Source organism: Phormidesmis sp. 146-20, assembly GCF_052939475.1.
In genome coordinates this window covers 113,732-209,896 of record NZ_JBJPHT010000007.1, presented here as the reverse complement: position 1 = coordinate 209,896, position 96,165 = coordinate 113,732, and the positions used below count along the sequence as shown (strand labels likewise).

General features: G+C 47.6%; 70 protein-coding genes (1 of these 70 running past the window's edge). 34 read left to right on the top strand and 36 right to left on the bottom strand.

The genetic code is table 11. The features are described from left to right. Positions 1-6 precede the first annotated feature (6 nt). Complete coding sequence (locus tag ACKFKH_RS08960; protein WP_446857924.1) at positions 7-1,107, top strand: CHAT domain-containing protein; 1,101 nt, start codon at positions 7-9, stop codon at positions 1,105-1,107. Positions 1,108-1,190: 83 nt separating this feature from the next. Here ACKFKH_RS08960 and ACKFKH_RS08955 read toward each other — a convergent pair whose 3' ends face one another. The 5 genes from ACKFKH_RS08955 to ACKFKH_RS08935 all read right to left on the bottom strand — a co-directional run bounded on the left by ACKFKH_RS08955 (position 1,191) and on the right by ACKFKH_RS08935 (position 9,100). Beyond that, on the bottom strand, positions 1,191-3,782 hold the full coding sequence (locus ACKFKH_RS08955) for a family 16 glycoside hydrolase (RefSeq protein ID WP_446857921.1): 2,592 nt from the start codon (positions 3,780-3,782) through the stop codon (positions 1,191-1,193). A gap of 320 nt (positions 3,783-4,102) precedes the next feature. Continuing rightward, positions 4,103-6,034 (bottom strand): Dyp-type peroxidase, encoded by a 1,932-nt coding sequence (locus tag ACKFKH_RS08950; RefSeq protein WP_446857920.1) that lies wholly within the window; start codon positions 6,032-6,034, stop codon positions 4,103-4,105. 519 nt (positions 6,035-6,553) lie between these two features. Continuing rightward, the gene (locus tag ACKFKH_RS08945) at positions 6,554-8,179 is read right to left on the bottom strand and encodes an NB-ARC domain-containing protein (RefSeq protein WP_446857919.1); all 1,626 of its coding nucleotides are present in this window, start codon (positions 8,177-8,179) and stop codon (positions 6,554-6,556) included. 82 nt (positions 8,180-8,261) lie between these two features. Next, a complete protein-coding gene (locus tag ACKFKH_RS08940) occupies positions 8,262-8,648 on the bottom strand; it encodes a nuclear transport factor 2 family protein (protein WP_446857918.1) in 387 nt (128 codons plus the stop codon). Between the two features lie 65 nt (positions 8,649-8,713). Further along, a complete protein-coding gene (locus ACKFKH_RS08935) occupies positions 8,714-9,100 on the bottom strand; it encodes a hypothetical protein (protein WP_446857917.1) in 387 nt (128 codons plus the stop codon). Between the two features lie 550 nt (positions 9,101-9,650). Here ACKFKH_RS08935 and ACKFKH_RS08930 point away from each other — a divergent pair. The 4 genes from ACKFKH_RS08930 (at position 9,651) to ACKFKH_RS08915 (ending at position 12,380) form a co-directional block, all read left to right on the top strand. Then, on the top strand, positions 9,651-10,181 hold the full coding sequence (locus ACKFKH_RS08930; RefSeq protein ID WP_446857916.1) for a filamentous hemagglutinin N-terminal domain-containing protein: 531 nt from the start codon (positions 9,651-9,653) through the stop codon (positions 10,179-10,181). Between the two features lie 224 nt (positions 10,182-10,405). Beyond that, positions 10,406-10,858 (top strand): hypothetical protein, encoded by a 453-nt coding sequence (locus ACKFKH_RS08925; protein ID WP_446857915.1) that lies wholly within the window; start codon positions 10,406-10,408, stop codon positions 10,856-10,858. Between the two features lie 63 nt (positions 10,859-10,921). Further along, complete coding sequence (locus ACKFKH_RS08920) at positions 10,922-11,683, top strand: hypothetical protein (protein ID WP_446857914.1); 762 nt, start codon at positions 10,922-10,924, stop codon at positions 11,681-11,683. Between the two features lie 109 nt (positions 11,684-11,792). Continuing rightward, complete coding sequence (locus ACKFKH_RS08915; protein ID WP_446857913.1) at positions 11,793-12,380, top strand: Uma2 family endonuclease; 588 nt, start codon at positions 11,793-11,795, stop codon at positions 12,378-12,380. Here ACKFKH_RS08915 and ACKFKH_RS08910 read toward each other — a convergent pair. From ACKFKH_RS08910 to ACKFKH_RS08895, 4 genes are all read right to left on the bottom strand, one after another. Further along, on the bottom strand, positions 12,377-12,640 hold the full coding sequence (locus tag ACKFKH_RS08910; protein ID WP_446857912.1) for a hypothetical protein: 264 nt from the start codon (positions 12,638-12,640) through the stop codon (positions 12,377-12,379). The genes ACKFKH_RS08915 and ACKFKH_RS08910 overlap by 4 nt on opposite strands. A gap of 115 nt (positions 12,641-12,755) precedes the next feature. Next, a complete protein-coding gene (locus ACKFKH_RS08905; protein ID WP_446857911.1) occupies positions 12,756-14,159 on the bottom strand; it encodes an NCS2 family permease in 1,404 nt (467 codons plus the stop codon). A 142-nt stretch (positions 14,160-14,301) separates the two neighbouring features. Further along, positions 14,302-15,087, bottom strand: coding sequence for a class I SAM-dependent methyltransferase (locus ACKFKH_RS08900; protein ID WP_446857910.1), 786 nt, complete (start codon positions 15,085-15,087; stop codon positions 14,302-14,304). Between the two features lie 123 nt (positions 15,088-15,210). Continuing rightward, positions 15,211-15,750: a hypothetical protein gene (locus tag ACKFKH_RS08895; RefSeq protein WP_446857909.1), complete on the bottom strand. Its 540-nt coding sequence runs from the start codon at positions 15,748-15,750 to the stop codon at positions 15,211-15,213. Positions 15,751-16,629: 879 nt separating this feature from the next. Between ACKFKH_RS08895 and ACKFKH_RS08890 the strand changes: the two genes are divergently transcribed. After that, positions 16,630-18,864, top strand: a complete 2,235-nt coding sequence (locus ACKFKH_RS08890) for a two-partner secretion domain-containing protein (protein WP_446857908.1) — start codon at positions 16,630-16,632, stop codon at positions 18,862-18,864. 142 nt (positions 18,865-19,006) lie between these two features. Continuing rightward, complete coding sequence (locus ACKFKH_RS08885; protein ID WP_446857907.1) at positions 19,007-20,107, top strand: glycosyltransferase family 4 protein; 1,101 nt, start codon at positions 19,007-19,009, stop codon at positions 20,105-20,107. Between the two features lie 14 nt (positions 20,108-20,121). Here ACKFKH_RS08885 and ACKFKH_RS08880 read toward each other — a convergent pair whose 3' ends face one another. The 4 genes from ACKFKH_RS08880 to ACKFKH_RS08865 form a co-directional block, all read right to left on the bottom strand. Beyond that, positions 20,122-22,086, bottom strand: coding sequence for a ScyD/ScyE family protein (locus ACKFKH_RS08880; protein WP_446857906.1), 1,965 nt, complete (start codon positions 22,084-22,086; stop codon positions 20,122-20,124). A 346-nt stretch (positions 22,087-22,432) separates the two neighbouring features. Continuing rightward, positions 22,433-23,125, bottom strand: coding sequence for a DJ-1/PfpI family protein (locus ACKFKH_RS08875; protein WP_446857905.1), 693 nt, complete (start codon positions 23,123-23,125; stop codon positions 22,433-22,435). A 422-nt stretch (positions 23,126-23,547) separates the two neighbouring features. Continuing rightward, the gene (locus ACKFKH_RS08870) at positions 23,548-23,808 is read right to left on the bottom strand and encodes a carbonic anhydrase (RefSeq protein ID WP_446857904.1); all 261 of its coding nucleotides are present in this window, start codon (positions 23,806-23,808) and stop codon (positions 23,548-23,550) included. A gap of 119 nt (positions 23,809-23,927) precedes the next feature. Further along, positions 23,928-24,482: a hypothetical protein gene (locus tag ACKFKH_RS08865; RefSeq protein WP_446857903.1), complete on the bottom strand. Its 555-nt coding sequence runs from the start codon at positions 24,480-24,482 to the stop codon at positions 23,928-23,930. A 602-nt stretch (positions 24,483-25,084) separates the two neighbouring features. Between ACKFKH_RS08865 and ACKFKH_RS08860 the strand changes: the two genes are divergently transcribed. Next, entirely contained in the window at positions 25,085-28,024 is a 2,940-nt protein-coding gene (locus ACKFKH_RS08860) for a two-partner secretion domain-containing protein (RefSeq protein WP_446857902.1), read from the top strand. Between the two features lie 80 nt (positions 28,025-28,104). After that, a complete protein-coding gene (locus tag ACKFKH_RS08855) occupies positions 28,105-28,740 on the top strand; it encodes a Uma2 family endonuclease (RefSeq protein ID WP_446857901.1) in 636 nt (211 codons plus the stop codon). Positions 28,741-28,754: 14 nt separating this feature from the next. On the opposite strand, the gene ACKFKH_RS08850 is transcribed toward ACKFKH_RS08855, so the two are convergent. Then, complete coding sequence (locus ACKFKH_RS08850) at positions 28,755-29,525, bottom strand: DUF928 domain-containing protein (protein ID WP_446857900.1); 771 nt, start codon at positions 29,523-29,525, stop codon at positions 28,755-28,757. Positions 29,526-29,865: 340 nt separating this feature from the next. Then, the gene (locus ACKFKH_RS08845) at positions 29,866-32,607 is read right to left on the bottom strand and encodes a CHASE2 domain-containing protein (protein WP_446857899.1); all 2,742 of its coding nucleotides are present in this window, start codon (positions 32,605-32,607) and stop codon (positions 29,866-29,868) included. A gap of 216 nt (positions 32,608-32,823) precedes the next feature. On the opposite strand from ACKFKH_RS08845, the gene ACKFKH_RS08840 reads away from it, so the two are divergent. After that, positions 32,824-34,230 (top strand): AAA-like domain-containing protein, encoded by a 1,407-nt coding sequence (locus ACKFKH_RS08840; RefSeq protein WP_446857898.1) that lies wholly within the window; start codon positions 32,824-32,826, stop codon positions 34,228-34,230. Positions 34,231-34,822: 592 nt separating this feature from the next. Here the strand turns inward: ACKFKH_RS08840 and ACKFKH_RS08835 are convergent. The 3 genes from ACKFKH_RS08835 to ACKFKH_RS08825 form a co-directional block, all read right to left on the bottom strand. Continuing rightward, positions 34,823-36,253: a transglutaminase domain-containing protein gene (locus ACKFKH_RS08835; protein WP_446857897.1), complete on the bottom strand. Its 1,431-nt coding sequence runs from the start codon at positions 36,251-36,253 to the stop codon at positions 34,823-34,825. Between the two features lie 447 nt (positions 36,254-36,700). Continuing rightward, a complete protein-coding gene (locus ACKFKH_RS08830) occupies positions 36,701-38,257 on the bottom strand; it encodes an MFS transporter (RefSeq protein WP_446857896.1) in 1,557 nt (518 codons plus the stop codon). A 587-nt stretch (positions 38,258-38,844) separates the two neighbouring features. Next, the gene (locus tag ACKFKH_RS08825) at positions 38,845-39,132 is read right to left on the bottom strand and encodes a hypothetical protein (protein ID WP_446857895.1); all 288 of its coding nucleotides are present in this window, start codon (positions 39,130-39,132) and stop codon (positions 38,845-38,847) included. 433 nt (positions 39,133-39,565) lie between these two features. Between ACKFKH_RS08825 and ACKFKH_RS08820 the strand changes: the two genes are divergently transcribed. Further along, a complete protein-coding gene (locus ACKFKH_RS08820) occupies positions 39,566-39,913 on the top strand; it encodes a hypothetical protein (RefSeq protein WP_446857894.1) in 348 nt (115 codons plus the stop codon). Between the two features lie 961 nt (positions 39,914-40,874). Here ACKFKH_RS08820 and ACKFKH_RS08815 read toward each other — a convergent pair. Further along, positions 40,875-41,054: a hypothetical protein gene (locus ACKFKH_RS08815; protein ID WP_446857893.1), complete on the bottom strand. Its 180-nt coding sequence runs from the start codon at positions 41,052-41,054 to the stop codon at positions 40,875-40,877. Positions 41,055-41,238: 184 nt separating this feature from the next. On the opposite strand from ACKFKH_RS08815, the gene ACKFKH_RS08810 reads away from it, so the two are divergent. The 3 genes from ACKFKH_RS08810 to ACKFKH_RS08800 all read left to right on the top strand — a co-directional run bounded on the left by ACKFKH_RS08810 (position 41,239) and on the right by ACKFKH_RS08800 (position 43,351). Then, positions 41,239-41,568: a hypothetical protein gene (locus tag ACKFKH_RS08810; protein ID WP_446857892.1), complete on the top strand. Its 330-nt coding sequence runs from the start codon at positions 41,239-41,241 to the stop codon at positions 41,566-41,568. 81 nt (positions 41,569-41,649) lie between these two features. Further along, a complete protein-coding gene (locus ACKFKH_RS08805) occupies positions 41,650-42,936 on the top strand; it encodes a glycosyltransferase (RefSeq protein ID WP_446857891.1) in 1,287 nt (428 codons plus the stop codon). Between the two features lie 70 nt (positions 42,937-43,006). Further along, positions 43,007-43,351 carry an STAS domain-containing protein gene (locus ACKFKH_RS08800; RefSeq protein ID WP_446857890.1) on the top strand — a complete coding sequence of 115 codons (345 nt, stop codon included), beginning with the start codon at positions 43,007-43,009 and terminating at the stop codon, positions 43,349-43,351. Here ACKFKH_RS08800 and ACKFKH_RS08795 read toward each other — a convergent pair. The 5 genes from ACKFKH_RS08795 to ACKFKH_RS08775 form a co-directional block, all read right to left on the bottom strand. Further along, on the bottom strand, positions 43,335-43,826 hold the full coding sequence (locus tag ACKFKH_RS08795; protein ID WP_446857889.1) for a hypothetical protein: 492 nt from the start codon (positions 43,824-43,826) through the stop codon (positions 43,335-43,337). The two genes, ACKFKH_RS08800 and ACKFKH_RS08795, sit on opposite strands and share 17 nt — an antisense overlap. 376 nt (positions 43,827-44,202) lie before the next feature. Next, positions 44,203-45,612, bottom strand: coding sequence for a glycoside hydrolase 100 family protein (locus ACKFKH_RS08790; RefSeq protein WP_446857888.1), 1,410 nt, complete (start codon positions 45,610-45,612; stop codon positions 44,203-44,205). Positions 45,613-46,164: 552 nt separating this feature from the next. After that, positions 46,165-47,280: a sigma-70 family RNA polymerase sigma factor gene (locus tag ACKFKH_RS08785; RefSeq protein ID WP_446857887.1), complete on the bottom strand. Its 1,116-nt coding sequence runs from the start codon at positions 47,278-47,280 to the stop codon at positions 46,165-46,167. Between the two features lie 33 nt (positions 47,281-47,313). Next, on the bottom strand, positions 47,314-48,207 hold the full coding sequence (locus tag ACKFKH_RS08780; RefSeq protein WP_446857886.1) for a ferredoxin-NADP reductase: 894 nt from the start codon (positions 48,205-48,207) through the stop codon (positions 47,314-47,316). Between the two features lie 514 nt (positions 48,208-48,721). Then, a complete protein-coding gene (locus ACKFKH_RS08775; RefSeq protein ID WP_446857885.1) occupies positions 48,722-50,662 on the bottom strand; it encodes an ATP-binding protein in 1,941 nt (646 codons plus the stop codon). A gap of 1,024 nt (positions 50,663-51,686) precedes the next feature. On the opposite strand from ACKFKH_RS08775, the gene ACKFKH_RS08770 reads away from it, so the two are divergent. Beyond that, the gene (locus ACKFKH_RS08770) at positions 51,687-52,721 is read left to right on the top strand and encodes a cytochrome c oxidase subunit II (protein ID WP_446857884.1); all 1,035 of its coding nucleotides are present in this window, start codon (positions 51,687-51,689) and stop codon (positions 52,719-52,721) included. A 75-nt stretch (positions 52,722-52,796) separates the two neighbouring features. Then, a complete protein-coding gene (ctaD, locus tag ACKFKH_RS08765) occupies positions 52,797-54,587 on the top strand; it encodes a cytochrome c oxidase subunit I (protein ID WP_446857883.1) in 1,791 nt (596 codons plus the stop codon). A gap of 94 nt (positions 54,588-54,681) precedes the next feature. Here the strand turns inward: ctaD and ACKFKH_RS08760 are convergent, their stop codons facing one another. Beyond that, positions 54,682-54,825: a hypothetical protein gene (locus tag ACKFKH_RS08760; RefSeq protein WP_446857882.1), complete on the bottom strand. Its 144-nt coding sequence runs from the start codon at positions 54,823-54,825 to the stop codon at positions 54,682-54,684. Here ACKFKH_RS08760 and ACKFKH_RS08755 point away from each other — a divergent pair. Together ACKFKH_RS08755 and ACKFKH_RS08750 are read left to right on the top strand one after the other, a co-directional pair. Continuing rightward, a complete protein-coding gene (locus tag ACKFKH_RS08755; RefSeq protein ID WP_446857881.1) occupies positions 54,824-55,450 on the top strand; it encodes a cytochrome c oxidase subunit 3 in 627 nt (208 codons plus the stop codon). The genes ACKFKH_RS08760 and ACKFKH_RS08755 overlap by 2 nt on opposite strands. A gap of 156 nt (positions 55,451-55,606) precedes the next feature. Next, entirely contained in the window at positions 55,607-56,134 is a 528-nt protein-coding gene (locus ACKFKH_RS08750; RefSeq protein WP_446857880.1) for a YqhA family protein, read from the top strand. A gap of 193 nt (positions 56,135-56,327) precedes the next feature. Here the strand turns inward: ACKFKH_RS08750 and ACKFKH_RS08745 are convergent, their stop codons facing one another. Next, positions 56,328-56,720 carry a response regulator transcription factor gene (locus ACKFKH_RS08745; RefSeq protein ID WP_446857879.1) on the bottom strand — a complete coding sequence of 131 codons (393 nt, stop codon included), beginning with the start codon at positions 56,718-56,720 and terminating at the stop codon, positions 56,328-56,330. 615 nt (positions 56,721-57,335) lie between these two features. Here ACKFKH_RS08745 and ACKFKH_RS08740 point away from each other — a divergent pair. The 7 genes from ACKFKH_RS08740 to ACKFKH_RS08710 all read left to right on the top strand — a co-directional run bounded on the left by ACKFKH_RS08740 (position 57,336) and on the right by ACKFKH_RS08710 (position 69,008). Then, positions 57,336-58,121: a glycosyltransferase family 2 protein gene (locus ACKFKH_RS08740; protein WP_446857878.1), complete on the top strand. Its 786-nt coding sequence runs from the start codon at positions 57,336-57,338 to the stop codon at positions 58,119-58,121. Beyond that, complete coding sequence (locus ACKFKH_RS08735; RefSeq protein WP_446857877.1) at positions 58,121-59,350, top strand: glycosyltransferase; 1,230 nt, start codon at positions 58,121-58,123, stop codon at positions 59,348-59,350. The genes ACKFKH_RS08740 and ACKFKH_RS08735 overlap by 1 nt, the downstream gene beginning before the upstream one ends. A 5-nt stretch (positions 59,351-59,355) precedes the next feature. Continuing rightward, positions 59,356-60,873: an HlyD family secretion protein gene (locus ACKFKH_RS08730; RefSeq protein WP_446857876.1), complete on the top strand. Its 1,518-nt coding sequence runs from the start codon at positions 59,356-59,358 to the stop codon at positions 60,871-60,873. Between the two features lie 13 nt (positions 60,874-60,886). Beyond that, positions 60,887-62,266: a tetratricopeptide repeat protein gene (locus tag ACKFKH_RS08725; RefSeq protein ID WP_446857875.1), complete on the top strand. Its 1,380-nt coding sequence runs from the start codon at positions 60,887-60,889 to the stop codon at positions 62,264-62,266. Between the two features lie 2 nt (positions 62,267-62,268). Continuing rightward, a complete protein-coding gene (locus ACKFKH_RS08720) occupies positions 62,269-65,691 on the top strand; it encodes a glycosyltransferase family 39 protein (protein WP_446857874.1) in 3,423 nt (1,140 codons plus the stop codon). Between the two features lie 240 nt (positions 65,692-65,931). Beyond that, the gene (locus ACKFKH_RS08715) at positions 65,932-68,028 is read left to right on the top strand and encodes a glycosyl hydrolase 115 family protein (protein WP_446857873.1); all 2,097 of its coding nucleotides are present in this window, start codon (positions 65,932-65,934) and stop codon (positions 68,026-68,028) included. Between the two features lie 11 nt (positions 68,029-68,039). Next, complete coding sequence (locus ACKFKH_RS08710) at positions 68,040-69,008, top strand: lysylphosphatidylglycerol synthase transmembrane domain-containing protein (RefSeq protein ID WP_446857872.1); 969 nt, start codon at positions 68,040-68,042, stop codon at positions 69,006-69,008. A gap of 87 nt (positions 69,009-69,095) precedes the next feature. On the opposite strand, the gene ACKFKH_RS08705 is transcribed toward ACKFKH_RS08710, so the two are convergent. The 5 genes from ACKFKH_RS08705 to ACKFKH_RS08685 all read right to left on the bottom strand — a co-directional run bounded on the left by ACKFKH_RS08705 (position 69,096) and on the right by ACKFKH_RS08685 (position 79,376). Beyond that, positions 69,096-72,449 (bottom strand): right-handed parallel beta-helix repeat-containing protein, encoded by a 3,354-nt coding sequence (locus ACKFKH_RS08705; RefSeq protein ID WP_446857871.1) that lies wholly within the window; start codon positions 72,447-72,449, stop codon positions 69,096-69,098. 128 nt (positions 72,450-72,577) lie between these two features. Next, complete coding sequence (locus tag ACKFKH_RS08700) at positions 72,578-74,692, bottom strand: glycosyltransferase (RefSeq protein ID WP_446857870.1); 2,115 nt, start codon at positions 74,690-74,692, stop codon at positions 72,578-72,580. 393 nt (positions 74,693-75,085) lie between these two features. Further along, positions 75,086-76,441 (bottom strand): nucleotide sugar dehydrogenase, encoded by a 1,356-nt coding sequence (locus tag ACKFKH_RS08695; RefSeq protein ID WP_446857869.1) that lies wholly within the window; start codon positions 76,439-76,441, stop codon positions 75,086-75,088. A gap of 207 nt (positions 76,442-76,648) precedes the next feature. Further along, positions 76,649-77,959, bottom strand: a complete 1,311-nt coding sequence (locus ACKFKH_RS08690) for an HlyD family secretion protein (RefSeq protein WP_446857868.1) — start codon at positions 77,957-77,959, stop codon at positions 76,649-76,651. Positions 77,960-79,226: 1,267 nt separating this feature from the next. Further along, positions 79,227-79,376: a hypothetical protein gene (locus ACKFKH_RS08685; protein ID WP_446857867.1), complete on the bottom strand. Its 150-nt coding sequence runs from the start codon at positions 79,374-79,376 to the stop codon at positions 79,227-79,229. Between the two features lie 1,109 nt (positions 79,377-80,485). Here ACKFKH_RS08685 and ACKFKH_RS08680 point away from each other — a divergent pair. The 4 genes from ACKFKH_RS08680 to ACKFKH_RS08665 all read left to right on the top strand — a co-directional run bounded on the left by ACKFKH_RS08680 (position 80,486) and on the right by ACKFKH_RS08665 (position 82,264). Beyond that, a complete protein-coding gene (locus ACKFKH_RS08680) occupies positions 80,486-80,860 on the top strand; it encodes a hypothetical protein (protein ID WP_446857866.1) in 375 nt (124 codons plus the stop codon). A 222-nt stretch (positions 80,861-81,082) separates the two neighbouring features. Further along, positions 81,083-81,430, top strand: a complete 348-nt coding sequence (locus tag ACKFKH_RS08675) for a hypothetical protein (RefSeq protein ID WP_446857865.1) — start codon at positions 81,083-81,085, stop codon at positions 81,428-81,430. A 35-nt stretch (positions 81,431-81,465) separates the two neighbouring features. Beyond that, the gene (locus ACKFKH_RS08670; RefSeq protein WP_446857864.1) at positions 81,466-81,849 is read left to right on the top strand and encodes a hypothetical protein; all 384 of its coding nucleotides are present in this window, start codon (positions 81,466-81,468) and stop codon (positions 81,847-81,849) included. Positions 81,850-81,895: 46 nt separating this feature from the next. Beyond that, positions 81,896-82,264 (top strand): hypothetical protein, encoded by a 369-nt coding sequence (locus ACKFKH_RS08665; protein WP_446857863.1) that lies wholly within the window; start codon positions 81,896-81,898, stop codon positions 82,262-82,264. 214 nt (positions 82,265-82,478) lie between these two features. Here the strand turns inward: ACKFKH_RS08665 and ACKFKH_RS08660 are convergent, their stop codons facing one another. Genes ACKFKH_RS08660 through ACKFKH_RS08645 form a run of 4 tightly spaced genes read right to left on the bottom strand, consistent with a single transcriptional unit; the run spans position 82,479 to position 87,310 of the window. Beyond that, positions 82,479-83,210 (bottom strand): DUF928 domain-containing protein, encoded by a 732-nt coding sequence (locus tag ACKFKH_RS08660; RefSeq protein ID WP_446857862.1) that lies wholly within the window; start codon positions 83,208-83,210, stop codon positions 82,479-82,481. Positions 83,211-83,262: 52 nt separating this feature from the next. Continuing rightward, complete coding sequence (locus ACKFKH_RS08655) at positions 83,263-85,638, bottom strand: CHASE2 domain-containing protein (protein ID WP_446857861.1); 2,376 nt, start codon at positions 85,636-85,638, stop codon at positions 83,263-83,265. Between the two features lie 20 nt (positions 85,639-85,658). Beyond that, positions 85,659-86,594, bottom strand: a complete 936-nt coding sequence (locus tag ACKFKH_RS08650; protein ID WP_446857860.1) for a DUF1822 family protein — start codon at positions 86,592-86,594, stop codon at positions 85,659-85,661. Positions 86,595-86,617: 23 nt separating this feature from the next. Next, the gene (locus tag ACKFKH_RS08645; protein ID WP_446857859.1) at positions 86,618-87,310 is read right to left on the bottom strand and encodes a hypothetical protein; all 693 of its coding nucleotides are present in this window, start codon (positions 87,308-87,310) and stop codon (positions 86,618-86,620) included. A gap of 1,532 nt (positions 87,311-88,842) precedes the next feature. Here ACKFKH_RS08645 and ACKFKH_RS08640 point away from each other — a divergent pair. Both ACKFKH_RS08640 and ACKFKH_RS08635 read left to right on the top strand, forming a co-directional pair. Next, positions 88,843-89,532, top strand: a complete 690-nt coding sequence (locus tag ACKFKH_RS08640; RefSeq protein ID WP_446857858.1) for a response regulator transcription factor — start codon at positions 88,843-88,845, stop codon at positions 89,530-89,532. After that, positions 89,465-90,805, top strand: a complete 1,341-nt coding sequence (locus ACKFKH_RS08635; RefSeq protein ID WP_446857857.1) for a sensor histidine kinase — start codon at positions 89,465-89,467, stop codon at positions 90,803-90,805. The genes ACKFKH_RS08640 and ACKFKH_RS08635 overlap by 68 nt, the downstream gene beginning before the upstream one ends. Positions 90,806-91,120: 315 nt before the next feature. Here the strand turns inward: ACKFKH_RS08635 and ACKFKH_RS08630 are convergent, their stop codons facing one another. After that, a complete protein-coding gene (locus tag ACKFKH_RS08630) occupies positions 91,121-91,315 on the bottom strand; it encodes a hypothetical protein (RefSeq protein ID WP_446857856.1) in 195 nt (64 codons plus the stop codon). Positions 91,316-91,322: 7 nt separating this feature from the next. Here ACKFKH_RS08630 and ACKFKH_RS08625 point away from each other — a divergent pair, with 7 nt between their 5' ends. The 3 genes in view from ACKFKH_RS08625 to ACKFKH_RS08615 are tightly spaced (each overlapping or abutting the next) and all read left to right on the top strand, a layout consistent with a single transcriptional unit that may run on beyond the window. After that, positions 91,323-92,750 (top strand): NF038122 family metalloprotease, encoded by a 1,428-nt coding sequence (locus tag ACKFKH_RS08625; RefSeq protein WP_446857855.1) that lies wholly within the window; start codon positions 91,323-91,325, stop codon positions 92,748-92,750. Further along, positions 92,747-95,455 (top strand): two-partner secretion domain-containing protein, encoded by a 2,709-nt coding sequence (locus ACKFKH_RS08620; RefSeq protein ID WP_446857854.1) that lies wholly within the window; start codon positions 92,747-92,749, stop codon positions 95,453-95,455. The genes ACKFKH_RS08625 and ACKFKH_RS08620 overlap by 4 nt, the downstream gene beginning before the upstream one ends. Beyond that, positions 95,455-96,165, top strand: the 5' portion of a protein-coding gene (locus tag ACKFKH_RS08615) for a CHAT domain-containing protein (RefSeq protein WP_446857853.1). It continues 1,929 nt past the right edge of the window; the window shows 711 of its 2,640 coding nt (coding positions 1-711); its start codon is at positions 95,455-95,457; its stop codon lies beyond the right edge, outside the window. Before ACKFKH_RS08620 ends, ACKFKH_RS08615 begins: the two co-directional genes overlap by 1 nt.

The following is a 96,165-nucleotide window of genomic DNA, read 5'->3' as shown; positions in this document are numbered from 1 at the left end:
TAGTTCATTAGATCTCAACTTCTGACCTTTGACACAATTTATTTTACAATCCCCGATCCGAATGCAGCCGTTGTTTACTCGATTCTGCTGCCCGATCGCCTGGCAATCATTCTGTCGCGACCGGGGCAACCGCTTCGTTACTATACTCCTTCTGCACCCTCTGATGCTAGTACGATCGAGAAGGCATTTGATGATCTCTTTGCAACCCTCAACCCATTTATTGCAACCTCAGATCCGCTCCGCCCAAATCGGCAACTCTATGATTTATTGATTCGTCCTATTGCTAAAGATCTCGCTCAGAGTCAGGTCAAAACTCTGGTGTTTGTTCTAGATGGTGTCTTGCGAGGGGTTCCGATCGCAGCCTTATACGATGGTCAACAATATCTAGTAGAACAATACAGCATTGCTCTATCTCCTGGTTTGCAACTCTTACCTCCGCGTTGGCAACGTCGCTCTTCAGGCGCAGCAGTGCCTTCAAACCAGTTGCAAACCCTGGCAGGAGGAGTATCTGAAGCTCGTCAAGGATTTTCGCCTCTCCCCGGTGTGGTCAAAGAAATGGAGCAAATTTCCACGTTGGTTCCGACAAACGTTTTGCTAAACCAGTCCTTTACGCGCACCCAGCTTGAAGGTCAAGTCGAGTCGGTTCCGTTTCCGATCGTGCATCTTGCCACACATGGTCAGTTTTCGTCTGAGGCAGAGAAGACCTTCCTATTGACCTGGGATGGACGAATTAATGTGAAAGAGTTTGATCAACTTCTAGAAGGTCGCAATCGCCGCGATCGCAGCCCGATCGAACTGTTAATTTTAAGTGCTTGTCAGACTGCGACGGGAGACAAACGAGCGGCTTTGGGACTTGCAGGAGTAGCAGTTCGCTCTGGGGCACGCAGTACGATCGCAACCCTTTGGTCAGTTCAAGATAACTCAACGGCGATTCTCATGGCGCAACTCTATGAGGAACTGCGTCAGCCTGGAATGACAATAGCCGAGGCACTGCGTCAGGCACAATTGAAGGTGTTGCGAGGTTCTGGAGAACCCGCTTCGCGAACGCCAGACTACCAACAGCCTTTCTACTGGGCACCGTTTGTCTTGGTGGGCAACTGGCAGTAAGGGCATTGCTCCAAGAAATGGGAGCTAAAGACTAAGCTCTGGCTCCCTGACAATCTTGCGTCAGCCTCGGCATTGGGATGTTTTTAGGGAAGTTCTTTGAGGCGAATATTCCGAAATTGCACGATTTCTGTGTGGCACTGTAAAGCTAGATAGCCTTCTGTCAAACGGGGTGCGGCAATGTTCGTTCTCGATACTTCAGTGCCATTAAGAGAGACAACGATCGAACTGTCTTGCGCTGTAATCTCGAACACGTTCCACGGTCCATCGAGTGTAAATCTCGGACGGATTACCTTACTCATTCCTTGTGTAGCAGGAGCAAGGGTATAAATCGCACCTGTTTTCTCCCGAAATCCACCAAAGACGGATCGAGGATTTCTGGCAGTCTCGTCTATCTGCACTTCTGTACATTGATCATAGAAGGAGGGATCAAGATTTCTTCCGGCAGGATCAGGAATGCGGAGAAAGATTCCAGAGTTCGCCCGAATCGAAAAAGCCTTCCACTCTAGACGCAGAATAAAATTTTTGAATGGTTTGAGTGGGTAATAGAGTAAGCCCAAACCACCCCCTCCTGCTTGCCCTGCTTCAATAATCGGAGGCTGTCCTGAAAGGACTAAAGGTGTAAAGTTAGGTGCCCCGACGGAACGCCAGGCTCCATCGAAACTGCCGTTAAACAGAGACTGAAAACCAGCATCCCCATCCGCAAAGGGCTTCTCCTCTTGATACCGTTTGGTGATACCCAGGGCAACCTTACGAGCAAGCGCCAACCCAGTGGGGACTGGATTTGCAGAACCAGCCGTGGGGAACAAAGCTTGATCAGCGCAATAGGCATTCGCAACATGATGGAAACGCCCATGCACATCGGTTACAGAGGTCTCTGGGTCATCTCCCATCCAGAGGGTGCCGCACTCGTGATAAGTGGTCCCCATGCCATCTTCGATCGCGGAAACGAGATGGATGTTGGAGTTAGCACCCTTACTCTCTGTTTGCCCAACCTCTTCAACTGAAACATCGGCTAAACGAGCGATAAACCTGAACGCGGCTGCTCTCTGGGCACGACGAAGTGCTAATGCTTCTGGTGTTTCGACAAGTTGAACAAACCCTTCTGGATTGTCAAACCGATCGCGGATTGAAGGGCTGATATCCATCCAACTGGTGGTTCCACTGCGTTGCCCTCCAACCTCTACGGGTGCTTCCCGATCGCCGAAATCTTCCCCACAGGTTCGTATCCCAACGGTGATCCATTCATTGGCATCTGGTTCGCCTTCCAGTTGTCTGATCTTTTCCAGCAGATCATCTCGATCGGGAATGAGTTGGTAAAGTGATGCTTCCGCACTTCCCCCGCCATTGGGAACGGCATAGAATTGCAAGTGAAAGCGTCCAGTGAGACCCTTTGGTCCGAGGTTGGTTGCAGTTCCCTCAATGTGTAGCGCTGCCTGTTGTAAAACATCACTCCCACCACTCTTTAAGATGTCCTTCAATTGCTGGATATTGCCGCTCTCGTCTTTATATTCCAAACTCTCTAGATGAGTTCGACGGATTTTCCAGACATAGTTCCCTCGGATGTGAACCATCAGGTTCGCTCCCATGCGTTCCTTGGTCAGTAACGAGGGGCGAGGAAACGAGTTCAGCGCGATTCGAGTTGAATTAATACAGTTCGCTGCTAACACAACCATCCCTTGTTCTGGGAGTGAGATGTTCCGAACGACCTCGCCTGTACCAACAGGGTCGTTGACGGCAATCCTCACACTGCGGACAACTCCTTCTTGGGTTTCTAAATTTAGAACCGTCACGTTGGGCACTAAAAATAGATAGCGATTTTGATCATTGTTGTCTGAGTTTCCAATATCCTGCCGAATTGCACTTAATAGACCGGGCAAACTGCTATATTTATCCGGGCTAAACAAACCGGATAATTCAGCTTCAACTTTGACGGCAATCGGAGGTTGCAGCACACGATCGATAGAATACTGATCGGGTAGATAGGAGAATGGCGTGACTTCTTCAGCACGAGCACGTTTCAAGAGGGCTTCATACAGCAGCCCGTAGATAAAATCTTTCTCTTTCCCACCTCGATCGAGATCGTAATCTGCTCCAATGTCTTGGCTGACGAAATGATAGCCCTGTTCGCTGTTGAGGAAATCAGAGACTGATGGGGACCATAGAGCCAAATCAGCAGCAGTCAAAGAAGGTGCCCACCCTCCCCAAAAAAGACTTTTCCCTCCCACACAGCGATGATGAGGACGGAATTTTCCACCAAAGTCGCGGCGATCGAATTCGTTCCCATCCTCTCTTTCAGGTGTACCATCTGCCGTTAGGATGCGGTACTGTCCTTCTGGAAGAAGCGGTGCAAGTGGTAATCCATAAAGTCCCCCCAATCCAAGGGGTAGGTTTTGGAAGTGTTCGGGAATGAGAAACGGACCTTCTTGGAGGACGAGAATTTTCGGGCGAGGACGACCCCCTCCAAGATTTTTTGTTTTGTTAAAGAGGTCGGTTGCACAATATGCGCCATACATTCCTGCACCAACAACAATAATGTCAAAACCACCTGGCGCGGCAGCTAGAGCTTCATCCAGGGTATTGCAAACAAATCTGGAAAGAGCATCACGAGTGAATGATGTGTCCTGGATACCCCCAATGGTTGGAACAGGTAGCGTGGTTAGTTTTTGCAATGGCATAGTCGGGTTTCCTTGTTGTAGATTAGACAACTCATACCGATTCGGAATTTGGAATTCGCACTTTGGAATTGGAGAAGCGTGATTTATCTACAGTTCAGCGGTTTGACCTGTAGTGGCTGTTCAGAAAATTAGTATCACTACCGGAAATACTGCGATCGTATCAACACTTGAGTTTCAACTGAGTTTCAACAGTTCACGCGATGTGCATCTAGCATCGTCCTATGGGAATTTCTGAGCAAGAATTTCTGAGCAACAATTTAGTTACACACCGCGTAAAGTTTGTAGTTGCCATTCAATTCTTAGTCATTGTTTCATGGCAGTCAGGGAATAAAAATTTCCAACCCAGGTTCAAGAACAGTCGGGTCGGGTCCTATCCTGTCTCGATTCGCCTCGTAAATCTCCAGGAACCGGTTGCCATCTTGATAAGCTCTCTCAGCAATCAAAAACAAAAAGTCACCTGGTCGCACAATATAGTTTTCACCTGGTTGTGGCTCGATGTTCTCCCGTAGGATGGGAATGTAAAGTATTTGCCCAGGTAAGATCCGATTACGGTCAGGTCCAATCACATTTTTGTTGGCTTCATAGATAAGGTTGAAAACACTGCCATCTCCATAAGCTCTCTCAGCGATCGCAAATAGACCGCCACGGTCACTTGGTTGCACAACGTATGTTCTGCTAGGGGTGGGTTGTGAAATTTGCGGCGGGGGAAAATTTTGAGGTAGGGTGGGCAAATTCTTGAGGAAACTGATACTTGGCGAGAAGAAGTACTCACCACCCTTCAGGGTGACAAAGTTGCCAAAGTTCACATCGACTTCCTTGGTTGGTTGATCCCGCTCTTTTATCCAGTTTTTAGGGGGTTGCGGCACTTCTCCAATCACAGGGTCACGTTGATCGGGTTGGCTGTGACCGCTGACTGCATCCAATCCAACTCTGTCGTAATTTTTATTTTCTGCATTGGACATAGCGGGTTCAAGGAATCTGGGATGGTTGCTCCAGAACCGTTGTATAAACTCAAACTGTTCCCAGATATCGGATTGGTAGCACATAAATAGCAGCCCAACACCACCTGTAGGTAGGTTATTGAGGTCGCCAGAAAAATCGCTGAATTGTCCGTAGGTCATGCCGCGTCGCGCAATCCGATGTCCAAGCTCTTCCGCATCGTTCTGAGCAAAGGGTCCACCTTTTCTAACTGATTCTAGTCGGGGATTGGTTTTACGAATATGAGCCTGGAAGGGGCATTTTAGTCCAACACGATCGTCAGAATAGTCAAAGTCATTTAAGTTAGTCCCTCCAGCATTGGGTTCGATGACCAGTGGAGTCCCATCTTCAAAGCGCCCTACCGCCATTGCACCAGCCTGCTGAGCAGAAATCCCTAATGCTTGCCCCAAAGCTGCTTCAGCTTTCTTGAAGCCTTGAACATTTTGCTCAAGTTTGCGAAAGACAAGAAAACTCCCAAAGCTAACATTCTCAGTACCAAGGGGATCTGGAACCAGGACAAGATTGAGTGGAGCACTAAAAAGCTTCTTGGCAGTTGCCTCTGCTTTCGATAAATCTTTCTTGAGGAAGAGCGGTTGAGCAATATCATCTACAAACCCAAAATGCTCAAGCACACGCTCCTTAGGACTATTTGGAAACTTTTGACGTTTCGTCTGCGATCGCTCGATCGCGGCTACTGTGGTAATATCTTTCAGATTTTGAATCACCTCTGATTCTTTGTTGCTCAAAGCTGTTTCATTGTTCGCCGCCAGAATGATTAAAGCATCAATTTCTGTTTGAAATCCTGGCTCCCAAGCACTAACAGGTGAGTCAAGAAGTGCATACTGTCGCGTTTTCATCCCGTCTTGGAAGACATCAGCGTAGTCATTGCCGAGGTTAGTTAGGTTAGGTCTGGCTCGATTCCGAAGATTGACACCTTTGGGTTGCCTGGAATCGGGAAAACCTAGTTTTTCATAGCCAGAGGAAGATAAAGAGAAGTGGACAAATACGCCACCGTCAATCCTCTTACCCCTCCAAGCATCCGCATCATCTGACTGCTTCTTGGCTGATGTGATTTCTGCGGCGAATTGGGCAATCCCTTGCCTGAGTGCAGCAAGTTGGCTTCTGTTTTCTCTCGTATCCGGAAAAGTCAAGAAAATTTGTACAGAGTTGTTTCTGCCATGCCCTTTGAGAATGTTACCTTGCAAGTCTTGAAGCACGTCTTGATACTGCTGTTCAGTGTGGTCGATCGGTCCTTTGTTGAGGTCCAGGGTCATAGTCTACTCCTTCAATTATTGAGATGTTAGTATTGAGTGATTTCTCTGGAAAGGGGCAATTTCAGCAAAAACCGGAACGATTAAGAATAGAGGAATGTAGCAGATAAGGCATGAGTCTTGTGTGATGGCGCATCATTCAGCTATCGAGCTTAGTATTAACTTTTAATTCACGGATAACCAGGCAAAATCGATCAGTGAACCCGCAACTTATGTGATTTGCTCGAAATTCATTGCACGCTTAACGATCAGAAGCTTTTCAATGAATCGCAAGTTAGGGATTGAGTGGCTGATATTAGCTGGTGCAAATACAAAGCATCAGACAAGATTGAAATAGTCGTTTGGGTTAGCGATCACTCTTATTTATGAATCTGCTACACGTGCTGAGGCTACATGAGCAATCGGTTTGGCTTGATGGCTTCAATCGTGAATACGAATTGAACAGCAAGCGCGATCGCAGTTACGCTTTGAGCAATTGTTGCAATTAATAGAACAGAAACAACAATCTGTTCGCTATTTTGATTAATGTCCGATTTTAGGAACTAGCTTGTCGCAGTTCCGTAATTCAGTTTTCAATTGCACTAACAAATTGAGCAGGTTGCCTTCCACATAGGTTGGTTCTAGTGAAACTTCTGTTTCTTGCTGCTTGAGAAGTGCTTGTAGCTGTTGCTCGATCCCTTGCTGATGAGAAAAACTTGCCGACAGCCGCGCGATCACAGGCTGAATAATTAACCGCTTTTGGGCTTCCTGAATGTATTCTTTAGCTTGTTGCTTCATCAGAGTATGAGTTTTAAGTCGATCGAGATCTTGCATCTCGATTTCATGACAGACTTGTTGAACAAGTCGCTCGGTCAGATAGTCGATCACAATCGGTTGCAGTGAAAACTGTTCTCCATTTTTTTCAATCCACGATCGTCGCATCAGCGAATGGAGCATTTCTGGTAAGGCTCGTTTGCTAACCTGGTTGACGATATCCTCGTCTAACTCTGCAAGGGAGACAGGTTCTCGATCAATTGCCAGCCAGTACATTACGTCTTGCTCAATGTTTGACAACCGCTCAAACTGTCGCTCTAGTAAATCTCGAATGTCGTCAAAGACGAGAACGCCTTGATGCACAAATTTCAAAACCTCTTCAAGTCTGCCGTTAAATAATTCTTGAGTTGCGACAGCTACAAGCTTGAGGGCTAGTGGATTTCCACCATAATGTTCGATAAGATGATTCCACTGTGCCTCGGTGCCTGTAAATTCACCGTGATGCCGGAACAATTTCTGTCCTTCAGCGGTGTTAAGTCCAGTTAAGCGCAAATCACGCACCTGCGATCGCTCTCCCGTCAGTAATGCGATTTCTTTAGGCTTTTCCCGCCCCGTGAGAATAATACAGCTTTGGTGTGGGACTTCACCCAACATGCGAAACAGTTGCCCATACGCCTCATAACCAGGGCAATATTGCCCCATCCGTTTTGTATTGCTCAAAATCGACTCTACATTATCTAGAATGAGCAGACACCGAGTCGTCTGCAAGCACTGCATCAAGCAAGACAATTTGCCTTCTATACTTACAGGAATGGAATCATGATTTTGTGGCTGTAACAAAGATAGTAGGATACCTTCAACAAAGTCCCCCAAAGCAGGAGCATTTTGCAGCGATCGCCAGACAACATTCTCAAACTGATCTTGAATTTGGAGTGCCAGTTTCATAGCCAGGGTAGTTTTTCCAATTCCACCCATTCCTAGCAAGGTAATGAAGCGGCAACGCTCCAGACAAATCCATTGATACAATTGAGCTAATTCTGCCTCTCGACCATAGAACACAGATACATCGATCGCTTTACTCCAATCTGGTTGCTGTATGGGGTCTGCCTCATCCAGCCCAATCGGTCGCACACAATCTTCTGGATCAAGTTGCAAACCAAAGCTACGCATCAAGTATTCGATCGACAGCCTATCAACGGCTTTCTCACGTTTCAGAATTCGGGCAACGGTGTGGATCGATAACCCAGCGCGATCGCTTAGTTGTTCTTGGGTAAAGCGTCGCCCCCAATTATCTGCTACTGCTACTTCCTGCATCGCTTGTTGTAACTTGAGCCAGCCATGAGATGTTAGAATCACCCCTCGTTCAGCCCGCTTAGTAGAAGATGCTGAAGACATAAATGCACCCCATTGCTATAGTTCCTCACATACTTACAAGACACCTCTGTTGCGATCGCTGTTGAACTCGTATTGGTGATGTTTACCCCCGAATCTGAGCCATCATGGCTGCATCATCCCAATACGAAGAGACTTGCTGAATCTTTCCAGACTCGTGCATTTCAAACACACTAATTCCTTCAGCAATGCCCTGCTTCCCGCTCTTTCCCAACCCTCGCATTGTCCATTTCACTGCTGCTCCATTGTCTGCAATGAAGATGTGATCCTGAGAAAGCTCCAACTTCTCAAACGCCATTGAGAGCAGTCCAAAGAAGGCTTGAGCATTCTCACGCGCTTTACTGGGTGGATTGCCAACCGGATCATAGATAACTGCATCTTCCGTAAAGTTTTCCGACCATCCTGCTATATCCATTGATTGAAGACTTGAAAAGTAGGATGTAACTAAATTCTGAATCAATTCAGGTGACATTGAAATTCTTCTCCACAGTGGTAATTTGATAATTGTAAGCCATTCTTAATTATGGTGATTTTGAACTATCCTGCTAGACTTCTAAGATACTGACTGCCCACGATCGCTTGCCCAACGAGATCGATCGGTAACTGTGGGATATCCAGAAGCTTTGCAGGTAAAGGAGCGACACCAGAGAGCCAGCCGCGGCTTGCTGTGCCAAAAATCCCTAGCAACAGCGCTCCTTTTACCTGCCGAACCGTCAGGATTGCTGTCAGCAAGATCCCAGCGATCGCAATCAAGGTGGTGGGCTGTCTTAAAGAGCCTAAAGCAGTCGTCGTTGCAGTGCCAGTGACAATGATGCCTGCTCCCAAACTTGGAGGCGCGACCTTGCCAGAGAGCGCAATGTAAGAGAGAAATAAGCCTAAGCCAACTACCATTGCCATCATGAGCGCAATTTTTGACTTATTCATAAGAAATGACAGTGTAGTAGAAGTGGAGTTTTGCTCTGTTTAATGCCATTGATCTAAATCGGTTGAGAGTTGCATGAAAGCATCATGTCCGTAGAAGTTGATCTTTCCAGGTAGCGCGAGCGGGCTATCTTGATTTGCTTTCACGCTTTTGTTTACTTGCTTATCATCTTGACGTTCCCCCTAAGATTTTGAAATCTATAAATCTCATACAAAATCTCATAGTCAAACTCATTAAAAACAATAGTCCGGACAGTTTTTTGAACGACTCCAAAAGGCTTTCAGGAAGTACAGTTCCAGCATTGAGCTATTTTTCAAAGTTGGCTCTATTCCTGACTTTGAAAATAAGATCCTGTCCCACGAGCGAATCAGGGTTTGAACCTGAAAATCTGCTCAAAATTTGTCCGAAGTATTGTAAAAATAATGTTTTAAGTCATAAATATTACCTGTGTTGACAATCTCGATCAAATCTGCTTAAATCACCGCAAAAAGGACATTGAAATCGCGATCGCAGCTCTAATGTCCCGTTGAAGCACATCATTGAGGATGCACTATGGTTCGGTTTTGGATGCTGGGATTGGGGCTAGTGAGCGGATTTGGGCTGAGCAATCGCGCTTTCGCTCAAGTTGTGCCGGATCAGACCTTGCCTGTGGGAGAGCGATCTGTGGTAACAGATATCTCTTCGAGATCGCAAGTCTCCGGCGATCTTAATTCTCAAATCAACGGCGGCGCAATTCGAGAAACCAACTTATTTCATAGCTTTCAACAGTTCTCTATCCCTACGGGCGGCGGTGCTTCGTTTAACAATCCAGCAAACATTACGAACATTCTCACTCGTGTCACTGGAAGTAATGTTCCTAACATTGATGGATTGATTCGGGCAAATGGAACTGCAAATCTATTCTTAATCAATCCAAACGGGATTGTATTTGGTGCAAATGCTCGATTAGAACTTGGCGGCTCATTTCTCGCGAGTACAGCAGAGGGTCTAAAGTTTGACAATGAATTTAAGTTTAGTGCAACGTCTTTTCAAAGGTGGCTCTGTACAATGCCCGGAGGTGCTGGGTGTCGTGTAACTTTTTAGCACCTTAAGGGACAAGTAGATTTTCTGTCGAGTCCCTCTAATCCTGTTCTTGTGATATGGAGCGGTAAAAAAATAGGAAACACCAGAGAAACTGAAAAAAGAGTACGATTGCTGGCTCGAAAGGAAAGAGTGGAGACATCGTGATTAACGCACGATCGCTTTCCCTGATCAACTCACCAGTATCAGCTAGTACCTTGGGTGAAGGAACAAGCGGAAATCTGACCGTGAAAGCCACGGACTTGATACAACTCATTGGAATATCAGCAGATGATGAGTTTCCCGGCGGCTTGTATACTCAAACTCGAAGTCGTGGCGATGCAGGGAATTTAAGCATTGAAACGGGAAATTTAATCGTCCGCAATGGGGCGCAAGTATCATCTGGTAATCGTGGTGGTAGTGGAGCGGGCGGGAATTTAACCGTGAATGCCGCAGACTCGATACAAGTCGTTGGAGCCTCAAGAGATGGTCAAAATCCCAGCCGCTTGACCGCAAGAACAACGGATAGCGGCAACGCTGGAGATATAACGCTGAAAACAAGGCAACTCGTGATTGAGGACGGGGGACAGGTTTCTAGTCAACAGACGACCGAAACTGCAACCGGAAGCGTCGGGAATATTCGCATTGAAGTGGAATCGCTCTCGGTAGGAAACAATGCAAGTATCACTGTCGAAGATTGAACAACGACTGTAGCTCCTCAAAGAACCGCATCCGTTGGCAATATCAACATTCAGAGCAACTCTGTGAAAGTCGATCGCGGACTCATCTCTGCCGAAACCGCTAGTACCGATGGCGGCAACATTGATCTCGGTGTGCAAGATATATTGCTGTTACGGAACGGTGCCCTTGTCTCGACCAATGCGGGAACGGCTCAAGCAGGCGGCAATGGCGGCAACATCACATTTAACGGTGACTTCATTGTGGCTGTGCCGCAAGAAAACAGTAATATCTCAGCGAATGCCTTCTCAGGACGGGGAGGCAATGTGAGGATCACCACGCAAGGACTCTTTGGAATTGAGCCTCGTTCAGCAGAAACAGCCTTGAGCGACATTACTGCGAGTTCTCAATTTGGCATCAGTGGCACGATCGCGCTGAATACCCCGGATGTTGATCCGAGTCGAGGCTTAGTGCAGTTAGCCACAGAGCTGCAAGACACGAGCGGATTGATTGCCAGCGGTTGTCCAGCAGATGAAGGTAATTCGTTTTCGATTGCTGGGAACGGCGGATTACCAGAAGACCCACGACAGCCATTGATGGGCAACGGAGTTTGGCTAGACGATCGAACACCCAATCAACCCCAAACTTCAGAACCTCAAACCCCGACTACAATTGCTCCGCAAGCTTCCGAAAAAATCGTAGAAGCACAAGGATGGATTCGCGTTTACCCCGAAGGGGGAACTGCTTCGCAACGCAACGGACAAGTTACGCTGGTCGCTACTCATCCAAGCGGCATGACCCAAATCTCCCAGCCGCTTCTCTGTTCTTTACTCAAAAACGATCGCTAGATAGTGAAAACTATTTCATCCGATTCTTCTTTGCTCAAACTAGCAAAATTCGGTAAAATTACTACATAGTCGGTGTTAGAGGTAGATAAACTCAGTTGAAGGCAAGACTATGACCCAAGCCAAGCTACGATTCAAAACGATCGATGAGTATCTCGATTATGATGACGGAACCGATACTCGATATGAATTAGTCAATGGGGAGTTAGTTGCTTTGCCTTCTGAAGATCCGATTAACTCCACGATCGCGACTGTACTAGTCGTCGCCTTATCTATGTCAGGCATTCGTCCTCGTTGTCTCGCGATCGGTCATCAGATTGAAGTTGAATCTGCTGAAGTTTCGGCAAGACAGCCCGATCTCGTTGTCCACTCTGAAGAATCACTCCGAGCGGTGTTATCCGGGGAGCGGCTCATCCGGTTCGGAATGCCTGCTCCGTTGCTGGTGGTTGAAGTCGTATCTCCTGGCAGTCCGAGCAGTAAAAACTATCAGCGCGACTACATAGAAAAGCCAAGAGAATATTCAGCACGAGGCATTCCTGAACTATGGCAGATTGATCCGAGTCGATCGGTTGTGAATGTGCTGCAACTGGTGAACGGTGCTTATCAATCCTGTCCATTTGGGGGTGACGATCCGATCGTGTCGCCGCAATTCCCGACACTACAATTAACCGCAGCACAAATTCTAGCCGCGCAGCTTTAGGAGTCCGGCTGGATCAAGCATCCTTCTAATTTGCTTAGTAGACGAGACAACTCGATCGATTTTGTGTCGTAGTCGTCGCAGCCTGCTGCCAGTGCTTTCTCACGATCGCCGATCGCATACTGACGAAAAAAGGAAACCTTCAGACTCAGCAATCGATCCCACACTGTTCCTTGAATCGAGGAGTTGGCGAAGGTATCCAGTCGGATCAAGGCAAATCCTTGCGTCAATTGGAAGAGCGTACTGCCAAAGGCGGTTGCCAACAGAACACCACCCCTACCCGTCTAATCAACTGTGCGATCGCTCATGTCAGCAGAGTCGAGTGTGCGCTTCCGGTGCGTGAACAAAGCGAGGGACTTTAGAACACACTCTAGACTTCTAAGACTGCAAAGCGATTAGCAGAAAGTAAGCGACTGAAATTCCCGCAAGTATCAAGCTTGATTTCGACACGGGTTGCTTCTTGCCCTGAGTCATCTTGATCGCAGCATCCGCAATAAAACCCACTGCCATCCCATCTGCAACCGAAAACGTTAGCGGCATAATCAAGATTACTAGAAAAGCAGGAATCGCTTCAGCTAAGTTATTCCAGTCGATCGCCCGAACACCACTCATCATCAAGACCCCAATCATAATGAGAATCGGTGCAGTTGCAAACGCAGGAATCGCCGCGAACAGTGGCGCGAACCAGGCTGAGACAAGAAACAATATCGCAACCACGATCGCTACAAAACCACTGCGTCCCCCTTCAAAGATACCGGAGGCAGACTCAAGATAAGGAATCGCTGGCACACCGCCGAAGAACGCTCCAGAGACAGTGCCGAGAGAGTTTGAGAGTAGGGCTTGCTTTGAGCGGTGCAGTTCTCCATCAGGCTTCACACGGTTTAGCTGTTGTCCCAAAACATTGAGCGAACTAATCGTATCTGCAAAACAAACAAACAGCAGCATGAACACAGCAGTCACAAAGTTTCCGAGTTGTGACCAGGTAAGATACTGACTACCCACGATCGCTTGCCCAACAAGATCCATCGGCAACTGGGGTATCGTCAAAAGCTTTTCGGGCAAAGGAGCGACACCAGAGAGCCAGCCGAGGCTTGCTGTACTAAAAACTCCGAGCAACATTGCCCCTTTTACCCGCCGAACAGTCAGCACCGCCGTGATCAAGATACCTGCGATCGCAATCAAGGTCGCGGGCTGCTTTAAAGATCCTAAAGCAGTTGTCGTTGCAGTGCTAGTGACAATGATGCCCGCTCCCAAACTTGGAGGCGCGACGTTGCCAGAGAGCGCAATGTAAGAGAGAAACAATCCTAAACCAACGATCATTGCCTGCTTGAGCGAGATGGGAATGGCATCAATGATCTGGCGACGAAACGGACTGAGTACCAGCGCTGTAAAAAGAATTCCTTCGACAAAGGTGGCAGTCAGCGCGAGTCGCCAGTTCATGCCCATGTTTAGCACGATCGAGAACGTAAACAGAGCCGCAGTTCCCGTTCCTGGCCCCAGTGCAAACGGATAATTTGCGAACAGTCCCATTAGAATTGTTGCGATCGCAGAACAAAGAACAAGCGCCACCAAAATTTGCTCAAACAAGTCTCCTGGCTGATCTAGAAACATCGCGTTTCCGAGAATATGAGCATTGACCACCAGAATCGGAGCCGTAGTCACGAATGTTGTAAAGCTAGCAAGTAGCTCAGTTCGGTAGCAGGTTCCTAACTGTTCAAAGTGGAAAAAAGAACTGATTCGATCTGACATCGGCAAAGTGAGCGCAATTTTTGACTTATTCATGGGGGCACAAGGAATGAATGATTCGGACAGATTTGAGTTGGAAGAAGTAGACAGAAAAGCCATCCATCAATCCATCAATTACGGTGCGAATTGAACACCTGAAGCACCTGGTGATAGTTAGATCGGGAGAGTTTCTTCATCGTCAGGCGTAGAAAGGGTTGCGACGGATGATCAAGAATTGCTGGGGGCAATCCCAACCGCCCTGTTGAGTGGTGTCATCCCAAAAGTGCTGCCGGACGTAGGCTTGAAATTCTGTTTCTGTCGGAAGGTGATGATAGGAATCGCGCGGGCGATCGCCTAACATCAATCGAGCGATCTCTAGTGTTTCTTCAAATGTTTTAGTCTGGAAACGTCCCGGTGTTGACACAAAGTTCACTTCATACTTCGGATAGCGCTTAAACGTGTTGAAAACACAGGACAGATCACATTGAGCAGCACCAAATGCTTCAAACATCTGATTCTCGCCTGCTGTGAAATGTTTAAGAATGACGACCAAGATTCCCTGCTGCGTCAACAGAGAGGCTGCTTTTAAACAAGTCTCGCCCCACGTTTCATCGGGCAGATAGTAGAGTAGATGACTCATGATGCCGACATCGACTAAAGCAGGAAGATGGGCTTCCAAGATTCCAGAGGGGATTACTGTCGCTGCTGGACAATTTTGAGCCAGAACGTTCTGGAGTTCGGGGTGCGGTTCAACGGCATAGACCGTTGAGAATTGCTGTAATAGCTCGCGGGTCAGTGTCCCAGTGCCTGCGCCCCAATCGACTGCAATCGCATCTTGTGAAAAGCCGGATATCAGTTGAGTTAGCATCTGCTTGATGTAAATTCGCTCATTCGTCGATCGCAGCAATGTTTGGAATGCCGCGGCATACTCTGGTGAATCCGAGCTAAACAATTTCATTTGGGGCATGGATTCGAGAAGAGCCATGTTTTGCTTGTTCATGGAGAGAGATAGATGGGAGTAAATGTTTAGTTCATGAGTGCGATCCACTTCTAAGCAATAGAAGTTCGTTGCGTTGATCCGCGCCGGAGTGACAACGAAGCTAGAGAATTATTGAAGGAGTTCTATTTCGATCGCTCTGGAGATTGCAAGCTGTTGTCTAACTTGTAAAACGGTGTAGTTTTGATAGGTACTAAAGTCGAGTTGATTCAGATTTCTAAGCTGTCTCGATCGACCATAAATAAATCCAGCATCAAAGAATTGAAAGTCTTTCCACGGAAAGCGGTATTTTTTGGGATACACAATGGATGCAGCAAGCTTATACAACAGTTTGTGCAGCCAAGTAGCTTGCAAGTCATTGCCCATCGTGAACCCCCGGACAAAGGCTTCATCCGGCGGAGAATGTCCTCGGTTGAGAATCGCGTGCAGGCAATCGTGCCCGTAGAGATCAATTTTTCCAGGGAGCGCAATCGGGCTACTAGGATGTTCAAGCAACCAGACAATGAAAGGCGTATCTGCTTGAGTGTCGATCGTTAACTGTTGCACTGCGTCATGCAGAGTACAGCTATTCGAGTCGATATACAAGTCTGGTTCTCTGTGATCAGTTGGTATTTGCTTCGGTTGATAAGCCAGGTTAAATTGAATATCCATTGTCAGATTTAGGTTTCAGTAGCACTGAACGAAAGTTATTCATGTGCTTGCCTATCATCTTGGCGTTTCCCCTAGGATTTTGAAATCCATAAATCTCATACAAAACCTCATATTCAAGCTCACTAAAGATGTTTTAAGTTGTAAATCCTATCCGTGTTGATAATCTCGATCGAATTTGCTTGAATCACTCAAGTAGATTCCATTGTCGAATGACCTTCTGTTCTGCATCAAATCGAGATAACCTTAGTGTTGCGATCACAGAAATATAGTGCTAGTCTTCCAAGGAAGCTTCTCATCGCACCACAATCTAAAATCATTTCCGTAAAAGCAACTCTGAACTCTGAATGTAATTTCATCAGATGTATCTACCTAGAGGAAAAGACCATGACTTGTAACACGGTGAATTCGGTGAGCTATGAGTTCGAGTCCGCGTTATCTGACATTCTGCCTGATCTGTATCAATTGCTCCAGCACTATCAGGTATCAAGCCCCTTAGAAATTGTTCTGAATAATCTAGGTGGCGATTTACTTTCTTGGGGCTGTACTAGATGCGGCAACCACCAGTATTGTGGTAATCCTCGACCATCATGTTCGCAATCTACGGACACAGTTGACAGTCCTGAGTCAGAGCCTGAGGATATGCAACAGTTTTCTACAAATCTTGCCTCAATATTGTCCACGATTCTGCCTCGTTTACGTGAATCTGTTCAGCAGATGGATGAGCACTTTGAAGTTCACTTGTGCATTGATCCAGCCACAGCGAATAGTAGCCACTCATCTTGTAGGTTTGTCGATGGTATTTTTCTATGCTCTAATCAGCCACAAGTAGTAATCGCTGCGTGATGGCTTGCAAGTTTTACTGTGGAGTGAGTTAATTTTGTGATTCAAAGCAAGATCAGCAAACACTGGAGTCTGCAACTACTAAGTCCTTTGGCGATTTCAGGTATCATTGCAGTCTCTGAACACTCCACCTGCGCCCAAGTCGTGCCCGATACTACCTTGGGTGCTGAACAATCGATCGTCACTCCAGGTACAAATAACGGTTCTCTCCGTCAGCAGATTGAGGGTGGGGCAACTCGCGGGAGCAATCTGTTTCATAGCTTCCGCGACTTCAATATCCCTGAAGGACAGAGCCTCTATTTTCAAGCCCCACTCAGTATTCAGAACATCATCAGCCGAGTGACTGGCGGAAGCCCTTCCAATATTGAAGGAACATTAGGGGTATCGGGCGGCACTGCCAACCTATTTCTGCTCAATCCGAGCGGTATTCTCTTCGGTGCGAATGCTCGTTTGGATGTTGGAGGCTCATTTGTTGCAACAACCGCCTCTGCAATTCAATTTGGCACTCAGGGCTTCTTCAGTAGTTCTGCGCCTGAGGCTCCTCCTTTACTGACTGTGAATCCATCTGCTTTGTTGTTCAACCAAGTGGGTCGCGCCGCGATCGTCAATCGTTCAACTGCTCCATTAGAATCGGGTGGGCGAGGGCTTCAAGTGCCAGAGGGTCAGAGTTTAATCCTGCTAGGCGGTAATGTGAACTTAGCTGGAGGCGGCATGAATGCGGCTGGAGGGCGGGTGGAGTTGGGAGCAGTTGCAGGCATAGGCACAGTCGGGCTGAGTCCAGATGACAACCGTTTGGGCTTGAGTTTTCCCGAAACGCTCGATCGCACCGATATTTCTCTTACCAATGGCGCTACTGTGAATGCAAGTGGTGAAGGCGGCGGGTCGATCCAAATCTGGGGCAGGCGCGTCTTCATGAATGGCGGTTCTCAAGTCGCGACGATTACTCAGGGAGCAAAACCCGGAGGCAGCTTAATCGTGAACGCCTCTGAGTCTTTTGAAGTCATTGGCATCGCCCCAGTTGAAAACGTATCGACCTTGAGTTTTGGAGATGGAAAGGCTGGCGATCTCACGATCCTGACCCGAAATCTGAGCGTTCGAGATGGAGCGCAAATAATTGCTGGGACACTTGGCAATGGTTCAGCGGGTCACTTGAGGGTGAATGCTTCTGAATCTGTCGAGGTCGCAGGTCGAGGCGGCACTGGTAGCTTTAGCTTCTTGGGTAGTTTTACAGGCAGTGTAGGACAGGCAGGAAATCTAACCGTCAATACAAGAAGGCTGACCATCCGGGATGGCGGAGCTTTATCGACCGAGGCGCAGCTCAGCTTTGAGAATGGACGAGCTTCCCAAGTATCCGGAGAAGGCGGTAATCTGACCATTAATGCTTCTGACTCTGTAGAGTTGATCAGAGACGGATTCATTTTTACAGGCACTCAGGGAGCGGGAAATGCAGGTAACTTAACAATCAATACAGGTAGGCTGCTGCTTCAGAATAAGAGTGCGATCTCCTCAAACAGCTCAGAAGCGGGAAATGCGGGCAATATTGCAGTGCGGGCGCAATCAATCGCTTTGAACAATCAATCCGAAATCAATGCTGAAACTATAACAAGTCAGGGGGGCAACATCGCGCTGCAAGTTCAGGATTTCTTGCTGTTGCGGCAGGGTAGCTTGATCTCCACTACGGCTGGAACGGCTCAGGCAGGAGGGAATGGCGGCAACATTACCATTGATGGAAAGTTCATTGTTGCGGTTCTTAGAGAGAACAGTGATATTACAGCCAATGCATTCTCAGGGCGCGGGGGCAACATTCGCATTACGACTCAAGGCATCTTCGGGATTGAGCCTCGTTTCAGAGAAACATCTTTGAGTGACATTACTGCAAGTTCTGAGTTTGGCATCAGTGGCACGGTTACCCTGAATACCCCAGATGTTGATCCGAGTCGAGGCTTAGTGACCTTGCCGACCGAACTGCGAGACACAAGCGGATTGATTGCCAGCGGTTGTCCAGCAGATGAAGGCAATTCGTTTTCGATCACTGGGAACGGCGGATTGCCCGAAGATCCACGACAGCCACTAATGGGCAACGGAGTTTGGCTAGACGATCGAGCTACAGGACAATCTCAATCCTCAATTCCTCAATCGGTGCCAACGATCGTAGAAGCACAAGGATGGATTCGCGATAGCAACGGACAAGTTACGCTGGTCGCTACCCATCCAGACGGCATGACCCAAACCTCCCAACCGCTTCTCTGTTCATTGCTCAAAAACGATCGCTAGATGTTGTAGCCCAAAATCTTATCATTGCTGAGAACGCATTACGAAATGGCTCATTCTCAAATCTTGCAGTATTCCTAAGATCTACCATAATAAGTCTACAACTGTAGTAGTAGGCATCATCAAAAGGAGCAGTTACGTCAAAATGACAAAAAACTGGAATAACAATTCGATCGTCATTTACTCCAATTTTCCATTTCATATAGAAGACTGGTCTCCTCTATCCGTAAATAGAGGAATTGCAGGCAGTGAAGAAGCTGTAATCTACTTAAGCCAAGAATTAGCTAAGTTGGGATACGAGGTGACTGTTTTTAATCGATGCAATGATATGGAAGGGGAATATGCGAGTGTCGTTTATCAGTCTGTTGATAGATTCAATCCTCAAGATAACTTTAATGTTTTAATCTTCCATCGCGCTTGGACACAGCCGATGCAAATGAACGTTAAAGCTAGAAAAACTGCTGTATGGATGCATGATAATCCTCAATTATTTCCCCCAGTAGAAGAGGCTCAACGTTTAGCTTTTTTAGCAAGCTTTGATAAACTTTTTGTGTTGTCAAATGCTCATGCATCCATGTTCCCTGAATGGATTCCTAGAGAAAAAATGTTTTTAACCAAAAATGGAATTAACATTCAGGACTTTAACATTAATTCGATTGACAGAAACCCGAAAAGACTCATTTATATCAGTGACTATATGCGGGGTATAGAACATTTGTTAAGACGATGGAAAAATGTTCTTCAAGAAGTACCTGATGCCGAACTGCACCTTTTCTATGGATGGCAATTAATTGACGCTTTAGCGAAATCTCCAATGGCTGAGAAGGTTCCGAAATTAAAAACACAGAAACAAGAACTCTTGCCTCTGATGCAACAGAAAAATGTTTATGAACATGGCAGAGTTGGACATCAGCAGCTAATCGAGGAATTGTTAAAATCTGGAATCTATGTTTACCCTTGCCACACACCAGAAGTTTTTTGTATCAGCGCTATCAAAGCCCAAGCTTGTGGTTGTGTCCCTATTGTGACCGATCTTGCTGCTCTAGATGAAACAGTACAATCTGGAATCAAAATTAAAGGATGTGCTGGCGATGAGGAAACCGATCGTAAGTTCATTGAAGCTGTCATAGACCTGCTAAAAAATCCTGAGAAACAAGAAGCTTTAAGGCAGAATGCATTCGCGCTTAAAGCTTCATTGGGCTGGGATCAAGTTGCTCAGCAATGGCATCAGAAGTTTATCCGTTAGTTCCCCATATCAATTCAAGATTTTGGGAGTCTGGAGGTGACATTCACGGTTGGATCGAGGTCGCCTCCTGTTTTGTAGACATAGTTAAACGCACCTTGATCGCCGAGGAGTTGCGATCGCAAAAACAATCCGCTCCACCGTCCGATCGCTCCGTTTGCTGTCGCTTGATCGAGCGTGGGACGACTGGGATCGCGATCGCTATCTTGATTGGTAATGCTGTAGTGATTCGCGCCTTCAACAGTAATCAATGCTTTTGACGGGTCTTGAATTTTGACATAAGTAGAAGCAGTTTCACCCAAATCAGACACACCATCCAGTGTTCCTGCAATCAGCCCGACTGGAATTCCTTGATTATCAATGGGTGGAAACACACCGCTATTTTCCGCAGTCTGAAAATTGGTGCCATAAAAGATACCCGCTTTGAGTTCAGGTGGTCGAGTATAGTTACCGGAAGAGACCAGTGGACTATTAATATTTTGAATGGCCGCAAGTCCCGCAAATCCTCCAAAGGAGTGTCCTAGCAGTCCGAGTTTGCTGGTGTCTGCAATTTCAAAAATCGGTGAGTGAGCATCTGTATCTTCTAATTTCATCTGAGCCAGGACATCATTCACTTGTTGTTGATCTGCTAACAGCCCTGTCACCGTTTGTCCATTGGGTGCGGTAATGCTTCGCTCATTGTTCGGAACCACTACCACAAATCCATAGCTTGCGACTTCTTGGGCATAGTTAGAGTAGTCTGCTTTATCGATCAAAGCACCCTGGAGCATGAGCGCGATCGGTAGTTGATCCGCAGTCGCGTTCGGTAGGATTGGATAATAGACATCTGCTTGATCCCCATCGGCTGCAATGGTCGTGGTGTAGCGTTTTACCTGGTCATAGATTGGACAAGGGTTAAACGGTTCCGCTTGACTCAACCGTAGCACCTCGCCCTGTCCCGCGACAAAGCCTTTGTTTGAGATGTAAATGTCACCGTCAGAGCCAATTTCTAAGCCCGTTGGATTCAAAAGCGCGTCGGTGACTGTGGTGCGCGTTTTGCCATCCGGAGAGAGATAAACTAAAGCACCTGCATCACTGCCTGTCAAAAGACCATCTGCATCGTACTCCAACACATACAAGCCACCTGCTTGATCAAAAGCCAGATCAACAATGTTGGTGAATCCACTTGCGTAGATTTCTGGCTGCCCTGCTGCATTGAGTCGGTAAACTTGTGCGGCTCCTGCTTGCAACGGGTATCCGGTGAGTTCACCCACATAAAAAGCGCCATCGGAACCAACCGTAATCGCAGTCGGAACAGATTGCTGCACCACGGTTTGACCTGTGAATGGATCGATCGCGCTTCGGCTTGGAAAGACCGTTTCTAGTTCTAATTGATTGCTAAAGGCCCGTTGACTCAGTAGGTTATTTCCGCCTGCGTCAATCACATAGACCGTATTATCCTGAATCAGCAAATCATAGGGGTTTGTGTTGATGTCTTGCCCGTCAGGATTGTTGTTGAGTTCATATGCGCCAAAATCGATTAACCGAGTCCAGGACGAACCGCCATCGAAATTGTCGATCGCGATCAACTGAGCAAAATCAGGCACTTGCACGATACTATCTCGATTGGCAGGATTGCTGGCAAAACCAAGGAGCGCATAGGCATTTCCAGCAGCATCAAAGGCAACATCGTTTACCCCTGTTGCATCTCCACCATCGGGTAATGCCAGCGATGGCAATCCGGTTACGACTCGTTCAACAACCCCATCTTGAATGCGAATAATCGCGCCTGTCGCGCCATAGGATAGCACCGCGCCCGGTATACTAGGGGATGGAATACTTGCACCCGTCCCTCCCCGACCTGCTTCGGCAATGTAAAGCGCCCCATCTGAGCCAAAGCTCAACTTCCGTGGGCCATCCAGACCGCTTGCTACGACCTCAATTTTCAAATTCCGAAGAGTTTCTACTGTTTCAAAATCCGAAGATGCAACTGTTTCAATCATGACTTTCTCCCTCAATAGTTTTGGTGTCTTCTTAGTTATGGTGTCTACTTGCTAAATTTGCGAGGCTTCCCTGTTTGCAGGGAGTATTCAAAGCTGATCTCCACTCTAACAATAGATGTAAATCACATAAAGTCTCTAAAACCTGCTGATTTGTTACGAGAACGTTCAAGCAGCCAGACAATGAAAGGCGTATCTGCTTGAGTGTCGATCGTTCACTGTTGCACTGCATCCTGTAAAGTACAGCAATTCAAATCGATATAGAAGTTTGGTTCTATGTGATCAGGCGGTACTGGCTTCTTAACCGAAGCTAGGTTGAATGGAATACCTTGCATTTTGCCTCTGGTTCTTACACGGTAGAAGTGATGCGCCGAACAATCTGTAATCGCGCCCTCGATAGCATCTGCTGTTCAGCCCGAACTCTAGCAAAGGTCTCCGAAGGCAGTGATTCTGGAAAGCCATCAGTGAACAAGGTTGGATTATAGCCGAGTCGCAACTGAGTTTCTTGTGCGATCGCATCTCCCAATAGTTCTTGTGCGATCGCGCTTCCCAAGGCAAGTCCATCTGTCAGACTGCTTGCGGTAATGCGATTACAATCCACCACGATTCGGTCTGCAACAGGCTCCGCACCAAACATTGCTAGCAGCGCTAGGGAAGACCAGTCAGTAGTAGCACGATGCCCCCGCAGTAAGGTAGCTGCCGCGAGTAGCAGCGCTCCACTACAAATTGAAGTGACGTAACGAGTGCGTTCGCCCTGTCGCTGCAAAAATTGGAGAAATTCTGCATCTTCTAGTTTGGCAGTCACACCCAAACCGCCTGGAACAAACAACACATCTAACTCAGGCACTTTTTCAAAGGATGTATTTGGAATTAGCGGAAACCCGGTGTCAGAGTAGATTGGCTCAAGCGTTGGGGCGATTCGGTAAATCTGAGTATTTGGCATATACGAAAAGATTCCGTAGGGAGCCATAAACTCTAACTCGCTGCAATTTGGAAACAGCATCATGCCAATTTTGATGGAAGGAGTTTGCTTCTGAAACATTGTTACCTCTTCGGTGAGCTTTAGCTAACTCAGCCTGGAGTGTCAAAGCTAGCCGAAGTAATTTCTGCTCTAGTTGGGCAAGATAAGTCTGAGGAGAGCGGCGGAATTGCTGCTGTTGCACTTGCTTTTGTGGCGTTGCTGATTGAAGGGATGAATCTGTGGAAAGTGTCAACTTTTTCGCCCCCTAAATCCCCCAAAATTGGGGGACTTTGAACATTTAGTTCCCCTTCACATTAGGGCAATTCATCCCGTGATTCAGCAATGCCGCTTTTGTGAATGCTGCCGGAGTGTCGATCGAGGGTGCTGCCACTGAGGATATAGAACAATGGCTAGCTGACCGACAGTGTTTTTCGCTGCGTGGCAAGCGCTGAAGTCAATTGCACCAAACCCCCTGTCGCTGCTGTTGATCGAGCAATCTTTCGTTAAGTCACGATCGTGAACTTTCCAGTTCGCAAATCATACTGACCGCCCACAATTTTAAGCTTGCCTGCCCGGATCAAGTCAGCCAAAATTGTTGAACTTTCTGCAAGTTTCTGTGCCTGGTATTGGATGTTTGCAATCACCGCATTTTCTGTTAAGTCACCCGTTTTATCTTTCACACGAGCAACGTCTTGGAGACGCGATTGCGATCGCTGCGGTTTTTGGCACGCTTCGTCAACGAATCGCTGATTGCCTTCGAGCAAACGCTGTAATTGTCCAAAAATGTTTCCAGGACTGACATAGCGACAGACAAAGTAAGCGTTGCCCTCATGTTCATCAATGCTGGCAGATCCGGCTTGACTCGTATCTTTCCACCAAATCGCTAGTTCTTACACAGGTGCAGCCATGCTCCCTTTCTCGCAGAATCAAGCTCTCCCCTTGCATAAATCTTCCTTGCAGCCTCATAGCTGTCACTTGCAACACAGTAGGCATAGATTCCATAAGATGAATATCGAACGTTCTTGCCGCTATTTTGTGTGAATGTACCCGACGGAAAATCAAATTCATACCAAGGATCGTCAGTGATAAATTTGTAGCTGAGTTTTGTTGGATCGGGTTCAACACCTTCAAGACCGATGACATGCCCGGACTCAGGAGTAAACCAGCCATGAGTGATCAACTGATACCCTTGACTCAGCGCCTCTCGCATATCGAGAATGCTAGCGTTGTCGTTGAAATGATACTCACGAATCTTGGATTGAAGATATTGTCCCATTGTGCTGGGCGAACCTGGGTTGCCGATCGCTTCGAGTGCTACCCGAACTCCCATAACGTCCTCTGTCCCGATAATTCTAGCAACACAGGCAGATTGACAGGTGTAGCCGTTGGGTTGAGCAACATAGTCCAAAACTCTGGTTGTGGGTGTTTGAGTTGTCATACTTTCTCCTGGGTGATTTGTAATGTTCAATTTGTCAGTGTGAAGCGCTATCAAAATCAAACAAAGTGCAGATTTTTCACTCGCACGCTAATCGATCAGTTTTTCTCGGCTAGTTCGCAGAAGTAAACTTCGTTTGTATAGCCGCGAATTTATTCGCCCGATATTCATACAAGGGGTTTACTTTACAATCGAGAGTAAGACTTAAACGTTCTATTTTCGAGCATAGAGTTTTTAAGGACGACTAAGTTTATGCACTGAGTTTGGGTTATGTCATGATAGGGTTTCTTCTGTTAGGTTTATGGTTTCAGTAGCGTTGAACGAAAGCTATTGTGATTTGCTTTCACGCTTTTGCCTGCTTATCATCTTGGCGTTTCCGTCGCAATTTTGAAATCTATAAACCTCATACAAAACCTCATATTCAAACTCATTAAAAATAATTTAGAGTTGTAAATATTGTCCGCGTTGCCAATCCCGATCGAATCTGCTTAAATCACCACAGGTAGAACATGAGTTCGCGATTAGCACAGAGCGCAACTGCGAAGCAACCGCGCTATCCAGCCAGCGTAAAGAGTCCCGTTAAAGCACATCATTGAGGATGCACTATGGTTCGGTTTTGGATGCTGGTCTTAGGGCTAATGACCATAGTTGGATGGAGCGGTTCCTGCGGAGTTGCGCTTTGCGCTAATCGCTCTGTGGCTCAAGTTGTGCCCGATCAGACCTTGCCTGTGGGAGAGCGATCTGTGGTAACAGATATCTCTTCGAGATCGCAAGTCTCCGGCGATCTTGATACTCAAATCGATGGCGGCGCAATCCGAGGAAACAACTTATTTCATAGCTTTCAACAGTTCTCAATTCCCACAGGTGGCAGCGCTTCTTTTAACAATGCTCCGACTATCACAAACATCATTACTCGCGTTACTGGAAGTAGTGTTTCTAATATTGACGGATTAATTCGTGCAAATGGTACTGCCAATCTATTTTTAATCAATCCAAACGGAATTCTATTTGGTGCAAATGCTCGATTAGAACTTGGCGAATCATTTCTAGCGAGTACAGCAGAGAGTTTCACGTTTGCGAATGGATTTGAGTTTAGTGCAACGTCTCCTCAAGCTCCGCCATTGCTGGCGATCGGTGTGCCGATCGGGTTGCAGTATGGCAGTCGCGTGGGGGAAGTACGATTAGCGCGAAGCGCAACTCCGCAGGAACCGCAAGGAGCTATTTTACAAGTTCCGAATGGTCAAACCTTAACCCTAGCAGGTGGCAATGTCGCGATCGACGGCGGACAGCTACTAGCACCCGGAGGACGAGTAACGTTAGGCGGCATTTCAGCAGCAGGAACCGTGGGATTGAATCCCGATGGGAGTTTGAGTGTTCCCGATTCCATTGCACGAGCCGATGTATTGCTGACGAATGCTGCTTTGGTCGATGTGACTGCGGGTGGAGGGGGTGAGATTGCGATCGCCGCTCGAAATCTAGAATTAACCGCAGGCAGTCGTCTTCAAGCCGGAATCGGAGAAGGTTTAGGATCTGCACAAGCACAAGCTGGCAAGATCACCATTCAAGCAGCGGAAAACGTCACGCTTCAAGGATCAGTCATTGAGAATTCGGTTGCTGACAGCGGGATCGCGAATGGTGGTGACATCGTGATTGATGCACGATCGCTTTTTCTGACTAACTCAACAGTATCAGCTCGTACCTTGGGTGAAGGAGCAGGTGGAAATTTGATGGTGAAAGCCACGGACTCGATACAACTCATCGGAACGACGGCAGATAACCAGTTTTCCAGCGGCTTGTTTGCTCAGGCTAACAGTGGCAGTCGTGGCAATGCAGGGGATTTAAGCATTGAAACGAGAAATCTAATCGTCCGCGATGGGGCACAAGTATCATCTGGAACCTTTGGTGAAGGAGCAGGCGGGAATTTAACCGTGAAAGCCACGGACTCGGTGCAAGCTATTGGAATCAGAGCAGATGGTCGGTCTCCTAGCGGCTTGTTTACTCAAGCTAACAGTCGTGGCAATGCAGGGAATTTAAGCATTGAAACGGGAAATCTAATCGTCCGCGATGGGGCACAAGTAGGATCGGGTACTCGCGGTACTGGAGCGGGCGGAAATTTAACCGTGAAAGCCACGGACTCGATACAACTCATCGGAACGACGGCAGATAATCGGTTTTCCAGCGGCTTGTTTGCTCAAGCTAATAGAGGCAGCCGTGGCAATGCAGGAAGTTTAAGCATTGAAACGAGAAATCTAATCGTTCGCGATGGGGCACAAGTAGGATCTGCTACCTTCAGTGAAGGAGCGGGCGGAAATTTAACCGTGAAAGCTACGGACTCGGTGCAAGCCATTGGAGAGTCGGCAGATGGTCAGCTTCCCAGCGGCTTGTTTACTCGAACTAACAGTCGTGGCAATGCAGGGAATTTAAGCATTGAAACGAGAAATCTAATCGTCCGCGATGGGGCAGAAGTAGCATCTGGTACTCGCAGTAGTGGAGCGGGCGGGAATTTAACCGTGAAAGCCACGGACTCGATACAAATCAGTAGAACCTCAAAAGATGGTCGGTCTCCCAGTCTCTTAACCGCAAGAACAGAGGCTAGCGGCAATGCTGGAGATATCACGCTGAAAACAAGGCAACTCATGATTGAGGACGGGGGAGAGGTTTCTAGTCAGCAAACGACCGCAACTGCAACCGGGAACGTCGGCAATATTCGCATTGAAGCAGAATCGCTCTCGGTAAGAAACAATGCAAGTATCACTGTTGAAGATCGAAGAACGACTGTAGCTCCTCAAAGAACCGAATCCGTTGGCAATATTGACATTCAGAGCAATTCTGTGAAGATCGATCGCGGACTCATCTCTGCCGCAACTGCCAGTACCGATGGCGGAAACATTGATCTCGGTGTGCAAGATATATTGCTGTTACGGAACGGGGGTCTGATCTCGACCAATGCTGGAACGGCTCAAGCAGGCGGCAATGGCGGCAACATCACATTTAACGGTAACTTCATTGTGGCAGTGCCGCGAGAAAACAGTAATATCTCAGCCAATGCCTTCACGGGTCGCGGCGGCAACATTCGCATCACGACACAAGGACTCTTCGGGATTGAGCCTCGTTTCAGAGAAACATCTTTGAGTGACATTACGGCGAGTTCTCAATTTGGCATCAGTGGGACGATCGCCTTGAATACCCCAGATGTTGATCCGAGTCGAGGCTTAGTGACCTTGCCGACCGAACTGCGAGACACGAGCGGATTGATTGCCAGTGGTTGTCCAGCAGATGAAGGCAATTCGTTTTCGATTACTGGGAACGGCGGATTACCCGAAGATCCGCGACAGCCATTGATGGGCAACGGAGTTTGGTTAGACGATCGCGCCACGCAACAATCTCAATCCTCAATTCCTCAATCGGTGCCAACGATCGTGGAAGCACAAGGATGGATTCGCGATCGGGACGGAAGAATTACTCTAGTTGCCGATCGTCCAGGTGCAATCTCTCAAACTTCTCTGCCACTGACTTGTTTGTTGCCATTTGTAGGGAATGAGTGATCCGATCAATAACCCTGATTACGCAGACGTAGATTGTGCCATGCTAGAAATATGATATTTCGTGTGCAAGAGGGCAGCTTATGTATGCAGTCATTTCACGAGACAAAATTCGGCTTCCACCCGGAACCGTTGTACGGATGCCCGGTTCTTGGCAAGACTACTGTGCCCTCAGAGACAGCCGAGGCGATGGCTCCATTCCTCGAATTAAATACCGTGACGGGGAGATCTTACTGATGAGTCCAATGCCCCGACATGGACGGGAAGCTAATATCCTGGCTAACGCTATAACAGCCCTTCTGGATAGTCAGGAGCGTAACTATGAAGCCTTCACTCCGATCACAATGGAAGTGCCTGAAGAAGGAGGCATTGAGCCAGACTATTGCTTCTACATCAACAATTGGCAAGCAGCCGTGGGTAAAGACCGCCTCGACTGGCAAACCGATCCATCCCCCGATTTAGTGATTGAAATTGATGTGACAACCTACACCGATGCGGTTGACTATCTGCCTTACCGAGTGCCAGAGGTGTGGCTGTTCAAAAAGAATCGGTTGCTGATCCATTGGTTGGAAAATGGCGAATATACCCTACAAGAAACGAGCCAGTTTTTTCCCAATGTGGACATCAAGACGATCGTGGCTCATTGCTTGCAAGTAGCAGCAGAACGCGGTACAGGAGTGGCTTTACGAGAGTTGAGAACTAGCTTATTTCAGGAGTGACTTTTTGTTGAGAACTACCGCAGCGGCTCTGTGGCGATCGCTGCCAATCCGACAGTCGGCTGTGTCAGAAAACTTGCCCAGGTCTTGTCCAAATCTGCATTGTTGGGTTGCGATCGTTTAGCTTCTGCAAGTGTGGTCAGGGCATCATACCAAATCCCTTGTTTGCCGTATTGTGCCGCTTGTTGCAAAGTAGTCTGTGAACTGAGTTGTTCAGTAGGTTGTTCTCGACGAACCCAGGCAGATACAACCGGGTCATTGGGGCTAGGTCGATCGCCACACACAAGCACGATCGCCCACTGATAAGTTTTCCCAACTTCTAAAGGCGGTGCATCCTCAGCCGCTTGGATGCCGACCACGCCTGGTTGTCCGGTAATTGAGACAAAGCGTTGAGAATGATGCTGATTGCCCTGTTTGATGCTGAGAACAATTTGACGACCAGAGGTCTGTGGCACATACACCCAAAACGTGGGGCGCGCTAACCAGGTCAAGCCATAGTGATCACTGGGAACAAGAGCAGTGAGGGAGAACTTCTCAGTCGTTTGTGTAGAGAGTGGACTATCTTGGGAACATCGTCGATCGTCCCGTGAGCCTGCTCCTCTAGTAGTGCCCGGTGTTCCTTCTTGTGGCGGTGGCTTAAAGAAAATCGGAGCATTTAGACCGTTGGAGCGTTCTAGCTGACTTGAGGATTGAGCAATGTTCTGAATTGCAGGTCGCGCTGATGCAGATTCAATGCCTGTTAGTAAGAGCCATGTCACGATGAGTGTTAATAATGCTTGAAAATTCATTGTCCTTCTCCTAATAAGTAAGTTGTTTTTCAAGATGGTGGATTTTTTATCGATCGCTCCTCAGCTCATGTCAAAGTTTGAGATAGTTTAATTGGATAACTACTACAGCCTCTACTTTCTTCATATCAACAATCCTAGAATAAAATTGACGAGACTAAAATCCATAAATCTCATACAAAACCTCATATTTAGAACAACGGCGTTGCTGGATCACGGGATGAACTGCCCCAAAGCAGCGGGAACCCCAAGGTTCAAAGTCCCCCAATTTTGGGGGATTTAGGGGGCGAAAAGATGGACACTTCCCACAAATTCATCCCTTCAATCAGCAACGCCAAAACAACTAATGCTCTTTTAATTGCTGGTCGATCGCTGCCTGATTTTCCTTCGTTTCCGATTGCTTCAAATACTCGATCGCAATGCGTCCAGCCGTTGGATAGTCTTGTCTGGCTCGCAAAAGTAATGTCAGAGTATGCCGAAATCGCAGGTGATCCAGTTGTTTATTTGTGACAAGCCATAACGCGATCGCACTTCCCCACAATCCCAACAACGCAGGCGCAACAGGCAGCCACCATCCCAACAAAAACGCCCCATAGCATCCTCCTACAAGTCCACCACTGGCTAACACTGTCCCTATTACCAACCGAATTGGAGATTTGAACCGCCAGCTAATCAAGGCTCCAACTCCTGTCCAGACTAAAATCCATATGCCTTCCAGGGGTTCAGACCAGGGGCGAATCAGCGGTCGTCCCTCTAGAGCAGCACTCAAAAGCTGGCTAACAATGTTGGCGTGTAACACAACTCCAGGCATTGGCTGAGAGGCCCCAAACCAGCGATCGCTAAAAGGCGTTTGAAAGACATCTTTGACACTTTCTGCGGTAGTTCCAATCAAAACAACGCAGTCACGAAGTGGAGCGTCTCCGCTCTCACGCAAACTTTCTGATGGGGCTTGACGCTTCAGAACTTGTTGCAAAGAGAATGTGGCAAAATTTGCTTGTGTCCCGCGATAGTTTAGAAGAATTTGATATCCTCCGGTTTCTGCACTGACATAGCCGCCAGCGTTGCGTTCTAGTCGCTCGAAAATTACTTTACCCAGACGTAAGCGTTGACCTTCTGAATCTAATGGCTCAGGCGTGATCTTGTCAGATTTTAGATAGTGTAGTGCGAGTTGGGTAGATAAACTGTACTGAATGTTATCTTCGGACGAGACCGACAACAAGGCTCGACGCACTGTTCCATCACTGTCCTCAACTTGATCAGAAAAACCAACCTGCCGCAATTGGCGCAACATAGGAGGCGCTGCGACTCGACTCCCGACAACTTTCTCAATCCCAAATAGATTTGGCGTAGATCGAAAGACTTGCACCAGATCTGAATGTCCTGGCTCGACAGGCAAATCTCGATAGTTATCTAAGCCGATCGCTCGTGGTTTCTGTGCTTTGATCGCATTAATGGCTTGAGCTAAAACACGATCGGGAATCGGATAGCCAAATTGCTTTAGATCAGACTCCTCGATCGTAACAATGGCAATTCGTTCATCGCGCCGTTCTACAGGTCGCCACCGCAAAAACTGATCAAACAGATCCAACTCCCAGCCTTGTAGAAATCCCAGGACTCGCACCAGCAAAACGGGCGCTGTAACTGCGATCGCGACTTTAGGAATCCAATGAAAGGGAATTCGCTGCTTAGGAACCTCCTGACTGGCTTTCTGTCTGGCTTCTGCCAGAATGTGATTTGCCTGTTCAATAGCTTCTAATGCGAGTTGGGCTTCCCATTTGGCAAGCTCCTGACTTGCGCCCAAAAACTGATAGTCCTGATCCGCGAGACTTTTTCCCAATGCCCAGGCGAGTGCATCTTGCAACGCTTGACCCCGTAATAGGCAGGCAGTATCTTGTTTTCCACTGGCAACCCAGGCAGCACAAAGCGGCGCATAAGGGCGAAGATAGGCAAGTTGTTGGCTCACCCAATCTGGATGAAAAACGGCTCGATAGATGGGATTTTTGACGACAAGCTGCCCTCGCTGATTGGACACTAGCCCAGATAACAAAAGCTCAATTTGCTCATCGCTGCCATCAAAAGGGACTGTTGAATCTAGCACTTGCTGATACAGTCCGAGTAGTCGGGTTGATCGCTCCGGATTGCTCAACACACGATCGCGAATCGTTCTCAAGTGTTCCGGCTCATCCTGAAATTCCCAGGATTGAAGAATACACTGCTGCACAACCTTAGCAATGTGCTGGCGATCGTCTATCTCTGAATCGTCCATTTCTGAAGTCGATCTCTTCGAGTTACCCGCAAGGGGTCGCGATTCCACGACTAACCGACATAATTTTTGCGTTAGAAAAGGCTGTCCACCCGCCCATGTCAAAATTTCTTGAAGTGCTAGTTGAGGGTCGTTGACCGCATCTGTTAGGCCCTGCGCCAATGGTTGAGCTTCGGATAACTGAAAGCCATCAAGCGCGATCGCCTGACCAATATTAAATGGCGTTCGCTGAGAATCAGTCATCAAATCTGAAGGTCTTGCCACCCCCAAAAAAGCGAATGTGAGCCGTTGATACTCCGGTTGGAGACTGCGACGGTTATAGCAAGCACGAATCAGGGCAAAGAAATCTTGTATAGAAAACTCTAAACTACAAACACTATCGACCTCATCGAGAAAAATCACTAAATTTGGACGCGAATGATTTGCAGACGTAACTTCAACTAAGAGTACAGTTTCAATCCATTGTCCCAATCGTTGCACCGAAGAAAGATCCTGCCGCTCCTGCCACCAGGTTTTCAAATTGATAGACTGCACGAGATCAAACGCCTGCCAAAGCTCAACCGCCAACCCCTTGTACCACTGCTCCAGGGTTACGTTCTGGCTCCCAATGCGAGAGAGGTCGATCGCAGCACAGGCAACCCCCTGATTCTGAAGTTGATGAAAGACCCGCACCATCAAGCTAGATTTGCCCATTTGTCGCGCATTGAAGATGTAGCAAAACTGACCTGTACTTAAGGCGTGATAGAGGTCGATATCTGCCTGTCGTTGCACATAGCTAGGATCATCGCAACGGAGGCTGCCCCCAACTTGATAGTGATTCATGTTACACAGCTATCTCCCTTCTTCACGCCTTTAGGAACCCCTTTCCCATTTAATCGCTTATGCTTGATAATTAAACCCAGCAACCTCATAAAAAATCTCATGAAGAAACTCATAAATCACTTTTTAGTGTGATTGACTTACGGAGTGTAGGCGAAATAAGTTGTGGTCACTGCTGGTTTAAGACTGACAAATTCATCCACTGAGGGGCGATTCTCCATGAAGCTGGATATAAAACTGGATATGAAGCTAGATAATCTTTTTGAGACTCTCAACCACAAACTAGTTTCTTGCAACAATCGACCATTAAATTCGACAGAAACGCTGCTTTTACAGGGAATCTGGCAGTATCAGACTTATAGCCAGATTGCTGACGAAATCGGCTACAGTCCTAGGTATTTGACGAATGTTGTCGCACCAGAAATGCTACATCGACTTTCTCAACTGACAGGTCAGCGTCTCACCAAGAAAAACTGTCGCATCATTCTAGAATCGTTTGTTGCTCAGTCTGTGCCTCAGTCTACCTCAGAAACTGATTCGCTAACTAGTTCGCCTAACTCATACACGCTTTCGATCGCCGCCACTGCTGCCCTATCGTTGCCCTCCTTTCCTAGCGGCCCGATCGCGGTCAACTCCCCCTTCTACATCGCCCGTCCGCCGATCGAAACCCAAGTCTTTGAAGAACTCCAAAAACCCGGAGCATTGGTACGAGTGAAAGCTCCTAGAGACATGGGAAAAACTTCTTTGCTCTTACAGGCGTTGCATCAGCTTGATCAGGTGGAATATCACACGGTTTACCTTTCTTTGGGGCAAATCGATCATGCCATCTGCGATGATCTAAATCGGTTTTTGCGCTGGCTCTGCGTCAGTGTATCCAGACAATTACAGCTAGAACCCAAACTTGATGAGTATTGGGATGATGACGTTGGCAGCAAAGTAAGCTGTACGCTCTACTTTCGCAACCATCTATTGAAAAAACTCAATGCGCCGCTAGTCTTAGCCTTAGACGAAGTAAACCGTATTTTTGAACATCCAACCGTTGCTCAGGATGTCTTACCTTTGTTGCGCTCCTGGTATGAAGAAGCTAAACGGCTCCCCATCTGGCAAAATTTTCGGCTGATCATGGCTCATTCGACCGAGGTGTATGTACCACTCCAACTAAATCAGTCTCCCTTCAATGTCGGGCTTGCTGTCCAGTTACCGAGCTTCAGTTTGGAGCAAGTCCAACAACTCGCGCAACGCTATCATCTCAACTGGGACAATAGCAACGCAGCCCATCAACTCATGAACCTGGTTGGCGGACATCCTGCCCTGATCCACGTTGCACTCTACTACCTGAGCCGAGGAGAATTTACGCTCGATCGATTGCTCGAAGTTGCGCCGACTTCAACAGGCATCTATCAACATCATTTACAGCGCCACTGGGTCACACTTCAGGAACAGCCCGCCCTAGCTCATGCTTTTGAGAAACTTTTAAGTACAACTGAGCCGATTCACACTGAATCGACTCTCGCTCACAAGTTGACCAGCATGGGGTTAATTCATCAATCGGGCAATGAAGCGATCGTGAGTTGTCAGTTGTACCAGCAATATTTCCGGGAGATGCTTGATCACAGTGCCACGTAAATGGACACCAATCAGCAGATTACATCAAACCGCTCGACCAGTCGAGAAAGCTGGAATCGAACCATTGCTAGTGCAACTGAGCTATCCAACTTCATCTTCTCCACGCTTGGCATTACCTTTTCCAGAATGGGCGACGATTTATCCGCATTGGTTGCAAAGGATCAATTTTCGGCATTGCTGAATTGCAATATGAAATGCTAGATTTGCCCTCACCCTCACTCTCTCCCAAAGGGCGAGGCAACAAGAACTCTGGCTCCCTTTTCCCTGGGGAGAAGGGTCTACCGTGTATACACAAGTCTATACTCACTTCGTTCTAGTCGGCTTCAGCCCCCTAAATCCCCCATTCTGGGGGACTTTAAGCAAAAAAGACTTCCAGAATTTAGAACCCTGATCAGCGTTCAAAGTCCCCCAGAATGGGGGATTTAGGGGGCGAAGGATTACGGCAAGTACAGATCAATCGACTTATGTATACACGGTAGGGGGAGAAGGGTTGGCGAGGGCTGTGCCCCACTTCGTGAGGAGGGCAATTCATATTTGCATTCAGCAATGCCCAATTTTCTACTGTCGTGCATCACTCAATTCAGCCATTGATCTAGCCTTTATTAAACTCAATTTGCCCGACATACTCGTACTGACCATACTGTTGCTTTCTACTAAACAGTGCGACTTCATAGGCTCCAGCACTGGGCAAAGGACAAGAAAGCTGTGAACCTTGACTGGTTTGCTCGACACAGCGTTGAGATTGGTTGCTGCCTTTGGCACTGTAGGTTGCCATCAGCCATCGTCGCTGCGGATTCTCAAGCTCGATCGCCGGATCACCTGACACATCTGTTTGCGATCGCGTCGGCGAAATCAGTTTCAGCCCTTGAGCAAAAAACTGTGGTTGCAGCATGGGCTGGCGCAAAAACTCACCCCGCGACAGCGGCTTTGCAAGTAGTTGCCACGCGACTTCTTGGGGAAAATGGCTAATTGATATGACCGTGGGCGGTGGAAACAGAAAGTCTGCGCGGTATCCCTTCTTGAACCCGGAAGCATCTACAGAACCACTATCCCAGGTCGCATCGATTAAGTACCAGGTGCCCTTCACCTTTGCGGCATTCCAGGCATGGGACTGACCATTGAGATCGCTCGTCTCAGTCCGAGCATCACCGACGACGTAGACGATTTCTTCCCCGATCGCGTTTCCCAGCGCTTCTAAAAGTTTGGCATAGCCCGCACAAACCGCTGTCCGTCGGGTAAACACCGTTTCAGCATCTTGAGGTGGGTAACGCCCTGCAAAGTAGGAAGGCGCGTCATACGCAATGCGGTCGGCTACATAGTCATGCAAAGCCTTGACCCGCAGAAATGGATCGCGCTCCTGTTGAGCAATATACTGAGCAACCGACGCAATGCTGGTTTCCACACTGGCCGGGAGAGTGGCGATCGCCGGATGAATCTGGGTGTTAGCCCAGGGCCACGGACTTGAACTTGGCTGCTCAAGCTGAGACGGTGCGGTAGGAAGGGGGCTGGGTTGAGGAGAGATTTGGGGGTCAGAAGCAGGTCGAACTTCGCGACTGTCTGCATACTGTTGATAAGGATTTTGATGAACTGCAAGGTACAACCACTCCAACCGATTAGCCGCCTGAAAGAGCGATCGCCGCACCCATTCAACTTGAGTACCTTGTTTGCCGTCAAGCATCCAGTCGCCACGAGTGGACAGCGCTAGAAAGGCTGTTTGCGGGCGTAGGGCAAGTAGACAGCCCAAAAAGACGAGGTTGAGCAATAGGGTTCGCAAAATAATGCGATCGCCCCAGGTGATAATCTGCGGATGGCGTTGACGGCGGTTTCTGCCCCACAAGTCCCAGGCGATCGGGAGCAGGGGAAATAACAGAATGCCTGACAAGACGGCTAGCTCGATCGGCCCATTTGTATAAGCAACAAGCGACGATGCCAGCCAAACGCCCAGAACTGGAGTCAAAAAAACCAGAACCGTCAGCAATCCTTTGATCATCGAGAATGGCAGGTCAAGCAAGATCAGGCGCATAGGTTGGATGAGTACGGGGAGTGTATCCCCATTAAAGTTCCCTTTCTGGTGACTACAGCCTACCAGCGGCAGGTTTCAGAAAAAATCGTTTTAGGGAATGTTTGAAAAGTCTAAATCTGGGTTGCCCCACCCGTCGAATATGGGCTTCGTTTCGAGATTGAAGCAGGATTTCTTGATGACAAATCGAATGGCTTTCAACTTGAGCGCTTACAGATTCGCTAGGCTCAAATGCTCTCTCGCCTCTGTCTTGTCTTAGCGATCGCGACGCTGTATCTCAGTGCAGTGGGAACTGAAGGGGTCGAATTTGGGTATCTTCGTTTTGTTGACCCGCATTGGTTTCGCGGCAGTCGCTATCTCAAGATCCATTGGCACTGGATTCGTCAATCCTTGGTACAGGGTTGGAATCTACCGACTCGCTTAGAGTGTAGTTTGGTAGATGCTCAACTGCTAACGATCGACCAACAATGCCGCCATTGTCGCACTCACCCAAGACAAGCCTGCACAAATCAACATGACTACCCGAAAAGTATCCACAAAAGCTAACTTAACGGCTATTTCGATAGCATTGAGCGTTTGTGGTGCAAGGTCTGGCAAGACGATCGCTTGTCCAAATTGGCTGGCTCCTGCTTGGAGTGCGATTTGTACCTCGGTGGATAGATTGAGACTTGCCGTGTGAGTGGTCAATGCTTCTGCAAAGGTACTGAGTGCTATCGAACCGACAATAGCGATCGCTAACACTCCTGCCGTCCGTGCTACGGCATTGTTAATTCCTGATGCAGTTCCGGCATAGTGTGTAGGCACCGATCCCATTACAGCCGTGGTCAAAGGGGCAACCGTCACCGCCATTCCTAGCCCAAACACGAGAATGCCAGGGAAAAAAGTAGTCCAGTAGTCAGCAGATCCGTGGGTGAGTCCGACAATCGCCAGCAGTAGAAACCCCAGCCCAGTCAAAAAAGGGCCAATGATCAGGGGTAGTCGTGATCCATAGCGATCGGTTAACCTTCCAGCCCAGGGCGATAGTCCGGCTAACATAAGTGCAAAGGGCAGATCGGCAAGTCCCGCGATCGCTTGTCGATAGCCTTGTGCTTCTACTAGATTGAGGCAGAGGAAAAAAGGGCCGACACTAAAGGCTGCATACAGAAATAAGGTGAGAAGATTCGTACCGCTAAAGGTGCGCGACTGAAACAGAGAAAGGGGCAACATCGGGTGAGCGCTACGAGCTTCGACGATGCCGCAAAGAACTAGCGTAAAGGTGCCGACTAGTAGTGATCCGTAGCTATGCAGGTTGCTAAATCCCAATTTGGGCAGAGAGATAAAGCCATAGGTGAGTCCTGCTAGTCCTACCATCATCAGGATTGCGCCTGGGTAGTCAATTTGAGAAAAAGCGGTTTCATCCCGACTTTCTGGGACTTTCAGGTGAAGGATTAGCAGTGTAATCAATCCGATCGGTAGGTTAATCAAAAACACGCCGCGCCAGAGTCCAATATCTGAGAGACCGCCGCCCAAGACTGGCCCTGCAATCGTCACGATCGTCGTTGCTGCTGACCAGGTGCCGATCGCGTGTCCTCGCTTCTCTGAACTAAACGTAGCCGTGATAATCGCCAGGCTACCAGGAATCATCATTGCACCGCCGATGCCCTGTATAGTTCGTGCCCCGATAAGTAGCTCGGTCGTTGGCGTTAGCCCACAAACCAGAGATGCCAGAATGAATAAGCTAACTCCCGCCATGAATACTTTTTTGCGTCCCAGCTTATCACCGAGTGACCCACTAACTAGAATGAGTGCAGCCAACATTAGCAGGTAGACATTCACAATCCACAGTAGTTGTATTCCACTTGCCTGAAGATCTTTTTGTAAAGAGGGTAAAGCAACATTCAAGGCAGAGGCATCAATAAAGGCCATGCTGGAGGCAAGAATGGTGGAAAACAAGACCCAGCGTTCTCCTCCGGGCGAAAGATCATGCGCGATCGTCTCCTGCTGAACTTCAGTTGCTGTCACGATCATTTGGTTCTTCCACGAAGCGAATATTACAAATAGCTGATCTGTTTCTGTCACTCATTTTCTGTCCGAGCAATAATGAGAAACAGAACTCGATCTCCCAAATTTTTTCTTTGATTCCGTTAGTTGAAATCAGCTACCTTGTTAGTCAATGTTAGTCCTAGCGGCAACCCTATTTGAATCATAAAACCGTAGTTCGATCACTTTTTATGTATGAGCAAAGTGTTCAAGATACATTCGATCTATGAATTGCCTAGAACTGCAATATAGAAGTGAGATAGCTTACTAAAATCCATATTCATGAGTTAAAAACAGAACTTCAGCAATCTAAATTTGAGGGGTGATCCTACTTGATTGACAGATCTCTCGCCAACCGATCGAAGTTCTCTCCAGTTTGAGTCTAGCAACTGTGTCGAATGCACTTGCTCTCTAACTTAAAGGGTCACTCGTGACAAAGACGGGACAGAAGGGTGAAGATAAACCGTCCCTTATTTGCATCACAAAATGGGTCGCGTTGTTGAATGGGTCGCGAGGGGATAGACAGCACGACCCATTAATTCAGCAACACCCAGGAGATCTTGTGGATATTTGTGTTATCTCGATTCAACTCGATCGCCATTTTCTTCTTCTTCGGCGATCGGGTTGTCCTCCAAATATCGAGGGTTTACCAAGATGGAGCTAAAAAGTTCATCTGGAGTCACTCCTCTAAGTTTTGCAGAGTGTTCCAGCATTTCCTGAATTTTTTCTTTAGCTTGCTTCACCCGAACCCCTACGACTGCTGTCGCCAAAGCAGCCTTACTCTTCCCGGTAAGGGCCGCCCACACAGATAGCCAATGATCGTCGTGTTCTCCCAAAGGTCCAATCGTAAATCGCTTAGGCATATCGTCCCTATCAATGTCAGTAGATAAATCTAGCTCCGCTCTATTGCCCTGATGCAGATACATATCTCCTGATGCAGATATATATCTATAGAGTTCCCACAATAAACCCACTAGAGATGCAGGTAACGATTTCGGAAGCTAGGTCTACAATAATGAGTGTAGCTTAAGTATAAACTGAGTTTACGTCACTCATATCAACCTCAATAAATATAAAGTTTTGATTTATATTCACTTCGTAGAAACTCACTGGAGGGTTCATGGCGATGAAGATAGAAAATAGCTAAAGCGCTTTGCTAGTTAGCTTTCCACCCATTTAGAGAAGAGAAATCTGAAAAGCTATGTCAGTGGGTACTCCCCCAAAGTTCTTCTCAACAACCTCCTGAGAATCCTTACAGAGCCAACTTCTATCTAGTTGAAGGAATCTAATAAAACCATGACAAAAAAACGTCCGCGGCGGCTCCAAATAGAGATATCAGCAGACTTGGAACGAAAGTTGATCTTGTGGGCTGCAACCAGAGATATGAAACTTAACCCCTGGGTCAAACTTGTTTTAAGAATGAGATCTGACGAAATTTGGCCTAAGATTCATACGCTTTTGGAAGAAAAAGCTGAACGGCTAAAGATGCCACTAAATGAATTAGAGCAAAAGATCCTGGAACAAAACGGGTTTGACTTTGAGCGGGAAAGAGAAGAGCTAGAAAGTGGCTCATCATTAGACAATGGGTCGTTTGAAGATGAGAACGATAATGGATCGTTGGAAGATGAGAGCAATCTCGACTAACCCATCTTGAACAAGGTGACGCTAAAAGCCAGGGGATTGTTTCTTAAAAATGAATGGTTGCTCAATGCCAATGACTTAAGGGACTTGCGCGAAAATAGAATTCCTCGCTGCGTTGTCTGTAGATTTCGACTCCGCTTAACCTACTTGCTGAGAGGCTAAGTGAAGCCGAAGCTTGATCAATCGGGACTCTATTAAACTGCCAATCTCTAACCTTGTCTGTGAAGTTTGAATAGTCTGTTTGAAAACTTATAGATTTGTAAAAGGATGTAAAGAAGGAAACAGGGAGAACGATCGCTTGTTAGCTTTCTGCCGACATAGTTCTAAGGACATTTCCAGAAATAGTTTTACCCAAGTTGACCGCTCTGACCCCTCCCAACCTTCCCTTAACAACGGGAGGAGCCGTAGGCGGTGGGGTACGTCGGTAGCTTCTTATCTAGAAATCTCCTACGTTCTCAAATCCGTCCCAGCCTTTTTGCAACTTGGTAAACTCATGCACAGGGTCGAGGCTCCCAGCTTCGATCGAAGTTTTGGTCTGTAAAAAAATATATCTGATTCAAAGTTGCACAGATCTGGTGCATATGCTACTATTCTTCGCAAAGGTAAAACTAACACTCACTATTCAATAACCCGGTTGTAGCAGGTGACGGCATTCGGTGACTACCAGCCGTCTACGATTACGAGAATAGTGCAATCAAACTAATACTTGATGTAAGTAAGGCCGTTCTACTGTCTTGCTTTCAGCCTGTATGCCTTGAAGTTCAGAGCAGCCCGGTAAACCAGTACAAGGGAGAGGCAGAACTCATGAAACCCGTGAAATATTTAAGATACCCCTGGTATCAAAGCTTACTAGAAGTTGAATCACACTCCAGGAGGCAGCCCGATCGAGCTTTGAGCCTTGATCAAGGGCTATCGACTCCCGTATCCATCACGCCTTGGAAAAGAAACAGACAGCATCAATCGATTAAAGGTTGTCTGCTAGACCGCCGTAGAAGCTTATTGTGCAATAGCCTTCATCAATAGCCATCTCATCGGAGGAAGCCAAATGATGACCATAGCCTTTATTCAACACGCGATCGCCTATCACAAACAGGCTTTGCAGAGCCTTCCAGAGGACGCTGACACTCCCGATCGGTGGAAGCATCTCGGTGCAATTTCTGTTTTAGAGGCACAGCTAAATGAGTACATAGCCACAGCCATTGAGAGAGATATTGACCTCTTCCAAGACTCTGTAAGCCCACAACTATTGTTTCCTGAAAGATCAGCATCCCCAACCTCGTGCCCCCTTCGCTAACCTCACTGTAAACCTTTCCTAACTAGCCTGCTGTATGTCATTAGCCAAGATCGATGACCTTCTCGTTAGGCTGCTTGCGTTCGCTCACGAACTAGCTCCTGATCTGCCATCCAACTTGGTGGAGCAGGCAGTGCTCGATGAAATTCTTTCTCTTGTGGATCAGACGGACTCTAACTTGGCATCCGACCCGGTAGAGCAGGCAATCAGACAATCATTTCTCGATTTGGCGCAGGCAAATGTCCAAGGCATGAGATTCAAGCTTCGGAGTGAAGACTGGGAGAATTCTCCTGGGATTATATTGCACAAACTGATTGAAAGCATCTGTGTCAATCAGGTCGGGGAAAGCAGTCTCAAAATCGACTGAGACGGTAGAGCAAGAATTTTGTTCAATCCCGGTTCATTCTCCTTTTTGTTGAATTTTGGAACCAGCAAATCTATGTTCACTATGAGTCAAAAGCGCCTAGCTCTCATCTCGGTTCACGGCGATCCTGCTGTTGAGATTGGCAAAGAAGAAGCAGGTGGACAAAACGTCTATGTGCGTCATGTGGGTGAGGCACTAGCTCGTCAAGGGTGGCAGGTTGATATGTTCACTCGGAAGGCAAGTCTGGAACAGCTTTCTATTGTTGAACATAGCCCAAACTGCCGAACCATTCGTCTGATCGCCGGGCCTCAAATCTTTGTCCCCAGAGACGAGATTTTTGAGTATGCACCTGCGTTTGTTCAGTCACTGCTCGACTTTCAGAGAAGATCGCATCTTCAGTACTCCCTGGTTCACACCAATTATTGGATTTCATCTTGGGTTGGGATGGAGTTGAAGCGACACCAGCCCTTAAAACAGGTGCATACCTACCACTCATTGGGCGCAATCAAGTATAAATCGGTTACGACTGCTCCATTCGTTGCTCAGACTCGATTAGGAGTAGAGAAGACTTGTCTAGAGACAGCAGACCGGATTGTGGCAACCAGTCCCCAAGAAAAAGAGCATATGCACGCGCTTGTTTCGACAAAAGGCAGTATTGACATCATTCCCTGCGGTACTGATATTCAACGGTTTGGGGCAGTCCATCGGTTAGAAGCACGGCGGAGGCTGGGAATTCCCCTTGCTGCGAAGGTGGTCTTTTATGTCGGGCGGTTTGACCCGCGCAAGGGAATTGAAACGGCAGTGCGAGCGGTGAGTCGCTCTACCCTGCGAGGCAGTGCTGACTTGAGGTTGGTGATTGGAGGGGGGAGTCGTCCGGGTGAAAGCGATGGAATCGAGCGCGATCGCATTGAGCGTCTCGTAAACGAATTGGGCATGAATGAGATGACTACTTTTGCTGGTCGCCTGGATGCGGAGTTGCCACTTTACTATGCTGCGGCGGATGTTTGTGTGGTGCCCAGTCACTACGAACCCTTTGGTTTGGTTACGATCGAAGCGATGGCTTCTGGTACGCCCGTAGTGGCGAGTGATGTGGGTGGGTTGCAGTTCACCGTGATTCCTGAAGAAACCGGATTGTTGGTGCCAGCAAAGAATGATGTCGCGTTTGCGGTGGCAATTGATCGCATTCTCACTAACCCCGACTGGCGCGATCAGCTAGGACAGACTGCTAGAGAGCGAGTCGAGATACAATTTAGTTGGGAAGGAGTGGCATCTCAACTCAGTCAACTCTATCTACAGTTACTAATGGAGCCATCAAGATCACTGGCTCAAGTCGGTTCCTATGACCGGAGTAGGGCAACGTCAATCAGTTGAGCGCTTCATAGAGTGAAAAATTTTCCGAGTGTGTTCCCTTTACTTCTATCAGCCAACTAGGAGGTGATGTATGAATTTTTTAATTAGAACGATCAGATTTCCTAAATCAGTTGACGATCGCTCTATTGCACAGTTTCGTCAGCAAGCTGACTTTGCAATTCGATCAGGAATTGGTGTTGTGTTAGTTGATTTTACAGAAGTTAAGTTTCTGAGTAGCCTCGGATTGATGGCATTGGTAACGGTATTTAAGCAGATTCAAGTAAATGATAAGAGGCTCTTTCTTTGCTCTGTGAATGAGCAGATTAGAATGTTGTTAGAGCTAACGGGAATGGATGAAGTATTTGAGATCTACGAGAGCCAAAACTCTGCCCTTACCGTAGCATCGTTCAGAGAAGACTTTAGTAAGGAATTTTAGTCGCCTGAACATCGATCGTGATGGGAGATGACGAGTAGGTTCGCGGTTGAACTGGCCCTTTTTTCTGAAACAAAGGTAATATCCTTGAATGTTGTTCAATCAGATACTCATCGAGTACTTCATCGATAATTTGTAGCTTCTCAACATTTGTATTGATGCGCTTGAGTGTTTCTGCACAAGTAAAATTTGGATGCCCCAGCATTGAGTGGCTTGCTTTAAATTCGGCGAGTCTCAAATGGATGATGCTCAAAAACTTTCCAAAGTTTGCTTGAACCATAGACTCGGTGGAGTAATTTGGAATCTTACTAGCCTCAAAGCTCTCATACTCAAGAGACTTAATCAGGAGTGCAGCGCTGTAAGCCCGATCGAGCGCTCTTTCAGGTGTACTCAAAAACCATTGTCTCGCAGCTTGCCAAGATGCCTGGCAGGTTTTATGGAGATGCCCTTTGCTCTTGACGAAAGTAGAAGTTTTCATGCAAAAGAATTTATGTTAATGGATTTTATGCTGATAGATAATGCGCTCGGTCAAGCTAGAAGTTCAAAGCAAAGTCAACTCTGCCAACCCTGGTCGTCGCACTGAATCAACCGAGCGTCAGGGAAATCGATCAAATTCTCTGTTGCCCCAGCAAAAACCTCACACCGAGTGTCCAGGTCAAGACCATTGCACCCTGATTGACTGACAAATCTTTTCAGGTAGGTTGGGTTGAACCTGGTGAAACCCAACGTTAGCAACGGTAGAAAGGCTGCTGTTGGGTTTCGCGTTGCTCAACGCCCTACGAAGAATCGAGAGGTTCAGGAGTTTTGTCAGTCAACCAGCCATTGCACCATTATTAACGGCATCTTATTGCGACTTAAAAAACAAAGTCTAGCCCTGTATTGCAGATCAAGGGTACGGGTTCTTGCTCAAAACTGATTAGTGATAGGTGGTCAACATTATCTAATAGCGTTTGTGCTGCCAGGAATCCAGCGATCGTCCAAGTTTGAAACTTTCTGGCTTCTTTACCGACTAATCGCCCTTGTCTTCCATCGTAGTATTCGGGCCACTGATCTCGCGCTAGTCGATTTTGAGCGATTGCCAGCGCTTTACAAGCGATTTCTGGTCTCCCGCATTTCTGAGCAGCAGCAGTGAGTAGCCACAGCATCACGGGCCAACTCCCTCCATTGTGGTAAGACCAAGGAGTATTTTTTGGATCACACCCTGTGATCAACCGCCAATCTTGCCCTTCAACTGCTGGAAAGCAGAGCTTCATCGGCATCTGCCCAACTAAATCGTGCCAGCGATACTCAATCATATCCAGGATGGCGTGGGATTGTTGTGGGCTTGCTAGAGACATCACGATCGCAAGCAAGTTGCCTTGAGTAAAAAAGCGAAAGTCCATTTGGGCAGGGCCTAAGTTTCCAACAAAGTAGCCGCCTTTTTCTGGCAACCACTCTACTAACCAATCTGGAATTGTGCCAGGATAAATGTTAAGCCAATTAACAACTGACTCGCCAAACTCTTCGACTCGGTAATGGTAGATTTTTTCTAATCCATCTAAATCTAGCCAGTAGTAAGTACGAATGTGATGTGCGAGATGACTGAGCCGATCGCGAATAGCCTGTAAGTAGAGTGTCCCCTTCTCATCAGGTAGCAGTAGCTCACTAGCGGCTTGCAGCGCTCCATATAGCAAACTCTGAATCTCAAGTGGGTAACCATAGACTCCCATTCGTCTGTCAATCATGAATGAGCCATCAGGAACTAGAAGCGTGGGAAACATGTCGAATCGAGGAGTTAAGCACAGGTCAAGAATCAGTCGAAGACCTTCTTGAAATTCAGGTTTGTGAGCCAGGGTTAGATCACCTGTAGCTTTCCCATAAGCGCGTAATAAGATGGGCCACCAAAAGCAAGAATCGATCGGCGCAACACGAGCGATCGCCTGTTCACCAAAATCGGCACTAATAAATTCGCTGATTCCTTTAGAGGCTACCTTAAAACTAGCAGGCATGATGCCTTGACCTGGTTTGAAGCAATTTAACTGCTTTTCATGACTTTGAAGCTCTAGAGTCAGCGTGAGAAAATTGCGAACAATTTCAACTTCGCCCTGCATCAAAAAGACTAAAGCAGAAACGACAAAATCACGAGTAAAACACTGGTCATAATTGAGTGTACTCATTCCTGGATCACAGGCGGCGACTGTTCCAACAGGGGTCTTCTGATAGTAAACAATTGAAGCTTGCAGAGCTTCGCGTGCTTCGTCTATTGCTGTTTGAATCGGTTTCATTGTGTATCACTGGATGTTAACAAGGGGAGCATCCCAATTGTGTCGCACAGTCTTTCTGCCCTCACCCTCTCCCCCAGGAGAAGAAACAAGAGATCTGACTCCCTTCTCCCTGGGGAGAAGGGCTGGGGATGAGGGCAATCCGAGATTCTAATTGGGATGCTCTCGTTAACAGGTGGCTAGATGGATAATTGTGCAACTTGTTGGTCACTGTTTAACGTCAGTTCGATGAGAGGGACTCGCTTCGTTTGAATCGGCTTCAGCCCCCTAAATCCCCCAAATTGGGGGACTTTGACCAAGAAAAAATTCCAGAGTTCAAAGAAATTATGCTGATTCAAAGTCCCTCAGAATGGGGGATTTAGGGGGCGAAGCGCTCAATAACGAAGCGAAAAAACTCCATCGAATTCACGTCTGTTTAAGAGAGTTTCTACTAGCGGGAGTGAGAGGAGAAAGTTGTCTTTGACAAGCCTCGTGAGAAGTGAGAGAGGAAAGAAGCACTTTGATCAATGTAATCTGCAACAATCCTCCCTCGCTTTTAGACAGAATATGACGCTTTTAGAGTCCTCTCAGTAAGCTCTGAAGACGCTTTGCGGTTTGAGGGCGGTGAAGTTTTTGGATCGCTTTGGTTTGAAGCTGAAGCACACGGTCTTCTGACAGGTTATATAGACTGCTCACTTTATCTAGTGGGGACGGTTCACTTTGAAAAAGGCCATAGAGAGAAAAGACGATATCCCGTTCGCGGCTAGATAGCACTTCATCCAGGATATTTCGCACCTCTTGATGGATAAGAGTCTCGGCAGTTTGTTCTTCAAGTAGCTGAGAGGTATCTTCTAACAGGTCTACTAGCTCAGTTTTTTCTTCTTCACCAACGGTATGGTTGAGAGAAATAGCACGGCGGCGCACCCGTTGTAGCGCAACTAACTGACGTGGAGAAACTTCTAAAATTTTGGCTAGTTCGCTCTCTGTAGGGCTACGCCCTGATGTTTTGTGAAAGTCACAGATGATTTGTTTAAGCTTGTTGAGCTTGGTCACCGTCTGGTAGGGCAATCGAACAGTGTGGCAATTGTGAGCGATCGCCTGATTGATGCACTGATGTACCCATCCATACGCATAGGTTGAGAATTTATAGCCTCGCTCTGGATCAAACTTCTCAACAGCACGGTTTAGTCCCAATACGCCTTCTTGAATTAAATCTGGGAGAAGCTCTTTGTGATTGGGATACTTGTGAGCGATCGAGACCACCAATCGCAGGTTTGAGCAAATCATTTTGCGCTTGGCAATGCGCCCTTGTTTGCAGCGTTGCTCTAATTCAGATGTTTCAATTGCCAGCCTTGCCGCAAGCTCAGAGGGTTTAGGAATTCGACCCAGTTCTTGAGTGAGACCATTGCGCTGTTCTTCAGCAGATATTAGAAACCTGACTTGTCGAGCGAGTTCAATTTCCTCAGTTGCTGTGAGCAGAGGGTAGCGAGACATGACCTGCAAAAAAGCAGGCACTGAGTCTGCTAGGGGACTGATGTAATGCTCAGAGGGTGATGGTGAGTCTTTGTCAGGAGCAAGGTTGTCTTGTGGGGGTGTCTGGCGATCGATACTTTTTGTACGTCTGAGACGTGTTGTTGCTTGCCGGGCAGATTTCATGGTTGCGATCGGGTCTAATGTCTTTAAACTCTTCATAATTCAGTACTTAAAGCAATCAGTTGCGGAGTGTTAGTAAGTTTCTACATGCCATCTTCCAGCTTTCTTCAATTGCTTTTGGTACTCAGCCCAATCGACTCCATCCTCAAGCGCAGCCTGACTCAAAGCTTCATTAATTCCCCCTTCCATGCCTTTCAGCCCACAAATATAGACATAGGTGCTTTCTCGCTGAAGAAGATGCCAAAGCGTTGTTGAATAGTTAGCAATGAGATCTTGGATGTACATCTTGCCACCTCTACTGTTCCTCTGCTCACGGCTAATTGCATACTGGATGGTGAGTCTTGTTCCATCTAAGTCTCGCAGATACTCCAGTTCGTTTCTGTACAGAATATTGGCAGTTGTGGGAATCCCAAAGAACAGCATGGCATCACCATTGAACATATAGTCCGCATGGTATTCATCAAACATTCGCCACAGGAAGGCTCGGAAAGGGGCAATCCCTGTTCCAGTTGCCATCATAATGACGGTTGCATTTGGGTCATCAGGCAGTAGAAAACTATTACCCACTGGGCCCACAATCTGTACGTCATCACCTGGTTGCATGTTGCAGAGGTGGCTGGAGCAAGTCCCGTAGATGATTTCGCCTGTTTCTGGATGGGGGTATTCTAGAAGTCTGACACAAAGCGAAACGGTCTGATCGTCCCCGTGATCTCCATGCCGAGTGGAGGCGATCGAGTAAAGCCGCAGTTTATGAGGTTTGCCTTTACTATTGGTTCCGGGTGGAATAATACCAATGCTTTGTCCTTCTACATAGCGGAAGTTTTTATCAGGCAGTCTGAGAATGATATGGCGGACATCTCCAATAGCGCCTGGATGAACAAGTTTTTCGTTGAGCAAACATTGACCGATCAGAGGGTGATCTGGACGATACAGGTTAACGGGAATGCTGGCTGTAGTCTGTGTCATGATTTTTCTCACTTGCAGTGCTTGAAAAAAGTTTGGTGGACACCCGATGACTCTTATAACTGCTAACTAAGCGGCTAGTTATCAATGTCGCAATTTCCACTCTATAGTTGACCCTAAGCCCAGGGTGCATTGTTGCAGAGTGCCTGGTAGATCGCCGCTTCCAGTAAAATTAAAATAGATACTGATTAGACTCACTGCTATAGCTTAAGTAGATAAGAGTGACAAACCTGGGACAATCTAATCTCAAGCTGAAAAGAAGTAAAATTTTACTAGCTAGACAACCTTTGTCTATAGATAGGACAGCTTGACAGCTTTAGAGTCCATCAAACTTTGTGGGGAGTATCCCAATTGTGTAGCCCAGTCTTTCTGCCCTCACCCTCACCCGCTCCTCCAGGAGGGGAAACAAGAGATCTGACTCCCTTCTCCCTGGACAGACGGGCTGGCAAAGTCGCCCCACTTCGTGAGGAGGGCAATCCGAGATTTTGCACAATTGGAATGCTCCCACTTTGTGTCTCTACGTTGACTGAGGCTGCTGTAGGGGAATTTGAATCGAAAACTCGGTGCCTTGTCCGATCGCCGATCGACAAGATAGCTTTCCGCCGTGTTTTTCTACGACAATCTGGTAGCTGATTGAGAGACCCAATCCGGTGCCTTGGCCTACAGATTTGGTGGTGAAGAAGGGGTCAAACAGCTTGGAACGGACAGTTTCACTCATCCCTTTACCATCGTCAGCAATGCGGACTGTTGCCCAGTGATTGCTAGTAACCTCCGTGTAAATCCGAATTGTATTAGGGTTGGCTTTGATCTCCTCAAACGTGCGCTCCTGGTTAGATTCTTCTAAAGCATCGATCGCGTTACTCAGAATGTTCATAAACACCTGGTTGAGTGGCCCTGCATAGCAGTTTACTAAAGGCAATTGTCCATACGCCTTAATCACTCGGATTTCTGGACGCTGTGAGTTAGCTTTCAAACGATTGTTTAGAATGACGAGTGTGCTATCGATGCCTTCATGAAGATTGACAGCCTTAATTTCGGCTTCATCTAGGCGAGAGAAATTCCGTAGAGACAGCACAATTTCACGGATACGATTGGTGCCCAGATACATTGATTGGACAACCTTCGTGAGATCTTCTACCAGAAAATCGACCTCGATCGCGGCAATCTCGGCTTGAAGTTGGGGTGATGGATTGGGGCAGTCTTGTTGATAAAGCTGTAACAGTCTGAGCAGGTCTTGAGCATACTCCTCAACATAGCTGAGGTTGCCATGAATAAAATTAACCGGGTTATTAATTTCGTGGGCTACCCCTGCGACCATTTGCCCAATGCTGGACATTTTTTCACTCTGAATCAGACTCATTTGAGTGCGTTCCAGTTCTTTTAACGTTTGCTCAAGTGAGCTATTTTTCTCGCTGAGTTCATGCGTTCTAGTTTCAACCTGCTGCTCTAGCGTGTGACTATAGACTTCTAATTGTTCATTCGCTTCGATTTGGGCTTGTAGCAGGTACTTTACTTTCCAGATCAGTTGGTTGAGTGCTGTCGTTAATTCGCCTACTTCATCCTGGCTGGTGACAGGTGCTTGCAGATCAAAATTTTCGGTCTGGATAACCTGCTGGGCAACGTTAGCAGTCATTTGAATCGGATGAGCGATCGCTCGGCTGGTGGAGATAGCGCAGAAAATGGCGATCGCGATCGAGAATAGTAGGCTAATTGTAATGATCTGGGTTCGCAATTCCAGAGCAGCCTCTATAGATTCGTTTGCTTCCTCATGCTCCTCAAGCGCAACTTTCAGCAGATTATCCACCCGCTTTGAGAATTCATCAAACTCAAAGACTAACGAATCGTTATTCGTCTCGATTAACTGAGTCTGAGCCGCCTTTCTCTTCTCTGGTGGCAAGTTCTGTGGATTTAGCTGCTGAAGCTGTTTTTCGACTTGCTGTAAGCGCAGATCCAAACCCTCGTAGGACTGACTCAACTGGTCAAGTGCCTCTTGCTCGATCGCGGATTCTTCAACTTCGGGATTGAGATATCCTTGAGACGATTTAAACTCTGCCCATACCTGACGGGAGGATGCTAGATGAGTCAAAAAATCGGCATACTCTATTTGCCACAGGATCGGCTTTTCCATCAACAGGACGAGTTGTTTTTGGTGAAGATGGGCTTCTAAGACATCACCCTCCATCCGATAGAGCAGACTGATCTCCTCCGTGGCATCTTCTTCCGCTTCATAGGCCTCCCGCTGATAATAATCTGCAACTAAAAATCCGGCCGTGATTCCCACAACGGCAACTCCCAGTGCCAGACCATACCCACCACTAATCTTTTGGCCCACCTTCAAGCGACTAAACCATCGGCCCCACCCCTTTTTTACAGAAGACTGTATGTCAGGAAACTCCCCTACCGTTTGGTGAATTGGCTGAGGGGGTTGATTCGTTGGAGTTCCTTGAGATTGAGGCATGGAATCGTCTAAAGATGAAGAGTTAGAGCAGGCACGAGGTCACTATCTATCAGAATACCCCTGAGACCTCTAATAATCTCTCTTCAACTGTAATTAGGTAAAGGGTTGTCGATCGACCAATCTCTCTATTTTGCGCCTGGCTCTTTTTGTCCCAAGTTTATCACCCTCTAAAGTCTAAGCTTGCTGAAATACAGAGCGGTTGTTGATCCTGCCGATTTCCGATTTGAGGTTCTTGCTGTAAGAACTCACTTTTTGCAAGTTGAATAGGCAACAACTTTACTGTATTTGAACCTGTCCAAAACGATATTCTCAAAGCCTTGGGGTGCAGAACCGATAGACAACCTTCTCCCAGCTAGAAATAAGTGGGGCAGAGCCGTGTGGAGAGAGTAGATCGTTTGCCTGCTAATCATAAGGAGACTTTGATGATTTATAACCACAACCCTTCTCAAGTGTCCAAAACTGTTTACTTCAGAGTAAACGTCAACGGGAATATGCAGCTTCTTCCAATGGAAGTGAATACTCAAGGCTTGCTTAGATACATCGGAAAATATGAATGCGATCGCTCAATTGTTGATTCACAGATTTCTAAGCATCTTGAATAGCTGGGATGTTTGTGATGACTCGAAGCAATCTTCAGCAGTATGAAGTGGAGCCAAGGCTCGTGAAGGGGTTTTCCCTTAATTTTGATTCTCATAGACGCTTAGATATCGCTCTACCTCGGCGACCTTTAGCAAAATTGGTGAGCGATCGATCGTTCCAATGATTTACCTTTTTGAAATTGGAGAAATCACTATGTTGACTGACCTGACAATCAATTCTTGGACAGCAATCATCTTGGGACTCAGTGTGATCTTGTGCCCGACTCTGTGCTGGATTCAAGCTGCCAGAGTTCGCAATCTTTATCGCTAGTTTCATCCAGGTATTAGGGTGTGTTTTGACTGCAAGATTCACCCTAATATTCAAAGCTTTCTATCTTAATGATCCGCTCCAACTTGTTCGTTTTGCAGGGAGTTCTGCGTAAGCCGTGAAAATTCCAAGTAGTATTTTAACGCTAGTAGCGGGTATCCTTCTCGCCTGGGTGAGTCTATGGGTCGGTCAGCACCACGGTTTGTTACCCATTGCCGCTTCTAAGGAAGCCTTCTTAGTCGATGGATTGTTTAATACGATGATGACGATTTCGGTCGGGTTATTCATCATTGTGCAAGGGGCGATCGTGTTTGCTGCGATTCAATTTCGGCAGCGTCAAGGAGATGACACCGATGCTCTACCCATCCACGGCAACATTCCCCTCGAAATTTTTTGGACTGCTATTCCTGCGATCGTTGTTTTGGGACTAGCCGTTTACAGTTTTGACGTTTACACCCAGATCGGGGGGCGCGACCCAATGGATCACAGTGCCCAGGCTCACAGTAGGTCGGCGATCGCTCAAGTGTCTGGATCAGCCATAGCCGCCCCTTTACCGTCTAATGCGTCCTCAAATGCGTTTGTAGAGACTGTTGTAAAGACTGTTGCAGAGACCACAGTTCCTTCAGAGTCTCGTACAGGAGTAATCCAACCTGCTTCAGCCTTGACGGTGAATGTAGCAGCCATGCAATTTGCCTGGATTTTTAGTTACCCAGACAGTGGGGTGATGGCTGGAGAACTGCATGTTCCATTGGGTCGTGAAGTGCGGGTCAATCTCTCAGCCAATGATGTGATTCATGCCTTTTGGGTGCCTGAGTTTCGTCTGAAACAAGATGCAGTCCCAGGTCGAGAATCTGTGTTGAGCTTTACGCCGACCTCTGCGGGAACTTACCCTTTGATTTGTGCAGAACTTTGTGGTGCTTATCATGGAGCCATGAAATCGCAGGTCATTGTAGAAACACCCGCAGAATTTGATCATTGGATTCAGACGCAGATTGCCAGTGGAGCAGCAGACCCTGAGACCGCGATCGCTCAAAACCCAGCAGAGATGACTCCCTCAGAGTTTCTGGCTCCCTATGCTCAAGAAATCGGAATTACTCCTGAGACGTTAGAACAACTACACCACACTCATGATGCAGGTCAAAATTTGGCATAATGTCGATTTTTACTTCCTGAGAACCGACTTCTGCGAAAGGTCATCCAACTCGACCAGCACAAGGATTAATTTTGTATGACACAAGCGCAGCTTCAAGAAACGACCAATTTTGTGACCCCTATCCCTGACGAAGAGCCAAAGGGGACACACTGGCGAGAATACTTCGGATTTAGTACAGATCATAAAGTGATCGGCATTCAGTACCTGGTGACAACGTTTGTTTTTTACCTGGTTGGGGGAGCGCTGGCGACAATGGTTCGCACAGAATTAGCAACTCCAGAAGTCGATTTTGTGAGCCGCGAAGTTTACAACAGCTTATTCACAGTTCATGCAACGGTGATGATCTTTTTGTGGATTGTCCCCGCTGGGACAGGTGGCTTTGGAAACTATCTGGTGCCTTTGATGATTGGGGCACGAGACATGGCATTTCCTCGCTTAAATGCGCTGGCATTTTGGATGATTCCACCCGCAGGGTTGTTGCTGTTAAGTAGCTTCTTTGTGGGCGCTCCTGGTGCAGGCTGGACTTCTTATCCACCATTAAGCACAACGGGCGACAAAGCAGGTGAGGCAATTTGGATTCTCAGCGTCCTACTGCTTGGCACGTCCTCTATCTTGGCCGCCCTAAATTTCATCGTCACCATCTTTAAGATGCGTGCCCCTGGGATGGGATTTAACCAGATGCCATTGTTCTGTTGGGCAATGCTATCAACATCCGCTCTGGCGCTGATTGCAACCCCTGTATTAGCGGGTGCGTTGATCTTACTGGCGTTTGATTTGCTAATAGGAACTTCCTTCTTTAATCCCACAGGCGGTGGAGATCCGATCGTCTATCAACACTTGTTCTGGTTTTACTCGCATCCGGCAGTTTATATTATGATTTTGCCCTTTTTTGGGGCGATTTCAGAGATTTTGCCCGTTCATGCTCGTAAACCCATCTTTGGCTACAAAGCGATCGCTTACTCCAGTCTTGCAATTAGCTTTCTAGGCTTGATTGTTTGGGCACACCATATGTTTACCAGCGGCACGCCGCCCTGGTTGCGAATGTTTTTCATGATCACGACGATGATCATCGCTGTGCCCACGGGCATCAAGATCTTTAGCTGGGTCGCCACGATTTGGGGTGGTAAGCTGCGATTAAATAGCGCCATGCTGTTTGCGTTGGGATTTATCTCAATGTTTGTGATTGGTGGTATTAGCGGGGTTATGGTTGCTGCTGTTCCCTTTGACATTCACGTTCACGATACTTACTTTATCGTGGCTCACCTCCATTACGTATTGTTTGGTGGTAGCGTGTTTGGGATTTATGCCGCCATTTACCACTGGTTTCCCAAAATGACAGGGCGAATGCTCAATGAAACACTGGGTAAAATTCACTTTGTGCTGATGTTGATCGGGTTTAATGTCACCTTCTTTCCAATGCACAAGCTAGGACTAGAAGGCATGAATCGACGGGTTGCAGAATATGATCCAAAGTTTGCAGCGATCAACTTGATTTGTAGCATCGGTGCTTACTTGCTGGCAGTTTCGACCCTTCCCTTCGTTGTGAATGTTATTTGGAGTCTCATTTCAGGCCCCAAAGCTGGAAATAATCCCTGGCGAGGCCTGACGCTAGAATGGATGACAACTTCGCCGCCGCCAGTAGAAAACTTTCTCATTGATCCCGTTTTGGTCACAGGCTTCTATGACTATGGCGGTGTGCCCGATCATGGGACAGGAAGCAATCATCAGAAAGATGGCTTTGTAGATGTGTTGTTCTCTGATCCCGCAGGTTCTTCGATATCAGATAGTCCTGATGATCTAGCTGTTCAGTCTGCTCGATCGCTGACTCATCCTGACAGCCACGAAGAAATCCTTAGCCAGGAATAAGTAAATCATCCTTCAAAGTGTATGGGTTAATTAGCAATGACAGCGTTGCTGAATCATGGGACGAATTGCCCTAAAGTGAAGGGAAACCCAATGTTCAAAGTTCCCCAATTTTGGGGGATTTAGGGGGCGGAAAGATTGGCACTTCCCACGCATTCATCCCTCCAATCAGCAACGCCCAATGGACTAGCGGCCCATACACCGTGACTCGACAATCTTTTAAAACCGAACCAACACTCATGCAAAGCTCAACAACCAATCTAGCTGAGACCGCCAACCACGATTATCTGACGGCCGAAACGACGATCGCTCCCCATTCTGAGCATCATGACTACCGCATCTTCGGGCTGTTTATATTCCTACTTGCCGAAGGCATGATCTTCTTGGGCTTGTTTACTGCCTACTTAACCTTTCGATCGGTTACCCCCGTCTGGCCCCCCGCAGGCACACCAGAGCTAGAGTTGTGGCTACCCGGAGTCAACACCATTATTCTGATTGCCAGCAGTTTTGTGATTCACAAAGCGGATGTTGCCATCAAAAAAAATGACGTTGCAGGCCTACAAACCTGGTTTTTAGCAACTGCGGCGATGGGAGCAATCTTTCTGGTCGGTCAAGCCTATGAGTACTTTCATTTAGAGTTTGGTTTGACGACAAACTTGTTTGCCAGTACGTTTTACGTTCTAACGGGCTTTCATGGGCTGCACGTCGCATTTGGGCTGGTTTTGATGGGAGCAGTGTGGTGGCGATCGCGTAAAGAAGGACATTACACCAGTGATCATCATTTTGGGGTAGAAGCCGCAGAGCTTTATTGGCACTTTGTGGATGTCGTGTGGATTCTTCTATTCTTTTTGCTGTACCTTCTCTAACAAACATCAGGTCATTCTAGCGTTGGCGTTTCAGCAGCCTAGAACTAGTAAATCGCTAGAGATTCCTCTAGATTGCCAAGATTGCAACAACTACAAGTGATGTAGCCATTTGTAATTTGTGTGAAGAAAAAACTGTTGTAGAATACATTCACCAACATGCTCAATCGAATTATCAACAGCAGTCGAATATCGATTTTAGTTGCTGTACTGTGTTCATTTGCAATCTCAATCACACTTCTGCTCTATGGCGCAGTTCAAACTTTTGTTACGATCGGTCTTGCTCTAAAAATAGGGCATTCCAGTAGTGAGGCAAAGACGATAATTCTATCGTTTATCGAAATTATCGATTTGTTTTTACTAGCAACTGTTTTTCACATCACGGCACTTGGACTCTATTTACTGTTTATTGACGAACGCCTTAAAGTGCCTCCCTGGTTAGAAATTCACAACCTAGATGATCTCAAAGGCAAACTTGTGAGCGTCGTAGTGGTGATCTTAAGTGTTTTGTTTCTAGGGCGAGCCGTGAAGTGGGAAGGTGGAACAGATATTCTAGCCTTCGGAGTTAGCATTGCCTTGGTGAGTACAGCGTTGACGTATTTTCTGGGCCTTCATCACAAAAAGCCTAAAGCAGAAAGTAATCTTTCGGAGGAGTACGAGCGCTATAAGGCCCGCCACCTGGACTAAGGTTGCCCTACCCAAACTCTCTCACCAGAGCTAGTCACGACAATTCACACAAATCTAATCTTCAACCTGCTGGTAGCGGTACTCAAAAAGTCGCTATCAGCTTTTTTCATGCTTAAATCCCCCAATTCTGGGGACTCTGACTTTGAAAGATCTCGGAGTTGAGGCAGACGATAAAGTTTTCCTAACAAATCTCTTAAGCTCTAACAGACAAGTTTTGACAGGCAAGTGAAGGCTTCTCAAGTAGAGTGCGGATAGAAGCCAACAACTCTCTGAGCTTATAAGGTTTAACCAGGTAGCCGTCAGCACCCGCATCTAGCCCTGCTCTCCAATCTTGGAGGGTATCTCGCGCTGTTAGCATCAAAATCGGCATACAGTAGCCATGAGAGCGTAGCCGCCGACAGAGACTAATCCCATCTTCTTTGGGCAAAAATACATCCAGTAGAAGTAAGTCATAATCAGAAGCTACCACTGACTCCCAGCCGGCCTGACCATCTAGCGCAATGTCGATCGCATAATTCTCGCCAGCAAGAGCCTCTGCCAACAGTTCAGTAATACACTGATCATCCTCAACCAGTAAAAGTTTCATAACAAGTCATAAAAGTAGATGCGAAACTTGAGCTTTTAACAAGACCGTAAGACAGCCGATACTATCGATTTGCATTCGCTTCGATTAGTGATTGAGACCCCGACTCCTGCTTTGGAGAGAATTCTAGAGACTAAAGGCTTTGCTAGAAGATTTTAATCTGGTAGATCCTTAATCAATTACGGATTAAGCTTTCTGCAGAAGATTGGTAAAAACCCCCTCGTTGCTGCTTTGAGTACGGACATTTTAGAACTGCTATCGGTTGCAACCCTTGATTGCAGCAGACTCAGTTAGTTCTTGATGTCAGATAGTCTACACCAGTTAAATGTAATTGCCCATACCATTTCAAAAAATATTTCCCCACCTTTTTGTTAATAAATAAATCATATCAGCAGATGTACCTGTTTCCAATTCAACTTTCTTCGTCCCTAGTTTGTCACCCTCGTAACAGTTATCTTAGGTGAATTCCGATGCTTTGACGGTCACCCTAAAGAGTGAATTGAAGTGGCAAGCAAAGCAAAGGTAAATGGGAATCTACCAGAGTGATGATTGATCAGCCCGTCCGATCAATACCCAGGGACGGAGCCTCTTTCCTGAGAAATTCAGGCGGTCTAAACTATGACATTACTAGTAGAAAATCCTGCGTTTTTTTCGCCTTTACCTCCGCTTAAAAGCAAGTCTGTTACGGTTGTCATTCCTGCCTTCAATGAAGAGGGCAACCTGGAACCGCTACTGCTCTTGATCGATCAAGCTTTCAAAGCGCTTGGCTTCACGTTGCCAGTCCTGGTCATTGACGATGGCAGCACCGATGACAGTCCGAATGTTCTGGCGCTTTTGAGTCAGCAATACCCCTTTTTGAACGTGATTCGTCATCCTCACAGGCGGAGTGTGACAGGTGTGTTGAAGACAGCCCTCGCGCATACTACTACAGATTGGATCTTCTGGGGACAAGCCGATCTCGAATCTGATCCTCAAACAGATCTCCCATTGCTGTTAGAAGCCTGTGTGCCTGGAGTGGATGCTGTAGCGGGCTGGCGACAACACCGAAATGATGGCAAGACCCGTGCATCTAGTCTGGCAAACGCTACCTGTCGTCGCATATTTGGCTTAGGCATTCACGATATGAACTGGATCAAGTTGGTGCGGCGAGATGTATTGGCAACTTTGCCATTAGAACTTGTCACCCATCGCTATACATTGGCAGTCATGGCAGGTTGGGGTTGTCGCGTAGTCGAAGTGCCGACACCCTGGCATCCGCGCCATTCTGGAAAGAGTAAATTTGGTCGCGGACGGTTGATTTCATCGGCGATCGATTTCTTTAAGGTCTGGTGTTGGTTTCAATCGGAAGGTCGTGTACTCACACCGATGAAACTGGAGCGGCTTGGATGGCTGGCGAAACAATAATGACCAGTCTTCGAGACAAACACATCTTAGTGATGACATCGGTTTATCCGCTCACGTCTGATGGTCATCATGGGGCCTTTGTGCGGGAAGCAAATCTGCGTCTGCAACCCACTGGAGCTAAATTCATAGTGTTTGCCCCTGCCTACGAGGGTAGTTCATCCTATTGGCTGGATGGAATACAGGTTTATCGTTTCCGCTATTGCATCAAACAGTTTGAGAACCTAGTACGGGATGGCGCTCCGACTAAGCTGCAACAGCAACCGCTCTACTTATTGGTTGCTGCGCTATACATCCTACTAGGAACCTGGCAAGTGTTTTGGATGTGCCGTCGAGAAAAACCAGATTTGCTGCAAGTCCATTGGGCATTTCCCCACGGGTTGATGGCGTTCCCTGCCAGTAAACTTTTGGGCATTCCGATGGTGTTCTGCTTTCACGGCGGCGAACTGCTGTTGGCGAACAAGTTTGGCTTCGTGGCAACAATTCTGCGTTGGCTCCTGCCGATGACTAAAGGAGTGACTGCCAATTCTTCGTTTACTCAAGGGTTAGTTCGCAAACTTTATGACGGGCAAGTGACGATCGTGCCCTACGGTCTGACGATCTCAGCCAAAGCTCCGAAAGCCCGATCGCCCGAAGAACCTCCCAGACTCTTGTTTGTCGGTCGATTAGACGAGCGCAAAGGACTGCGATATTTGCTGGAAGCACTCCCGATCGTACTCGCAAAACAATCGGTTCGGTTGCGAATTGTCGGCAAGGGCATTCTGGAACTAGAGATTCGCACTCAATGCAAAGACTTGCGTTTGGAAGGCGTTGTAGACTTTCTAGGGTTCGTCACGAAAGAAGAACTGGCGAATGAGTATGCAACTTGTGATGTCTTTGTGTTGCCTGCGATCGTCGATAGTAAAGGTGACACCGAAGGTTTGGGAATTGTCCTGATTGAGGCGTTAGCTCACGAAAAGCCCGTAATTGCCAGTGCAGTTGGCGGCATCGTGGATGTGATTTGCTCCGGTAAAACGGGTTTGCTCATTCCTGAAAAAGACTCGGTGGCGCTGGCTCAAGCGATTCTCACTGTTTTAGAAGATCCCGTGTCGGCTCAAGAATTAGGACGCGCTGGTTTGAACGATGTGCAAACTCGGTTTAGCTGGTCGCGCATTGTTCCCCTGTGGCAATCCCTGTTTAGTACCGCGTTAACGAATGCTTCTGATTCTGATAGTTCTGTTACCTGCGATTGAGAATGATGCAATCCCAACTTTCCTCCCGTCTAGTTTTGAGTGCTTTAGTTGTCGTGCCTGCGGGCGTTATGGGCGCGCTCACTGTCACCGTACTGTTGCCGACTCTGCAAAATCCAGAGTCTAAATTTTACGGTTCCCGCTTGGGGTATCCAGCGCTGCAACGCATCAAGGGCGACCCGATTAAAGTACAAACTGCATCGGTAGGGCTAAAAAGCGTAGAGGAAAGCGTCGCAGCACCGGGGGAATCAGCAGCACTGCAAGCCGTCAACATTCGTCCGCTACTATCATCACCTGTTGAGAAGGTGTATGTGGTCGAAGGACAACAGGTGCGTCGAGGTCAACCACTCCTTCGGCTACAAAAGGCTCCCTTTGTGGCTCAGGTCGATCGTGCCCGCAACAATCTGGCCAATGCTGAACAAAACCTGCGTTCTCTACAAGTTTCTGCACCAGAAAGAATGCTGGAGCGAGAAGGGAGCATTATGGCAGCCCAAGCCAGACTTAGCGCGGCTGGAACGAAACTGAGCCAGATTGATTCTCTAGCAGAACGAGAACTCAAGAACAATGTTGAAGCGGCTCAGGTCAGATTGAAGACGGCTGAAAGAAAATTGCAACAGCTTGAACCTTTGGCGAAGCAGGGAGCTATCTCTAAGTTTCAGTTGTATGACATGCAAGACATCTATGCCACGCGCAAAAAAGAATTGCTGTCGGCACAACAAGGCGTAGTGAACACAGAAACGCAGCGATTTAACAATCGAGACTTTGTGATTACTCGCCAACGCGATCTGGCTGATGCTCAAGTAGCGAGACGGCTTGACCAAACCACGATCGAGCAAGAAATAACTGCGGCTCGTCTAACGCTGCAAAACAGTAAGATCGCTCTCCAGGAGGCAATCAGAGACTTGAGCAACACAGTGATTTATGCTAGCAGTGATGGGTTAGTGAGTCAGGTCAATATCCATGCTGGTGAATTAGCGGATATGCGCGATCGTGACCCCTTGATCAAGCTAGAGGAAGGCGTTGTGTTCAAAGCATTTGTTGATCAGGCGCGATTGAATGCTATCAAAATGGGTGATGTGGCCACCGTTCGCCTAGTTGCCTATCCTGGACGCACTTACAAAGGGCGCGTGATCCGGCTCAATCGCACTGTTGAAACACAAGCTGGAAAACCCAACAAGGTTAGTGTCGATCGACAATACACCTATTCTGTGTGGGTGGCTGTTGACAATCTCCAGATGCCTTCTGGTTTGCAGGGGTATGTGCAGTTCGATCGGGGTAAGGCAGGGTTGTTTATTCCAGAAAAGGCGGTGACTCACTTATCAGGTGGGGGAGGCATGGTTATGGTGCCTGAGTCAGGTCAAGCTGTGGTTAAGAAAGTGAAGCTAGGGAGATTAGCGGGCAATCAACGAGAAGTCTTAGCAGGTTTATTGCCGGGAGACGAGGTGATTCTCTTGCCGAGAGCCTTAAACCCTGGCGATCGATTGGAAGTGCAGCCAATGCCAGCAAAACCGTCTCAAATTAATTAACAGTTAATTAACAATGCAAATTTTGCTCCAACAACTAAACTGGTTTAACCGAGAGCGGATCACTTTGCTCGTCGGTTCGTTTGCGTTAGTTCTAGGAGCGATCGAGCCTTGGTATAATTTGCCGCCCCATGCGCTAGAAGCATTCGGAATTAATCTTTCTGTCATCAATGCAGGTAAAGTTCTCGCTGCATTATTTGCGCTAATCGGATTTGCGTTTGTTTTCCGGCTCAGAATCGATCGTGCGCCGCGTTTATTTTTCTGGAGCGGTATCATTGCAGTTTTACTCGTTCCGTATCTTGTTACTACTTTCTCTCCCACGGTGACTCTAGTGGCGAAAGCTTACTATGAACAGGGACAACAGATTAACAAGCACGTCGAAGTTAATTTTTCTCAGGTGCAATCGCAGTGGAAACAAAACATTTCACTGGAGCAGTCGAGTCCCATCACATCGACGTTTTTCTCCATTGAAGATAGTCGATTTTTTCAACTGTCCTTATGGGATGAAATTTGGACAAGAGGCTTGGGCTATAGCAATCACTTTTTTGGTTTTATTGGTCAAGGCTGGGTGTTTACAACGATCGGGCTGGCGATCGGGTTAATGGCTTTCTACCTGGGACTGGCTGATGAAACGCTCGATCGCTTTCTATTTGATATGGGCAAAGTGCTGCCCTGGGTGGGTCTAGTCGCTGGCATCATTGCTTTCTCTCTGCTCGTGCCCAACCTGATCAATCATCAACTCGACACAATGTTTGCCAAAGGCGAATATCACCCCGTTGTTACGATCAGCCGAACATTAGCCGCCTCGTATCCACCCTTGCAAGGTGATGAAGAATTTCTTCAGCGTAGGGCAGCAGCCGGATTTTATGATGGCGAACCTGATCTGGCTCTGATCAACGTTGCCAAAGGGCTAGAACGCTATCATCTGAGAGACTATCTCAAAGCAGAAGATTATTTTCAGCGCGCCTTAGCGATCGCACCCGACCAATTTTTTGCCAGACAGTACCTTGCAACGGCGATCGTCAACCAGGGCGTAAACTACTTCAACGAGGGTGAAAACCGCAAGCCTGGAGCGGCGATCGATCGCTTTGAAGCCGCATTGAAGATCTTTCCAGGACACCTCGAAGCAATGTATGACTTGATGTTAGCCAGAGTCGTCAATGGTGAATTTGACCAGTCATCACGGGTGGCGCGACAGTTGATCCAAGATCTCAGCCATTTTCACAAGCCCAGTTTTGCGTTACTGGGTCAAGCCTATTTGCACTCGTCTTGGGCGAGCTATCACAACGGCGATTTAAAGCAAGCGTGGAAACAATATCGCCAATCGATCGACAACACCGCCTGGGATAAACCGATCAATGAAGAAGCCTTGCACCCCTTTGATGAAGGGGGTTAGTCATGAAACATAGCGATCGTTGGCTTTCGTTAGCACTCATTGTGATTCTGGGTTGCTTACTGGGGATGTTGAGCTTTGTGCTTTGGGATAAACCGCCTGCTCCCGTTGATCGGGTCGCTTGGGCGGCTGAGACACAGTGGATTGGTTCCCAGGAGCCGGGTTATTCGTTTTATGCCCGTCGCAGCTTTGACTTAGCAGAAGATGCTCAGGCTGGCTGGCTAAAGCTGAGTGCAGATAATGATTTTGTTCTGTATGTGAATGGTAAAGACATTGCTAAAGAAGTCAGCACCGTTAATAACTCTCTCGGATTTGCGAGTAAGTTGAGTGAACCGTTTCAGAATGTCAACGACAGCGTTAATTACCGTAGCAATGGTGGAGCTTTCTACGCGCTGAGTAATACTCGCGATTGGAAATTAACAACCTATATTGATCTCACGAATTATCTGCATCCCGGCAGCAATACGATCGCGTTAGCCATTCAAAAGAACCGCCAAAATCCGCGTGTGGTCGTTGAGGGAGCCGTCTATCCGACACAAGGAAGCGACCCGATCAACCTCAGCACCGGAGCGACTCTCTGGAAAATCTCTACCTTGGCAGAAAATCATCATGGACTGCGGTGGTTTGATCCAGAGTTTCCCGATCAGAACTGGGCAGCAGCGAAAGCGATCGCACCCGTTCAAGCACCGACCTATAGTCGGCTGAGTCGTCATTTGTTCGATCGCTTTCTAGCAGGAAATTGGATCACTGGTCGGGAAAGTACACGAGGAGAGGTGTGGCTGAGAGGCAATTGGCAGACTCCCCAAGTGCGGCAGCGTGCCTTTGTAAGGGTCGCGGGAGATGGTGAGTATGCCCTGTTGCTCAATGGTCGGCTGATGAATCGATTTGGGGCGAATGATGGCAACGAGTTACACCTCTATGAAGTGACAAACCTCCTAAAGTCGGGTGTTAACACACTGGCAGTACGGTTGGCTCGTCCTCTCGATCCAGACTGGTCTACCAAACGCAATGGCGCGCTCACCCCAAACGGTGCATTAGGATTTTTTCTAGACGGTTGGGTTGAGACCGATCGAGGAGAAATCACAGCGACGATCGCTACCGATAATACCTGGACTGCCTTACCCCAGCCTGTATCGGGTTGGGCGGAGGGTTTAGGTCAAGGTCAGCCTGCCACAGTGCTAGAATCGCCCGTCCCACAGGCTTTTAAACGTACCTTTGAAGGCGATGCTTATCTGCTCGACTATCCCAGTTTTCTTTGGCATCAAAGTCTCTGGCAACTAGGAGCAACAGGGATTGTCGCGATCGCTGCCTGGGGTCTCGGTCGATTTTGGTTGGGTCGTCTTAGCGGGTGGGATAGCATCACCGCAGGGACAGGACTGCTGTTACCCGGAACCTTGTTTCTGATCGGCATTGGGTTACTCAAACATCGATATGCTGAGTCAGAACGAGGGCTACTCTTCGCTCAGTCTCAAAGTCCTACGCTCGTCTTTCTGGGATTTGTGGGAATTGGGGTCTTGATGCTGCTGTGGAGCCAGATGAGACGACGGCAAAACCCGCAAAGTGGTTTAGTTGAATTAAGTGCTGCCCGCTCTGCGAAGGCGTTTCCTGCAACGTCTCTACAGATTTCTTTATTGCAAAATCCGCATCGATCGGGTCTAGAAATCTGTCCTTCCTGGACGCTGTGGTTTTTATTCGGTGTGATTCTGTTTGTGGGCTGGAGTCTGACAGGTGGAATGGCGGTATCGTGGGCTTCGGGAGCCATCTTAGCTTACCTCGGCGTTAGTGTTGCAATGATTCGGTTGCCGATGGGTGGGCGATCTTCACTAAACCTTGAACGATCGGGCATTGTAAACAGATTTCAAACGCTATTCAGAACACACTCTAACTGGAATCAGTGGGGGTGGTTGAGTGTGATTGTCATCATTGGATTTGTACTTAGGGTTTATCAGATTGGGTTTGAATCGCTAGACACCGATGAGAGTATTTCCTTTGATGCGATTCGCGGAATTCTTCGCACAGGTGCTCCTGAAGCTACATCTGGCATTTGGTATACCCGTTCCCCTTTCTATCACTACATGGTGGCGCTCTGGCTGCAACTGGTAGGAAGTTCTGCCGTTAATGTTCGCTTGCTATCTGCGCTTTGGGGAACTGCGACGCTCGTGGTTGCCTTTGTTCTCGCTCGCCAGATCACTGGAAAAGTTTGGGTGGCTCTCGTGGTGACGGCGCTATTAGCGATCGACCCCTGGGAGCTTTGGTATTCCCGATTTATTCGGTTTTACCAGGTGTTGCAATGTATGAGCCTAGTAGCATTTTGGTCGTTTTACAAAGGATTCATTGAACGCGAAGGGAAACGCTATCAATATATATTTTTTATTGCTGTGACATTGACATTGCTCAGTCAAGAAGTCACCATTACGCTATTACCTTGCTTTCTAATTGGATTTCTGTTCTTTTATCGACCATTTCGTTGGTCAACCGACTGGACGATCCTGGTAGGCAGCGCAACGGTGATGTCAATTTATGTCTACAACATCATCTTCTTTTCGATCAAATGTTTAACGCCCTGGATTGCGTTATCTTCTGGCACAGAATCTTATTTAAAGCCGCATTTGCGAGACATTGCTGGTTTTCTTTCTTGCCTGTTTGTCGGCCCCAGCCGCATGTATACAATTTATAGTCTTTTCTTTCTCTTAGGGTTTGCCTACTTTCTAAAGCGTCGGGATGGAAAGTTAATTTTCTTCTTTAGCCTAACGCTACTCTATGTCTTGAGTGTGACGATTTTGCTCTATCAGATCACTCCCCGATATACCTTCCCGGTTTATCCCTTGTTGATCACACTAGCAGTTCACAGTGCGGTTTGCTTACTAGAAAGCTTGGGGCGAAGATTTGAGAGCATCTTAAAAGGGTTACTGCCATTGAGACAGATTGCGATCGCCTGCGTTGCCCTGATTCTAATTAGCAATATTGAACCTGGTCGGGTGCTAGCCAGCTATCACGATTCACTGATTAGACGAAACATTGAGGTGTTTGAATATGTTCACGATCGCCGACAGCCAGGGGATGTCGTGATTTCTCCAACCCCATCGGGAGCCGCGATCGTGCTAGGCGGATTAGATTACTTTTTTCCATCCGTTTTACCTGTAGATGCTCTCTATTTTCGCGATGGACGGATGATCGATCGCGTCAGTCGTAGTGTGATTATCAGCAATTTAGATCAGGTGAGTCACATTCTAGAGCAGGCTAAACGGGTGTGGATTCACCTTGATGATGCAAAAGACAATGCTTTTACGCCCGAAGTTTCTCAATATTTGGAAACGATCGGTCAACCTGTTATGGAAACCTTTGGGGCGAGGCTGCGATTGTGGCAGCGCGAGGATGGAGTACTGCCGCGAGTTCAGAATCAGGGTAGAGATTTGGGTGCTTACTAATTCAACGTCAGTTCGACGAGTTTTTTCGCTTCGTTCTCAGCGGCTTCTGCCCCCTAAATCCCCCATTCTGAGGGACTTTGAACTGGAGTTTTTGGCTTGAAGTCCCCCAATTTTCGGGGATTTAGGGGGCTTCCCGAATTCACAACCCCTTGCGGGTATCTCGAAGAGCGCGGAGCAAACCACTTCTGTCGAACTGACGTTAATTCAGAACTGAAGGCTTAAAATCTGAGAATATTCTCAATGTTTAACAAAGTTTTCGATCGCAGAAATCAGATCAATACTCTGATTCTGGCAGTCTTAGTAACACTGGTGATCAGCCTTTTTTCGAGCATTGATGCAGCCACATCTGCTGATGTTCAAATCAGTTCAGGAGTGCCTATTCTAATAGATGCTGGGCAAGATAGAGCCATTCAAAGAGCCGTCAAAGACCTCCAGCGAGATCTACAAACGGTGTTTGGGCAAGAATCACCGATCGTCACTAGTGCCTCAGATTTGGGTGATCGTGATGCGATCGTGATCACGCGCAATGGTTCCCAAACGGCTGATTCAACATTAGTAGGGATGGAAGCACATTCCATAATCGTGAAAAAGGCTGGAAGTGCTGCCCGCATTGTTCTGCAAGGAACAGACACACGAGGAACAATCTATGCAATCTATACCTTTTCTGAACGGTTCCTAGAGGTTCCTCCACTTTGGTTCTGGGCTTCGTGGAAACCTCAGCAGAAAACAGAAATTACCGTTCCCCGAAGTACTAACTTGCGGTTTGGTTCGCCCCATGTTGCTTGGCGGGCATGGTTTCCCAACAACAAAGATTTACTTAGAGGTTGGCAGAAAACCAATCCAACGATTGACGCAGACGACGTGATTTTTGAAACCATGCTGCGGCTAAAGCTCAATGTGATTAACGTCGGAGAAGACATAGGAGATTATCCCTCACCCCAAGCAGGTTTGAAGCGTGCGCGTCAAGCCTGCGATCGTGGACTCGCCATCACAACTCCCTATCTGGGGTCATTCAGATATTGGGACAAGTACTGGCAGTTAGTTCGGCAACAAGAGCCTCCGAAACTTGCCTTAGCGAACCGCGAAAAATTTGATGAGTTCTGGACTTACCACATTAATCTACTACTGCGCGAGAAGTTTGAAATGGTGTGGGGAATTGGCTTTCGGGGAGCCAAAGATCAAGCCTTTTATGATGCAATGCCCGATGCACCTCAAGAAGATGCGAGCCGCGCCAGGGTAATCCAGGAGATGATTTTACGACAGATCACTTTGCTGAAACGGATTACCAATCAAGCACACCCAGTAATGCAAACGATGCTTTACGCCGAAAACTCAAAGCTCTTTGCTCAACAACTACTCCGACTACCAGAAGAACCGAGTCTGATTTGGACATTCTCTTCAGACAACCGAGATCACTTTCCTGGAGTCGAGCTAAGAGGCGCGATCGCTCCCCCCAACCAGCCGATCGGCTACTACATGAACTTCCAATTTACCTCCTCCGGAGCGCACCTGGCCCAAGCTGAAAGCCCCTGGAAAATGGAACAAAATTTCCGCATTGCTCAGTCCGCCTCCCCACAACCCCTGCAATTCTCGACCGTCAATGTGGGCAATGTGCGGGAATTTGTTTTAACGATCGCGGCCAACGCCCAGATGATGTGGAACTTTACAGAATACAAGTCGGATGTCTTTGTGAAACAGTTTTGCGATCGCTATTTTGGTGCGAGACATGCCAACCAAATCGCCTCACTCTACAAGGACTTTTTTGCCTCTTACTGGCAGCAAAAACAAGGAGACATTCCTGGCTTTAGTCAACAATATCTCTTTCACGACCTCCGCATCTCACACGCCAGCGAAGCGTTACTCAAACACATTCAAACCGGACAACTAAAAGCCAACCCATTGAGCGATCGCCCAGATTTCTACCGCATTGAGCCTGCTAATGGTCAGACCCAAGTAGATGCGATTATTCAGGGCACGGATGGATCAATCAAAAAGCTGCGATCGGTACTGTCAAACTGTGATGCACTGAATAAGACCTTAGATCCACAAGGTCAAACATTTTTCAACGATAACCTGTGTGTGCAGTCCGACTTCATGCAGCAAGCAAATCGGCTTCTAAACTCGCTTGCCCATGCTTTCAAGTCTCTTCCAAATCAACGAAAAACAATAAGGTATCTCGCGCAAGCAAAGCAAGCAGCTAGAGCCATGCCGCGAACCCTAAAAGCAGCAGAACGAGATCGCTTTGCAGGCTGGTATGTTAACGAACAAATTTTCGGGGTGAAAAAACTGAACGATGCCATTGATCGAGCCGCGATCGCACTCTCAGCAACCCGATAAAACTAAAGCCAGTGAAACTAAAGCCCGTCACCGTTCTGAAAACAATTGTTAGCCTAGCACTGCTTGTTTTTGTCTTTACTCAAATCGACTTCCATCAAGCCTGGACTCAGTTTCAGCACCTTTCCTGGCAGTTTATTCTGTTTGCGCTGCTCTTTTACACAGGCTGTCAGTGGTTAAGTTGCTTGCGCTGGAGTGTTGTCCTTCAATCCAGCAATCATTCCGTTCCGATGAGCCATCTACTCAGCAGCTACTTCGCGGGAATGTTTCTCAACATCTTTCTTCCCGGCGCGTTGGGAGGGGATGCTTACCGAGTCTACCGGGTTGCTCAGATTACAAAAGATCCAGAAGTCGCCCTAGTCTCCGTTTTTCTAGAACGATTCACAGGTTTGGCAGCACTCTCCGCCCTTGCCGTATTAGGATTGCCGCCCGCCTTTCGCTTAGTAGGACGTTGGGATATTATTCTGCTGTTTATGTCCTGCGTTGGCGCACTGGTGGGAGCAGTTCTACTCATATCGAGTCCTAAACTACTGATATGGGTTGAGCCTTGGTTAGAAAAATTTCGGCTAGGGCGAGTTGTCGATCGCTTTGCCAAAATTCAAATCCTCTTAAGAAAGTTCGCTCAACACCGTCGCGCTCTGGCATTGTCTATGGGGCTTTCCCTGTTACTCCAGCTAGCGATCGTGTACTACCACTATCTCGTTGCTCAACAGCTCAAAATTCCGGTTTCCTACTTAGAGCTGCTCGTTTTCATTCCGATCGTGGTGGTCGTCACGCTGCTTCCTATCTCATTGGGAGGGTTAGGAATCAAAGAAAGCTTGTGGGTCTATTTGTTTAGTCGCGTAGGGTTAGCCGCAGAACAAGCCCTCCTACTTTCTCTAACTATTACCGCATTAAGTTGGCTGTTGAGCCTTCCCGGAGCCGTAATTTTGCTACTAGACTCTGCCGGGTATCAACAGATTAGACGGGGAACCCTTAAGTAGCTCCATAACCGATAAGTCGCTGGTCAGTAGAGGGGTTGGGGATGATAGTGAACCTCAGAACTCAGCAATGCCCTTTTTTCTCCGTCTTTACTCAAATGGCACTACCGAGGAGTTGAGTGTTTTGCTTGAGTCGTTACTCATCAGGGATTGTGCTACAGGCGAGGTAATCATCTTAGAGTTGGGGCCAAGGAGGGCGATCGCTGTTCTCGTAAATCCTGAAATTGTGTTGTTTTCGTAGACATTGTAATCGTTATTTATATTGCGTTCGGCGATTCCATTGCGGTAGCTGTTTGTGATAGAGCGAATGGTGTTGTTCCGAATTAAGTTGTTGGTAGACGACTTGACTGCACCTGTAGAAAAGTCATCCAGATAGATACCGTAGTAAGTGGTTGGTGCTGCGGTTCCGTTGTCGGCAATGGTGTTGCTAGTAATTGTCGTGAAGGTTGATCCTCTCAGACGAATACCGTGTTGAGCATTACCGACGATCGTGTTGCCTTCAACTTTGGTGTTAGTTGCCAATTGAACTAAGATGCCAGACAGCTTATTGCCGCGAATCACATTGTTAACAATAGAGTTTGCGTCAGAGGTTCTGCTAGTTTCTGTACCGGGTTGAATTGTAATTCCATTGCCACCATTGTTAGTGACTACGTTGTCTCTCACACTGTTATTTTTGGCAGCCGTCACGATATTGATTCCATGCCGACCATTGGCATCCAGAATGTTGTGAGTGAAGGTGGAATCGAGGCAATTGTCGATCGTTAATCCATCGACTCCATTGTGATCTGCCAGGTTTCCAACCATGCTCAGCCGGACAGTAGGCACACCCGCCGCCGAGTTTTCGTGAGGGTCAAATCCATAGTGAGGAAAGTCATGTGCCCGAATATCGACAAAGCTACTGTCTGCATAGGTGCCAAAATTCGCATAGCTGTTCTGATAACTGGTGCCACCGTCTTTGTTACCATCTAGCGACAGGTGCCGGAAGTGCTGATTTGAGAAGAAGGTTTTGACTTGGTTTTCTGCTTCGGTGTGATAAGCCGATCGCAACAGTCCCGCATCTTCTAGCTGGGCATTATCGACCAATCTCAGTACCGATTTCCAGCCAACTCCCGTCAGGACGACGTTATCATAAAGCACTTCAACATTGTCGGAGATATTGTAGGTGCCTTCCATTAGCACAATTGTTCCACCACCCTTTGATCCCAGGCTTGCGATCGCTTGTTCAATGACAGTTTGGTCAGCCGTGCCTGTCGCTATGTAGTCCGCCAGATTTGCATTTACAGAGTTACTAGCGGCGATCGTAACGGTGTTAGGAGCGTTGTGGCGCATTAGATTGAAGGTGTAGGAACCCGGAAGGGCGTAGTCAGGATTTCCAAGGATGGCAGTAGGTGTGATCTTGACGTAATAGGTGCCTGCCGCTAAGAACGATGTGACCGAACCTCCTGTCGCTGAGGAACTGCTATTTGAAACAGTGCCACTGTTCGTCGAGTCTTGCAGAATCGTTCCTGCACTGTTGAGCAGATCCAGGCGGTATCCTGCACTCAGCCCATTCAAGAACACGCTCACCGCATCAGAAACTCCTAGACTGAATTTGAAATAATCGAGCGGGTCACTACTGCCGACGAAATCTGTCACTGATTGCAGACGATCTGCTGCACCGAGATCAACCGCAGTCTCCAGGGTGTTGTCTGCGAGTGGGTTAGCTGCTCCGGTTTGAGTTGGGCGAGGAGTGACATCTACGGGTGTCACAACAACAGGAGTCGTGATAATTTTGGAGTTGGGCGCAAGCACGACGATCGGGCTTCTGGTCGTGCCTGTGATGAGGTTGTCCTGGTAAGTATTATTGTCATCACTGACGCTGCGTTCGGCGATTCCATTACGGTGGCTGTTTGTGAGAGAACGAATGGTATTGTTCTTTACTAGGTTGCGCGTAGAGGCCACAAAGGCAGGAGTTCCAGGTCTTGTGCCTACATAATCATCCATGTAAATTCCGTGGAACTTGTTGGTCAGGGAAAGACCGTTATCAGCAATCAGGTTGTTGGAAACGGTAGAGTTGCTGGCTCCTCTGAGGCGAATTCCATGCTCACCACTGCCTTGAATGGTGTTACCTGTGATCTCAGTATTGTTGGAGAGTTGAACTAAAATACCAGATAGTTGATTATCGCGAATGGTGTTGTTGAGTAGGCGGTTTGCATCAGAGGCTCTACTCGTTTCGCTACCTGGCTGAACAATAATACCAACGCCCCCATTGTTGGTGACGATGTTGCCTCTAACTAAGTTGTTTTTAGAAGCCGTTACCACGTTGATTCCATGCCGACCATTGGCATCAATGATGTTGTTGCTGAAGGTAGAATCGAGACAATTGTCGATCGTCAATCCATCGACTCCATTGTGATCCGCCAAGTTTCCGACCATGCTTAACCGGACGGTGGGCACACCCGCATCGGAGTTTTCGTGAGGGTCAAACCCATAATGGGCAAAGTCGTGTGCCCGAATATCGACAAAGCTACTGTCTGCATAAGTCCCAAAGTTTGCATAGCTATTCTCAAAACTTGCGCCGCCATCTTTGTTGCCATCCAGCGATAGGTGTAGAAAATTCTGGTTTGAGAAGAAAGGCTTCTGGATATTTTGCGCCTCACTCGGAAAAGCTGATCGTAACAATCCGGCATTTCTTAGTTGAGCATTATCCACCAATCTCAGAATCGACTTCCAACCCACCCCAGACAGGGTAACGTTATCATAAATGACTTCAAGATTATTTGAAATGTTATAGGTGCCTTCTAATAGGAGAATGGTTCCGCCGCCCTGAGTGCCGACTTGAGCGATCGCTTGCTCAATGATGTCTTGATCATTCGTGCCCGATGCCACAAAGTCGCCCAGTTCGCGGTTGTTGGAGTTGCTGGCAGCAACCGTAATGGTGTTGGGCGCGTTATGGCGTTGCAGATTTACTGTGTAGGAACCCGGAAGGGCATAAGTCGGGTTTCCGGTAATGGTAGCAGGAGTCACTTTGACATAGTACGTCCCTGCTGTGAGGGAAGACGTGACCGACCCGCCTGTGGTTGAGGAGTTGAGTGTCCAAGTCGTGCCACTGTTGGTTGAGCTTTGCAGAAGGGTTCCTGCGCTGTCCAATAGATCGACTGTGTAGCCTGCACTCAAGCCATTCAAGAACAGGCTAACTGCATCAGAAGTGCCGAGACTGAACTTCAAAAAATCTACGGGATCGGTGCTATCTACTGCATCGGTGAGCGATACTTTACTGTTTAATGTACCGAGATCCTGAGCAGTTTCTAGCGTGTTATCAGCGATCGGGCTAGCGGCGGCAAGCCTGCTCTGGGTGAGAGGCGTTTGCAGCAGGGAGGATTGCCCAGAGGTCAGCAACCCAGCAGTTGTCAGGTCTGTATTAGTGAGACTAGAAAAAGTTGCATTGGAGGGTGAGATAACCATAGGTGTGACCAAGAAAGAAAGGATACAAGGCTAAACTTCCTGCATGAATACTCCGCCCTCACCCTAGCCCTTTCCCAAAGGAGAGGGAACAAGAGGTTTTGGCTCTTTTTTGAGTAGATTGCTTTGCTTTATGGAATAGAGCTAGAAGAGACGATCGGGGCTTCAGCCGGAGTCACATTGCGCCAAGCGATCGGGGTCTGAGTAAAGCTTCCATCAAATGCAAGATATTCTAAATGGGTATCCTTGACTTCCTGTAATATCAGCGCATGAGTGCCGCTACCCTGAAATTGCAGATTGCTGAACCAGGTTTGATTGGCCCGTTTCACCATTAGAAAAGCGTCTTCTGTAGAGTCTTTGAGCAATGTTAGATGAGAAAGTTTTATGTCTTTTAGTGGCTGTGCTTTGTTGGGCGGCGAGATCATGACGATCGCACCTGGTTCACCTGCAACTAAATGCAGAATACTACGGGATTGTCCTTGACCTTTGAGAGCCGTCTGACTTCGATGCAGCGCTAGTGGTTGCGAAAGGGTTAGTTCTCCGGAGGGTAGATTGATCTGAATGCGTCCTTGAGAGGGCAAGCGATCGAACAGTTTCTGAAGAGCCGGGGCATCATCGAGATCGTCATTGGAGATCACCCCATAGTCCGTGGCTTGCAGAATTTGTATGGGTTGCTCAACGGTGCGATGGTGTTGCCTCCACCACCAAGCTTGAATATCGACTTGGGGAGAAAGATAGCCTACGAGACAAAGCAGCGCAATCACAAAGGTAAATCCTTGAGCAGCTAACAAAAATCGAGAAGTTCCCAGCTTCATCCAGCGCTTGAGTCCGGTTCCGGCGACCGATCGACTTTGATTGCCTCGGTTTGACCACTTTTGTTGCGCCAGATTCATTTGCGTATAAATCTTGACCAGCGAAGAACTCCACTGAGACAGCAGTTCGTGCATCACATGAATCGGCTTGAGCATGGCTTCTCGCTGCCACTGATATACTAATAGCCGGAGCGGTCGAGTAAACAAAATCCAACTGACAATCAAGCTTAAGCCAGTCCAGTTGCCTTGAATAAGATAAATCAGCATCAAGGTCGGTGCAACTAGGGCAGTCCAAAAGCTAATGCGCTGATCTAAGAGACAATACCAGGTGTACGCACCGACTCGCGCCGGGCCCAGCGCCATTGCTCGGCTTCCGTTTCGCAGCATGTTGCCAAACCAGCGCCGCATATTCTGGTACATTCGCATCGGCACATTTCCAGTCACGGTTTCCAGGGTTTCCACCATTACATCTGGAACGTAGATCATGTCGTATCCGGCTCTTAGCAGCCAATACCAAGTGCTTTTGTCATCCCCCGATAGAAACTTGAACTCGCCCCATAACCAATCTTGAAGCGTGTCATTTTCTAGTAAATCTGCAAAAGAAGGATCTAAAGCAGCCTCGGCACGATAGAGCGAATATCGACCTGTCAGACACAAGATTTTGCGCGAGAGGGAATGGGAACACATATAGAGGTGACGTTGAGCAAAGCGCAAGTCTAGCCACTCTCCAAAAACTTTAGAGCCATCAACGGTTGCTTTCTCGTCGGTTGTCAGTCCGCCCAGTTTGGGAAACAGCTTGAAGAACGGCAAGCACTTTCGCACGGCACCTTCTGAAATGATAGCGTCTCCATCCATCAAGACCACAATGTCAGGGCGGGAAGACTGCTGCGCTAGAGTCCGTAGCCCGATCGCTAATGCCCCCCGTTTTCCTCTTGCAGGATCGAGCAGTGGCACATAGTGAATCATTCGCATATCGGGATCGATCGACCGCAAAATCTCGGCGATCGCAATCATTTCTTCGGCGGTAGTCACAGCGACCAGGGTGAGCGGTTTAGAAAGCGTTTGAGCTTCACGAGCGATCGCGCCAAATACTCGCTCTGTAATCCAAGGTTCTTCTCGAAAGGTCGGCACCACAATGCCTACCGAGGGTACTTCCTGCTGATCCATCCGATTCGCCCGTTTGCGCCACTGAGGAAAGACCCAGTACACATACAAGCGAGAACGAATCGCCTGTAGCCCAAACCAAGACCAGCGCCAAGTTCCCAATGTACCTGCACTAACAACGGCCCAAAATCCGGCTTGTTGAATGCGATCGGGATCGCGCAATAGATAAAGACCACACAGCCCCAAAGCTGAGAGGAGCAGCAGACAAAGTAGATTCAACCCCTGCTGAATCCGCTTCTGAAATCTTCTAGACTCTAGAGACTGTTGCATTGTCAAGCTCCTTGGATGCAAGCGTTAGTCTGAAAGCGAACACTATCGTCTTCTCCCAGATACTCATTGTTGGCATTGCTTAGTTGAGGAATGAATTGCTCTCCTCACGAAGTGGAACGAAGCCCTCGCCAACTCTTCTCCCCAGGGAGAAGGGAGCCAAAAGTCTTGTTCCCTCTCCTTTTGGGGCTACCGTGTACACACAAGTCTTCCGATCGGTCATCGCTGAACGCTTCGCCCCCTAAATCCCCCAGACTGGGGGACTTTGAGCAGGGAGACTTCCCACTTTTCAGCAAATTTACAAGGTTCAAAGTCCCCCAGTTTTGGGGGATTTAGGGGGCTGAAGCCGCCTGAAACGGAGCGATGTTTGCAGAGAACTTGAGTAACCTGAGTGGCTCAGGCCGCAACTGCTTCCGCATCAGCGACGACAACAGAAACTGCTTCAGGGTCAGCGACTGCAATAGAAACCGCTTCGGGGTCAGCAGAGACAATCTCGCTGAGGTGAGCCAGATCAACGATCGCCGTGCTACCTAATAACCCTTGTAGAGAGTCAAGATCCTTAGTGATCACAGCCACCTGTGCACCTCTAAGTGCTTCGTGCAGATCACGCTTGAGAATCTGAGGAATTTGAGGTAGCTGCCGTTCGAGGTAAGCACGATTTGCTCCTACCATGCGGTCTAGCTGCACATCGGGATCATAAACTGCCAGTTCTACGCCGTCTTCCCAAAGCTGACGAATCAGATTGATTACCGGGCTTTCGCGCAGATCATCGGTGCCAGTCTTAAAGCTTAGACCCAGAATTGCGACTTTACGGGGATTGTGTTCGTGAATCTTGAGGCGAGCCGCTTCAATTTGGAGTTCGTTGCTGGGGAGAACCGCTTCCATGATAGGCAAAGCTCTGCCTAAGCGACGGGCATTAAAGGTGAGCGATCGCAAATCTTTGGGCAGACAGGAGCCTCCAAAGGCAAAACCGGGGCGCAGGTAGGCGGCGGAAATGTTGAGTTTGGTGTCCGCGCAGACAATGTTCATGACTACGTTGGCATCCAGAGAAAGGGGCCCACACAAGCGACCAATCTCGTTTGCAAAGCCAATCTTGAGGGCGTGGAAGCAGTTGTTTACGACTTTGATCAGTTCGGCCTCTTCGATGCCAATGCGATAGATCGGAGCCTGAATGCTTGTGTACAAGTCTGCCACCGTTTGACCAGAGCGATCGTCTAGCTCACCAATCACCGTATAAGGCGGCGCATAGAAATCTTTGATTGCTGTGGTTTCGCGCAGAAACTCCGGATTGATTGCTAAACCAAAATCTTGACCACAGGTTTTCTGAGCATATTTTTCTAGCCACGGCAACAACTGGGTGCGCGTTACATGGGGAAAGACCGTACTGCGGAGAACAACAGTGTGATAGCGATCGCTGTTTCGCATTCCTTTACCGATATCCCTGGCGACACTCTCAATGTAGTCCAATACAGGGCTGCCGTCGGGCGCAGAGGGAGTCCCCACACAAATCATCGAAACATCTGCCCAGTTCACATATTCTCTACCAGAAGTCACTGCTCTTAGTCGTCCTGCATCAATGCCTTGCTGAATTAACTGATCCAAATCAGGTTCCTTGATGGGGCTACGTCCTAAATTGAATACTTCTACTTTCTCCGGATTGGTTTCAACGCCAATCACTTCATGTCCCATTTCAGCAAAGCAAGCTGATACAACCGTGCCGACATAACCCAATCCCCAAACCAAAATCTTCATTAACTGCTCCTGAATTTGTCTAGTAGTTAAACGTGTGAACGATTAGACTGGTTCACAAACTTCCGAAACTCGCAGGCTAAAACGGGACAGCCTCAATGAGGGTTGCCGTTGTTGCCGTTGTCGCCGAAAAAACCGAACGCCTGATTTGCGAAGGTGGGCTGAATGCGATCGCTCCACCCTTTCGGTCAGATCGTTTGTAGAGATCTCCTAAAGACTTAGTGACTTTTTGGTGAATGTCACTTGGGCAATTTGTCCAACTCCACAAAACTCCTGGGGTTGGCTTACTTTCGCGGTCGGTTGGATGCGAACAATCACCCGCATCAATGCTTGTCCCGCTAAATCAGCTTTGATTGGAGGTGTCAACGCCTGTAACTGAGTGACGTTAAGATGATCAGTGCCTTGAGAATTCGCTGATGGAACGGGAGTGTTCCCGACTGCTTGCATTAGCTCCACCGTACCGCTCAAAGGAGCGCTTTCTCCAGACAAACTGACTTGCACAGACTGACGGGTGTTAATCTGGCTAGCTTGTTGAGCAGTCACAACCCCTTCAACCCACAGGTTTTGACAATCTAATATCGTCATGACGGGTTCTAGCTGGTTGACTTGTTCACTTTGCTCACTAGTAACGCTATAAATCACACCAGAAAAAGGGGCTGACACCACAAAATCTTGCTTGTCGCTGAACTGAGATTGCATTTGGCTCAACTGTTGATTGAGACGATCTCCTTGCGCTTTTAGCGTTGCGATCAAACTTGATTGAGTTTGAATGACTTGTCCAAGTTGCGCTTGCTGATCAGAAACACTCAGTCCTGAGGCGCTAGATTGGGTGCCCAATTGGGTAGCGTTTAACGCAGTTTGAGACTGTTGCAAGGTGGCTTCCGCCCGCTTGAGTGCTGCTTCTGCGGTGTCTATGCCCAACTTCTTTTCATCAACAACGGACTGAGCGATCGCACCATCCGCAGCGAGGCTGGTGTACCTCTGATGGACAGCGCGGGCCTGGTTAACGGCTGCACGAGCTTCATCAATATCAGAACGCTTTGCTTCCACTCCGGCGGCTGCGATCGCTGAGTCGGCAGCGACGACCGTCGTTCCAGTTTGTCTGAGTTGAGCAATCTGCTGCTGGGTTTGAGCGAGTGCCTGTTCAGCGGCGGTGAGCTGAGCGAGGTTGGCTTGGCGCTCTGCTTCTAGGGCGGTGATCGATTGCGCTTGCTGCATGTTGGGCTTGATGCGAGCGAGAATTTGCCCTGCTTTAACCTGCATCCCAGGAGTGGTGTAGACTGCGTTGAACTGCCCAGGGATCGGAGCGCGAACTCGCATAATTCGGGCATTGATGATCGCATTGTCGATTGTGAATTGACCCGCGCGTGACCAAATGCTCAATCCACCCATGCCGATCGCACCAACTGCTATAGAAAAGAAGCCAAACGCGATCAAAAATCGTCTTGCTATTGACCTCTTCTCAGGTACTGGGATATTTGGACTCGGCTCTAAAGCCTCTTGTGAAGTTGTAGTTTGCACTCAACCTTCCTCTATGTAATAGGTTAGCTGTGACTCGCCTGGTTTCTCATCTGATGAATGTTGTGACCATTCGGTACGAGACTGAAGTAGTCACCCAGGCGCAATGGTAAGCTTGGAAACTCGCCTCATGGCATCCGTCAAGTAGTCGGAAGTAGGAAGAAACATCTGCACAATTAGAGTGCAGCCCATTTTCAGGAATCTTCTTAAAAAATGGTCAAAAGCCGGGTAGAGTTGACTCTTGAGCAATTTTTCTCACCACTAATCGACTAGCTTCGTCGATTCTTGTCGGGTCAGTAGGCTTCAAAACTTCTGAGAATAAACCATCTCAGCTCTGACAGTCCTGTTTCCGCCATCATTTCTGAGGCTTCACTTCAAACATGCCACCTGGGACGGGCTATTTGACGATACTTTCAGGCTGTAGGTTGCGAACCGCTTTTCCAGACAAAACACTAAGGAGTTGAAACCTGTATCTTAGGTTGCTTGGTTAAGAACGGCTGGCTTTCAATTTGAAGCAACAATGCCACAACAATAAATACGTCCCTTAAACGTTACGGGAAGGAGGCACCATATTTGCTGGGTAGGCTAGGCGGCATCCTTTGGAACTGTGGCGCTTGTTTAATTGGTGAGACTCAAAGCATCAGTCAGGTTGTGAGCTAGCTACTTTTGCGTAAGTCTACTGTAAAGATGTAAAAAGCTCTTCGATCCGGGGAGGGAAACTGCGTGGTTTCCATGAGTCCAATCATTATTCTTTTCCCGGTATATGCCAATAGCAAATTAATACTCTTAATCAATTAGACCTTTTGCTTAAATATTTGATGAAACATTCAAAAATTGCCGCTTGATATACACTTATTTTGTGCGATCTCTGGTAAGCGTTCAACTTACTAATTCAACTACTGAAAAAGCCTTCAAACTGACCAGAATAAGGGTATCTCTATTATTTCTGAGTAGTCTAATATCACAAGAAACAATAAAGTCTGTCTTTAGCAGGATGAGCAAGGACGAGGAATTGTATACGTGAACTATTATTGCTCATTTTAGAGCCAAAAGATCACACAATTAAGACATAATTAAGATCGTGTAATTGCCAATCATCATAACCGTGCTGTCTGCTGATGACCAGTCCGAAGCATTGACTGCCTCATTCCAGAGCGAACGTGCGTTTGGGAACTGATAGAGTTGCCTGGCAGCATTAATCCGTTTATTCCTGTGTGAAATGCTTTAGAAGTTAGATCCAACCTGTTTTTTGTTCTAGTTGAGACGCTTCTTAGTAGAAATTTTCTAACTCACCCATCGTGAGCATGAAGCGATCGTTGAAATCAGATACGCGATTCTGGTCGATCATATAGACGACGTTGTAGCCCTTCAGCCGAACATGAGTATGTTTGTAGGTTAACCGCTGACTATCATTCACCATTGCTACACACTTTTCGCTCTGGCAATGCCTCGTATTCCAATGCCTACTTCAATCGCGGGCGCAGGAGTGGGCGAAATCAAACAACCCACTCAGCAGATCAAAGGTGAGATAGCTTTTGCAGTACAACACGATGAGTAGCCTCTCTGGTATCGCGCCCAAAGTTGCTCTGTGCCCCATTTAATATGTTGGTAATTGTCAAAAATTAGGTTTTAACCTCTTCAGCCAAGCGATTTATTATTAATATTCCTTAGAAAGTACAAAATATTTAACTTCTATCTGTCTTAGTTTTTTACATCGTGAATTTATAGAACTGGTCGAAGAAATTTACATCTAACGGTTTCTTGAACTTAGAACAATCAGTTTCCTAAAAGGGAGCGATCGAGGTTAGTTTCTACCGATATAAATCTCTTTCTCTTCATATAGATATTGACCAAACTCGGTTCAGTCTGTTTGGTTTAACTAACTATATCTTAATGCGCTTACAGAGATATTTCTGCGTATACCATATCTGATAACTGTTAGCAATAGTAAGCTGAAAGTTTCTAAATATCTGAGTCAATCTAAATAGAAAGTCCTCCTTATGAAGCGAATCAAAAACGTCCTTAACCTTCATTTTTAGGAAGAAGAGAGGAGGAAACTTAGCGCTCTAACCTTTGCTGTAGAGTAGCTTCAGACATTCTTTCATTTGATTGAATCTAAACACTTGCTACTTGTAAGAACGACCTCAGAGAGATCAAAGTCTAATTACTGAGGATAAAGATACAAGCGTTTTCTGGATATTTTTTTGCTCTAGTTTATTAAAACCTTCACTAAAAGCAGAAATAAAAATCTCTTCTCTATCATCTTTTATGCCACTGGTGAATACATATCTGTTATCTTCATACTAGATTTAAGAAGTGCGATTTTTCTTATTCAAAAGCTTTGCGAATTAGTCTATTAATTACTTGAAAACTGGGGAACTTAAGAAAAAATTAGCCCGTCTTCTTGCACATGAGGACAGAAAAGCTTGGCATTAACTACTTTCTAAATAGCTTCCGCTAAACGTTGAAGTTTTGTAGTTAATCCCTCGTGCTTCTAGACTCTGTAAACCAAGATAGAGGAAGTCTAAAATGTTGAAAAGAACTGTTGTTATTGGTCTACTGTCTGCGATCGCTCTGACAGGTTCTGCCTTATCAGCAAGAGCAGGTCAATCACAATCAAGTGTGCAAGAGTCTAACCAAGAATCTGCTGTGATTGGCGACTTCAATAGCGTTTATCAGCACAGTGGGCAAGCAACTATCCAACAACAAGTTGGCAATCTTAAAAAAGGATGCGGGACATCTGTAAGCCAAGATCAAGGCAGCTACCAAGGCTCTAATCAAGCTACCGGAGTCGTCGGAGTCGGTAACTCTGTTGGACAGGCTAATCAACAGCTTACCGTTCAACAACAAATCCAACGCCGTTCTTTCAAAAACGCACCCTGCTACAAGAAGGTTGTTAGATAGTAGGTGAAAAACTTGGGAAGCCCCATCAGTGTCAGGCTAGAGCTTTCATGAAACAGGGTTTCGAGTGATTTGCGTCTCACCGCACGACGGGTTTAATCATTGAGTAAAAGATGCCCAAGCACTGTAAAAGTGCTTGGGGTTTTTACCTTTCACGAGACTTGGTGCTTCTGTGTACCAAAGCGTCAGCCGTAGTTCTTTCTTGAATAGCGGAACTGTGTCATTATGACCATCAAAAAGTCAATTTCTTGGCTGGTTTTTTCAGCCTTGTTGTCACTGCCTAACATCGCTAATGCTAATGGCATTGATATTCAGTCTGACAACACCAGAGTTCGAGTGGAAACAGGCAGCATCAACATTCAAACTAGAGGAGTTAAACCGCTCTCTGGAATTGGATCATACCGAAGTCTACCGAAATTTCAGTATCCCAGAAACTGGAATAGCCGCTATTCTGGCTATCTTCGTAGCAATTGTCGCAACAATAGCTATAGCTACAATAGCACTCAGAGAGATGTTTCAGGTACAAGTGTTGTTCAAACGAGGAATTATGCATCTACAACGGTGTGTCGTTAGCCAAAAGTGCCCGAATCTTTAGCAAGGAGTTTAATGTGGAATTGAAGATTTTCTCCCTCAGTCTGCTCTCTCTTTCGGCGATGTTAACGCTAGCATCTTCCTCAACTCCGCCTGCTTTAGCGCAGTGTGTCATGGCTGACGTTTCGGTTCAAGCTGCAATCCGGGGTTCAAAAAAACCAGTGCAGCAAACCAATGATGTTGAGATGCAGAGTAAGGGAGCATGTGTTGGTAACACAAGTGTCCATACTGGGACACAGCTTTATGTTGGCGGTGGCGATAAAGTGATCCAACGCCGAAACAGTAAGCACCGTTTAGAAGGCGGTTCCTCTCCTGTGACTGGGGTGGTAGGCCCGACTGTGAAAATCCCAGTGAATGTGCAGGTAGATGTCTACAATCCGGCAGAGCGTCTTAACCGCTAAGTAGCTTTACTGCTGAAATTTGTCAATACTATTTGAGGACTGAAAAATGTTGAAGAAAGCTTGCGTTGTTAGCCTATTGTCAGTGGCTGCTTTAGGAATGATTTCCTTGCCCTCCAAAGCAGGACAAGTACAAGAAAGTGTTCAGGGTACTAGCCAGAGTGCCGCGATCGTAGGAGACGGAAACGTCGTCAACCAGTACATCATTCAAAATAACGTGCAGAAGCAAAGAGGACAGGGACACCTGAAAGGGAAAAAACAGCAGCAACAAGGCTCTTTTCAAGGTGCTGGTCAAACGGCGGGTGTTGTAGGGAACGGGAATCAGCTTAACCAAGTCTCTGAGCAACTGAACGTTCAGCAACAAAAGCTTCGCTCTCGCGGCCACAAACAGCGGTATTTTCGGGGGGATAAAGACTAGTTTATCACCTGTCCCTTTTGGTGGAAGAAGGGGACACATCGTTAATTACTAGCTCCGTTGGTGACATATATTAAGCTCGACCTTACTTCTTAGATAAAGTCGAGCTTATTTCTTTGGAACTCTAGTAATCCTAGTTTCGTGGTAAGTGTGGGATAGGCTTCAAGTCTGTACGGGCAGAATTCCTATCCTACACATCATTTAGAATTTTTGGACATCATAGAACTAAGGGTGCTGAAGCGACTTCCCCTAATCCAACAGACTGCAACAAACTTACCCAGTCTTGACGAGTTTTAGTATCTTGTGGAGAGGCGCTTAGGCGTTCAGCGTGTTCCGTCAGAGTCTCGTGCCAGATGCCTTCCGCCTCATAGTGAGCCACCCGATCGCCAGGGGCCGCTGTCGCTAATTTTCTCTCCAGATCAGGGCGTTCTACCCGTCGAATCGCCCCATTGACATACACAAACTTATCCTGGTTTTGGGCATCACAGTAAACGAGATAGTACCAGTGATAGTCTTTACCTGCTTCTAACGCAACAGTAGACGGTAGACGCAGATTGACAATCCCGGCTGGGGTGCCTTTTCCGACAGCCTTGTTTGTGTAAACCGTCTTGTCTTGATTGTCCTTGAGTACAAATTCAACCAGATAGTCGGATGTGAGCGTATACGGCACAAAAAACCAGAAGGTCGGAGACTTCGCCAGAGTCAACCCCGTACTGGTGTCAGGCATCAAGGCCGTCATGGGTGGCTTATTAGGAACCGAACAGGCTCCCCGACTTCCTCCGCCCCGGCGTTTTCGAGGTCTGCCAACATCCGAAAAGTCTATTCGATTGAAGCGCGATCGTCGTTGATTGACCGTACTGGGCTTGGCAGATAGTGTCGCTGTAGCTGAAGGGACTGCTACAGCAAATTCGCTCAATAGACAGGGCACGATCGCTCCAATCAGGATCATTTTTCTGAACAAGTTTCTCGTCATGGTCTTTCTAGTCATAGCCATCTTCTTGTTAACTGCGAACTTGTGATTGCAAATTTCGATTTTGGTAGATGGTGTAAGCGACCACACTGCCCCCTGTCGCGACTAAGCTCACTGCGGCTGGAATGATTGGCATCCATCCACCTCTGAGCAAAAGAATAAAGCAGCCAGCCGATAAAGTGCCCAAAGCGACACTGCTTGCCAGCCCCAGATGAAGGGGCGATCGTATAGACAAAACTAGAATGCCTCCCACTAGAGACCATCCCCCCACCCAGAGGGTAATTCCCCACGGCGGCAACCACCACAACAACGGACGCTGATCCATCACTGCACTCAGAATCTGACTCACCATATGAGCATGAATCATCACCCCTGGCATCTGCTCAGATCCCTGCCCCGAACTGTAGGGAGTCGGAGAGTAATCTTTAAAGCTCTGGGCAGTAGTGCCAATCAAAACAATGCGATCGTTAATTAGCTTAGAAAGTTCGGTGTCTGATGCGTTTATGAGATCAGTGAGCGTGATTTGTGAAGCGATCGGATTGGAGGAGCGGTAATTGAGCAATACCTGGTAGCCTAAGTCATCTAACGTTTGGTAGCCACCTGTTTGAGATTCAAGCTGCTTAAATCGGGTGTCGCCAATTCTGACTTCCCCTTGAGAATCGCGTTCAGCTTGAATGTTTTGATCCATCAGATACAACTGAGCCACCCGAAAGCTAAAAGAGGTGTCAGTCACACAGAGCGAGTTTGGGTTTGGTGCCATTGCCAAAAGTTGACGACGCACCACACCATCCGGGTCGATCGGAAAGTCACTAAAGCTCAAGCGATCCTCAGAAACGCCAGGAGGATGTCTAGTTCCAGAGCGCGTACCAGTGTCTCCAACTTCGCAAATCTCGATCAGGTTTTCATTTTGAAGATTGGCTTTCAGGTTTGCGTAGTTTTGAGTGATCGCAAAATCGCGGTAGATGTCTAACCCAATGACTCGTGGCTGATGAGATTGGAGTTTCTCTAGCAGTTGAGCCAGTGCCCGATCGGAGAGTGATGAACCACGTCTTTCTTGAGGATTTTGGTTCTGAACATCTTTCTCAGTCACGGTGACAATCAAAAGGCGAGGGTCGGGCGGTTCAGCAGGTCTGAGCTTCATCATGTGATCAAACGCCTGCAATTCCCAGTTTTGTAAAACGCCTAGCTGTCGTACTCCCATCACCGCCGCAGTGACGATCGCACTGACCACTAGCAAGGTTTGCAGACGCTGTTTGCGAGAAGGGGCGCGATCGATCGTCAGAGAGCCACACAGCGCTTGCCAGGTAGTCGGTTCTTCACTAGGATTCTGGCAAATCACAGGAAGCCAAGTCGCACAGGGACAGTCTTCTTCTAGCTTCTCCAGCCTTTCTCGTGCTTCTCGCACTGCCCCATACAGCGATTGCCCCTGTGAAAAGGTCGTTAGAAAGTGCTTGAAAAATTCTTGAGAAACCACATCCGGCACAAGCTCTCGCATCACAATCACTTGCGGAATGTGCAAATCTGCCAGCGACTGCGCCAACCCCAACCCATCACAAGAATTGAAAATCACCAGCTTCAAGCCGCGACTAATGGCTTTTCTGAGCGCATTTCTGAGCTGCTTTAGCGTCAAACTATCTGTCGCGTTGATGTAAATCCGCCCAGTGTCTTCCTCAGTCTGACTATGCCCCGCAAAAAACAGGATATCCCAGCCTTTTTGATCCCAGAGGTGTTCGTCTAGCTCCCAGTGATTCGGCTCTTCTAAAAACACTGGCATTGCTCCTGGCACCGCTTCTAGTAGCTTGCGGTCTGCCTGAAGGTCGATCCCCTCGTGATTTCCCAAAACGGCTAAGATCCTGACTGTCCCGATCGGAGTCTGCGATTGAACATTAACTCGCCCATACTCCTGCACACTCAAGGCAACTTCCGCCGCCGGATAATCCTCAAAAAAATTCCACAAGTGCCAGGGGAGCCGCCGCAGCGCATCATCGTTTGTTTCGATCACCACGCGCACCTCATCGGCCGGGTCTAGCTCCCGGCTCAATTTGCGATCGATTGACAAAAACGACTCCGAGTTAAGCCAGGCATTGAGCTGAAGCTTTAAGCGCCGCGATAGATCACTAAACTCAATTTCAGAAAAGTGAGTCACCCCACCTGGCTCGATCGTAATGGCACGGGTCGGCGGAGCGCTGCGTTCACGATAAAACTCGCGATAAAGTAGCCGCCAGTGTCGATAAAGCTGATCAATCTCTGGAGCAGGAGGCAAACTACCTGTGCATTTAGTTGCATAGCGATCGTTGGCAGCGTCGCCAGACAAATCGCCAACAGTCTGTGAAATCTGAGCCGTGATATTGGGACAACCGCTTTGCAGATCGCCAGAACCCAGGTTGATGACAACTAACTTACTCATTCCCATCTATCCATAAGCAGTTAGAGAACAAAATCCTCAGTTACCCTAACATGATCACAGGCTACCTGAATGCTAAAGCAATCACCCGGTAATCCTTTAAAAGATCTTAGTTGGATGTAGTTATCATGTCCTCTAGAACAAACTTCCTGAAGGATCTCTCCCGCTTCAGACAGCATGATCAGCTTAAGATTAGACGATAGACGAGGGCTGCCACTACCCGGAAAAAGCTGTACTAGAACCCCGATCGTTCCATCAATGTTTGTATTAAGACCCAGCGACAGAGCGACTGACTGATCACCCAACTGCATTCCAAAGTCAACTAACTTAGCGCGTTTAGTCTCAGTTTTTAGTAGCGTCATACTCCTAACCGACACCAAATCTAGCTTGTCGCTGTCCAAAACGGCTTCTAGGGTCTGCCAACCTGTCTCAAAAACGCCCTCAAACCAGCTTCTCAAGTTGATAGCAGCCGAGGTGATGGGAGCTTGCCGCAACTGATGGAGATAATCGGGAAACTCTGAGAGCGATCGCAACTGATTGAAAGGCACTTCTAACTGTGCTGTTTGCGTAAATCCCAGTAGCGTGGCTTCTTTCAGGGTCTGGCTCATTTGCACCGCGACATATCCCACTCGGTCTGATCCCACATCATGAGGAATCTGCATCATCTGTGCATTGGGCAAAACTGGACGACACTCTAGCCTACCGAGCTGTTTGACCCACAAATCCGCAATGTCCATCATTTTCACAAAGGTTGGGTTGCGGCTATCACTCCGGGCTACGTCCACTTCAAATTCCAAACAACGCAAATAAAAGTCTACGGCATAGACCGCCAGAGTGTTGAGATAGACCTGTTTAGCTTTCAGGGAGGTGAACTGCCGTTTTTGGTACTGTTGGGCGATCGTATGCGCCTCAAACGACAATGGCACTGTAAAAATCAAAGGCTCAACGGTTGGACTCATTCTTTATCTCTCTCTTTATCTCTCTACGTATCTTTTAGATATTTCCTGAAATAGGGCATCAAGTCTTTTAGCTGACGGTTAAAAAAAGAACACAGGGTTTGAACGGATACATTCAAGCTGATGGCAATTTCTAACCAGGTCTGACCTTCTACAAATCGGGCCCACGCCAGCGACTGAAACGTGACTTCTGGACGTTCTCTCAACCGCTGCTTTTGAAGAAGGTTGTCTGGGTCATCTTCCAGAAACTGTTGCAGAAGTTGACTAGCCGAAAGCGTTTCTTCGGGTGAGACCAGATTATCTAAGTCATCTAATGAGGGAAGGTAAGCAATTTGTTCTGTCTTGTCTGACTTGGGAATCTGGGTGATCCCTTGCTTTCTGTAGTCATTGACGACATCGATAAATTGAAAGTTTAACCGGAAGTTGACCCACGCCAACACAGGATGATCTGGATTGTAACTGTCAATTTTTTGACAAGTCTCAATCAAGGTTTTTTGGAGAGCTTCATTGTAAAGATCTTCATAAAGACTCGCAGACCATAAATGTCTCTGAGGATGCCCCAACCGACCCGATTTGAGAATCTCGTTGACGAGTCGATTGAGTGCGATTTGTCGTTGAGAACTTTGCGATGGGTGTTTTTGAGCTTCCTTGGCTTGCTGTTGAAGCCGCTGATCTAGATCATCATTCGGTGAGGCACCCTGAAAGCGCTCATTCACCATCTAATTCTCCTCGCTTCTCTAGAACGGTAGGGACATCTCAACATCAGGGCTGTCATGGTAGATGCTACTTTTAGTCTGGTGAAGTGGCATTTATCTGAGTAAAACCAGTACGTCTTCGACTAGAGAATTTTTTTAGCTCCAGAAGTTTCAGCCTCTTATACCTAACACTAATTTGGGGCTAGAAACCAGGGCTAGAAACTTACAAGGTTCAAGTAAACGCTTACCTTATCCTCACGAGGCTGCTCAAGTAAGTCTGGCTGACGGTGAAAAGTGAATGAAGCCCTGTTCTGTTTGATCTCCTCTTGGGCGGAGAATCGGAGACTGGCGTAGAAGCTTCTGGTAGGGAACGTGCGATCGACCGAGTAGATAGACGGGTAGCTGTGTTCATGTAATTTAGCAAGCCAACGAGACCTGAGTATCTTGGGGACTGAGCGTTCATCATCTGAACCTCTATTTGCTATTCCCGCTGACCCGTAAAAAGTTAGGCATTTTGTCACAGAACTTAACAATAGAGCATAGTCTAGTTTTCCCTGGAGGATATCTTCAAAGTTTGGCTGGCGATCGTTCAAGTCATAATTGTGTAGTTTTGTAACAAATTGCATAATTTTTAAGCTCTGGAACCTGAAGCCTAGATAGGAAGTTCGGCAGATGTTGGCAGCCTGAAAGCGATCGATGCGAGGTTGAACAAGTACTTTTTTGTTGCCCTTAATTCAAAAAACCACTCTGAATGATTTTTGGAGAGATCAACAACAATGCGGTACCAAAATTCTCAGACCAAAATTCTCAGACCAAAACTTTCAGATTTAAGGTTTTCAGAACTATGAGGGCGATCGCTCTTTCTGTGCGGCACTTGAGAGGCAAGATCTTTGAATCCTACGGTGAACCATTAGGGATTTGCATTCTAACTAAAACTCTGAGATTAGTCAAAAACAAAAGGGCTTTTACCACTGATTTTCATCAGTTTGTTTTTCAGTTTAGATGAGTAGTTGAAAGTCTCATTCTAAAAAACTTTGTGGAGAACCTGGCACAATATTTAGGGCAAAATTTTCTAGAGTTTATGGCAAATTCTAGTTAGTCAATTTAGAAATTGTCCTGAAGTAAAAAATGATTTCAAGCATTTATCTTACAGTAATTTGTAGTAAGAGCAATGACAAAGTTTCTTACCAGTTATTTCAATTGTTGAGGGTTTCTAGGAATACAAAACGGTAGCTTTAAGTCTGATAAGTAAGCTTTTCAGAGCTTATCGTCGTGATTTGTGCAGCTACAAAGTCATCTAATGAGATTTTCAACATTCATCTTTGACCTTTTGAAGTAGTTTTTATCTATTGAGATAACCAGGTTCGATCACTACGAAAATTTGACGATGATGAGAGGCTATTATCTTGAGAAGTTTTCGATTGTCTTAATATTTGAGGCGATCGTTCTGTTCCAAAACTAATAGCATGAAGACAGAATGAAGAGATGAATTTCTGAAACTTTCTTGGCAAAATTCCGTCGATTATTACTGTTGAGTTCAGGTTAACTGGCCGCCTATGAGACTTTTATTAGTTGACGATGATCAGCACATTACTGAACTTCTTGAAGAGGTTCTGACTGACCAGCATTATGTTGTTGATATTGCGGGTGATGGTCATGAAGCATGGGACTACGTAAAGACATTTGATTACGACTTGCTCATGCTAGATGTGACACTCCCCAAGTTAGACGGCATCAATCTTTGTCATCAATTACGTTCTCAGAAATATCACATGCCAATTCTCATGCTGACTGCCCGCGATACCACCACCGATCAGGTAGCTGGGCTAGATGCAGGAGCAGATGACTACGTGGCAAAGCCTTACAAGCTACAGGAGCTACTAGCCCGAATTCGAGCCTTAGTGCGTCGAGGAAGCCCTTCTCTACCCCCCGTTTTAAAGTGGGAAAACTTGTGCCTTGATCCCAACACAACAGAAGCTAATTACAAAGCGCAATCCTTGAAGCTGACACCCAAAGAATATCGATTGTTAGAGCTTTTCTTGCGTCATGGTTGCCGGGTGTTGAGCCGCAGCGAGATCATGGAAAACCTCTGGTCTTTTGAAGATCCTCCCGAAGAAGATGCAGTCAAAGCTCTCATCAAACGTTTGAGACAAAAACTAAAAGGGGTTGGAGCCGTTGATGACTTCATTGAAACAGTGTATGGTCTGGGTTACCGCCTCAAATCGGGTTCCCAGTCAGACCTTTAGAGATATTCACTGGCGTTTGCTGCTGGCTTATGTTGTGGCAATGACTACAATTTTTGGAGTTTCGGCGATCGCCGTCTACTTCTTCTTCTACGAGAACCGGAATCAACAGATAAACAGTCAGTTGCTAACGCTAGTTCAGGCGGCCGCGCCAAGTATTGAGACGGTTAAAGCTCGTGGAAGCAAAAGCTTAGATAAAGACCTTCCCTGGCACGATCTCTTTTCTAACCGGGAGCAGAGTTTGGAATGGTTTACCGCCGATGGCAAACTTCTGGCAAAAGAGGGGAGCCAGTTTCCCACGGTTCCCTTAGCCAAACATTTTACGTCTTCGTCCCACGTCAATACGCCGATAGTCGAATCTCAAGCAGATTTGCGAATCATGACGATCGCGGTTTACACCAATACTCCAGATAAAAAAACGCTGCAACTACAGGGCTACTTGCGGGCAAGCCAATCCAATCAACGCTTTGAGGCTTCATTAAGTCAGTTGCGACTAGGACTGGGATTGGGAGGAATTATCGCTTTGCTGCTGGCCAGTATTAGTAGTCTATATCTCACCGAGCAGGCAGTAAAACCCATGAGAATTAGCTTTCAGCGACTGACTCGATTTGCTGCGGATGCTTCCCATGAGTTACGCAATCCTCTCACTCGAATTGGTATTGCCACTGAGATTATGTTGAGCCATCCAGAACAACTCAAACCCGCAGACGTAAAGAAACTGGAGACGATCGCCAGCGCAACTGAGCAAATGAGATGTTTGATTGACGATGTGCTGTTTTTAGCTCGGACTGATGCTACTCACCCTCCCAATAAGCAAGAAAAAGGTACTATTTATCTGGATCAATTGCTCAAAGCATTGATAGAACGCTTTATATCTCAAGCTCAAGCTAAAGGCATTGATTTTCAGGATCAATTGCTGCCTAACTTGCCTGTCAAAGGAAGCTCTACACCCCTGGATCGTCTATTTTCTAATCTTCTAGAGAATGCGCTGAAGTATACTGAAGCCGGAGGAAAAGTGGTAGTTTCGATGAAGCAGTCCGGGCAGAGTGTGGTTGTCTCTGTAGAAGATACTGGCATTGGGATTCCCTCTGAGTACTCGCCGTTTATCTTTCAGCGGTTTTGGCGAGCTGATCAAGCTCGATCGCAAGAGCAAGATGGCTTTGGACTCGGACTCGCGATCGCCCAAACGATCGCCAAACAACATAAAGGAGAGATCACAGTAAATAGCCAGGTTGGGGTAGGGAGCCGTTTTCAAGTGCGATTGCCCCTGGCGTAGGAACAAAACCAGGAGAAGATACGTCGTTCAAAATGTGTCACTTATCGAAGTGTCCTGAGCAGGGTATTTCAAACACTACCTCTTCTGCAAGGCTTCAAGGACATTGAGCAAATGTTATTTAATTGTTAGTCTTCTACTCGTACTAAAGTTATCATCAGCTATCATCAAAGATGTTGTTTTGGGTGAACGTGGGTTGCTGGAGTAGGTGCCTTGTAGATATTGCGAACAGGATGTTTGTAGTTTAGTCTGGTGATTGTAAAAGGTGGCTCAGTCTGCCACCCTGGTTTAGAAAGGGATCAAACAGAAGTTTTCAGGCTACACGGTGTAGGTTAAAGAAGGTTTGGCTGCTCTGCCACTGACTGTCTGCCACTGAGAGTATCGGCGAGTATCGGCTAGTTTCGGCATTCCCCACGAGGGCGAAGGGATCGGGTGTGTTCCAATCCAGAGTTGTTCACTCACTTGGAAGTATGATTTCAGCGTCTTGTATCCTACTCCTTGTGTACTATCCATCGTGACTATGTACCCCAACAATTCCTCAAACCGGGCTGAGTCTCGCTCAGTCATTCGTCAGCTTGTGATGTCTGCGATCGCGTCCGTTGCGATCGTCGGGAACAATACCCCCGCTCAGGCAGCAAATTTCAACTTTACCTATGCGCCTGGGACTTCGCTAGAGCAAATGCTTGGCTTTGAAATGGCAGGGGGTATTTGGGCAAGTCATTTATCAGACAATGCAACGATTAACATCCACATGGAAGTTACTGATCAATTACCATCGAGTGTGGTGGGCGGCGCACTTCCAGGGATGCGGGCAGAACAGCCCTATGAAACTTGGAGAAATCGACTGGCAGGCGATCGCACGTCAGCCGATGATCAGTTTATCTTCAACAACCAGCAAGACGATGCAGACAAGTTTACTGCGCTGATCGATGGTTTCAAAGTTGACAATAACTATGCCCTCAAGATGACCCGTGCCAATGCCAAGGCAGTGGGCATGATTGCAGGCAATGACAAAGCGCTGGACGGCTACACGCTGATGAACAAGCTGACCAACAAGCCAGTTTCCTGGAACTATGACTTTGTTGGCGGCAATGTTTCTAAAGGCACAATGGACTATCTCAGTGTAGGAATCCATGAACTGACTCATCACCTGGGCGTTGTCAGTGGGGTCGATAAGGCTGGCTGGCTGACTCAAAAGACTCAGTATGACTCAAGCCATCAAAGTGACTTTTATGCCACCTTAAATGGCAAATTAGACAATGCGACTCCGCTCGATCTATTTCGCTTTTCGGCAGAGAGCGTCAAACAGGCTGGATCGGGTGACTCGTGGATTGATATGTCGGTGGGGGGCAAGCCTTACTTTTCGACTGACGGCGGCAAGACTGTGCTGGGCTACTTCTCAACAGGCGATGACACTAGCTTAGGAGGCGACGGCAATCAAGCCAGCCATTGGAAACAACAGGACAATCCTCTAGGCATTTTAGATCCCGTGCTGCGATCGGGAGAGCGCAGAAGCATTTCAGGACTCGATCGTAAGCTGTTGGATGCGATCGGCTGGAATCTGCAACCGGGCGAAACCAATCTGGCGACGCTCCAGAGTCAGGCAAAGCTACGACTGGCCCAGCGCATCGGTAAAACGGTCGAGTGGCTCGACGCAAACCCCGCCGAAGCAGCCTCACTTTTGTCTCAAGATCGCACTCAAGAAGTACAGGCCATGATTGAGCAAAGTAGAGTTTATGATTGGCGTGCCTCTAGCAGTAGTGGTTTTTGGCAGGATACGGCATATCAACACTTTTTGTGGCAAGAAGTCTCCGGATCAGGGACTGATCAGCCTGAAAAAACTGCTGTACCAGAACCTTCTACGATCGGGGGACTGATTATTGGGGGTGGCTTATTGGGGGTGCGTCGTCTACTTAAGCGTCGGAGTCAAAAGCGGGTGATCCAATGATGGGCAATTCCCCAAAGCGCTGGGTTCGATCGCAAGGTTGGGTTCACTACATCGTCTGGTGGCCCCTATTCTATTCGCTGCTAGGAATATGGGGAAATGCTTTTGCTCAAGTTGTGCCCGATACCACTCTACTTAACAATTCGGTGGTCACTCCTGGTAGTAGCATCTTTGAGATTACAGGGGGAACGACTGCTGGGAGTAACTTGTTTCATAGTTTTGAGCAATTTTCTCTGCCAACGGGTGGCACAGCCTTTTTTAATCAGGCGATCGCCGTTGAAAACATTATCAGCCGAGTGACTGGAACCTCTGTTTCTAACATTGATGGTCTGATTCGAGCAAACGGTAGCGCCAATCTGTTTCTGCTTAACCCCAACGGCATTCTTTTTGGCCCCAATGCTGTCCTAAACTTGGGAGGATCTTTTGTTGGAAGTACAGCTAACAGCATTAGATTTGCGGATGGTAGCGAGTTTAGTGCTGTCAACCCGTCTGGGTCACCCTTGCTGACGGTCAGTATCCCCGCTGGCTTGCAGTATGGAGCGACACCGAGGGAGATTCGAGTACAGGGAGTCGGGAACAACTTGTTTCTAAATTCACCGACTGACCCCTCCGTAAATCGGAACGATCGCCCGCCTGGTCTACAAGTCAATTCTGGGCAAACGCTGGCGCTGATAGGGGGAGATGTCACCCTGGAGGGAGGCAATCTAACTGCCGCAAGTGGGCGAATCGAACTCGGTAGTGTGGGCGAAGCAGGAACGGTGATACTCACACCAACGAATCCCGGCTGGCAACTTGACTACAGTAACATTAGGCACTTCCAAGATATTCGGCTCTCTCAAGCAGCTTCGATCGAAGCCAGTGGCAACCGTGGCGGCAGTATCGGAGTGCAGGGACGCAACATCAGTCTCACAGATGCCTCGGCAATGATGGTAGACACCCTGGGCAATGGCACAGGTGGAACCCTCAGACTCACAGCAACAGACTCAGTGCAAGTGAGTGGCTTTTCCTTTCCGCCTGCGGGTGTACCGTTTGTCAGCCGTTTATCCACAGATGTTGCTCCGGGTGCGAGCGGGCAGGGTGGAAATTTGACGATCGCCGCGAGGCGCTTACTGATTGCCAATGGCGGTCAAGTATCCAGTGGGACTTTTGGCGCTGGAGATGCAGGTTCATTGAGGGTTGCAGCTCAAGATGTGGAAATCATCGGAAGTTCACCCATTGCCCCTAGTGGGTTGTTTGCCCCAGTAGAAACTCTTGCTACAGGCAAGGGGGGGAATCTGACAATCGAAACTAATCGCTTGCGAATCGCTAATGGGGCACAGGTTGCCGCGAGTACGTTTGGGTTTGGAGATGCCGGAGATTTGACGGTTCAGGCAACTGTAGTAGAACTAATTGGTATTTCACCAGAAGGTTTTACAAGCGGTTTGTTTGCGAATGTCGAGAACGGAGCCACAGGCAAGGGCGGTGACTTAGGGATCACCACCGATCGCTTGCACATCACGAATGGGGCACAGGTCTCAACGAGTACGTTTGGAGATGGGGATGCTGGATCATTAACAGTTCGAGCAAAGGATGTGGAAGCGATTGGCATCTCGCCCATTGGTTCGAGTGGCTTGGTTGCTGCATCTAGAGCCATTGGCAATGGGGGGCAGTTGACGATTACCACTGATCGCCTGCGGCTGATTGACGGAGGGCAGATCGCCACAGCAACCGGGGGATCGGGCAATGCAGGCGACCTGACCATCAGAGCTTCTGAATCAGTAGAGCTGGCTGGCTCGACAGCACTGGGGCGCAGCGGCTTATTTTCGAGCGCGATCGAGGGCACAGGCAACGGGGGCGACTTGACCGTTTCGACTAATCGGCTAGTCGTCAGAGATGGGGCAACGATTAGTGTCAGTAACTTCTCTAGCCGCAACCCAGATATCCCCGCAGGGCAAGGAGCAGCCGGAAACCTGAATGTGAATGCCAGCTTTGTATTGCTTGACCAGCAAGGTATTCTCACAGCGGACGCGGCAGCAGGGGAGCGAGGAAACATCACGGTGCGATCGGGCACCCTCTTGTTGCGTCGAGCGAGTATGATCACGACCAATGCTCAGGAGACGGCAACGGGGGGAAATATCACACTCAACACAGACATTTTGGCAGCTTTTGAGAATAGTGACATCACTGCTAATGCTCAACAAAGCTTTGGGGGACGAGTCGTGATTAACGCTAGAAGCGTCTTGGGTACACAGTTTCGAGAACAACCGACTACCGAAAGTGACATCACAGCCTCTTCTGCATTAGGAGCTGAGTTTAATGGAGTCGTAGAACTCAATACATTGGAGGTTGACCCTGGACAAGGACTCGTCGAATTGCCCAGCGATGTCGTCGATCGCAGCACGCAAGTTGCCGCAGTTTGTCGGGGATCAGGTGGAAATGAATTTGTGATCACCGGACGCGGCGGACTCCCAGAAACCCCTGCTCAAATTCTCAGAGACGGGACAGTGTGGGAAGATCTGCGCCTGACTGGGCGTGAGCGTCAGAAGCCAGAAGCCAGAAGCCAAAAATCGGGACGATACGTGCCTCCTAAGCCTCAAGCCGCGATCGTAGAGGCCAGAGGATGGATAATGAATGCCAGGGGTGAAGTGACGCTTGTCTCTCAGCTTCCTCAATCGACCTCTGACCCATCTCAGCAGTCATCAGTCCAGTGTGCAAGTTCTACAGAGTAATGACTAGATTTCATTGGCGGGATTGTTGGCAGCAGGTACGATCGCGGCTCCAGTCAGTTCGCGCTAGTCTGTGGTTGGCAGTCCTAACGTTTTTTGTGATCACTGGAACTTCGGTGGTTGCTTTTGATCGGGTAGCCTTTTCGACTGAGCCTTTCGCTAATTCGATCGCTCAATCTGTCGCATCTCCAAACTTTTTAGAACAAGGACAAGCACTCTACCAGGCAGGACGATTTGCAGAGGCGGCAGCAGTCTGGCAGCAAGCCGTCCAGGTTGCTCAAAAGGATCGACTCAATCAAGCCTTGAGCCTTAGTTATCTATCGCTGGCTTATCAGAAACTAGGCGCATGGGATCAAGCCAAACAGTCGATCGCTCAAAGTCTGGATTCTTTGAGTCCTCAAACCAGCTTAAAGGAATCAGAGATTGTTGTTTTGGCTCAAGTCCTCAACACCCAAGGCAGCATTCAACTCGCAATGGGGCAACCCGAAGCTGCACTAGAAACTTGGCGGCAAGCAGAAAAAACCTATGCTCAAGTGAAAGATAGTGCTGGGACGATCGGAAGCCAAATCAACCAGGCTCAAGCCTTACAAACATTGGGACTGTATCGCCGCGCTCAAATGTTGCTCAAAGAGATCAACGACCGTTTGCAAACTCAGCCAAACTCTCTGCTAAAAGCTTTAGGGCTAAAAAGTTTGGGTACAGTGCTACAAGTC

Coding starts and splice junctions, on each gene's coding strand:
- ACKFKH_RS08955 (WP_446857921.1), bottom strand. CDS start 3,782: ATGCCATTGCAAAAACTAACCACGCTACCTGTTCCAACCATTGGGGGT.
- ACKFKH_RS08950 (WP_446857920.1), bottom strand. CDS start 6,034: ATGACCCTGGACCTCAACAAAGGACCGATCGACCACACTGAACAGCAG.
- ACKFKH_RS08945 (WP_446857919.1), bottom strand. CDS start 8,179: ATGTCTTCAGCATCTTCTACTAAGCGGGCTGAACGAGGGGTGATTCTA.
- ACKFKH_RS08940 (WP_446857918.1), bottom strand. CDS start 8,648: ATGTCACCTGAATTGATTCAGAATTTAGTTACATCCTACTTTTCAAGT.
- ACKFKH_RS08935 (WP_446857917.1), bottom strand. CDS start 9,100: ATGAATAAGTCAAAAATTGCGCTCATGATGGCAATGGTAGTTGGCTTA.
- ACKFKH_RS08930 (WP_446857916.1), top strand. CDS start 9,651: ATGGTTCGGTTTTGGATGCTGGGATTGGGGCTAGTGAGCGGATTTGGG.
- ACKFKH_RS08915 (WP_446857913.1), top strand. CDS start 11,793: ATGACCCAAGCCAAGCTACGATTCAAAACGATCGATGAGTATCTCGAT.
- ACKFKH_RS08905 (WP_446857911.1), bottom strand. CDS start 14,159: ATGAATAAGTCAAAAATTGCGCTCACTTTGCCGATGTCAGATCGAATC.
- ACKFKH_RS08900 (WP_446857910.1), bottom strand. CDS start 15,087: ATGGCTCTTCTCGAATCCATGCCCCAAATGAAATTGTTTAGCTCGGAT.
- ACKFKH_RS08895 (WP_446857909.1), bottom strand. CDS start 15,750: ATGGATATTCAATTTAACCTGGCTTATCAACCGAAGCAAATACCAACT.
- ACKFKH_RS08885 (WP_446857907.1), top strand. CDS start 19,007: ATGACAAAAAACTGGAATAACAATTCGATCGTCATTTACTCCAATTTT.
- ACKFKH_RS08880 (WP_446857906.1), bottom strand. CDS start 22,086: ATGATTGAAACAGTTGCATCTTCGGATTTTGAAACAGTAGAAACTCTT.
- ACKFKH_RS08875 (WP_446857905.1), bottom strand. CDS start 23,125: ATGTTTCAGAAGCAAACTCCTTCCATCAAAATTGGCATGATGCTGTTT.
- ACKFKH_RS08865 (WP_446857903.1), bottom strand. CDS start 24,482: ATGACAACTCAAACACCCACAACCAGAGTTTTGGACTATGTTGCTCAA.
- ACKFKH_RS08860 (WP_446857902.1), top strand. CDS start 25,085: ATGGTTCGGTTTTGGATGCTGGTCTTAGGGCTAATGACCATAGTTGGA.
- ACKFKH_RS08855 (WP_446857901.1), top strand. CDS start 28,105: ATGTATGCAGTCATTTCACGAGACAAAATTCGGCTTCCACCCGGAACC.
- ACKFKH_RS08850 (WP_446857900.1), bottom strand. CDS start 29,525: ATGAATTTTCAAGCATTATTAACACTCATCGTGACATGGCTCTTACTA.
- ACKFKH_RS08845 (WP_446857899.1), bottom strand. CDS start 32,607: ATGAATCACTATCAAGTTGGGGGCAGCCTCCGTTGCGATGATCCTAGC.
- ACKFKH_RS08840 (WP_446857898.1), top strand. CDS start 32,824: ATGAAGCTGGATATAAAACTGGATATGAAGCTAGATAATCTTTTTGAG.
- ACKFKH_RS08835 (WP_446857897.1), bottom strand. CDS start 36,253: ATGCGCCTGATCTTGCTTGACCTGCCATTCTCGATGATCAAAGGATTG.
- ACKFKH_RS08830 (WP_446857896.1), bottom strand. CDS start 38,257: ATGATCGTGACAGCAACTGAAGTTCAGCAGGAGACGATCGCGCATGAT.
- ACKFKH_RS08825 (WP_446857895.1), bottom strand. CDS start 39,132: ATGCCTAAGCGATTTACGATTGGACCTTTGGGAGAACACGACGATCAT.
- ACKFKH_RS08820 (WP_446857894.1), top strand. CDS start 39,566: ATGACAAAAAAACGTCCGCGGCGGCTCCAAATAGAGATATCAGCAGAC.
- ACKFKH_RS08815 (WP_446857893.1), bottom strand. CDS start 41,054: ATGCTTCCACCGATCGGGAGTGTCAGCGTCCTCTGGAAGGCTCTGCAA.
- ACKFKH_RS08810 (WP_446857892.1), top strand. CDS start 41,239: ATGTCATTAGCCAAGATCGATGACCTTCTCGTTAGGCTGCTTGCGTTC.
- ACKFKH_RS08805 (WP_446857891.1), top strand. CDS start 41,650: ATGAGTCAAAAGCGCCTAGCTCTCATCTCGGTTCACGGCGATCCTGCT.
- ACKFKH_RS08800 (WP_446857890.1), top strand. CDS start 43,007: ATGAATTTTTTAATTAGAACGATCAGATTTCCTAAATCAGTTGACGAT.
- ACKFKH_RS08795 (WP_446857889.1), bottom strand. CDS start 43,826: ATGAAAACTTCTACTTTCGTCAAGAGCAAAGGGCATCTCCATAAAACC.
- ACKFKH_RS08790 (WP_446857888.1), bottom strand. CDS start 45,612: ATGAAACCGATTCAAACAGCAATAGACGAAGCACGCGAAGCTCTGCAA.
- ACKFKH_RS08785 (WP_446857887.1), bottom strand. CDS start 47,280: ATGAAGAGTTTAAAGACATTAGACCCGATCGCAACCATGAAATCTGCC.
- ACKFKH_RS08780 (WP_446857886.1), bottom strand. CDS start 48,207: ATGACACAGACTACAGCCAGCATTCCCGTTAACCTGTATCGTCCAGAT.
- ACKFKH_RS08775 (WP_446857885.1), bottom strand. CDS start 50,662: ATGCCTCAATCTCAAGGAACTCCAACGAATCAACCCCCTCAGCCAATT.
- ctaD (WP_446857883.1), top strand. CDS start 52,797: ATGACACAAGCGCAGCTTCAAGAAACGACCAATTTTGTGACCCCTATC.
- ACKFKH_RS08755 (WP_446857881.1), top strand. CDS start 54,824: ATGCAAAGCTCAACAACCAATCTAGCTGAGACCGCCAACCACGATTAT.
- ACKFKH_RS08760 (WP_446857882.1), bottom strand. CDS start 54,825: ATGAGTGTTGGTTCGGTTTTAAAAGATTGTCGAGTCACGGTGTATGGG.
- ACKFKH_RS08750 (WP_446857880.1), top strand. CDS start 55,607: ATGCTCAATCGAATTATCAACAGCAGTCGAATATCGATTTTAGTTGCT.
- ACKFKH_RS08745 (WP_446857879.1), bottom strand. CDS start 56,720: ATGAAACTTTTACTGGTTGAGGATGATCAGTGTATTACTGAACTGTTG.
- ACKFKH_RS08740 (WP_446857878.1), top strand. CDS start 57,336: ATGACATTACTAGTAGAAAATCCTGCGTTTTTTTCGCCTTTACCTCCG.
- ACKFKH_RS08735 (WP_446857877.1), top strand. CDS start 58,121: ATGACCAGTCTTCGAGACAAACACATCTTAGTGATGACATCGGTTTAT.
- ACKFKH_RS08730 (WP_446857876.1), top strand. CDS start 59,356: ATGCAATCCCAACTTTCCTCCCGTCTAGTTTTGAGTGCTTTAGTTGTC.
- ACKFKH_RS08725 (WP_446857875.1), top strand. CDS start 60,887: ATGCAAATTTTGCTCCAACAACTAAACTGGTTTAACCGAGAGCGGATC.
- ACKFKH_RS08720 (WP_446857874.1), top strand. CDS start 62,269: ATGAAACATAGCGATCGTTGGCTTTCGTTAGCACTCATTGTGATTCTG.
- ACKFKH_RS08715 (WP_446857873.1), top strand. CDS start 65,932: ATGTTTAACAAAGTTTTCGATCGCAGAAATCAGATCAATACTCTGATT.
- ACKFKH_RS08705 (WP_446857871.1), bottom strand. CDS start 72,449: ATGGTTATCTCACCCTCCAATGCAACTTTTTCTAGTCTCACTAATACA.
- ACKFKH_RS08700 (WP_446857870.1), bottom strand. CDS start 74,692: ATGCAACAGTCTCTAGAGTCTAGAAGATTTCAGAAGCGGATTCAGCAG.
- ACKFKH_RS08695 (WP_446857869.1), bottom strand. CDS start 76,441: ATGAAGATTTTGGTTTGGGGATTGGGTTATGTCGGCACGGTTGTATCA.
- ACKFKH_RS08685 (WP_446857867.1), bottom strand. CDS start 79,376: ATGGTGAATGATAGTCAGCGGTTAACCTACAAACATACTCATGTTCGG.
- ACKFKH_RS08680 (WP_446857866.1), top strand. CDS start 80,486: ATGTTGAAAAGAACTGTTGTTATTGGTCTACTGTCTGCGATCGCTCTG.
- ACKFKH_RS08675 (WP_446857865.1), top strand. CDS start 81,083: ATGACCATCAAAAAGTCAATTTCTTGGCTGGTTTTTTCAGCCTTGTTG.
- ACKFKH_RS08665 (WP_446857863.1), top strand. CDS start 81,896: ATGTTGAAGAAAGCTTGCGTTGTTAGCCTATTGTCAGTGGCTGCTTTA.
- ACKFKH_RS08660 (WP_446857862.1), bottom strand. CDS start 83,210: ATGATCCTGATTGGAGCGATCGTGCCCTGTCTATTGAGCGAATTTGCT.
- ACKFKH_RS08655 (WP_446857861.1), bottom strand. CDS start 85,638: ATGAGTAAGTTAGTTGTCATCAACCTGGGTTCTGGCGATCTGCAAAGC.
- ACKFKH_RS08650 (WP_446857860.1), bottom strand. CDS start 86,594: ATGAGTCCAACCGTTGAGCCTTTGATTTTTACAGTGCCATTGTCGTTT.
- ACKFKH_RS08645 (WP_446857859.1), bottom strand. CDS start 87,310: ATGGTGAATGAGCGCTTTCAGGGTGCCTCACCGAATGATGATCTAGAT.
- ACKFKH_RS08640 (WP_446857858.1), top strand. CDS start 88,843: ATGAGACTTTTATTAGTTGACGATGATCAGCACATTACTGAACTTCTT.
- ACKFKH_RS08635 (WP_446857857.1), top strand. CDS start 89,465: ATGACTTCATTGAAACAGTGTATGGTCTGGGTTACCGCCTCAAATCGG.
- ACKFKH_RS08630 (WP_446857856.1), bottom strand. CDS start 91,315: ATGGATAGTACACAAGGAGTAGGATACAAGACGCTGAAATCATACTTC.
- ACKFKH_RS08625 (WP_446857855.1), top strand. CDS start 91,323: ATGTACCCCAACAATTCCTCAAACCGGGCTGAGTCTCGCTCAGTCATT.
- ACKFKH_RS08620 (WP_446857854.1), top strand. CDS start 92,747: ATGATGGGCAATTCCCCAAAGCGCTGGGTTCGATCGCAAGGTTGGGTT.